Raw genomic sequence first — 113,378 nt, 5'->3', positions numbered from 1 at the left:
GAGCCCGCACAGCCCGCTGCTGCACCCCGACGACCAGACCGCCACCGTCGACGCGCTGGCCAGGGGCGTGGCCGACGGCGACCCGGTCGCCGTCCAGGTGGTCCGGGACACCGCCCGCTACATCGGCGCCGGGGTCGCCAACCTGGTCAACCTGCTCAACCCGGAACTGGTCGTGCTCAGCAGCTGGGTGGCCCGCCGGCTCGGCGAACCGCTGCTCCACGAGGTGCGCGAGGCGGTGCGCCGGCACGCTCTCGGGCGGCCGTTCGCCGCGACCGAGATCGTCCTCTCCCCCATCCCGAGCGACCCGGTGTGCCTGGGCGCGGCCACCTTCGCCCTGGAGGGCGCGCTGCGACCGGTGCGGCTGCGCGGCGGTGGGCGCACGGGCCGGGCACCGGCGGCTTCCCGCTGATCGACGTGGCGTTCTCCCGCTGATCGATCGGCGTTCCCCCGCTGATCACCGTGGCCTCCGGTGATGATCGACCAGTCCAAATCGCCCGTCGATTAATCCATTGCCGGGCCCCTCGGCGCTCTGCGAACGTCGGGACGTATCCGCGGCCGGTCGGCCTCAAACCGGCCGGCCGTACGTCGTGTACGGAACGAGGGAGGCCCCCGGCGTGGCCGGAAACATCGAGGTCCGCGGTCTGTCCCGCACCTTCCACACCACTGTCAGGCGCCCGGGCTTCACGGGTGCCCTGCGGTCCCTGGTCAACCCCGAACGCGTCGAGAAGCACGCCGTCCAGGACATCTCCTTCGACGTCGCCGCGGGCGAACTCCTCGCCCTGCTCGGCCCGAACGGCGCCGGCAAGTCGACCACCATCAAGATGCTCACCGGCATCCTCACGCCGACCTCCGGCGAGGCCCGCGTCGCCGGTGTGGTGCCGTACCGGGAGCGGGAACGCAACGCCCGTAACATCGGTGCGGTGTTCGGGCAGCGCACCCAGCTGTGGTGGGACCTGCCGGTGCGGGAGTCGTTCGCGATCCTGCGGGACATCTACGAGGTCCCCAAGGCCGAACACGAGTCCCGCCTGCGGGAGTTCGACGACCTGCTGGAACTCTCCGCGTTCTGGGACACCCGGGTGCGGCACCTGTCGCTCGGCCAGCGGGTGCGCTGCGACCTGGCCGCCGCCCTGCTCCACGACCCGCCGGTCGTCTTCCTGGACGAACCGACCATCGGCATGGACGTGGTGGTGAAGGAACAGGTCCGCGAGTTCCTGCGGTACCAGGTGGCCGAACGCGGCCGTACCGTGCTGCTCACCACCCACGACATGACCGAGGTGGAGCGGCTCGCCGAACGGGTGGTGCTGGTCAACCACGGCCGGCTGGTCCTCGACGACTCGCTGGACGAGATGCGCCGCCGGTTCGGCTCGACCTGGCAGGTGCGGGCCACGCTCGCCGACGCGCACACCCCGGTCGGCCCGCTGCCCGGCGTCGCCCTGGTGCGCCGGGAGGGCCCGCAGGCGGTGTTCGGCCCGGACGGTCCGGCCGCGCCCACGGTCCACGAGGCGCTGAAGCTGGTCATCGAGCGGTACGAGGTGACGGGCGTCGCGGTGGACGAGGCGGACCTGGAGGACGTCATGCGGGCGGCCTACGCGCAGGCGAAGGCCGAGGTCTGAGATGGCCCTCCTGTACGCCTGGCGCGCCGCCCGGGTCACCCCGCTCGGCGAGCTGTACACCCCGCCCCGGATGACCGGGGTCCTGCTCCGGCTGACCGTGCAGGTGGTGCTGGTCGCGTCGCTGTGGCGGGGCCTGTACGCCCAGTCCGGTACGACCGCGGGGCTGGACCGCGGTCAGGCCGTCACCTACGCGGTGCTGGCCGTGCTCGCCTCCCGGCTGCGGGAGCTGGACCAGTACGCGGGCCGGGACTCCGTGATGCAGCACATGCACTTCGGCACCATCGTCTACTGGTACCTGCGTCCGCTGCCGCCCCAGCGCTACCACGCGCTGCGCGCGGTCGGCGAGCAGCTGTACGGGCTGGCCTGGGCGTCGGCGGGATACGCGGTCTGTCTGGCGGCCGGGGTGGTGGATCCGCCGCGGTCGGCCGCGGTGGCGGCGGTGTTCGCGCTCAGCCTGCTGCTCGGCCAGCTGGTCCTCTACCACGTCATGCTCCTCATCGACCAGTTCTGCTTCTGGACGCTGCGCAACACCGCGGCGATGCTGATCCTGGTCTTCGCGCAGAACCTGCTGTCCGGGGTGTACGCGCCGCTGTGGTTCTTCCCGCACTGGTTCGTCGTCCTCAGCTCCTTCCTGCCCTTCCAGGCGACCCTGAGCGTGCCGCTGTCGCTGTACGTGGGCCGGATCCCGCTGTCGGACGCCGGTTTCCAGCTCGGCGTCCAGGCCGGCTGGGTCGTGGCGCTGCACCTCTTCACCCGTTTCGTGTGGCGGCGGGCCGCCCGCCGTGTCATCTCCCAGGGAGGCTGAGGCCGTTGAACGCCGTCCGGATCGCCTGGCGCATCATGCGCCTCAACTTCCGCGCGCAGCTGGAGTACCGCACCGAGTTCCTGATGATGATCGCGATCGGCGCGGTCTGGCAGGTGTCGGTGATCGTGTTCGCGACCGTGCTGCTCACCCGGTTCACCGGGATGGGCGGCTGGGACAGCTCGGACGTCCTGCTCATCCCGGCGACGCGGATGCTGGCCCACGGCCTGTTCGTGCTGTTCCTCGGCAGGGTGCACGGGGTGGGCCGGTACATCCAGGAAGGCCGGATCGACGCCTACCTGCTGCGCCCGCTGCCCGTGCACCGGCAGGTGCAGCTGGAGTACTTCCCCACCAACGCGATCGGTGACCTGACGGTGGCAGCCGGTCTGATGGTGGGCGCGCTCGGGCGCAGCCACCTCGACTGGACGGCGGGCCGGGTCTCGTACCTGGTCGCGGCGGTCCTGGGCGGGATGCTGCTGGAGGCGGCCCTGTTCACGGTGGTGGCCTGCGCCTCCCTGCGCTACCCGGCCGCCGACTACTGGAGCCGCTGGCTGGAGGAACTCCTCGGCACCTTCGGCAGCTACCCGCTGAACGTGCTGCCCCGGGCGGTCGGCGGGCTGCTCACCTACGGCCTCCCGCTCGCTTTCGTCGCCTACCTGCCGGTCGCGGTCCTCACCGGCCACGGCCACTCGACCGTCGTCCCCTACTGGCTGGCGGCGGGCTCGCCCCTCGTCGGCCTGCTGTTCTACCTGGCCTCCCGGGGGCTGTGGCGGTGGGCGCTGGACCACTACACGGGGGTCAACGGCTGACCGCTCCGCGGTGTCAGGTGCGCCCCGCGCTGCGGATCGGGGTGCACAGGCCGGCGGCGCCGACGAGGGCGCAGCACGCTCCGGCGACGGCGGCCACCGGGCCGGTGCCGTACTGTTCGGCCGCCCAGGTGAGGACGGCCGCGCCGATCGGGGCGAGCGAGTACTGCAGGGTCCAGTGGGCGGAGGTGACCCGGCCCAGGAGATGTTCGGGGGTGATCTCCTGGCGCAGGGACATGGAGCAGGTGCCCGCCATGCCCGCGCAACCCAGGTAGACGGCGCCGAGAACGGCCACGGCGGGTACCGGGCGGACCCAGCCGAGCCCGGCGAAGGCCACTCCGCACAGCGCGGTCGAGCCGATCCAGGTCGGTCCGAACCCCAGCCGCCGCCGGAGCCGGGCGACCAGCAGGGCCCCGGCGACGGTGCCGGCGGCGCCGACCGCCAGCACCGTGCCGACCGTGCCGTCGTCGTGGCCGAGGTCGTGCTTCAGGTGGTAGATGATCAGGTCGTTGATGCCGAGGCTGAGGAAGCTGAAGACGGCGAGGAGACCGGTGAGCGAGCGCAGCACGGGCCGGCGGACCAGGTACGCGATCCCGGTGCGCAGGTCGCGCCAGAGGCCCGTGTCCTTGGCCGGGTGCTCGTCCCCGGCGCGCTCCCGGACCCGTACGAGCAGCAGGCAGCCCGCCGAGACCGCGTAACTGGCCGCGTCCACGGCCACGGCGTCGGCGGGTCCCGTCCAGGCGGCCACCAGGCCCGCGCCGAGCGGCCCGAGGACGCCGGCCGCGGCCGCGGTGGCGTTCAGCCGGCCGTTGGCCTCGGTCAGCCGGCCGGTGCCGACGAGTCCGCGTACGACGGTGACGTACCCGACGGCGAAGAGCATGCCGACGGCCTCGCACAGGGGCAGGACCACGTACAGCAGCCAGAGTTGCGGCCCCGCGAGCCAGACGACGGGCACCAGGCCGTACAGGACCATGCGGACCAGGTCGCAGGCGATGAGGAGCTTACGGCGGTCGACCCGGTCCACGACCACCCCGGCGAAGACCGCCGCCAGCACCATCGCGACGCCGCCGGCCCCCGTCAGCAGGCCCATCCGGGCCACCGAGCCGGTCGCCTGGAGGACGAGCAGGGGCAGCGCGATCAGACTGAAGGAGTCACCGAGGACGGACAGCGTCTGGGCGAGCCAGAAGAACCCGAAGTCCCGCTGCCGCCACAACGGCCTGCTGTCCTCCGCGCGCCGAGGCACCGCCGGTGCCACGCGCCGCGCCCGGTACGCCACGGCTCCCCCCCTTCTGCCTCCCGGCCACCCCATGCCGCCCGTGAGGGCAGGTACATGACGCATCGTACGGTGCGCCGAAATCACTTTGGAGTCGAAACCTAGGGGGTCTAGGATCGAGTCTAGGAAGCCTAGGGAGGTGTCGTATGGCCCGTGCCGGGATCACGGCCGACCTGCTGGTCTCGGCCGCGGCCGAGCTGGCCGACGAGGTCGGGTTCGAACAGGTCACGCTGTCCGCGCTGGCCCGCCGGTTCGGCGTGAAGGACGCGAGTCTGTACGCGCACGTCCGGAGCCTCAAGGACCTGCGCCACCGGCTCGCGCTCCTCGCGGGCGGCGAGATGATCGACCGGATCGCCGTGGCCGTGGCCGGGCTCTCCGGGAAGGACGCGCTGGCCGCCTACGCCGACGCCTACCGGGCCTACGCCCTCACCCACCCCGGTCGTTACGCGGCCACCCAGATCCGGGTCGACCCCACCCTGGTCGACGCGGACGCCCCCGCCATGCGCCGCACCGTGGAGATCACCTACGGCATGCTGCGCGGCTACGGCCTGGCCGAACCCGATCTCACCGACGCCGTCCGCCTGTTGCGCGCCACCTTCCACGGCTACTGCGCCCTGGAGGCCAGTGGTGGGTTCAACGCCCCACGGGACGTCCGCGCGTCCTGGGACCGGGCGATCGACGCCCTCCACGTCGCCCTTGGGCACTGGCCCCGAGAGGACCCCGATCACCATGTCTGACCTGTACTACGACGTCACCGGCAGCGGCCCCGTCCTGCTGGTCGTGCCGGGCGGCGCGGGCCACCCCATGGGCCTGGGCCCGTTCACCGAACAGCTGGCGGCACACTTCACCGTCGTCACCCACGACCCGCTGGGCCTCGCCCACGGCCGGCTGGGCATCCCCGTCGCCGACCAGCGCGTGCCGGACTGGAGCGACGGCGCGCACCGGCTCCTGGACGAGGTCCTGCCCGAGGGCGAGTCGGCGTACGTCCTCGGCACCAGCGCCGGCGGCATCGCGGCCCTCGACCTGCTGGCCCGCCACCCCGCCCGGCTGCGGCACGTCATCGCCCACGAGCCGCCGTGCGTCACGCTGCTGCCGGACGGGGAGGGGCTGCGGGCGGAGCTGATCGGCCAACTCGATGGCGGCCGCCCCGACTCCGGTGAGGTGACCCCGTTCACCGTCTTCCTCGACCACGTCCTGCGCCCGTTCACCCTGTACCGTCCGCAGGCCGGCCTGCCCGGCCTCACCGTTGCCGCGGGGGCCGACTCCCGCGGCCAACTCCTGTACAGGACCGCGGAGTACACCGCCCGGCACACCGGTGGTGCGTTCGCCGAGTTCCCCGGCGGCCACCTGGGCGCACTGGAACACCCCGGCGCGTTCGCGGAGCGGATCACGCGGATCCTGCGCGCGTGAACCGCGTCGCCGTGGACGCGGACGGCGCACCACCCTGACGGCACCTCGCGCATCCCCCTCATGTCCGAGGCGGCTCAGACCTCCGCGACGGCCCGCACCTCCACCTCGGAGCCCTGCCACCGGACCCGCAGACCGGGCCCCCGGCGCCACAGGACCGTCAGCTCCCGAGCCCCGTTCGCGCGTACCGCGACCGTCTCTCCCAGCGACTCGGCATCCGCCGCACCCGTGAGCCGGCTCAGCGCCACGAACAAGGTGTCGCCCTCCCCCGTGACCCCCGTCAGCGCCTCGTCGAGCCCCACGGCGGGCAGCAGTTCGGAGCGCAGCCCGTCCGCCGCGGCCCACCCGGTCACCCGCACGGACGTCCCGGGCTCGGCACCCGTCACCAGGAAGGCCCGCACCTCCACGGCCCCGCGGACGAGCACGGCACTGGTGACCCTGGCGCCGGACCCGGCCGTGTGCCGGGAGGCCACCCAGTCCTCCCCCACCCCGAGCGGCTCGATCTCCGTCCGGCCCGGATCGTCACCGACGATCACGCTGTTGTCGTACGAGGGCGACGGCTCGGTCACGGTGGAGTAGCCGAGCCGGGTGTAGTAGGGGTCGTAACGGACGTCCTCGCTGCCGTGGTTGTGGAGGCGGACGATCCCGTCCGTACGCGTGGACTGGAGCAGCCAGTTGGCGGGGGTGACCGGGGTGGCGGCGTCGGCGCGTTCCGACGGGCCGGGCTCTTCCGTCGCCGTCCACACGTCGTGTTCCGGCGGCAGCAGCAGGCCGAGGAAGCCCTTGCTCGCCCAGTAGGGGGACGCCGGGCCCGAATAGCCCTGCAGGACGGCGGGGTCGGGGCCGTGCCAGCCGAGGGTCAGCAGGTCCTGGTCGTCCACCGCGCCGCGGTCGAGGAAGTACTTCAGCGCTCCGGAGGCCAGGCGCCGGGTCTCGCCGGGGGTGAGGGGGGTACGGCCCGTGAGGGCGCCCAGCCACAGCGGGGCCGTGGTCGCGAAGCGGTAGGTGAGCGAGCGGCCCTGGTGCATGGGGGCGCCGTCGCCGCCGAACAGCCGGGCGTAGTCAGCGAGGTGGCGCTCCAGCCGGCCGCCGTAGCGGTCGAGGAGTGCCGGGTCGTCGGCGAGCCAGGCGTGCAGCACCGGATAGAGGTGCATGGCCCAGCCGTTGTAGTAGTCGAACTTCCGGCCGTCGCCGTCGGTGTACCAGCCGTCGCCGACGTACCAGTCCTCGATGCGGGCCAGGCCGCGGTCGATCGCCCGGTGCGCGGCCGCGGTCCCGTGGCCGATCTCCGCGAGGAAGCCGCCGACCGTCACCGGGAACAACTCCCAGTTGCAGGGCCATGGTTCGGCGGTCAGCGCGTCGGTGAGCCAGGCCGCGGCGCGCTGCCGTACCGCATCGTCGAGCCGGTCCCAGAGCAGTGGGCGGGTCAGGCGCAGGGCGAGGGCGACGGAGGCCGCCTCGACCAGGGGCTGGCCGCGGTCCTCGATGCGCGGCCAGACCCCGGACACACCGGCGGCGAGTCCGTCGGCGTACCGCTGGAGCGCGGTCTCGTCGCGGCGGAAGGCCGCGAGGAGCAGCGTGCGGGCGTAGCCCTCCAGACCGTCGGAGAGGCGGCCCGACCAGCTCTGCCGGGTGCCGGGGAGGTGGTAGAGGGCGCGGTCCTCGGTGGCGTACGGCTCCACGGCGGCGAGCAGGGCGTCGGCCGCCGCCTCCCAGTGGGCCCGGGTGTAACCGGTGCGCGGGCTGGGGCCACGGTCCTCTGGGGGCAGCTGCATCGGTGCTCTTTCTCGCTCGCTCGGGACCTCGTACGGTGCGGACCTGGGGCGTCCCGGTTCCGGTCGAGGCGCCCCAGGGGCTCATTCCACCCGCACGGTGCCGCGCGGCACCAGGTGCTGGGCGAGGAGTTGGTCACGCACCAGGCCCGCGTAGACGGTGGCACCGTACGCGGAGGTGTGTGTGTTGTCCCTCTTCTCGTTGTACAGGTACAGCGCCTTGGAGCCCTCCACGCCGAGCGACTCGACCAGCGTCTTGGTCCCCGCGGTGAGGTCGATCAGCGGAACGTCCTCGGCGGCGGCGACCGAGCGGATCACCTCAGGATGATTGACGCCGAGCCCGTTGACCAGAAGCGCCGTGTCGTTGTTCAGCGTGCCGTCGGCGTTGAACCAGCGGCGCACGATCGGGGTGACGAGCACCGGCCGGCCGCCCTTCTCCCGGGCGCCCGCCACCAGGGTCTCCAGGTTGGCACGGTAGGTCGGCTCGTCGGTCGTCTTGTCGTTGTGCGCCAGCTGGATCAGCACCAGGTCGCCGGGGCGGATCAACGGTTTGACGGTGTCCCAGAGTTGCGGGTTCTGGAGGTAGGTCACCGTGCTTTCGCCGGAGTCGGCGTAGTTGGCGACCGCGACGCCCCTGCGCAGGAACCGCGGGAGCTGCTGGCCCCAGCCGGTGTAGGGGGCGGCGGGCTGGTCGCAGACGGTGGAGTCGCCGACCAGGAAGAGCTGCCGGGTGTGCCGGGCGGGGGTCACCCGGATGTCAGCGAGTGCGGGTGCGGAGCCGCCGATCACCAGGTCGAGCCCGGGGGTTCCGTCGGGTCCCGTCGGCTCGCCCTCGGGGGTGCGGACGTTGACGGTGAAGGTGCGGGTGACGTGCCGGCCGGCCGCCACCGCCGTCTCCGGCAGCAGTGAGCGCCGGGTCTCCCCGCTGATGTCGGTGCTGGACGCGGTCTCGCCGCCGAGCCGGACCGTGACGTCGTAGTCGCCCGTCGGGACGTCGAAGTGACAGGCGGTGGCGGTGCAGTCGTCCAGGCCGAGCGGCGGGCGCCGGTCGTGGGCCTGGGCGGCGGGTGCGGCCGTCAGGCAGGTGCCGAGGACGACCGCCGCGAGCGCGGCGACACGAACACCGTTGAAACGTCTCACTCGGGGCTCCTCCGTCACGGGACAGTCATGCCGACAGTGTCTGGCGGGGACCGTACCGCTGCTCGCAAGCGCTTTCTAGACCTTGAACCGATTTCACAAGATTGCCAACTCCATGATAGTGAAAGCCCTTTCGCGAAATCGATTCAACTGCCACCCTCGGGGACACCCGCATCCCGCACCACCGAAGGAGGCACCCCCATGTCCGAAACCACCGGGAGACCGCTTGGACGCCGCACCTTCGTCCTCGGCAGCGCGGCGGCCGCCGGCTCCGCGGCCCTCGCAGGACCGCTGGCCACGAGCGCCTCGGCCGCGGGCTTCGGCTGGTCGGACGACGGCTCCCACTACGTCGTCGACACCGGCGCGAGCCTGGTCTTCAAAGTCAGCAAGACCAACGGCGACCTCACCTCGCTGGTCTACAAGGGCACCGAGTACCAGGGCTACGGCGGCAAGAACTCGCACGTCGAGTCGGGCCTCGGCACCTCCACGGTGACCATCGCCCAGTCGGGTTCGACGATCCTCGTCTCCGTCACGTACGGCACGCTGAAGCACTACTACGCGGCCCGCAGCGGCGAGAACAACGTCTACCTGTGGACCAACAAGGCCGACTCGTCCGTGACCGCCACCCGCTACATCGTGCGCGTCAAGGCCGGCCTGTTCCTCAACGACGAGCCGGACTCCTACACCTACGCGCCCACCGTCATCGAGTCCGCCGACATCTTCCAGAAGTCCGACGGCCAGACCCGCGCCAAGCACTACTCGAAGCTGCGGGTGATGGACTACGACTACATCGGCTGGACCACCGGCGGCGTCGGCCTGTGGATCGTGCGCAGCAACCACGAGAAGGCCTCCGGCGGCCCTTTCTACCGCTCCCTGCTGCGCCACCAGAGCGCCGACGGCGGCGGGCTGTACGAGATCCTGTACTACGGCGAGAACCAGACCGAGTCGGAGCGCTTCGGCCTCCAGGGCCCGTACGTCATCGCGTTCACGGACGGCGGCGCGCCCTCCTCCGCGCTGTACCCGGGCACCCTGACCACGCCGTGGGCGGACTCGCTCGGCATCTCCGGGTACGTCTCCGCGAGCGGCCGCGGCCGGGTCGCGGGCGTCGGCATCACCGGGCGGGACACCGCCTACCCGTACACCGTGGGCCTCGCCGACACCGCCGCCCAGTACTGGGGTTCGGCACGCGCCTCGGACGGCTGGTTCTCCATCTCGGGGGTGCTGCCGGGGACGTACACGCTCACCGTCTTCAAGGGCGAACTGGCCGTCCACACCGGCTCGGTGACGGTCACGGCGGGTGCGACCACCACGCTCAACACCATCGCGATCCCCTCCTCCAACGACCCGAGCAACGCCTCCGCGATCTGGCGGATCAACAACTGGGACGGCACGCCCGGCGGGTTCAAGAACGCCGAGCTGATGACGTACGCGCACCCGTCGGACGTGCGGGCCTCGTCCTGGACCGGGAACGTGGTCGTCGGCAGCGGTACCGAGACCTCGTCCTTCCCCTGCTACCTGTGGAAGGACGTCAACAGCGGAATCATCGTCTACTTCAGGCTGACGGCCGCCCAGGCCGCCGCCGCGCACACCCTCAGGATCGGCGTGACCACGGCGTACGCCAACGGCCGCCCGCAGGTCGTCGTCAACGACAGCTGGACCTCCGCCGTTCCCTCGGCACCCACCCAGCCGAGCACCCGGTCGCTGACCGTGGGCTCCTACCGGGGCAACAACCACACGTTCACCTACAGCGTCCCGGCGTCCGCCTGGCTGACCGACACCAGCGCCTACAACACGCTGAAGATCTACGTGGCGAGCGGCTCGGGAACGACGTCCTTCCTCAGCGCGGGCACCTCGGTGGACGCGATCGACCTGCTGGCCTGAACCCCCGCCCGGAATCCGGTCGGTCGACGGGACCGCTCAGCTGCCGCGCGTCCACTGCTGGTTGGTGCCGCCGTTGCACGTGTACGTGATGATCGCGGCCGAGTTGGCGGTGGACGCACCGCTCACGTCCAGGCACTCACCCGACGTGCGGGCCTTGATGTTCACGTACGACCCCGAGGTGACGACCGACCACTGCTGGGCGGTGGCGCCGGTGCAGTCCTCCTGGGTGACGTCGGCGGCGTTCTCCTGGAGGCACAGCGAACTGCCACGGCCCATGAGTGCGTAGTAGCCGGTGCCCAGGTCCTTGAACCACCACTTCTGGTTGGCGCCACTGTTGCAGGTGTACTGACTGATCGCGACGCCTTCCCAGAGGGACTGGCTGGGGACGTCGGCGCACTTGCCGCTGTGCCGCGCGACGAGGGTGTTGTACGTGGCACCGGTGCCGCTGACGGTCCCCGCGGCCGTGTCGACGGACACCTCCGGGTACCAGGACATCGCCATCGAGGTGGACGTCGGGAAGGTCAACGGCAGCCAGACGTACCGGGAGTCGTTGACGGTGCCGCCGAAGGAGTTGCCCCAGCGGTCGCCCATGTAGAGGTACGAGGTCCCCGAGGTGCCGCTGACCGGGAGGACGTAGGCGGTCTGGGAGCCGTACGCCGTGGAGTCGCCGACGTTCGTCCAGGAGGTCCAGGGTCCGGCGAGCGAGGTGGCGGTGGCGTACTTCTGCTGGTTGGGGTTCCAGCCGGTGGCCGCCGAGGTCAGCATGAAGTAGACGCCGCCGCGCTTGAAGAGCGCCGGGGCCTCCCGGCCGGCGCCGGCCCAGGGGTTGGCGACCAGGCTGTCGATGCCGGTGTAGTCGGCGGTGAGCTTGTAGATCTGCAGGTCGGCGTTCTCGTTCGCGGCCGAGACCATGTAGGCCGTGCCGTCGGTGTCCACGTACGTGGTGAGGTCCCGGGACATGTACTGGCCGAGCGGCCGGAAGCTGCCCTGGTAGGTGTAGGTGCCGTCGACGGTGTCGGAGACGGCGACGGCGGCGCGGGCCTGGCTGTAGTCGACGCCGTTCTCCTTGTGCATCCACATGACGAACCTGCCGGTGGCGGCGTTGTAGATGACCTTCGGACGCTCGATGTAGGCGGTGCCCAGCTCCGCGGCGGAGGACTGGGTGAGGACGTGGCCCCGGAACTCCCAGGACTTCAGGTCGGTGGAACGGTAGGCGTCCACGGACTTGAAGGTGTTGTCGGAGTTGCGGTCCTCGCCGAACCAGTAGTAGTACGAGCCGACCTTGATGACCCCGCCGCCGTGGGCGTGCACGATGTTCCCCGAGGTGTCGGTGAACCGGGTGCCGTTGGTCACGGTCCCGGCGGCGGCCGCGGCGGGGCCGGCGGTGGCCAGGGCGCCGATCACGGCCAGGCAGAGGGACAGCAGGACCGCGTACGCACGTCTCATCTCACACACGCTCCTTGGGGAAAGGAATGCGGTTCGGGATTCCGAACCGCAGCTGGCATGACGAACGTTGTGATCGCCGAAAAGGTAGGGGCGTGTTACGCGTGGGTCAACGGGTCTGACGAGACATGGGGGAAAGCGATTTCCAAACCGCTCGCCGCCCGAAGCCGTTGTTCTGTTGTCGAGGGGCGTCTGCCGCCGTCTCCTCTCCCGTGCGCACCCACCTCCACAGTTGACCGTGCAGGGCTACTACACCCAGCACAAGCAGGGCGAACTGGTCCTCCAGCGGCAGCCGTTGCAGGTGACGGGCCGCCTCACCCCGGCCGGCGCCTTCGACCTGTCCGACGCGGGCACCGCACGCCCCTGAAGGCACCTTCGACGGGCTGCACGAGGGCGAGTCGGCGGCCTGATGGTCCCGGCAGGCCGCCTGCGCGCCCAGAAGAGAAAGCGGCGACCGGCCCAGGCGTTCGAGCACCTGGTCGGCGATACGGCGACGTCCGCCTCCATCCGCTCCAGTTCTCAAGGTGAGTCCCTGCTTCTCGACGAACCGTTCGTGGGTGCGCGCCATCCGGGACTTGATGGCGTCGTGTCCCTGGGCCTCCAGAGTCGTGTGGTCGAAGCCGAGTTCCGCGGCGGTCTCCCTGATCTCCGCGGGCGGCTGAAGGATGTGCGTGGGGGTCGTCGTCGGGCGCCGAGGGCCCGCGTCCGTATCGTGGGCGAGCTGTTCGACGGGCGGACGCGACCGGTCGTCCGGCGCGGGGTCGGCTAGCGTCGGGGTATGCGCAGCGACACCTTCCCCAGCCTCGCCGACGCCCTCGCCGCCGGGACGGTCGTGCTCGACGGCGGCATGTCCAACCAGCTGGCGTCCGCGGGCCACGACCTGAGCGACGAACTGTGGTCGGCGCGGCTGCTGGCCGACCGTCCGGACGCGGTGAGCGACGCGCATCTCGCGTACTTCAGGGCGGGCGCGGACGTCGCGATCACCGCCAGCTACCAGGCCACGTTCGAGGGGTTCGGCAGGCGCGGGATCCCCCGGCAGGAGGCCGCCCGGCTGCTCGCGCTCAGCGTGGAGCTGGGGCGGGACGCGGTGCGCCGGGCGCGCGCGGAGGGGATCGTACGGCCGCTGTGGGTGGCCGCGTCGGTCGGGCCGTACGGGGCGATGCTCGCCGACGGCTCCGAGTACCGGGGGCGGTACGGGCTGGACGTCGACGCGTTGGAGGCGTTCCACCGGCCGCGCCTGGAGGTGCTGGCCGAGGCGGCGCCGGACGTGTTCGCGCTGGAGACCGTGCCGGACGCCGACGAGGCGGCGGCGCTGCTGCGGGCGGTGCGGGGGCTGCGGGTGCCGGCGTGGCTCTCGTACAGCGTGGCGGGGGGAAGGACGCGGGCGGGACAGCCGCTGGAGGAGGCGTTCGCCCTGGCCGCCGAGGTGGACGAGGTGATCGCGGTGGGCGTGAACTGCTGTGCGCCCGAGGACGTGCCGGGGGCGGTGGAGGTGGCCGCCCGGGTGACCGGGAAGCCGGTGGTCGTGTATCCCAACAGCGGTGAGGTGTGGGACGCGGAGGCTCGGGCGTGGACGGGGCCGACGACGTTCGGGGCGGAGCAGGTCGCGGGGTGGCGGGCGGCGGGGGCCCGGTTGATCGGGGGGTGCTGCCGGGTGGGGCCGGCGGGGATCGCGGGGATCGCGGAGGTGGTGTGAGGTCGCCCGGACGCGGTGCGTACCGGGTCCTGCGCGTGGGCGGCTGAAGGCCGTGCCGGGCCGGTCGCGCCCACGCGGCGGAGCCGCACCGAGCCCTGTCCCGCGTCCCCCGAGGGGCGCTAGCCTCACGTCGGGGCACCGGTCGCCGGGGGTGGGATTGACCAGAAGGAGAGGCGACGCCGGGCGGAGCACCATTCGTGATGTCGCCGCCCGTGCCGGGGTGTCCGCCTCCACCGTGTCGCGGGTCCTCGCCGGTGACTATCCCGTCAGTGCCGCCACCCGTGGCCGGGTGCTGCGGGCGGTGCGGGAGCTGGACTACGTCGCCGACGCCCACGCCAAGGCGGTCGCCGGAGCCGGTACGCCCACGCTCGCGTTCGTGCTGGAGAACATCACCTGGCCGTCGTTCGCGCACATGGCGCACGGGGTGGAGCGGGAGGCGGCGCGGCTCGGGCATCTGTCGCTGGTGTGCAGCACCGACGGCGACGTCCGGCGCGAGCTGGAGTTCATCGAGATGATGCGCGCCCAGCGGGCCGCCGCCGTGATCCTGGTGGGCGGGGCCGCGGACACCCCCGAGTACCGGGAGCGGACCCGCCGGACCGCCGGCTCGCTGGCGTCGGCCGGATCCCGGCTGGTGCTGTGCGGACGGCCGCCGCCGGGCCCCGGCGCGCCGGTCACGGTCATCGAGTACGACAACGAGGGCGGCGCCCACGCCCTGGTCGCGCATGTGCTGGCGCAGGGCCATCGGCGGCTGCTGTTCCTGGGCGGGAAGTCGGACCACACGACGGCGCTCGGCCGGGAGCGCGGCTATCTGGCCGCGCATCGCTCCCGGGGTGTGGAGCCCGACCCCGCGCTGCTGCTGCGCGGCGACTTCACCCGGGACTCCGGGCACCGGCTGATCCGGCAGGCCCTCGCCGCGGGACTGGAGTTCAGCGCGGTGGTCGCCGCCACCGACGTGGTGGCGGCGGGGGCACTGACCGCCCTGCACGAGGCGGACCTCGACGTGCCCGGGGACGTGTCGCTCGCCGGGTACGACGACGTTCCGTTCGCCCGCGACCTGCACCCGGCGCTGACCACCGTGCACGTTCCCTACGAGGAACTGGGGCGGCTCGCGGTGCGTACCGCGCTCGGGCACGGCGAGGCACCGGCCGCCGGGCATCTGCTGGTGGGCACGCGGGTGGTGGTGCGGGACTCAGTGGCGGCGCACGGCGGCCATTGAACGGCGCAGCCGCCGGACCGCGAGGGTCAGTTCGGCCGTCCGTTCGAGGCGCGGTGTCGTGGCCGGTGACCACAGGGCCAGCTCCTCGTCCCGGGGGCCGGACACCGTGTGGGGTTCGCCGTCGCCGAGGACGCGGACCGGGTGGGTGTCGTCCCAGGGCTCCCAGCCGGGGTCGCCGGTGGTGGCGAAGCGGACCCAGGCGCCGTGCATCGCGTCGGCCAGCCGTTGCGGGGCGCCGTCGCCGGCCAGCAGGGTGGCCTCGGGGACCGTGCCGGTGTCGAAGACGAAGCCCAGCTCCAGGGCGTGGCAGGCGCCGAGGCCGGGCCGGCGGGAGGGCCAGGCGAACTCGTAGAGGTACGACGACCCGGGCCGGGCCTCGGCGAGCCGGTGCAGCGGACGGCGCAGCAGGTGATCGGTGACCATCTGGCCGACGATCTCGGCGGGGCCGGCGTCCGGATGCAGCGCGCGGTAGCCGCGCGGCACCTCGTGGGAGGCGTGGCAGCGGGCCATGGCGCCGGCGAAGGCGACCGGGCCGAGCCGGTCGACGTGGTCGACCAGGCCGCCGGGGACCAGCCAGAGCCGGTACTCGTCGCGGGTCCAGCCCATCAGGAGGTCGACTCCCCGGGCCGCCCCGCCGTCCACCAGGGCCTGGAGCGGGTCGCGCGGGACGAGGTCGCCGTCGACGACGATCCCGAAGGCCGGGCCGCCGAGGACGGGACTGCTGAGCCGGCCCACCTCGGCCTGGGTCCGCAGCAGCAGGGTCCGGTCGACCGCGGCGAAGGCCCGGGCGGTGGCGGGGATCCCGAGCCGGGCGGCCATCCGGCGGACCATGCGCCGGACCTTGTCCCGCTCGGCGGCCTCGGGCGGCCCGCTCTGCAGCACGGCCCGCCGGATCAGGCCCTGGGTGTGGGGTGCGGCGAGCAGGACGCCGGCGCCGATGGCACCGGCCGACTGGCCGCAGAGGGTGACGCGGCCGGGGTCGCCGCCGAAGTGCGCGATCGTCTCGTGGACCCAGCGCAGGGCGGCGAGCTGGTCGTGCAGACCGGGGTTGGGCGGAGCGTCCGGGAACAGGCCGTAGCCCTCCACCCCCAGCCGGTGGTTCACGGAGACGAACACCACCCCGTCCCGGGCGAAGGCGTGCCCGTCGTACACCGGAACTGCGGCGGATCCCCTGGTCAGGGCACCGCCGTGCAGGAAGACGAGGACCGGGAGCCGGGCGCCGGGGCCTGGCTGCGGGGTCCACACGTTCAGGTTGAGGCAGTCGTCGCCGGGGATCACCGGGTCGGACAGGTACCGTGCGAACGCCTCGGAGTACGGCGGCTTGGGGGCCGTCGGCCCGAAGGCGCCCGCGTCCCGCACGCCGTCCCAGGGCTCGGGCGGCGCGGGCGGCCGGAACCGGTGCGCGCCGAAGGGCGGGGCGGCGTACGGGATGCCGCGGAACACCGCGATGCCGCGCTCCCACCTGCCGCGCACCGCCCCGTACGGGGTGCTGGTCACCGGGTCCTTCGGGTCCGTGCCGTGCGCCGTCATCCGCCCACCAGCTCCTCCCGCCGCGTGTGCCCGTACGCCGGTATGACAAGAGCACCACAGTGACTCCCGGTATTCCGGCACGCACGGCGGCCGGGCGGACACCCGCGGCTGCCCGGGCCGCCGTTCCCGGCCCGCACGACCCGGTGAGCCGCGGCTTCGCCCCCGCTCGGCGTCAGGGTGCGCGGCGCGGAAGCCCAGTTCCGGTGGGTCCGACCGCACCCGCCTCCCGTCGGCTCGTGGCCGAATGGTCCGGCCACCCCGGTGTTCGAAGTTTCGAAAGCTATGGCCGCGACGATTCGGCGATTTCCCAGGTCTTCCCGCCGTGTTGACGCGCACCTATCGTAGGAAGCGCTTACTACACGGCGTGCACACAGACCGCGGAAGCAGCGTTGGTCGCAACTTTCGTTACTTTCGTTGGCCCAACGGCGGGCCGGAGAGGCGGGTTCCCCATGGTCCGTGCCGGGAGTACGAGCATGGCGGCGGCCGGTCCGACCCTGGCGGTGGTGGCCCGCGAGGCGGGCGTCTCCGTACCCACGGCCTCCAAGGTGGTCAACGGCCGGGACGACGTGGCCCCCGAGACCCGCCGCCGGGTCACCGAGGCACTCGAACGGCTCGGCTACGTCCGCAGGCCGCGGTTCGACGCGGCCAAGGCCCCCGCCCTGATCGACCTGGTCGTGCACTCACTGGACAGTTCCTGGTCGGGTGCGGTGCTGCACGGGGTGGAGGAGGCGGCGTACGAGGCCGGTCTGGAGATCGTCGTCTCGGCGGGACCGAGCCGGACGCGGGCCGGCCGCCCGGAGCGTGACTGGCTGGACAAGCTCACCGCGCGCGGCTCCTCGGGCGTCCTGTTCAACCTGGCCGAGCTGACCCGGGCCCAGTACGCCTGGCTGGACCACCACCGCATCCCGTACGTCCTGATCGACCCCGTCCACGAACCCCCGCCGGGGACGGTCTCGGTGGGGGCGGCGAACTGGCAGGGCGGGGTGACCGCGACCGAGCACCTGCTCGCCCTCGGCCACGAACGGATCGCGGTGATCGCCGGCAGCCGGCGCAAGATGTGCGGCACCGCCCGGGTGGCCGGCTACCGCTCGGCGCTCGCCTCGGCGGGACTGCGCCACCGCGGCGAGTACGTTCGGCACGCCGGCTTCGACGAGGGCACGGCCCGGCACCGCATGCACGAACTGCTCGACCTGCCGGAGCCGCCGACCGCCGTGTTCGTCTGCTCGGACCTGATGGCGCTCGGGGCGTACTCGGCGCTGACCGAGCGCGGGCTGCGGGTGCCGGACGACATCAGCGTGGTCGGTTTCGACGACCTGCCCGAGGCGCGCTGGGCGGCTCCGGCCCTGACCACGGTCCGCCAGCCGCTGGCGGAGATGGCGGCGACGGCGCTGCGGCTGCTGGTGCGGATGATGCACGGGGACCGCCCGGAAGGCACCCGGACGGAGCTGTCGACGCGGCTGGTCGAGCGGGCGAGCACGGCGGCCCCACCGGACCGTTCGGCCGTACGACGGTGACCGCACCCTCGCCAAGATCGTTTCCGGGGCATGAAACTCACCCCGCGCACCGCCGCGGCCGGCGCCCTGACCGCGGCCGCCCTGACCACGGCGCTGGGCACCGCCCACGCCACGACCCGGACGGTCGCCCCGGCCCCCCTGCACACCACCACGGTGGCCGCCCCGCACGACGAACATGACCCCGAGGAGGACGTGGAACTGGACGAGAACGGCCGCCCCGACCTCGGCGAGGACTGAGCGTCCCCGGCCGTACAACGTACAAGCGCTGAGCGCCCCGACCCGGCTCGGGAGGGCGGCCGGACCGGTCCGGCCGCCCTCCCGGGGTGCGCTGTCGCGCCCTGCGGCGCTCAGTCGTCGTGCGTGACGGGCTCGCCGAGCATCGCCTGGATGGCGTCCACGGCGCTGCCGTCGTGATCGCTGCCCGCCGTGCCCCGGCCCGCCTGCACGTTCGCCGTGCGGTCCACCTCCAGGATGGAGTCCGCGTGCGAGTTGTCGATCACCGTGATCAGGCTGTCGCCGGCGTGGGCCGGGGCGGCGGCCCCGGCCAGCAGTGCGACGGCGGCCACCGCGGCCGCCCGCAGCACCGGCATCGCGGCCGTCACACGCCCACGCCCTCGGGCTCCTCGAGCCGCTCGCGGGCGATGTTCCGCTCCAGCAGCGTCGTGGACACCTTGACGCCGACCCCGCCGTCCGCGTCCACCTGGGGCAGCCGGCCGTCCGCCGCCTTGAGGTCGCCGAGCGCCGTGTCCATCGCCTCGTGCGCGGCGAACAGACACGGTGTGGAGTAGATCGCCACGTCCACGCCCAGCTCGTCCAGCTCGGTCAGCGAGAGCCGGGGCGACTTGCCGCCCGCGATCTGGTTGAAGAGCAGCGGTTTGTCGCCGACCACCTTGCGGATGCGGCGGATCCACTCCTCGCTGCGCACCCCGTCGACGAGGATCACGTCGGCGTCGGTGGCGGCGAGCCGCTCCGCGCGGTGCAGGATGTCGTGCTCGTCGGTGGCGTCCGTACGGGCCACGACGACCAGGTCCTGACGGGTCTGGAGGACCCGCTCCAGTTTCTCCAGGTACTCCTCCAGCGGCAGCACCTGCTTGCCGTCGGCGTGCCCGCAGCGGCGGGGCCGCTTCTGGTCCTCCAGGATCACCCCGGAGGCGCCGATCCGCTCCAGGCCCTCCACGACGTGGCAGGCGACCTCGGGGTCGACGTAGCCGTCGTCGATGTCGACGAGGAGATGGTGGTGCGGGAACGCGCCCCGCAGCCGCTGGACGAAGGCCACCATGTCGGGCCAGGCGATGAATCCGATGTCCGGCAGGCCGTAGTACGAGGCGGCGAAGCCGAAGCCGGAGACGAACATCCCGTCGTAGTGCTTGGCCGCGATCGACGCCGAGTACATGTCGTACACGCCGATCAGCGGGGTCGTCCCCGGCCCGGCGATCTGCTCGCGCAGCTTCTTCCCGTAAGTCAAGGTCCGGCTCCTCCTGTGGGTGGCGCGGCGGCTCGGACGGCCTCCGCGTCTCAACGCCCTTTGCCAAGACAAGAGCATCTCTAGATACACACGTGACCATCTCCGTGCGCGACCTTTACTCACTCCAATGGCGGATCGGGTTCACCGGAGAAACGTCACTGGCGGGCCATGTGGCGCAGCGGGACGTCCGTACGGCTGAACCGGACCGGGAACCGGCCGGCTCAGAGCCCCGGCGTCGGCACGCTGTTGTCGGGAGGTCCGCCGTCGCCGTTGGTCGGCAGGTCGCCGCGCCGTACCGGCTCGCCGTCGGTGAAGGCCGGGTCGGGGGTGGGCAGCAGGGCGCCGAGTTCACCGGCGGAGGGCCGGTGGACCGTGTGCAGGGCTTTGCCGAGGACGGCCGCGGAGACGTCACCCTCGCCTTCGAGCCACACGACGCAGTCCTTCTTCGTGACCTCGTACCGGTGGTGTCCGGCGTGGCGGGGCCGGTCGGTGTAGAGGTGGATGACGGCGCCGGTGCTGTCCGTGTACGCGGCGGAGAAGCCGTCGTCGCCCTGCACGCCGACGGACTGCTGGGCGAGGGTGAACCCGGGGGCCCGGGTGACGTAGACCAGCTCGGGGGCGATGCCCAGGGCCCTGGCCCGGGCGCCGATCTCGGCCGGGTCGGCGGGCGGTCCCGCGGCGCCGGAGCCGGCCTTCTCGGTGCCGCAGCCGGTGAGCAGGGCGGCGGCGAGCAGCAGCGGCGGCAGGGCGCGCACGGCACGGATCATGGGCCCATCGTGCCGCACAGCTGTTCCACAGGCACGGGGTTTTCCGGGCGCCCCCGGACGCGGGGCACAGGTCCGATCCGTTCAAGACCGGCGCCGGGCCGGCCGCCTACGGTGACCGCATGACTCCACGATTCGCCGTGCTCGGCCTGGTCGTCTCCGACCTGTCCGCGTCCCTCGCCTTCTACCGCCGTCTCGGCCTGGGCTTCCCGCCCGGAGCCGAGGAACAGCCCCATGTCGAGGCCGGGTTGCCGGGCGGCCTCACCGTCGCCCTGGACACGGAGGAGACCATCCGCTCCTTCCACCCGGCCTGGCGGCCGCCGGCCGCGGGCGGCCGGGTGGGACTCGCCTTCCACTGCGGCTCACCCGCCGAGGTGGACGCGGTGTACGAGGACCTGGTCGGCGCCGGGTACCACGGCGAGCTCAAGCCCTGGGACGCGTTCTGGGGTCAGCGGTACGCCACGGTGCACGACCCCGACGGCAACGGCGTCGACCTGTTCGCCCCGCTACCGCAGTAGGCCGGTCACCGGCACGCCCGCCAACGCCCTCACCTCGCGGGAGAGATGGGGCTGGTCCGCGTACCCGGCCCGGACGGCGGTCTCGGCGAGCGGCACCCCGGCCCGGGCGAGCGCGAGGGCGCGCCGCATCCGCAGCACCCGCGCCAGCGTCTTGGGCCCGTAGCCGAAGGCGGCCCGGCTGCGGCGGTGCAACTGACGTGCGCCGATGCCCAGTTCGTCGGCGACGGCGGCCACCGGCCACCCCGCGTCCAGCGCTTCGACGAGCCGCCCGAGCAACGGGTCGGCGGGCGCCGCGCCTTCGAGGGCGATCTCCTCCAGCGCGCGGCCGGGTCCGGCGGCGCGAGCGACCCGGTCCCGCAGTCTCCGCACGTCCGAAGCCGGCCAGAGCTCGCTCAGGTCGACGCGCCGGTCGAGCAGTTCGTACGCCGGCAGCCCGAGAAAGGCGGGCGCGGCCCCGGGAGCGAAGCGCAGCCCGGCCCACGCCCCGACGGCCCCCTCAGGGACGTACGCGGTGGTGTCGGGCCCGGCGACGAGCAGCCGTCCCTCGTTCCACAGCAGATCCATGCACCCGTCGGGCAGCACCCGTCCCGCACCGCCCCCGTCCGGGGTGTTCACCCAGACAACCGCACCGGCGAGCCGAGACGCCCGTTCCCTGTACACGGACGTCAGCCTAGACGCGCCCTGAAGGGGGGCGCTGGGGGTACCCCCGGCCGAAGGCTGGGGGAGGCACTGCGCGACCAGCCCCCGCCGGGCCCGCGGCCCGCCCACAGCACGGGCCCCCGCGGCGACACCGCCCCCCGGCCCTCAGCCCTCCCGCTTGTGCGGCGGGTGGCTGCTCTTCACGTGCGCGCGCAGCCGCGCCGTGACGTCCTCCGGCGGCAGGAACCGCGACCACCGCTCCGGGAACTCCGACGGCATGTCGGGGTCGTCGGGGTCGTCGGCCCCGCCCTCCCGCGCCGCCGCGGTCGCGCGGGCGACGTACTCGGCGACCTGGGCCTCCCGCAGCCGTTCGTTGGCGGCGCGGGCGGCGGCCGTCGCGGCGGCCGGCCAGACGCGGTCGATGGCGGCGTTCACGGCGGCGCCGACCAGCACCGCGAAGGCCGACACACCGATCCACAGCAGGACGGCGACGGACGCGGCGAGCGAGCCGTAGATCGTGGCGCCCTCGATGGTGTGGGTGAGGTAGATCCGCAGCAGGAAGCTGCCGAGGACCCACATGGCGAGGGCGACCAGGGCACCGGGCACGTCCTCGATCCACGGGGAGCGGACCGGCACGGAGACGTGGTACAGCGTGGTCAGGAAGACGATGGAGAGGACGATCACCACCGGCCAGTACAGGACCTGCACGACCGTCTCCGACCACGGCACGATCCGGACCACCGCGTCCGGTCCGGCCACCATCAGCGGCAGCGCCACCGACCCGATCAGCAGGGCGGCGATGAAGAGCAGGAAGGAGACGATCCGGGTCTTCACGATGCCGCGGACGCCGTCGAGGCCGTACATCACGGTGATCGTGTCTATGAAGACGTTCACCGCGCGGGAGCCCGACCACAGGGCGAACAGGAACCCGATGGAGATCACGTCGGGGCGGCCGCCCTGGACCACGTCGTGCAGGATCGGCTCCGCGATCTCCTTGACGCCCTTGTCGGACAGGACCGTGCGGGACGCGGCGAGGAGGTTGTTCTCGAGACTGGCGATGGTGTGCGCGCCGGTCCAGTCGTCCACGTAGCCGAGCAGTCCGATGAGGCTGAGCAGCAGCGGCGGCACGGACAGCAGGGTGAAGAAGGCGGCCTCGGCGGCGAGCCCGAGGATGCGGTACTCCATGCAGGAGTTGACGGTGTCCTTGAGCAGCAGCCAGGCCGTCCTGCGCTTGGAGACGTTCCGGTAGAGGGCTCTGGCCCGGTGGAGCCGGCCGGAGGGCCGCTCGGGGATGTCGCTTGCTGGCTGCACGCCCTAACGGTATCCGCCGTCCGGGTCGCCACTCATCTTCCGGGTGCCCTGACCGGGTCCTTCCCGACCGGACCGGAAACCGGCCGGCCCGGTGCGGGATCATCCGGCGTGACCGGGGAAGTCGCTGTGTCACGCTGGAGACCACCGCCGTCGGCCCGGGTAGGTTCGCAGACATGGCAGGCACCACCACCCACACCGTCACCAATCAGCCGCCCCCGTTGGTGGGGTACGACCTGTTCACCGCCGACCACGCCCTCGTCGAGGCCGTGGCCCGGCACACCGCGCCCGAGCTGCTGGACGAGGTGCGCTCCGAGCTGTCGGGCATCGGCTCCGCGGCCGGTTCGGCGCAGGTGCAGGAGTGGGGGGCCCAGGCGAACGAGCACCCGCCGCGGCTGCGCACCCATGACCGCTACGGACACCGTGTCGACGAGGTCGAGTTCCATCCGGCCTGGCACCGGATGCTCGGCAAGGGGGTGGGCGCGGGCCTGACCACCGGCTTCGTGCGGCCCGCCGGGCACGTCCGGCGGGCCGCCGCGTTCCTGGTCTGGACCCAGGTGGAGGCCGGGAACTGCTGTCCGCTGTCGATGACGAACGCGGCGGTGCCGGTGCTGCGCACCGACCCGGAGCTGGCCGCCGCCTGGGAGCCGCTGCTGACGTCCATGATCTACGACCGCGAGCTGCGGCCCGCCGGGTCGAAGGCCGGCGCCCTGTTCGGCATGGGCATGACGGAGAAGCAGGGCGGCAGCGACGTACGCGCGAACACGACCGCCGCCGTCCCGCTCGCGGAGTCCGGGACGTACACCCTCTCCGGGCACAAGTGGTTCTGCTCGGCGCCGATGTCCGACGGCTTCCTGGTGCTGGCCCAGGCACCCGGCGGCCTCACCTGTTTCCTGGTGCCCCGCGTCCTGGCGGACGGCTCCCGCAACGTCTTCCTCCTCCAGAGGCTCAAGGACAAGCTCGGCAACCGGTCCAACGCGTCGGCCGAGGTCGAGTTCGACGGGACCTGGGCGCGGCGGGTGGGCGAGGAGGGGCGCGGGGTGCCGACCATCATGGAGATGGTCGCCGCGACCCGGCTGGACTGCGTGCTGGGTTCGGCGGGGCTGATGCGGCAGGCGGTGGCGCAGGCCGTGCACCACTGCACGCACCGCGAGGCGTTCGGCGCGAAACTGGCCGACCAGCCGCTGATGCGCAACGTGCTGGCCGACCTCGCCGTCGAGTCGGAGGCCGCGACCGCGCTGGCGCTGCGGCTGGCCGCCGCCTACGACGACGGGGGCGAGGCGGAACGGGCCCTGCTGCGCCTGGCGCTGCCGGCCGCCAAGTACTGGGTGACCAAGCGCTGCCCGCCCCTCGTGGTGGAGGCCGCCGAGTGCCTGGGCGGCAACGGCTACGTGGAGGAGTCGGGACTGCCCCGGCTGGTGCGCGAGTCGCCGCTCAACGCCGTCTGGGAGGGCGCCGGGAACATCCAGGCGCTGGACGTCCTGCGCGCGCTGCAACGCGAGCCGGGCGCTCTGGACGCCTGTCTGCAGGAGATCGGCCGCGCCCACGGCGCCGACCACCGCCTGGACCGGGCGGTCAAGGACCTGTTCGCCGAACTGGCCGACCTGGAGGGCGCGGAGACCCGGGCCCGACGGCTCGTGGAACGCCTGGCGACGGTGCTCCAGGGCTCGTTGCTGGTCCGCTTCGCGCCCTCCGCGGTGGCGGACGCCTTCTGCGCCTCGCGGCTGGGCAACGACTGGGGTTCGACCTTCGGCACCCTGCCGGCGAGCCTGGACCTGGCGGCCCTGGTGGACCGGGCCCGGGTGCACATCCCCGGGTGAGGGGCCTTCCCGCCCGCCGGGACGGGACGGGGGTGGTGCTGCGCCGACACGGCACCACCCCCACCACGTCGGCCCATGTCAGGCCGCCGACGCCGTGGCGTCGGCCCAATTTTCGGCCACCCCGGGCTCGTTCACCAGGGTTGCAAGGGGTTGCAACATGGGGGTGACTGTGTGCGGAGCGTGTGCCTCCGGCACCGGAGAACGGCAGTATGAGACGCGCAGCCGGACCGGAAACCGCCGCCCGGACGGCTTGACAAGACTCTTCCATGCCTTTTCCGAGGACTGTCCGGGAGGACCTCAGTGGGGAACCCGCCGATGGACGTGGCCCGACTCGCCGTGCAGGACGCGGCCCAGGCGGCTCGGGTACTGCGCGAGGTCCGCGAGGCCAGACTCGCCGGACGACGTGGGCGGATCGCGCCCCGGCCGGTGATCGAGCAGTCCTGGGGGCGGATGCTGCGCAACGGCGTCGACCCCGACCACGACTTCCGCTCGGGGCTGCTGTCGGCCGACGAGATCCGGCGCAGACGTGAGGAGTCCCCGCTCAGGGAGGTGCTGCCGGTCCTGCGCGAGGGGCTGCTTTCGGTCGCGGACGTCGCCCAGCACATCATGGTGGTGGCCGACGCCGACGGCCGGGTGCTGTGGCGTGAGGGTTCCTCGCGGGTGCTGCGCAAGGCGGACGGGCTGGGCTTCGAACTGGGCGCCGACTGGCGCGAAGACGTCGTCGGAACCAACGGGGTGGGAACCCCGGCGGTGGTGCGCAGGCCCGTGCAGGTGTTCGCCGCCGAGCACTTCGTGCGCTCGCTCGCCTCCTGGACCTGTTCGGGCGCCCCCATCACCGACCCCCGGGACGGCACGCTGCTCGGGGTGGTGGATGTCAGCGGACCGTTGGAGACCATGCACCCGGCGACCCTGGCCTGGGTGAACTCGGTGGCGAAACTCGCCGAGGCCCGGCTGCGGGAGCTGCATCTGGACGCCCTGGAGCGGCTGCGGGCGGTCGCCGCCCCGGTGCTGGCCCGGCTGGCCGGGCGGGCGCTGGTGGTGGACGCCGACGGCTGGACCGCAGCGGTCACCGGGATGGTGCCTCCGCGGCGGCTCGCGCTGCCCAAGTCCCTGTCCCCGGGCCGCCGTCGGATGCCCGGCCTTGGGCTGTGCTCGGTGGAGCCGCTGGCCGGGGGCTGGCTGCTGCGGACGGCGGACGAGCCGGTGCCGGCGGACGGCGGCCGGCTCGTGCTCGACCTGAGCCGGCCGCGCCGGCCCGCACTGACGGTGGGCGGCGGCGCGGACTCCTGGACCCGGGAACTGAGCCCGCGGCACGCGGAGTTGCTGTACCTGCTCGCCGTACGGCGCGCCGGGCGCAGTGCGGCCGGTCTCGCCGAGGACCTGTTCGGGGACGCCTCGCGGACCGTCACCGTACGCGCCGAGATGTCCCGGGTGCGGCGGTATCTGGGAGCGTTTCTCGAACACCGGCCGTACCGCTTCCGTGAGGACGCGCGGATCGAGGTGCTGTTCCCCGACGACCCGCGGGACCTGCTGCCGTACTCGACCGCCCCGGCGGTGACGGAGGGCAGAAACCCGGGCCACCGGTCGAGGTGAACGCCGCTGCGCCAGGGGCGCATTCGGCGCATCCGGGGCGTCACGGGAGGTGTCTTCCGCAGATTTGCGAGGTCTTCGAGATACCGGGGGCCCGGCTGCCGTAGCATCCTGGTACGGGCCTCCCCACCTGCTCCTCGGTCAACGTACGGACCATCCGGCGCAGTTGGCCCGCCTCGGGAGGAGACATGCAGCATCGCGGCAGACACCGGCGACGCAGGCGGGGCGCGGCACTGCGCGCCGCCCTGGCCGGGACCGCGCTCGCGCTCACCGCGACCGCCACGATCGTCAGCGCCTCGCAGGCCACGGTCGCCGAGGACCCCGGCGCGCTGAAGCCCCTGACCTCCACCGCCGCCATGGCCCAGCTGGGGCTCAGGGAGCACCTGGTGCCGCGGCGCTCGCTCGACCGGCTCGCCGCGGCGGCGGGCGGCACCGTCGGGGTCGCGGACGTCCTGCAGAACGCCGACCACACGCTGCGGGAGGCGGCCGACTGCGACTCCGGCGACCGGGACACGCTGCCGGTCACGCCGGCGGCCGACGAGGCGTACTGCTGGGACCCCACCGACACCCTCACCGACGACTGGCGCCCGGCGTCGGTGACCACCTCGTCCGACGCGGACGACGACGGCCTGTGGGGTGCCAACCGCGTCGTCCTCGCCGGCTGGACGCACTCCACCACCTCCGGCCCGGCCGCCTCCCGGGGCCTGGCCCGGATCGCCGTGGTGGACGCGAACGACCCGGCCCACCCCACCTACGCCTGGGTCCTGCTGACCGTGCCCAGCGCCGACGGCAGCACCTACCGGGGCCTGACCTCGCAGATCTCCGGTATGGCCTGGTACGAGAACAAGCTGCTGGTCACCACCGCCCAGGGCAGCGCCGACGCGCTCTACGTCTACGACCTGAACCGCATCCAGCGGACCTCGGTCCTGACGGACGCGGTCGGCCGGGTCCGGGGCGGCTGGTCGGCCGACGGGTTCCGGTACGCGATGCCCGCGGTGGGCTGGTACAGCTTCGCCGCGGGAGCCTGTTCCGGGGACGGCGCGCCCTGTCCGAGCGCGCTCTCGGTGGACCGGGGGACGTCCCCGGACAGTCTGGTGCTCGGCGAGTGGACCACCGCGGGCGGCGACCGGCGGGCCCGGCTGTGGCGGTACGCGTTCGACGAGAGGCCCGCGCGCGACGGGCTGCTCGCCACCAACGCCGCCGGCCGGGTGGAGGCGGTCGAGGCGTACCGGACGGGGGCCTCCGAGATCCGGGGCGTCCTGTCGTACCGGCCGCCGGGCGCGACCGGCTCCGAGTGGTACGTCGGCCATCTGCCCGGCGCCATGGACGGGCACGGCAGCCTGTGGCGCCAGGACACCGACGGCGCGCACGGCAGCCGCTGCGGCTCGGACGCCTCGCACCGCTGCTGGGCCGCGGGTACCGGTTCACTGTCGTACGCGTCCGACACGGGCGAGGTGTGGTCGGTCAGCGAGCGCATGCTGTTCTCGACGCCGCTGCGCTCGATCGACGCGTCGCTGCGCTAGGCCCTGCCGTCACATTCCCGTCGTCGCCCGGAGGGCGGCCCTGCGGCGTCAGGTGCGTGCTCCGGGGGTCCCCCCGGCCGAAGGCTGGGGGGAGCGTGCAGGGCGTCGCGGGGCAGGCGGGAATGTGACGACAGGGCCCAGCTAGTGCCGTGACCGGGAGCGTCGCGTCGGACGCGGCGCCGGGGCGGGCATCGACACGTCGGGGGCCGGGATGATTGCCTGGCCCCATGAGCAGCAGCGTCGTCGTGACCACCTGGTCCCTGGAGCAGACCTCCCCCGCCGACCTCGTCCCGGCCGCCGCCCCGGAGGGCGACGCGGTGCGGATCGTCCGCGCCGAGGTCCCCTCCCCCGAGTTCAGCCGCTTCCTGTACGCCTCGGTCGGCGGTGACATCCGCTGGACCGACCGGCTGGGCTGGAGCCACGCCCGCTGGCGGGAGCACCTGGAACGGCCGGGCGTGGAGACCTGGGTGGCCCACGACCGCGGCACCCCAGCGGGCTACGTCGAGCTGGAGCCGCAGGACGACGGAGTCGTGGAGATCGTCTACTTCGGGCTGCTCCCGGCCTTCCGGGGCCGCCGGATCGGCGGTCACCTGCTCTCCTACGGCGCCGCCCGCGCCTGGGACCTGGCGGACCGGTGGGCGGCGCGGCCCCCGACGAAGCGGGTGTGGCTGCACACCTGCAGCCTGGACGGCGAGCATGCGATGGCGAACTACCAGCGCCGCGGCTTCACGCTCTTCGACACCAAGATCGAGGAGGAACCGGACGTCCCGGCGCCGGGACCGTGGCCGGGAGCGTATCCCGACACCCGCGGGTAAACGCGGCCGGAGCGTGACACGCACCACTTCGTCTCACTATTCAGAATACTTTCGTCCGAATCGTGGACGATGGTGGACTGGCCTGAGATCCGCGTGACACGCTTCCGTCATGTCTGGAACTGGAATCGCCTTGGTGAGTCGGCGGCACGTCGACCTCGGCCGCATGTCCAGCGCCATCTGTCCGGCGGGCTGAGAGCACAGCACCGCCGCCCCCCTCCTGCCCAGACACCGGGGCCTGCGCAGCGCCGCGCAGGCCTCCCCGTGCGCCCGTATGCGCAGGTCAGAGCCGCTTCCCGCCGGTCCCGAAGGACGTTCAACCATGGCCGCCACCCCGCAGAACCCTGCCGCCTCCGGGCCCCGCCGCAAGGTGAGCCGTCACCGCGGCGAGGGACAGTGGGCTATGGGGCACCACACCCCGCTCAACGGCAACGAACAGTTCAAAAAGGACGACGACGGTCTCAATGTGCGGACACGCATTGAGACGATCTACTCCAAGCGCGGCTTCGACTCGATCGACCCCAACGACCTGCGCGGCCGGATGCGCTGGTGGGGCCTGTACACCCAGCGCAAGCCCGGGATCGACGGCGGCAAGACCGCCGTCCTGGAGCCGGAGGAGCTGGACGACAAGTACTTCATGCTGCGGGTGCGGATCGACGGCGGCAGGCTCACCACCCAGCAGCTGCGGGTGATCGGCGAGATCTCGCAGGAGTTCGCGCGGGGCAGCGCGGACATCACCGACCGGCAGAACATCCAGCTGCACTGGATCCGCATCGAGGACGTCCCGGAGATCTGGAACCGGCTGGAGGCGGTCGGCCTGTCCACCACCGAGGCGTGCGGCGACTGCCCGCGTGTGGTGATCGGGTCGCCGGTCGCCGGCATCGCCGAGGACGAGATCATCGACGGCAGCTGGGCCATCGACGAGATCCACGACCGGTACATCGGCAGCAAGGAGTTCTCCAACCTGCCGCGCAAGTTCAAGACGGCGATCTCCGGCTCCCCGCTCCTGGACGTCGTGCACGAGATCAACGACGTGGCGTTCGTCGGTGTCGAGCACCCCGAGCACGGCCCCGGCTTCGACCTGTGGGTGGGCGGCGGCCTGTCCACCAACCCGAAGATCGGCGTCCGGCTCGGCGCCTGGGTGCCGCTGGCGGAGGTCCCCGAGGTCTGGGCCGGCGTGGTCGGCATCTTCCGGGACTACGGCTACCGGCGGCTGCGCACCCGCGCCCGCCTGAAGTTCCTGGTCGCCGACTGGGGCCCGGAGAAGTTCCGCCAGGTGCTCCAGGACGAGTACCTCAAGCGCGCCCTCGTCGACGGCCCCGCGCCCGCCGAGCCCGTCTCCCGCTGGCGGGACCACGTCGGTGTGCACCGGCAGCGGGACGGCAACTTCTACGTCGGGTTCGCGCCGCGCGTCGGCCGCGTGGACGGCGCCACCCTGGCGAAGATCGCGGACCTGGCCGAGGCGCACGGTTCGGGCCGGGTGCGCACCACCGTCGAGCAGAAGATGATCGTCCTCGACGTCGCCGAGGACCAGGTGGAGTCACTGGTCGAGGCGCTGGAGGCGCTGGACCTGACCGCCAGGCCGTCCCCGTTCCGGCGCGGCACCATGGCCTGCACCGGCATCGAGTACTGCAAGCTCGCCATCGTCGAGACCAAGCAGCGCGGCAGCGCCCTGATCGACGAGTTGGAGCGCCGGCTGCCGGACTTCGACGAGCCGCTCACCATCAACCTCAACGGCTGCCCGAACGCCTGCGCCCGTATCCAGGTGGCGGACATCGGTCTCAAGGGCCAGTTGGTCCTCGACGACCAGGGCAACCAGGTGGAGGGCTACCAGGTGCACCTCGGCGGTGCGCTGGGCCTGGAGGCCGGTTTCGGCCGCAAGGTCCGCGGTCTCAAGGTGACCTCCGAGGAACTGCCCGACTACGTCGAGCGGGTGCTCAGGCGCTTCCAGGCGGAGCGCGAGGACGGCGAGCGGTTCGCCGCCTGGGCGTCCCGCGCCGGCGAGGAGGCCCTCTCATGAGCGAGCGGGCCGCCCCCTTCTACTGCCCCTACTGCGGCGACGAGGACCTGCGTCCCAGTGACGAGGGCCACGGCGCCTGGGAATGCGCGGCCTGCAACCGCGCATTCCAGCTGAAGTTCCTCGGGCTGCTCGCCCGGGGGCTGAAGCACTCCGAAGCTGGAGGGGAACACATATGACCACGACTCAGGAAGACCGCACGACGGACGAGTTGAAGGCGCTGGCCGAGCAGGCCGGGCGCGATCTCGAGGACGCCTCCGCCCTGGAGATCCTCCAGTGGGCGGTGGACACCTTCGGCAAGGGCTTCTGCGTGACCTCCTCCATGGAGGACGCGGTGGTGGCCCACCTGGCGTCGCGCGTCCAGAAGGGCGTGGACGTCGTCTTCCTCGACACCGGCTACCACTTCCCGGAGACGATCGGCACCCGGGACGCGGTCGAGGCCGTGATGGACGTCAACGTCATCACCCTCACCCCACGTCAGACGGTCGCCGAGCAGGACGCGGAGTACGGCCCGAGGCTGCACGACCGCGACCCCGACCTGTGCTGCAGGCTCCGCAAGGTCCAGCCGCTGGAGCAGGGCCTGACGAAGTACGCGGCCTGGGCGACCGGGCTGCGCCGCGACGAGTCCCCGACCCGGGCGAACACCCCGGTCGTCGGCTGGGACGAGAAGCGGCAGAAGGTCAAGATCTCGCCGATCGCCCGCTGGACCCAGGACGACGTGGACGCGTACGTCGCCGAACACGGCGTGCTGACCAACCCGCTGCTGATGGACGGCTACGCCTCCGTCGGCTGCGCCCCCTGCACCCGCCGCGTGCTGGAGGGCGAGGACGCGCGCGCCGGCCGCTGGGCGGGGCGCGCGAAGACCGAGTGCGGACTGCACGGATGACCGCGCATGCCACTGAGGCGAACACGGAGGAGTTGCACGTGACGACCGGAGCCACCGTCTGGCTCACGGGTCTGCCGAGTGCCGGCAAGACCACCATCGCGTACGAGCTGGCGAACCGGCTGCGCGCGGAGGGCCACCTCGTCGAGGTGCTCGACGGCGACGAGATCCGCGAGTTCATCTCGGCGGGCCTCGGCTTCACCCGGGAGGACCGGCACACCAACGTGCAGCGCATCGGCTTCGTCGCCGAACTCCTCGCCCGCAACGGCGTCAAGGCCCTGGTCCCGGTGATCGCGCCCTACGCGGACAGCCGGGACGCGGTGCGGGGGCGCCACGCGGAGAACGGCACCGCCTATGTCGAGGTGCACGTGGCGACCCCGGTCGAGGTGTGCTCCGTACGTGACGTGAAGGGGCTGTACGCCAAGCAGGCCGCCGGTGAACTCACCGGTCTCACCGGCGTCGACGACCCGTACGAGGAGCCCGAGACGCCCGATCTGCGGATCGAGTCGCAGCACCAGACCGTGCAGGAGTCCGCGGCGAGCGTGTACGCCCTGCTCAGCGAGAGGGGACTGGCATGACGGCGACCGTGGCGACCCACGGGGAGGGCACGGACACCCCGTACGCCCTGTCCCACCTGGACGCGCTGGAGTCCGAGGCGGTCCACATCTTCCGCGAGGTGGCGGGTGAGTTCGAGCGGCCGGTGATCCTGTTCTCCGGCGGCAAGGACTCCATCCTGATGCTGCACCTGGCCCTGAAGGCGTTCGCACCCGCGCCGGTCCCCTTCTCGCTGCTGCACGTGGACACCGGGCACAACTTCCCCGAGGTCCTGGAGTACCGCGACCGCACGGTGGCACGGCACGGGCTGCGGCTGCACGTGGCCTCCGTGCAGGACTACATCGACCGCGGTGTGCTGCGCGAACGCCCCGACGGCACCCGCAACCCGCTGCAGACGCTGCCGCTCACCGAGAAGATCCAGAGCGAGCGCTTCGACGCCGTCTTCGGCGGCGGCCGCCGCGACGAGGAGAAGGCCCGCGCCAAGGAACGCGTGTTCTCGCTGCGCGACGAGTTCTCCCAGTGGGACCCGCGCCGCCAGCGCCCCGAGCTGTGGAACCTCTACAACGGCCGGCACGCACCCGGCGAACACGTCCGCGTCTTCCCGCTGTCCAACTGGACCGAACTGGACGTCTGGCAGTACATCGCCCGCGAGGGCATCGAACTGCCGGAGATCTACTTCGCGCACGAGCGTGAGGTGTTCCAGCGGGCCGGGATGTGGCTGACGGCCGGCGAGTGGGGCGGCCCGAAGGACGGTGAGCGCGTCGAGAAGCGCCAGGTCCGCTACCGCACCGTCGGCGACATGTCCTGCACCGGCGCCGTGGACTCCGACGCGACCACGCTGGACGCCGTGATCGCCGAGATCGCCGCGTCCCGGCTGACCGAGCGCGGCGCCACCCGCGCCGACGACAAGCTCTCCGAGGCCGCGATGGAAGACCGCAAGCGCGAGGGGTACTTCTAGACATGAGCACGACCACCACGGAACTCGGTCTGGACGAGACCACGCTGCTGCGGTTCGCGACCGCCGGCTCGGTCGACGACGGCAAGTCCACCCTCGTCGGACGGCTGCTGCACGACTCCAAGTCGGTCCTCACCGACCAGCTGGAGGCCGTCGAGCGGGCCTCCGCCAGCCGCGGCCAGGACGCCCCGGACCTCGCGCTGCTCACCGACGGGCTGCGTGCCGAGCGCGAGCAGGGCATCACCATCGACGTGGCCTACCGGTACTTCGCCACCCCGAAGCGCCGGTTCATCCTCGCCGACACACCGGGCCACGTGCAGTACACCCGCAACATGGTCACCGGCGCCTCCACCGCCGAGCTGACCGTGATCCTGGTCGACGCCCGCAACGGCGTGGTCGAGCAGACCCGCCGGCACGCCGCGATCGCCGCCCTGCTGCGCGTCCCGCACGTCGTGCTCGCCGTCAACAAGATGGACCTGGTCGGCTACCAGGAGCCGATCTTCGCGGGGATCGCCGAGGAGTTCACGGCGTACGCGACCGAGCTGGGCGTCCCCGAGGTCACCGCGATCCCGATCTCGGCGCTCGTCGGCGACAACGTCGTGGAACCCTCCGCGAACATGGACTGGTACGGCGGCCCGACCGTCCTGGAGCACCTGGAGACCGTCCCGGTCAGCCACGACCTGGCGCACTGCCACGCCCGGCTGCCCGTGCAGTACGTGATCCGCCCCCAGAGCGCGGACCACCCCGACTACCGGGGCTACGCCGGACAGATCGCGGCCGGCACGTTCCGGGTCGGCGAGGAGGTCACGGTGCTGCCGTCGGGCCGCACGACGACGATCTCCGGCATCGACCTGCTCGGCCGGCCGGTCGACACGGCGTGGACGACCCAGTCGGTGACCCTGCTGCTCACGGACGACATCGACGTCTCGCGCGGCGACCTGATCGTGCCGACCAAGGACGCCCCGCCGACCACCCAGGACGTCGAGGCGACCGTCTGCCACGTCGCCGACGCGCCGCTGACCGTCGGCCACCGGGTGCTGCTCAAGCACGGCACCCGCACGGTCAAGGCGATCGTCAAGGACATCCCGTCCCGGCTCACCCTCGACGACCTGTCCCTGCACCCGCACCCGGGCCGGCTCGTCGCCAACGACATCGGCCGGGTGAAGATCCGTACCGCCGAGCCGCTGCCGGTCGACTCCTACGCCGACTCGCGCCGCACCGGCTCGTTCATCCTGATCGACCCCGCCGACGGCACCACGCTCACCGCGGGCATGGTCGGCGAGTCGTTCGCGACCCCCGAGCCCGTCAAGGACGAGCCCGAAGACGACGGCTGGGACTTCTGACATGCAGACGACCGACGTCTACTCGACGTTCGCGAAGGAGGGCGGCCGCGTCGGCAGCGGTGCCCTCGGCAGCGGGCAGGGCGGGGTGGCGCGATGTGCGTGCTGACGTACGCGCACTGCCTGCGCGCCCTGGCCCCCCACCCGACGTCCCGGATGCGACGAAGACCTGCCGACCTCCCGGCCACGACCTGAAAGACCGTGACCGCCGGGCCAACGAGAGGAAAGCCTCCCGTGCCTGCCAATCTCTCAACGCTCCTTCGCCGCGGCGTCGCCGTGGCCGCCGCGCTCCCCTTGCTCACGCTCGCCGCCTGCGGCTACGGGTCGAAGTCCACGACGGACAACGCCAAGGAGAAGGTCTCCGCCGGCTCCTCCAAGATCGACGGCCTCGACTCGGTCAAGATCGGCTACTTCGGCAACCTCACCCACGGGACCGCGCTCGTCGCCCGTCAGCAGGGCTACTTCCAGAAGCAGCTGGGCGCCACCAAGGCGGCGTACCAGATCTTCAACGCCGGCCCCTCGGAGATCGAGGCCCTGAACTCCGGCTCCATCGACATCGGCTGGATCGGCCCGTCCCCGTCGATCAACGGCTACACCAAGTCGAACGGCAAGAGCCTGAAGATCATCGGTGGTTCGGCCTCCGGCGGTGTCAAGCTCGTCGTGAACCCGAAGAAGATCAAGTCCCTGAAGGACGTCAAGGGCAAGAAGATCGCGACGCCGCAGCTGGGCAACACGCAGGACGTGGCGTTCCTCAACTGGATCGCCGACCAGGGCTGGAAGGTCGACGCCAACACCGGCAAGGGCGACGTGTCGGTGGTCCGCACCGACAACAAGATCACCCCCGACGCCTACAAGTCCGGTGCCATCGACGGTGCCTGGGTTCCCGAGCCGACCGCCTCCAAGCTGGTCGCCGAGGGCGCAAAGGTGCTGCTCGACGAGTCGACGCTGTGGCCGGACAAGAAGTTCGTGATCACGAACATCATCGTGCGGCAGCAGTTCCTCAAGGACCACCCGAAGGCCGTCGAGGCGGTGCTGAAGGCCTCGGTCGAGGCCAACAAGTGGATCAACGCCAACCCCGACCAGGCCAAGGCGGTGGCGAACAAGCAGCTGGAGGCCGACTCCGGCAAGGCGCTGAAGGCGAACGTCCTGGACCCGGCGTGGAAGTCGATCCAGTTCACCGACGACCCGCTGGCCGCCACCCTCAACACCGAGGCGGAGCACGCCGTGAAGGCCGGCCTGCTGCAGAAGCCGGACCTGAAGGGGATCTACGACCTGACGATCCTCAACAAGGTCCTCAAGGCCGACGGTGAGGCCACCGTCTCCGACGCCGGCCTCGGCAGCAGCTGACGGACCCCGACGAGATCCCAGGAGGTGACGACCATGGCCACGACCCTCGCCCAGGCCGACGAGACCGTCGAGTACGCGGCGCGGCTCGAACACGTCTCCAAGTCCTTCGCCGGACCGGGTGGGCAGCAGCTCGTCCTGGACGACATCAGCCTCGATGTCGCGCCGGGCGAGTTCGTCACCCTCCTGGGGGCCTCGGGCTGCGGCAAGTCCACGCTGCTGAACCTGGTGGCGGGCCTGGACGCGCCGAGCACCGGTGCGATCGCGACGGACGGCCGCCCGGCCCTGATGTTCCAGGAGCACGCCCTCTTCCCGTGGCTGACCGCGGGCAAGAACATAGAACTCGCCCTCAGGCTGCGCGGCGTGCCGAAGAACGAGCGGCGCGGCAAGGCCGAGGAACTGCTCGAACTCGTCCGGCTGAAGGGCGCGTACGGCAAGCGCGTGCACGAGCTGTCGGGCGGTATGCGGCAGCGGGTGGCGCTGGCGCGCGCGCTCGGCCAGGAGAGCAACCTGCTGCTGATGGACGAGCCGTTCGCGGCTCTCGACGCCATCACGCGGGACGTGCTGCACGACGAACTGACCCGGATCTGGGCGGAGACCGGGGTGTCCGTCCTGTTCGTCACGCACAACGTGCGCGAGGCGGTGCGGCTGGCACAGCGGGTCGTCCTGCTGTCGTCCCGGCCGGGCCGGATCGCCCGCGAGTGGACGGTCGGCATCCCGCAGCCGCGTCGTATCGAGGACGCGCCCGTGGCCGAACTGTCCCTTGAGATCACCGACGTACTGCGGGGGGAGATCCGCCGTCATGGCCAGCACTGAGACCACGCCGACCCAGGATGCCGGGAGTGTCGAGGCGGGCCTCGACGCGCTGGAGACCTCGGTCGTCGGACGGCCGCCCTTCAGCCAGACCCTCCGGAACAAGATCCTGCCGCCGGTCATCGCCGTCGCGGTGGTGCTGGTCGCCTGGACCCTGCTCTACCCGGTCGTCGACGACCCGTCGAAGCTGCCCTCCCCCGCCGACGTCTGGAGCGCGGTCGAGGACCAGTGGGTCAAGGGGACCCTGCTCAGCTACATCTGGGGCAGCGTCTCCCGCGGTCTGCTGGGCTTCCTGCTCGCGCTGGTGATCGGCACGCCGCTGGGCCTGGTGGTGGCGCGGGTGAAGTTCGTCCGCGCGGCCTTCGGCCCGATCCTGTCCGGCCTCCAGTCGCTGCCCTCGGTCGCCTGGGTGGCGCCGGCGGTCATCTGGCTGGGGCTGAACAACTCGGTGATGTTCACGGTGATCCTGCTGGGTGCCGTGCCCTCCATCGCCAACGGTCTGGTGTCGGGCGTCGACCAGGTGCCCCCGCTGTTCCTGCGGGCGGGCCGCACCCTGGGCGCCACGGGCCTGCGCGGCACCTGGCACATCGTGATGCCGGCCGCGCTGCCCGGTTACGTGGCCGGTCTGAAGCAGGGCTGGGCGTTCTCCTGGCGTTCGCTGATGGCCGCCGAGATCATCGCCCAGTCGCCGGACATGGGCATGGGCCTCGGGCAGCTGCTCGAAGTGGGCCGTACCAACAGCGACATGGCGACGGTCTTCCTGGCCATCCTGCTCATCCTGTTCGTCGGCATCGCCATCGACCTGCTGATCTTCAGCCCGCTGGAGCGCTGGGTGCTGCGCAGCCGCGGTCTGCTGGTGAAGAGCTGAGGTCCGTCCATGCGGAGGAAGCCGGTGCGCCCCGTCCTCGTGGTGATCGCCCACGGCAGCCGTGATCCGCGGCACGCGGCGACCGTGCACGCCCTGGTGGAGCGGGTGCGGTCGCTGCGGCCCGGGCTGCGCGTGGAGACCGGCTTCCTGGATTTCAACATCCCGTCCGTGCACGGTGTGCTGGAGTCACTGGCGGCGGAGGGCGTCCGGGACGTCGTCGCCCTCCCTCTCCTGCTCACCCGCGCGTTCCACGCGAAGGCCGACATCCCGGCCGTCCTGCGGGACGCGCCGCGGCAGCTGCGGATCCGGCAGGCGGACGTGCTGGGCCCGTCCCCGCTGCTGCTCTCGGCCCTGGAACGGCGGCTGTACGAGGCGGGGCTGAGCCCCGCCGACAAGGCCTCGACCGGGGTCGTCCTGGCCTCGGCGGGGTCCAGCGACCCGGAGGCGATCGCGGTGATCGCGGACCTCGCGCGGGAGTGGCGGGGCACCGGCTGGTGCGCCGTGCGGCCCGCGTTCGCCTCCGCCGCCCTCCCCCGCACCGAGGACGCGGTACGCGAACTCCGGGAGCTGGGCTGCGCCCGGGTGGCGGTGGCCCCGTACGTCCTCGCGCCCGGCTTCCTGCCCGACCGGATCGCCCGGGGCGCGGTCGAGGCGGACGTGCTGGCCGAGGTGCTGGGTCCGGCACCGGAGGTGGCGCGCGTGCTCCTCCAGCGGTACGACGCGGCCCGCCTGCCCGCGCTGGCGGCCGTGGGGGCCTGACGGGTCGGTGTTCGCGGTCCGGCGCTCCCCTGTCCGTCGGACCGCGAACAGCCGGTCCACGGCGGGCCGCCCCTGCGGGCACCCGCTGCCGTGGCCGACTCTTCCTACTGCGTCGTGCGGGGCGAACGTGTCACACCTGGGACATGACCGGTTCAGTTCCCAACGACTTGTCCTTGTTGGGCCGTTGACCCGGTCGTCGCGGTCACCGTGGCCGCGGGGCCGACACCGGCCGCGGTGACGGCGGCGACGGTCACGGTGTAGCGGGTGCCGGGGCGCAGTCCGCCGATCACCCGGAACATGCCCTTGGCGGACGGCTGGGTGACCAGGACGTCCCGGCCGGTCACGTCGACCGGGGCACGGCCGTCGGAGACGGTGACCCGGTAGCCGGTCACCCTGGCGTCGCCGGTGTCGGTGGGCGGGGTCCAGGCGAGGGTGGCCGCGGTGGCCGCCGTGCGCAGTTTCGGGCCGGTCGGCGCGGCCGGGAGGGTGTGCGCGGCGGTCGGGGCCAGCGGCGCCGAGGCGAGTGAGGGGGCGCTCTCGCCGTGGGCGTTGCGGGCGGTGACCGTCACGGTGACGGGGGTCGCGGGGACGCCGAGGCGGATCAGGGCGGTCCGCTTGAACTCGGCCGCGGAGGCGCTCGCTTCGCCGACCTGGCGGCCTGCCGTGTCGTAGGCCCGGGCGGTGTAGCCCGTCACCGGTGCACCCCCGTCCGCGAACGTGGGGTTGAAGGTGACCCAGAGCGCGTCGGCACCGGCGGTGCCGGTCCCGACCCGGGAGGGCGCCTCGGGAACGGAGACGGCGCCGATCCGGCGGTCGAGCAGGTGCCGGTAGGCGGGTTCGAGTCCGGCGGCGTCCAGGACGGCCGCCGGCACGTCGGAGAGCCCCGCCATGATCTGGTTGCCGGTGGTGACCAGGCCCTTGTTGTCGCCGTCGGCCGTGCCCTCCTCCCACCAGTTGTCCTTGACCAGGGTGGGGTCGTTGTTGCCGAGGCCGTCGCGGTAGTCGGTGTGCCGGGAGGCGACGTTGGCGTAGGAGGCGCCGTAGAGGACGTTGCCCTCGACGGTCTCGTAGGTGCAGCCGTTGTCGGTGTAGACGCTCTTGCCGAGGCCCCACTGGTCGTGGATGACGTTGCCGGTGACCTTCTCGCCGTCGGCCAGGGAGGTGCCGGTCAGGCCCTGGGTGTAGACGCCGCCGCCGTCGTCGAGCATCTGCATGTAGTCGTGGATCAGGTTGTTCCGTACGGCGTTGTCGTGGCTGGGGTTCGCGGTGGCCGGGTCGCCGATCTTGTCGGGCCAGCCGCCCCAGCCCAGGGAGACGGCCGAGTAGCCGACGTGGTCGATCTGGTTGTGGGCGATGGTGTCGTGCTGCGTGTAGCCGTTGAGGATCGCCACCCCGCCGTGGTACTCGCGGGGCAGCCCGTAGAGGTGGTTGTCGGTCACCTGGACGCCGGAGGCGGGCGTCTGCCCGTCGACCCCGCCGATCTCGACGCCGTTGCCGGAGATGTCGGTGAAGATGCTTCCGCTGACCGTGGAGTCCGCCGAGCCCGCCCCCAGTTCGAGGCCGGACGCGCCGAGGTGGGCGAAGACGTCGTCGGCGAAGCCGATGCGCTGCCCGTACGCGAACGACACGTTGCCCGGCATCTTCGTCCAGGACGCGAAGGGGCAGGTGCCGCCCTCGACGTACTGGCACAGCCCCTGGGTGGCCCAGCCCCGGTCCCCGGTGATGGTGTAGCCGGCCTGGATCTCGGAGAAGCCCTCCGGGCCGCTCGGCGTCAGCCAGGTCGCGTAGCCGAACTCGATGTCGCGGAAGACGATGTCGTGCACGGGCGCGGCCGCCGTGCCCCGTCCCTCGACCAGTTTCTCGGCGGCCGCCGCCTCGACGTCGGCGTGGGACAGGCGCTCGCCCTCGCGGGGCAGGTAGTAGACCCGGTGCGCGCTCTTGTCGAGGTACCACTCACCGGGCTGGTCGAGCAGTTCGTAGGCGTTCTCGACGTACGACGGCTTGCCGCCGTCGGTGAGTCTCCCGGGGCCGACCATGCTGACGGTGCGGCCGGGGATGTCGGGGAACTCCACGCGCTTGTTGGAGTTGTCCCAGCAGGGCTGGGTCATGGTGATCGTGGTTCCCTCGGCGGCGGCGACCCGGCAGCGCGGCTCGGTCCACTGCCCGAGTCCGTTGCGTTCCACGTTCCACAACGCCTCACCGCTGGTGTACACGAACTCCGCGTCGGCGGGGTGCTCCCAGTGGGCGAGGGTGTCGGAGGACGCGGTGTAACCGGTGGCGGTCTGGGTGAGGGTGACCGGGACGGCCCCGCGGGCGCGTTGGGCGCGCACCCCGTCGACGTACAACTGCCGGGTGTCGGTGAGCCCTCGGGGGGTCGGCGCGGACCACAGCCCGGGCCGGCCCGGCACCCGCCGCCAGCCGGTGACCCGGCGGCCGCCGCTGATCAGGGTGGCGTCGCCGGTGCCCTGCCAGATCACCCGGTGGCCGTTGCCGCCGGAGTCACGGGCGTCCAGGACCAGGGGCCCGGTGCGGCGGTAGGTGCCCGGGGCGAGGTGCACGGTGAGGTCGGCGCGCAGTCCGGCGACCCTGCCCCGGACCAGGTCGCGGGCGCGGTCGAGGGTGCGGACGGGGCTTCGTGCGGTGCCGGCGGCGTGGTCGTCGCCGACGGGTGAGACGTAGACGTCGGAGGAGGCGCGGGCCTCGGCCGTGGCCGGGGCGGCGAGGCCCGGGGTGCCGAGGGCGAGCGCGGCGGCGACGAGGGTGACGAGGGCGGCTCTTCGGTGCGTGGGCATGTACCCCTCCCGTGGGATCAGCCTGGAACCAACGGAACCAACCCCGGGAAAGGTAGGAGCATTTGGATGCCTCGGTCAATGAATGTGACGCGATTGCTCACGACGACTCACACAAGCCCCTTGATTCATCGGACCAGTGGCGTCATGGCGACGCACGTCAGCCGGTCAGCTCGACCAGTTTGAGGACGGTGTTCCAGTTCCGGGTGGTGGCGATCAGCCCCTTGTTGACCCGGGACCGGGACAACGCCTCCGCCAGCTTGGAGCGGCCGAGTCCGTCCGGGGCGTACAGGTACAGCGCCCGGTCCCCGAGGCGGAACTCCTCCGGGAGGTGGACGGCCGGGTCGATGCCCGCGTAGCGCTCCGCGGCGACCGGCCCGGAGAAGTAGGTGACGTGCAGTTGCTTGGCCTCCAGCTCTGCGGCCGGGAAGGGGCAGGCCTCGGCGACCGCCTTCAGGTAGGCGTGGTCACGGACCAGCACGTCGACGGGGAAGCCGAACCGCTCCTCGATCGCCCCGGTCAGCTCCGCCTCCAGAACGTCCGCGTCCCCGCGGGCGGAGGTGAAGACGGCCTGCCCGCTCTGCAGATAGGTCTGGACGCGGTCGTGGCCCAGCCCGGTCATCAGCCCGCGCAGCTCGGCCATCGGGAGCTTCTTCTTGCCGCCCACGTTGATCCCGCGCAACAGCGCCGCATAGGTCGTCATTCGAACACCTTAGAACGGCCGTCGTGACCCTGATCGGCATCCCCGAGACAGGCCGACAGATGTAAGGGCCCCACATCCTCCTCGGCGACGAGAGAGGGCCGCGGTACTTCACCGGGCAGCACGAGGAGCCGGCCTTCCCCGGCCCATACCTTCGAAGCGGACGAAGGACATGCAGCAAAGGTGACGGCGGGGGCCGTCACCGCACACGAGGGGGGAGATTCCGTCATGGATCCCGTCATGGATCCCGTCAAGGGGCAGGGAGAGACGCGGGTGCGGGGCCTGGCCGCCCGGGCCGGCGGCTGGAGCGCGCGGCACCGCTGGGCCGCCGTCGGCATATGGGTGCTGTTCGTCGTCCTGGCGATGGGGCTGGGCTCGGCGGCCGGCCGGGTCGACGTCGACGAGGGCGACCAGCTCAAGGGCGAGACGCACACCGCCGCGCGGATCATCGACGACGCGGGGATCAAGGAGCCGGCCGGCGAGACGGTGCTGATCCAGGCGAAGGACACCTCGATCAGGGCCACGGACGGCGCTTTCAGGGCCGCCGTCGCGGACGTGGTGAAGGCCGTCGAGGACACCGGCGCGGTCACGGACGTCACCTCCCCCTACGACACCCGGACCATCTCGAAGGACGGCCGCAGCGCGCTGGTCCAGTTCGACATGCGCGGCGACGCCAAGACCGCGGGCGACCGGGTCGAGCCGGTGCTGAACGCCGTCAAGGAGGTGCAGAAGGCGCACGGCTCGCTGCGGATCGAGGAGATCGGCGGCGCCAGCATGAACAAGCAGTACTCCGACGCCTTCGGCAAGGACTTCCAGCGGGCCGAGTACTCCGCCGTCCCGGTGGCCTTCGGCATCCTGCTCATCGCGTTCGGCGCCCTGGTGGCCGCCCTGCTGCCGGTCGGCCTGGCGATCACCGCGATCATGGCGACGATGGGCCTGATGGGGCTGGTCAGCCATCTGCAGCCGATGAGCGACACCGCCAACTCCGTGATGCTGCTGGTCGGCATGGCGGTCGGCGTCGACTACTGCCTGTTCTACCTGCGCCGGGAGCGCGAGGAGCGGGACGCCGGCCGGGACGCGGGAGCCGCGCTGCGGATCGCCGCCGCCACCAGCGGCCGGGCGATCATCGTCTCCGGTGTGACGGTGTGCGTGGCGATGGCGGGCATGCTGTTCACCGGGCTCGCCCAGTTCGAGGCGATGGGCCTGGCCTCCCTGATGGTCGTCGCGGTCGCCATGGTCGGCTCCGTGACCGTGCTGCCCGCGCTGCTCTCCCTGCTGGGCGAGCGGGTCGAAAAGGGCCGGATCCCCTTCCTGCGCCGCCGCGGACGCCGCAGCGGCCCCGCCGAGAGCCGCTTCTGGACGGCCGTGCTGCGCGGTGTGCTCGCCCGGCCGCTGGTCTGCGTGGTCGTCGCGGTCGGCGCGCTGCTCGCCGTCGCCGCACCCGCCCTCGGCATGAAGACCTCGCAGCTCACCCTGGACCAGGAGTTCGGCCACTCGCTGCCGATCGTGGGCACCTACGACCGGCTGAACCAGGCCTTCCCGGGCGGTTCCGAGCCCGCCGAGGTGGTCGTCAGGGCCAAGGACATCAACGCCCCCGAGGTGAAGCAGGCGCTGACCGACTTCCGGGAGCGGGCGATCAGCTCGGGCGCCTCGCGCGGCCCGGTCGACATCAAGCTGCACGACGCCTCGAACGTGGCCCTGATATCCGTGCCGCTGGTGGGCGGCTCCGACCTGGACAAGGCCGGCCGGAGCCTGGAGAAGCTGCGCGACGAGGTACGGCCCGCCACCCTCGGCAAGGTCGACGGCGTGCAGGCGCCGATCACCGGGAACGTCGCGGGCAACGAGGACTTCAACGACCAGCTGATGGGCTCGGTGGTCCCGGTCTTCGCCTTCGTGGTCGTCTTCGCCTTCCTGCTGATGCTGCTGTCGTTCCGCTCGCTGACGGTCGCGGTCACCTCGATCGTCCTCAACCTGCTCTCGGTGGGCGCCGCCTACGGCATCCTCGTCGCCGTCTTCCAGCACGGCTGGGGCGCCTCCCTGGTCGGAGCGGAGGGCGTCGGCGCGATCGTCACCTGGCTGCCGCTGTTCCTCTTCGTGATCCTGTTCGGCCTGTCCATGGACTACCACGTCTTCGTGGTCTCCCGGATCCGCGAGGCCCGGCTGCGCGGCCGCTCCACCAAGGACGCCATCCAGCACGGGGTGGTCACCACCGCCGGAGTCGTCACCAGCGCCGCCGTCATCATGGTCGCCGTGTTCGCGATCTTCGGCACGCTGTCCATGCAGTCCATGAAGCAGATGGGCGTGGGCCTGGCGGCGGCCGTCCTCATCGACGCGACGGTCATCCGGGGCGTGCTGCTCCCGGCGGTGATGGCACTGCTCGGCGAGCGCAACTGGTACCTGCCGAACTGGCTGCGGTGGCTGCCGGACCTCTCCCACGACGAGTCGCCGGAGCCGGTGCGGTCACCGGTGGCGCGGGGCGATCAGGACCGGCTGCCGGTCTGAGCACCGCCCCCGGCCAAGGGCCCGTCGGCTTCCGGAAAGCCGACGGGCCCGACCTGTCGACCACGTCCGGGGGACCGTCCGAACCGGCCACGGTCAACGGCTTGCCTCCTGGTGAGGCACCGCGCACGCGGTCCGGCCTTCGCGGATGCGAGACTGGCCGCCGGACGACGGGCGCGCGCGGGCGCGGGCGCGGGCGCGTGGGCAGCGGGAACGGGAGGCGGACGGTGGACGAGGCAAGGGCGCGGGACGTGCTGGCCGCGGCGGACGTTCTGTCCGGTGCGGCGGCCGGCGCCTCGCTCCTGGCTCTGGGCGAGAACGCGGTGTTCGGCGCCGGGGACCTGGTGGTGAAGGTCGGCCGGGACGCCGAGCTGCTGGACCGGGCCCGGCGCGAGCTGGAGATCGCCGGCTGGCTGGCGGAGGCCGGGGTGCCGGCCGTACGGGCCGCCGAGCCGAAGGCACGGCTCGTCGAGGGCCACCCGGTGACGGTGTGGCACCGGCTGCCGGATCCGGTACGACCGGCCGAACCGAGTGATCTGGCCGCACTGCTGCGGACCGTGCACGCACTGCCCTCGCCTCCTTTCGGACTGCCGCCCCGCGAGCTGCTGGGCGGAGTGGAGCGCTGGCTGCGGCTCGCCGGCGACGCGATCGACCCCGCCGACGCGGCGTACCTCCGGGAGCGCCGGGACGGTTTCGCCGCGGCCGCGGCCGCGCTGACGCCGCGTCTGACGCCGGGCCCGATCCACGGGGACGCGCTCCCCCGCAATGTGCACGTCGGCCCGGACGGCCCGGTCCTGGTCGACCTGGAGACCTTCTCCTCGGACCTGCGCGAGCACGACCTCGTGGTGATGACGCTGTCGCGGGACCGGTACGGCCTGGCGGCCGACGCCTACGACTCCTTCACCGAGACCTACGGCTGGGACGTGCGGGAGTGGGAGGGCTGCGGCGTGCTGCGCGGGGCCCGGGAAACGGCGAGCTGCGCGTGGGTGGCCCAGCACGCCCCGAGCAACCCCAAGGCGCGGGCGGAGTTCGAACGCCGGGTGGCGTCGCTGCGGGAGGGCGACGAATCGGTGCGCTGGTACCCCTTCTGAGCCGCGGCCCTTCGCGGAGCGCCCCGAAGGGGCGCGAGGAACGGCGCGACCAGCCCCCACCGGCCCGCGCCGGAAGCGGACCGGCTGTCCGGTGGGGCGCTCAGACCACCTCGGCCGGCTCCCGCAACGGCCACGCCCCGTCCACCACCGCGTCCGCGTCCCCCTTGCGGCGCAGGAACTGCTGGAAATCCGCCGCCCACTGCGCGTACCACTCCACCTGACGCCGGTGCAGCTCCGCCGGACCCAGCGCCGCGATCTTCGGATGGCGCTCGGCTATCGCCCCGGCCAGCCGGGCCGCGGCGAGCGCGTCGGCGGAGGCGTTGTGCGCGGCGGTGAGGGTGATGCCGTACTCGGCGCAGACCGCTTCCAGGTTGCGCTTGCCGCGGCGGTAGCGGTCCACCCAGCGGTCGATGGTGTACGGGTCGACGACCGGTGCCGGGTCGAGGCCGCCGAGGCGGTCGCTGAGGGACGGCAGTCCGTGCCGGCGCAGTTCCGCCGAGAGCAGGGTGAGGTCGAAGGTCGCGTTGTAGGCGACGACCGGGACGCCCGTCCTCCAGTAGCCGGTCAGGACGTTCGCGAGGGCGTCGGCGACCTGGTCGGCCGGTCCCCCCTCGGCCGTGGCCCGTTCGTTGCTGATGCCGTGCACCGCCACCGCGTCCGCCGGGATCTCCACGCCCGGGTCCGCCAGCCATTCCCGGCGGCCCAGCTCCTGCCCGGCCCTGACCTCGATCACGGCCCCCGTGACGATCCGCGCCTCGCGTGGATCGGTACCCGTCGTCTCCAGGTCGAAGCCGATCAGGAGCTCCTGGTGCCAGCCCATGGGCGGCCCCCCTTCTTGGTGGTGCTTTCCCCCAGTGGTCTCCACCCTCGCATGCGCCACTGACAATCAGAGGACCGCGTTCCGGTTACCGGCGCGCGTCCCTCCTCGCATCCCCGTCAGGACACCGGACGCGAATCCGCCCAAGCCATCTCGAACTCCTCGCGATAGGTGGGGAAGAGACCCGTTTCCACCATCTCGTCCGACTTGACCACCTTGTTGCCGTTGCGCAGCACCAGCACCGGCGACTCCATCCCGCGGGCGCCGCGCAGGTAGGACTGGATGATCGCGATGCCGTCGGCGCCGTCGCCGTCCACCAGGTAGGCGGAGAAGCGGGGCGTGTCGTCGTACACCTGGATCTCGAAGGCGCCGGGGTCGCGCAGCCGGGAGCGGACCCGGCGCATGTGGAGGATGTTCATCTCCACCGAGCGGGCCAGTTCGCCCCGCTTCATCCCCAGTTCGCGCTCGCGGCGCTTGACCGCGCTGGAGGCCGGGTTGAGGAAGAGCAGGCGGATCCGGCAGCCGGTCTCCGCGAGGCGGACCAGGCGGCGGCCGGAGAAGTTCTGCACGAGCAGGTTGAGGCCGATGCCGGTGGCGTCCAGCCGGCGGGCGGCGCCGAAGAGGTCCTCGGCCGGGAACTGGCGCATCAGGCGCACCCGGTCGGGATGGACCGCGACGACGTCGGCGTACCGGTCGCCGACCAGGTCCTCGACCGCGTCCACCGGCAGCCGGCGCGCGGAGGGCACGTCACCGCCGGCGCCGAGCATCTCCAGCAGCCGGGCGGAGGCGCGTTCGGCCTGGTCGAGGACGGCACCGGACAGGGCACGGTTGCGGGAGACGACGTTCCGGGTCACCTCCAGCTCGTCGAGGGCGAGTTCGACGTCCCGGCGCTCGTCGAAGTACGGCTCGAAGCAGGGCCAGTGCTGCACCATCAGCTCGCGCAGCTGCGGCAGGGTGAGGAAGCTGAGCACGTTGTCGTCGGCGGGGTCGAGCAGGTAGCCCTTGCGGCGGCTGACCTCGCGGACCGCGACCGCCCGCTGGACCCACTCCTGGCCGGCCGGACCGGCCGCGGCGACCACCCACTCGTCGCCGTGGACGGGTTCGTAGACGGGCCGCAGCACGGCGGCCACGACGGCGCGCATCCGCTGTTCGACGAGGTTCAGCCAGATGTAGGCACGGCCCGCCCGCTGGGCGCGCGTACGCACCTCGAGCCAGGCGTCGGCGTCCCACTCCAGCTCCGGCCCGATGGAACCCGTGGCGTCCATCGGCCGGGCCAGGGACACCGCGCCGGGCGGGACGTCTGTGGAGTTCCCCTCGTGACCCTCGTCACCAGGGGGCAGCTCCAGGCCTCCCGAGCCCACCCGTGCACCGCCTTCCGCTCCCCCGAGCTCTCCCCATGCCAACGATCAAGGAAGGGTACTCCGGGAGTGGTCGGCGGTGCAGCCGGATGGACAGGTCGTTTCTCAACTACCGTTTCCGGGCTGACCGTTCTGATCGGCGAGGGCGGCCGGCGTGAGCGGATTCATAGCGGTCACGTCACGCGGGGCGATGGAGAAGCCCTGCCAGTGGACCGGCATCGGCTGCTGGTCCTCGTCGCGCGCGATGTGATGGAAACCGACGTTCACCCAGACCACGGGGTTGGTGAGGGTCTGCCCGTCGACCCACTGGTCGACGTTCTTGGGGTGGCCGTTCGCGCAGCCCGGGTTGTTGCTGGCGAACTGCTCGCACGCGTTGTACTGGGTGAAGTAGACGTCGTGCTTGGTGAAACCGTGACCCGGGTACTTGTTGGTGGCGCCCTGGACGATCTCGTACGAACGGGCGTGGCCGTCCTTGTTCTTGCCGGCCGTGCTGACCACGCGCCACCAGCGCATGTTCTTGGAGTCGCCGGCGAGTTCCTTGGTGACGCTGGTGCGGGTGGTCCTGTTGGTCGGCGCCTCCTGTCCGCGTGCCGGTGCGCTGACCACCGAGTCGTACTGCTCGACACGGCTCCTGGAGGAGCCGTCGAGGTCGAAGTCCAGCTTCCAGAACACGTTGTGGCTGTGGCTGGTGGCATAGGCGTGGGCGCCCTTGCCGATCGGCCAGCCGCGGCCGTCACCGGCGTCGTAGTCGCCCGGCGAGAGGCTGCCGGTGGCGCCGACGTTCATGTTGATCGTGCCGTCGTCCTGGAAGCGCCACTCGGTCATGTACTCGTACCAGCCGACCTTGTTGACGCTGTAGACCAGCAGGTCCTTGCCCTGCTGCTGGTACACCCGGTTGCCGGTGTCGGCCTGCATCCGGTACGCGTGGCCACGGGAACGGGTCGTGGTGCACAGGCCGTTGACGTTCGGGTGCGCCGGGTCCCACGCGTCGGGCACCTTGACGCTCTTGATGGTGCCGCCGGGGCACTCGGCCGGGGCCAGCGGCATCAGGCCCTGGGCGAAACCGAAGCCGGTCAGGTCGTCGTACTCGACGCTGCCGTCGTCGTACGGGACGTCGATCTGGGCGAGGCGGGCGCCGGAGAGGACCTTGATGGGGGCGGCCTCGCCCTTGGGCTGGTAGGAGATGTGCTCCAGGACCAGGCCGGCCTTGCTGTCGTAGCGCCAGCACATCCGCCAGGTGGTGCCGGTGGAGAGCTTCTGCTCGATGCGGTAGGCGGCGGAGCAGTCGGCGGCGGCCGCCGCGGCCGGCTTGGGCTGGGCGGCGGCCGGTCCGGCCGCCGTGGTGGCGCCGGCCGCCAGTGCGGCGGCGGACAGGCCCACGGCGGCCGTCCTGCGGGCACGGCGGATTCTGTTCGGGTGCATGACGAGGTGACTCCTGGTACGGGAGATGCCGAGTGGGAGGGTGAACGGGGAGCCGGGCTCAGCGGCCGAGCTTCACGACCTTGCGCGCGCTCAGGTCGACGATGAACGACCTGGCGTCGATCCACGGCCCGTTCTTCACCTTCGGGAAGAGCCGCACGCAGCGGTGTTCGCCGCACTTGTCGAGCGCGGCCGGCTGGGCGCCGGGGACGGCGCGGTAGACCGCGCTGTTCAGCAGCAGCTGCCGCTCGGGGTCGGTCAGCTGCCGACCGGTGGCGTCCTTGAAATCCGCCTTCAGGCCGGCGCCGAGCGGGTCGGCGATCAGCAGTTCGAGGGCCGCGACGTTCTCGTCGTGGCTGAGCGGCGGCTGGACGCCCCGCCGGGTGGTGGTCCGCTCGACCTTGCCGGAGGCGAGGTCGACGGTCCGGGTGACGAGGCTGTCGTCGCGGTAGTCGTAGAACGTGACGTCCGCGCGGCGCGGTGCGTTCGCGCTGTCCAGTTCGTCCGCGTCCGGCTCGGCGAGGTCGACGCTGAGCCGCTGCGGGCCGCGGCGGCCCTCGACGTCCTCGCCGGCGTCGACCATCTGCCGGCTCAGGGCGAGCTGTTCGACGCGCCGGGTCTCGTCGTCGGTCAGCGGGTCACTGCCCGTGCCCTTCGCGCCCTCGGCGGGAGCCTGTTCCACCACGCCGCCCTTGACGGCGTCCTGCCCCTGGCCCGCCTGCTGCGCGGCGACCGCCCCGGTCCCGTCGCGCCCCTGCGGTTCGTCCGCCCCCGCCGTCCCCGGCAGGGTGATCCCGACCATCACGGCGGTCCCCGCCACCGCCAGTCCCGCACCGGCCACCACCTTGCCCAGATGGCGGTGCACTATTTCGCGCACATCTTCCCCCTGCTCCCCCTTGGTCATCGGGAGTACGTGTCTGCCCCACTGGTTCGGCACACTTCGCCCCACGGGGCGCTGTGTGCACTGGTCGCCGGGTAAGAGGGGCGTAAGACAGGAGGGGTTCCATTACTTTCGGGCAGACTCATGACCAAGGCGCCCTCGGGCGTAACGCACACCTGGAAGAGTCGACTTCATGCAGGTCTGGCCTGGAGAGGCATATCCGCTCGGCGCGACGTACGACGGCGCCGGGACCAACTTCGCGGTGTTCACCGAGACCGCGGACCGAGTGGAGCTGTGTCTGCTGCACGACGACGGCTCCGAGACGGCCGTGGAGCTGCGCGAGAGCGACGCCTTCGTACGGCACGCGTACCTGCCGGGCGTGATGCCCGGCCAGCGCTACGGCTTCAGGGTGCACGGCCCGTACGACCCCGGGCGCGGGCTGCGCTGCAACTCGGCGAAGCTGCTGCTCGACCCGTACGCGAAGGCGGTCAGCGGGTCGGTGCGCTGGGGCGAGGAGGTGTACGGCTACCACTTCGACGATCCCGACAAGCGCAACGACCTGGACTCCGCGCCGCACACCATGACGTCGGTGGTGATCAACCCGTACTTCGACTGGGGCGACGACCGCCGGCCACGCACCGAGTACCACCACACGGTGATCTACGAGGCCCACGTGAAGGGCCTGACCATGCGCCACCCGGGCCTGCCCGAGGAACTGCGCGGCACCTACGCGGGCCTCGCGCACCCGGCGCTGATCGAGCACCTGGTGGAGCTGGGGGTGACCGCGCTGGAGCTGATGCCGGTCCACCAGTTCGTGAACGACCACCGGCTGGTCGACATGGGCCTGAACAACTACTGGGGCTACAACACCATCGGCTTCTTCGCCCCGCACAACGCGTACGCCTCCTGGGGCGACCGCGGCCAGCAGGTGCTGGAGTTCAAGTCGGCGGTCCGGGCGCTGCACGAGGCCGGGATCGAGGTGATCCTGGACGTGGTCTACAACCACACCGCCGAGGGCAACCACCTGGGTCCGACGCTGTCCTTCAAGGGTCTGGACAACCCGTCGTACTACCGGCTGACCGACGATCCGCGCTACTACATGGACACCACCGGCACCGGGAACTCACTGCTGATGCGGTCCCCGCACGTACTCCAGATGATCATGGACTCGCTGCGGTACTGGGTGACCGAGATGCACGTCGACGGCTTCCGCTTCGACCTCGCGGCGACCCTCGCACGGCAGTTCCACGAGGTGGACCGGCTGTCGTCGTTCTTCGACCTCGTACAGCAGGACCCGGTGGTCTCCCAGGTGAAGCTGATCGCCGAGCCCTGGGACGTGGGCGAGGGCGGCTACCAGGTGGGCAACTTCCCGCCCCTGTGGACCGAGTGGAACGGCAAGTACCGCGACACCGTGCGCGACCTGTGGCGCGGCGAGCCGCGCGCGCTCGCGGAGTTCGCGTCCCGGCTGACCGGCTCCTCCGACCTCTACCAGGACGACGGCCGCCGGCCGCTGGCCTCCATCAACTTCGTGACCTGCCACGACGGCTTCACCCTGCACGACCTGGTGGCCTACAACGAGAAGCACAACGAGGCCAACGGCGAGGACAACCGGGACGGCGAGAGCCACAACCGCTCGTGGAACTGCGGGGTCGAGGGGCACACCGACGACCCTGGCGTCCTGGAACTGCGCGCGCGGCAGATGCGCAACTTCATCGCCACCCTGATGCTGTCCCAGGGCGTGCCGATGATCGGTCACGGCGACGAGTTCGCGCGCACCCAGCAGGGCAACAACAACGCGTACTGCCAGGACAACGAGCTGTCCTGGGTGGACTGGCCGGCTCCCGAGGACGACACCGGGCTGCTGGCCTTCACGCGCGCGATGGCGCGGCTGCGCAAGGAGCACCCGGTCTTCCGGCGCCGCCGCTTCTTCCACGGCCGGCCGGTGGAGGGCACCCACGACGAGCTCTCCGACATCGCCTGGTTCACCCCCGAGGGCCATGAGATGACCCAGCAGGACTGGGACTCGGCGCAGGCCTCCGCCCTGACGGTGTTCCTCAACGGCAACGCGATCTCGGAACCGGGGACGCGCGGGGAGCGGATCGCCGACGACTCGTTCCTGCTGATGTTCAACGCGTCCCCGGAGCCGCTGGAGTTCGTGGTGCCGGTGAACCACGGACGGCAGTGGGAGGTGGTGGTCGACACGGCGTCGGCCGAGGGGGTGCCGCCGGGGCGGAAGGTGGACGCGGGGGCGAAGCTGACGCTGGTGGAGCGGAGCCTGACCGTCCTGAAGAGGCCGGCGTAGGCATGTGCGCCACGCAGGCGCGATCGGACCCCACCGAACCGCACCGTGACACGAATCCCGACGAGACGGGTACATACGTCCGCATGACAGCCGAGCGAACCGCCCCCGCCGTGCCGACCTCCACCTACCGGCTCCAGCTCCAGCCCGACTTCCCCTTCTCGGCCGCCGAGGCCGCGGTGCCCTACCTCGCCTCGCTCGGTGTCTCCCACCTCCACCTCTCCCCCGTCCTGGAGGCCGTCCCCGGCTCCACGCACGGCTACGACGTCGTCGACCACGCGCGCGTGCGCGAGGAACTCGGCGGCGAGGACGGGCTCCGTGCGCTGTCGGGGACCGCGCGGGCGCACGGCCTCGGTCTGGTCGTGGACATCGTGCCGAACCACATGGCCATGTCGCCCCGGCACAACCACGCCCTGTGGGAGGTGCTGCGGGAGGGCCCGAAGTCGCCGTACGCGCGCTGGTTCGACGTCGACTGGGAGGCGCAGGACGGACAGCTGCTGGTACCGGTGCTCGGCGCGCCGGTCGGCGAGGTGCTCGGGCAGCTCACGGTCGACGGTGAGGTGCTGCGCTACCACGAGCACGCCTTCCCGCTCCGCGAGGGCACCGCGGACCTTCCGCTGCCGGAACTGCTGGACGCCCAGTGGTACCGCCCGGTGTGGTGGCGGCTGGCCCGGACGGAGCTGAACTACCGCCGGTTCTTCAGCATCTCGGAGCTGATCGGGGTGCGGGTGGAGGACCCCGAGGTGTTCGACGCCACGCACGCCAAGATCCTCCAGTTGCTGCACGAGGGCGTGCTGGACGGGCTGCGGATCGACCACCCCGACGGGCTCGCCGACCCCACCGGCTATCTCGCCCGGCTGCACGAGGCGACCGGCGGCCGCTGGACGGTGGTGGAGAAGATCCTGTCCGACGGCGAGCACCTGCCGGCCGCCTGGCCGGTCGCCGGGACCACCGGGTACGACGCGCTGCGGCATGTGGACGGCCTGTTCACGGACCCCTCGGGGGCGAGTGAACTGCTCGGCCACTACCGGCGGTTCGCGGCTCCGGCGACCGATCGCGGCGGCGACTGGGAGGCGACGGTCCGGCAGGCGGCGTACCAGGTGGTCGCCCATGAGCTGGCCACCGAGACGGACCGGCTGACAAGAGTGGCCACGCGGGTGTGCGCGGCCTCGCCGGACCCCGCGTTGCGCGACCGGGCGCCCTGGGCGCTGCGCACGGCCCTCCAGGAGCTGCTGGTACGGCTGCGGGTGTACCGGCCGTACGGCGTCGCCGACGCGGCCGCGGTGGTCACGGAGCAGGCCGCCGAGGAGGCCCGGCGGGAGTTCCCGGTGGCCGAGGAGGGCGGCGCGGTGGACGTGGTGCGCGGGCTGCTGGTGGCCGGGGACGCGCCGGGCTCGGACGAACTGCGTACGCGGTTCGCGCAGACCGCCTCGGCGTTGCGCGCCAAGTCCGTGGAGGACACGGCGTTCTACCGCTATGTGCCGCTCCTGGCGGCGACCGAGGTGGGCGGCGACCCGGGCCGTCCGGGCGTCTCCCCCGAGGCCTTCCACGCGTACTGCGCACGCGTGCAGCGCGACTGGCCGCTCACCGGGACGGTGGTGACGACGCACGACACCAAGCGCAGCGCCGACGTGCGCGCGGCCCTGGCCGTGCTGACGGAGTCTCCGGAGCGCTGGGCGGACGTGCTCGACGAGGTGACCCGGGAGGGCGGGGCCGCGCCGGACACACAGCTGGCCTGGGCCGCCTGGCAGACGGTGTTCGGACTCGGTCCGGCCGCCCCGGAGCGGGTACGGGGGGCGTTGCTGAAGCATGTGCGCGAGGCCGGCCTGCACACGAGCTGGACGGAGCAGGAGCCGTCGTACGAGGAGGCGGTGGACTCGTTCGTCGCGGCGGGGCCGTGCGGGGCGCCGGGCGAGCGGGTGGCCGCCTTCCGCGCGTCGCTGGCCGCGCCGGTCCGGGCGAACGTGCTCGGCACGGCGCTGGTCCATCTGACGATGCCGGGGGTGCCGGACGTCTACCAGGGCACGGAGGGCGAGTTCCGGGCGCTGGTGGACCCGGACAACCGTCGTCCGGTCTCCTTCCCGCCCGCCGGTGCGGGCGAGAAGGACGCGGTGACGGCGGCGGCGCTGCGGCTGCGGGCGCGACGGCCGGACGTCTTCGGCGACGCGGCGACGTACACCCCGTTGGCGGCCGAGGGCCCGGCGGCGGCGCACTGTCTGGCGTTCGCGCGCTCCGGTGCGGTGGTCACGGCGGTGACCCGGCTGTCGCTCCGGCTGGCCGCGGCGGGCGGCTGGCGGGACACGGTCCTGCCGCTGCCGCCGGGCCGGTGGGCCGACGTGCTGGCGCCGGGCCGGGAGTTCACGGGGCACGCGCGCGTGGCCGACTTGTTCGAAGGACTGCCGGTGGCGCTGCTGGAGCGCGTGGACGACTGAGGCACACGCCCATGAATTCACCCGCAAGAATCCACCCGTAATAGTGAATTTGAAGCATGCTTGAGGTGTTGCTCGCGCCCGGTGGTGCGCGGCTCGCGTCGGGGCTGGGCGCGCGGAGCCCGTCCGCGCCCCGTCCGCGCTCCGCGAGCCTGCCCGCGACGACGGCCCGGAGAGACCACCGGACATGCCTTCGGGCGCCCCCCGGAGCCTCCCCGGGGAGGTTCTTGACAGTTCACCTATCACGTGGGGGACTGGGAAAAGCGAAGCAGGGCGGACAAGACGGGGGTGAGTCTCCTGCCGGAGCTGCGTTACCCCAGCGTTCCCGAACTGGTCGCGACCGCCCGGGCACTGGCCGCTCTGCGGCCCGGCCTGTGCAGGTTGCGGCAGATCGGCGTCTCCCGCGCGGGCAGACCGCTGCACCTGCTCTCCGTGGGACACGCCCGGCGGGCCGTGCTGGTGGTCGCGGGCGCCCACGCCAACGAGCCGGCCGGGGGCGGCACGCTCCAGGCACTGGCCGAGCGGGTGCTGAACGAACGCGGGCTGCGGACCGAGACCTCCTGGCACTTCCTGCTGTGCGCGGACCCGGACGGCGCGAGTCTCCACGTCACTCCGGCGCCGCGCAGCCTGTTCGACTACCACCTCGGGTTCTACCGCCCGTCGGGTCCCGAGCAGCCGGAGTGGTCGCCTTCGGTGTTGCCGCCCGACCGCCTGCCGCCCGAGACCGTGGCCCTGCTCGGGGTGATCGACGAGCTGCGCCCCTACCTCCAGGTGTCCCTGCACGGCACCGATCTGGGTGGCAGCTGGGTGCAGCTGACGAGGGACGTACCGGGGCTCGCCGAGCCGTTCGCCAAGTCCGCCGCGGAGCTGCACATCCCGGTGGAGACGGGTGCCTCGGACGCCGCGGGCTGGCCGGCCTCCGGGCCCGGCGTGCGGGTGATGCCGGAGCCCGGGGCGGGGCTGGCGTACCCGAGCATGCCGGACGACGCACGGCACAGCACCTGGTACCACGCGCACCGCTACGGCGGTCTCACGGCGGTGGTGGAGGTGCCGATGTGGGCGAGCGACCTGGTCGACGACCCGGCGCCGCACCCGGCGCCGGCGGCGGCGATGCGGCGGCTGGCACGGCGGTTGCTGCGGGACTCGCAGGAGGTGGAGCGGGTGCTGGCCGAGGCGCTGCCGCGGCTGGACGGCCCGGACGGGCCGCTGCTGCGGGCGGCCCGGTGGGCGCTGGCGCTGATCCCCGGGCTGGCGCAGGACTGGATCCTGCGGCCGCCGATCGACACCACCAGGGCGTACATCGGCAGCGTGGACGCCTTCGGGCGGCGGCTGCCGCTACGGGCGGCGTCGATGCTGCTGCGGGTGCTGCGGGAGGCGGACGACCGCGCGGCGCCGCACCTGGAGGAGCTGGTGGCCTCCTGGTGCGACGCGTACGCGGCACGATTCCAGGCCCGCTGGGTGCCGCTGGAGCGCCAGGTGGAGCACCAGTCGCGAACGGTACTGGCGGCCGCACAGCACGCCCGCGACCTGGCGGCGTGAGACCAGGGACCCGGGGGCGGACGGGTCGGGGCGGGCGGACCGGGCGGGCTCAGTCCAGGGCGAAGACCGGTCCCGTGCGGGACTCCAGCACGCAGGCGTTGGAGAACCTCTCCCGGTACTCGATCGGCCGGCCGTTCCACTCCCCGCGCGCCTGGGCGGTCACCGGCGCGTAGACCATCGGGCACATCGCGCCCTTGACCGGGGCGAGCCGCGCGATGTCGCCGCCCACCGCGTCCAGTTCGGCACAGGCGTCGGCCGCGCGTGCGTATCCCTGGGGCGGGTCGCACAGCAGCAGCGCGCCGCGCGTGCCGGAGGCTCCGTCGCCCCGGGTGACGGTCAGGTACAGGTAGTCGCCGCTCCCGGTGTGGCGCGGTGCCACGGCCTGGGCGGGGGCGGGGACGGCGGCGAGCAGGGCGGCGGACGCCAGCAGGGCACCGCAGGTCGCTGTCGCTTTGCTGAGACGGGTCATTCCCCGTGCATCGGCAGGACGGGCGCGCTCCCCCAGCCCGGCTCACCCGAACGAGCGGCCGCGCGCGCGTGGCGGTGCGCCAGTTCGAACGCGCTCAGGACCACTCGGGTCTGGTACTCGGCCTGGCGTCCGACCGGGATCCACCGGGCGCCCAGGTTGTCCTGGTAGTCCGCGCACCAGGTGTCGATCAGCCGGTCCAGGTCGGGCAGGGCGCCGGCCGGGTCCCGCCCCGTGCTGCGCAGCAGCCGGTGCAGCAGCCCGGCGGTGCGCAGGGCCAGCCGGCGCCCGGCGATGCGCAGGGCGGCCAGGTGGGCGGTGCTGAGCGGGGGCAGCGGCCGGGCGCTGCCGGCGTCGGTGCCGGGGTCCCAGGCGTGGGCGAGGCCGGGGCCGACGAGCAGGTAGTCGTCGATCGGCGCGAGCAGCCGGGCCGCGTCCGGTGCCGCGGCCAGCTGGGGCCTGATCCGGGCCAGGACGGCGTCCAGGAGGACCGTGTCGTGGCGCAGGGTCCGGCTGACGGCGCGCAGCGCCGTGTCCCGGTCGGCGGGCGGCGCGCCGTCCTGGACGGCGGCCACGCCCCACATGGGTGCCTCGACGATGGCGGTGACGGTGCCGTGCCGGTGCGGGTGGAACCAGGTGGACTCGACGGCCGCCTCGGTGATGGCGGCGGCCAGGTCGCCGCGCCGGGGCGGTGGCACGCGGTAGACGGCAGGACCGAGGGTGGGCCAGTACAGGGTGTCGTAGGCGCCGAGTTCCCGGGGGATGCCGAGCCGGGTCGCCGTGTGCGCGACACGCTGCGCGAGCCCCGGCAGGTCGCGGGTCAGCTCGACGAAGCCGCCGCCGACGTCGACGCCGTGCAGCGAGCACTGGAGGAAGGGCCGCAGTTCGTCCTGGAGGCCGAGCAGCGCCCGGGTCTCGGGCAGGGCCACGGCGTCCGGTCCCTCGGGCAGCCACTCGGGCTGTTCCAGGAAGCCGGGCCGGAAGAAGTTCCGGAAGTAGTGGCCGAGGGTGTACGGGCCCGCCAGCCAGCCCTCGTTGCGGCGGGAGCCGTCCGGGTCGAGGCAGAGCAGCAGGTTCCAGGTGACGTCGGCGTCCTCGGTGAGCCGGGCGTCGGCGAGGACCCGGTCGGCGAGGCGCAGCACGGTCGCGCCGCCGACGGGTTCGTTGGCGTGCGGGCCGGCGACGACGAGCGCGTGCCGGGTGCCGTGACCGATGGAAAGCAGCCACATCGGGGTGCCCGCGCGGGAGGTCCCGACCCTCCGCAGCCGGGCGTCCCGGGGGCGGTCGGCGACCAGCGCGGCCGCCCGGGAGGCCAGTTCGTCGACGGACGGGTAGCGGAGGAGGGGCGGCAGGACACACACCTCCACAAAGCGGTGCCGTCGGTTCACATGATGTGTAAGGCGTACGCACAGTCAGTCACGACTCGCCGGGGTACGTCAACACCGCTGCCGACAAACACTTTTCGGCCAACCCGTACGACGGGGTGGTCAGGAGTTCGCGAGCCGGAAGCACATCCGGCCGAAGCCGACCTGGTCGCCCTCGCGCACGACGGCGGCGCCGGTCACCCGGCGGCCGTTCACGGTCGTGCCGTTGGTGGAGCCGAGGTCCCTGAGGATCCACAGGCCGCCCTGGTGGCGGAGTTCGGCGTGCACCCGGGAGACGGTCTCGTGGTTGAGCCGCAGGCCGTTGGCGGGGTCGCGGCCGATGCGCAGCGGGTGGCCGTGGCCCGGGTGCGGCAGCAGCAGCTTGGGCAGCCGCTCGGCCTGCCAGGCCCGGCGCAGCCGCACGGTGAAGCCGGAGACGGCCTCGACGGTGCCGAAGAGCAGGCGCGCGAAGCGGCTCTCCTGGGGCAGATCGGCGGTGAGCGCGGCGAGTTCGTCCGCGCGACGGGCCGCGAGCGCCAGCTCCATGCGGCGCACGAAGGTGTCGTGCGACAGCCGTCCCATGGCGACGCCGTCCCGCAACACGCTCAGCGCCTTGTCGCGCTCCGCGTCGGACAGCCGCGCCGGGTAGGTGTTGAACTCGAAGGACGACGTCACGCTGCCGATTCTGGGTCAGTGAACCCCGGGTGTCCAGAAAACGGGAAAACGGCCGTCACGCGCGCGTACGTACGGCGACACCCGCCGGGAAAGGACCGATTCAAAAGCGGACTGATCTCTTTCGGGGCACGATGGGAGGACTACCTCACGATGAGCCAGACGAAGGGGACCGTCCGTGCAGTTCGAGGTGTGGGCACCGCAGGCAGACCGGGTGACGCTCCATTGTGACGGCGCCACGCGCGCGATGGAGCGTGATCCACGGCGGTCCGGCTGGTGGGCCGGGGAGGCGGCCGCCGAGGACGGCACCCGGTACGGGTTCGCGGTGGACGACGGTCCCGTGCTGCCCGACCCGCGTTCGCGCCGCCAGCCGGACGGGCCGGACGGGCTCAGCGCGGTCGTCGACCACGGCCGGTACGAGTGGCGGGCCGCCGGGCCTGGCCGCGGGCTGCCGGGCGCGGTGCTCTACGAGTTGCACGTGGGCACCTACACCCCCGGGGGCACCCTGGACGCGGCCGCGGACCGGCTGGAGCACCTGGTGGAACTGGGCGTCACCCACGTGGAGTTGATGCCGGTGTGCCCGTTCCCCGGCCGGCACGGCTGGGGGTACGAAGGAGTCTCCCTCTGGGCCGTGCACGAGCCGTACGGCGGCCCCGAGGCACTGAAACGGTTCGTCGACCGGGCGCACGCGCTGGGGCTCGGAGTCGTCCTGGACGTCGTGCACAACCACCTCGGGCCGTCCGGCAACTACCTGCCCGCGTTCGGGCCCTACTTCACCGAGACGCACCACACGCCGTGGGGCGCGGCGGTCAACCTGGACGCGCCCGGCTCCGACGAGGTACGCGCGTACCTGGTGGGCAGCGCGCTGGCCTGGCTGCGTGACTACCGCGTCGACGGGCTGCGCCTGGACGCGGTGCACGCCCTGTGCGACACGCGCGCGTGCCACTTCCTCGAGGAGCTGTCGGCCGCGGTGGCGGGCCTCGCCGCCGAGTCGGGCCGTCCGCTGTTCCTCGTCGGCGAGTCCGACCTGAACGACCCCAGGGTCATCACCGCGCGCGCGGAGCACGGGTTCGGCCTCGACGCACAGTGGAACGACGACTTCCATCACGCCCTGCACACCGCGCTGACCGGCGAATCGCAGGGCTACTACGCCGACTTCGCGCGCGACCCGTTCGCCGCCCTGGCCAAGACGCTCACCGGCGGCTACTTCCACGACGGCACCTACTCCAGCTTCCGGGGCCGTCACCACGGCCGTCCGCTGGACCGTGCGCGGGTGGCCGGGCACCGGCTGCTCGGCTACACCCAGACCCACGACCAGGTCGGCAACCGCGCTCAGGGCGACCGGCTCTCGGCGTCCCTCTCCCCCGGCCTGCTGGCCTGCGCGGCCACGCTGACGCTCACGGCGCCGTTCACGCCGATGCTGTTCATGGGCGAGGAGTGGGCGGCCGGCACCCCGTGGCAGTTCTTCACCGACCACACGGACCCGGAGCTGGCGGAGGCGGTACGACGGGGCAGGCGCCGGGAGTTCGCGGCGCACGGCTGGGCGGAGGAGGACGTGCCCGATCCGCAGGACCCGGCGACCCGGGACCGGTCCTGCCTGGACTGGTCGGAACCGGAAAGCGAGCCGCACGCGCGCGTACTGGCCTGGTACCGCAGGCTGATCGCCCTGCGCCACGAACAGCCCGACCTCACCGACCCCGACCTCGCGGACACCAAGGTGGCGTACGACGGGGCGGCCCGCTGGCTGGCGTTCCGCCGCGGGGACGTACGGGTGGCGGTGAACCTGGGCGCGTCGCAGGCGGCCATCCCGCTCGGCACCGGCCGGGTGGAGGTCCTGGCCGCGTGGGACCCGGTGACGGCACCGGACACCGACGGGGTGCTGCGGGTGCCGGGCGAGTCCTGCGTGGTCCTGACACAGGCGTGAACACGGCCGCGGTGCCGGTGGGCACGGGCCCTGGGGCAGGGCGCGGGCACGGGTCCTGGGGCGCCCCGTGGGCGCGGGCACAGGGTCCTGGGGGCCCGTGGGCGCGGACGCGGGGTCCCGGCGGTGGACACGGACGTGGGGCCCGGCCGCGTGCTTGCGCGGACGCAGGGCCGGTGGGGCGGTTTGGGTGGGAGGTCGGCCGTGTGGTCTACGGTTCCTCGTCGGGCTCGGTGTCCTCGCGCAGCTCCGTCACCCGTTCCAGCAGGATCGTCTCCCAGGCGTGCCGGAGCCGGCCGCGCAGCAGTGGCAGGGGGCTGTCGTCGCGGCCTTCGAGGCGGTCGGTGAGGCGGATGACGGTGTCGCAGCGGGCCAGCCACAGACCGCGCAGGCAGGGGCGGGCGCCGTACCCGGCGAGCGTGGCCGCGCGGACGGCCGCGCCGGAGCCGACCGCGAGGGCGAGGCCGGCGATGTCCTCCGCGGGGTCACCGATCGCCGTGTCGGTCCAGTCGAGGACGCCGCGCACCCTGCCGTCGGCGCTGACCACCAGGTGCTCGCCCTTGAGGTCGTGGTGGGCCAGGACGGCCGTACCGGGCTGCGCGGCGAGCTGGGCCGCGCCGGGCGGGGTGAGCTGGTGCAGCCGGGCCGGGTCGAACTCGTCGGCGGCGGTGAGGCGTTCGGCGGCGGCCACGGCCATCCGGCGCAGCGCCTCCAGGGAGCGCGGCGCGGCGCGGGGCACACCGAGCGTCTCGGCCTGCCGCACGGGCACCTCGCGCAGCCCGGTGAGCAGCCCGGCCAGATCGGCCTCGCCGACCGCGGAGACGTCGTGCTCCTCGGCCGTGCCGCCGGGGATCACGGTGTCCAGCGTGTAGGTCAGCCCCGGCGACCACTCGCCGTGCGCGACGCTGGCCGGGACGGCGACGGGCAGGTGCGGGCGTACCAGGTCGCGCAGGCGCAGCTCGCGGCGTTGGCGCACGGCGGCGTCGCGGTCCGGGGCGAGGCGCAGCACATGGCGGACGCCGACCCACCAGGTGGAGTGCTCGCCACCCTCCGCGACGGGCCGGACCTCGGGTCCGGAGGCGGCGTCCGCGCTCTCCTTGAGCAGCGAACGGACCAGTCGGCGGACGGTGTCCGCGGTGGGAGTCGGTGCCTGGGTCATGGGTCGCGCCGTTGCCGTTCGGGGTGGGTGGGGGCGAGGTGGTGCTCCGGGGGCCTGGGCCGGTGCCGGGGCGGTCAGCCCACGACGACCATCTCGCGGGTGGTGTTGTTGAGACGACGGCCGCCTTCGTCGGTCACCGTGACGATGTCCTCGATCCGCACGCCGAAGCGGCCGGGCAGATAGATGCCGGGTTCCACGGAGAAGCACATCCCGGGCACGAGCGGTTGCTCCTCGCCCTCGATCATGTACGGCGGCTCGTGCGTGGTGACGCCGATGCCGTGGCCCGTGCGGTGGATGAAGAACGCGCCGTACCCGGCGTCGGTGATGACCGCGCGGGCGGCCCGGTCGACCTCCTGGCAGGCGACGCCGGGGCGTACGGCCCGGCAGCCGGCCTCCTGGGCGGCCCGCACGACGTCGTGCACCTCGCGTTCCTCCGGGGTCGGGGGACCCACGTGCACGGTGCGGGTGGTGTCGGAGCCGTAGCCGTCCTTGAGGCCGCCGAAGTCGAGGACGACCATGTCGCCGTCCTGGATGACGCGGTCGCCGACCTCGTGGTGCGGGTTGGCGCCGTTGGGACCGGAGCCGACGATGGTGAAGTCGACCTGTTCGTGGCCGAAGCGGCGCAGCAGGTCGGCGAGGTCGTGACCGACGTCGGACTCGCGGCGGCCGGCGAAGGGAACCTCGCGGATCTCCTCGAACGTCTTGTCGGCGGCGGCTCCGGCGGCGGCGATGAGTTCCAGCTCGGCGGCGTCCTTCACGGCGCGGAGCATGGGCAGCGCGTCGGTGAGGGAGGCGTACGAGGTGTCCGGGAGGGTCTTCTGGAGACCCAGCAGGTGCATGGCCCAGGCGTTGTCGCTGATGCCGAACCGGCCGGTGGTGCCGAGCAGGTCCGCGGTGACCGCGTAGGGGTCCTTGCCGTCGGTCCAGTCCCGCAGGGTGAGGGCGGGCGCGCCCTCGACCTTCTCGGCGTCCGGGGCCTCCAGGGTGGGGACGACCAGGACCGGGTCCCGGCCGGGGGTGAGGACCAGGAGGGTGAGCCGTTCGGTGACGGCGGTGGGGGTGTAGCCGGTGAGCCACACCATGTCGGGGCCCGGGGCGATCAGGAGGCCGGCGAGCCCGGCGTCCGCCGCGGTGTGCGCCGCGCGCGTCATGCGGGCCCGGTAGTCGTCGGCGATGAAGGGCGCGGGCTTGCTGCCGGTCATCCAGGGCCTCCTTGCGCGGGTGAGGGGGCGGTACTCCTCGGGGAGCATCCTGCCGGGTGTCGCGGGGCGGCGCGAGCCGGTTTGCACGGAAAGGCCGTCGTGTGCCACGGCGCCGGAACGGCCCGCGCCCCCTGGTGGGTCAGGTCACGACCCCGGGAACCACCGTCAGCTGCTGGTACCGCCCGCTCTCGTGCCGCACGGTGAGCGTCACCTCCTGCCCCGGGCGGGCCCCGGTCACCGCCCGTGCCAGGTCGGCGGCGCCGTCGATCCGCGTACCGCCGAGCCGGAGCAGTACGTCGCCCCGCACCAGGCCCGCCGTGTAGCCCGGGCCGGGCACGTGGACGCCCACCACCACGGCTCCCGCCTTCTCGGCGTCCACCACCTCCACTCCCAGCGTCGCGGCGACCGACCACGACGGGCTCGGGGTGCCGGACGGGACGGCGGGCCCCGACGTCGGCGGCGGGGCCTGGCGGTGCGGCCCGGCAGGCTCGCGCATGCCGATCACCGTGGCGCCGGCCGCGCCCAGTCCGACGCCGGACAGCACCAGGACCGTGCCGGCCAGCAGGCCCAGCAGCAGGTTCCGGATCCGGCTGCCGCGGCGACGCGCGGCGTGCGGGCGCCGGACCGGCTCGGGTGGGGGGTCGCCCCCGCGTTCCTGACCGGGGATCGGCTTGGGACGCAAAACGGTCTGTTCCATGGTTCGCCTCCAGCCCCAGCCCTACCCGGCGGGCGCGGGCGCGACGAGACACGAACGAGTGAGACTGCCCCCGGGCGGACGGTGGAAGAGATCAGACCCCGCCGCCCCGTCCACGCCGCGGGCGCTGCCGCGAGGGTGACGCCGACCGTGCCGGACCCCGGTCGCCGTGCGCGCGTACGGGAGGGGCAGACCCGCGTCGGGCATGACCCGGCCGGCCGCCGACCGGGGCCTGGGCGAGCACGACCGGGTGGCGCTGATCCGGTGGCCGGACGACATCGTGACGGACCGGCGCCGACTGCTGTGCCCCGGCGGCACCCGGGACCCGGACCTGTCGCCGCCCGGCGCCCGTACACCACGCTCCTCGGGTAGGGGCGGGGATCCCGTGCCGGCCCGTCAGTGGACGCCGAGCCTCGGGGCGAGCGGTGGGCGGTCCGGGAGGAAGCCGTGGGCCCGGCGGGCCAGGTGGTCCGGCTTGTAGCGGTCGACGTGCCGGTGCCAGTTGAGGATGCCTGCCATCCAGTTCTGCAGGTCCCGGACATATGCTCCCATGGCCTCGCGGCCCTTGGCCGACAGCGCGAAGTCGTCGTACACCACGGGGAGTTCGTTCGCGACGACGTGCTCGAACTGCTGCATGCGCTGGGTCATCAGGTCGTGCACGACCCGGAGCGCGGTCGGGTGGTCGACGCCGAAGAAGTTCTGGACGACGAGGATCGCGTTGTGGAGCTCGCCCTCGTACTGGATCTCCTTCTGGTAGGAGAAGACGTCGTTGACGAGCATGCCGTAGTCGGTGGCGGCGTTCTCCAGGGAGCGGACCGGGCCGCTGCGGTAGACCTCCGGGGGGACCGCGGGGGTGTGGCCGCGGCGGGCCAGGCTCAGGGTGAGTTCCGAGCCGAACGTGGCCCGGCGCATCTCCAGGTAGTCGATGGGGTCGGGGATGCGGTGCTGGAGGTGGTTGGACATCTCCCAGAGCCAGCTCTCGGTCATCTCGTCGACGGACCGCCTGAGGGCGATCCGGTCCTCGGGCCCCATCCCGGCGGTGGTGCGGGCCCACAGGTCGGCCAGGCCGCGTTCCATCCCGGTGACGGGGACGGGTACGGGCTCGTCGGAGACGGGCATGCAGGCGGAGAGACGGGCCGTGGCGAGCCTGGCGCCGGCCAGGTCACCGCGGGTGCCGAAGACGAGCGGGTAGTAGTCGTCGGCGTAGGTGCCCCAGGCCAGCCACCGGGAGGCGAGGTCGAGTTCGGCGGGGGTGGCGTCCGGGTCGAGGCCCGCGGCGCAGAGCACGAGGTCCGCGGCGGCGAGCTTGTCCTCGTCCCAGACGCCCTCGGCGAGCATGCCGGTGGAGTGCATCCAGGCGGTCAGCCGGGGCCGGGTGGCGTCGAGGTGCGGGCTGAGCTCCACCTCGTAGGGCATGTGGAAGTCGGGCAGCGGGGAGGGGCCGACCTGTTGGAAGGGCACGTGGGAGTAGGCGCGCAGACGCTCCGCGGCGGCCGTGGCGAGCAGGGCGGCGACGTCCGCGGCGGACGTGCCGGGGCCGGTCGGGCTCTGCCAGGGGGCGGCCGGTGAGGTGGCGCCCTGGTTCATGTAGCGGCTGGAGCGCAGGTGCCATTCGTGGCCGCCGGACTGCCAGTCCTGCAGGCCCTTGGTGTAGGCGGCGATCGCGGCGGTCTGGTGGGGGGCGAGGCCCTTCTCGGCGGCGAGGGCGGGCACTTCGGTGAGGGCGGTGTGCTCGAACTGGTGGAGGCGGGAGGTGAGGATGTCGTTGACCGTGTCGGCGGCCTCCTGGGTGGAGCAGTCGAAGAAGGTCTCCAGGACCAGCACCCCGTTGCTGTTCTCGCCCTCGTCCTCCACCTCCCGCTGGTAGGAGAACAGGTCGTTGCGCAGGTGGACGGCGTCGGCGAAGGTCTCCATCAGGACCCGCAGCGGCCGCGAGCCGGCGACGGCGGCGGGCACCTCCGCCGTGGCGTACTCGACGAGCCCCGCCGACCAGGGGGCGCCGCCGACCTTGCGGCGCATCTCGATGTACTCGACGGGGTTGGCGATCCGCCCCTCGTTGATGTTGGCCAGCTCCCACATCGACTCGTTCAGCAGGTGCTCGGTGGCGACCGAGAACCGGCGGCGCCAGTCGCCCGACATCGCGGGCACGGTGCGCCGCCACAGGTCGGCGAGGCCCGCCTCGACGGGGTTGCGCGGTTCCGGCACGGGTGTCGACAGGTCGAGCGGCATGAACAGCGGGAGCCGGTCCAGATGGGCCTTGCCCGCGGCGCGGTCCTGGGTGCGCTTGTACATGTCGAGGAAGTGGTCGTCGAAGAAGAACACCCACACGTACCAGTCGGTGATCAGCGACAGGGCGGGTCCGTCGCAGTCGGGGTGGGTGTAACTGCACAGCAGGCCGTAGTCGTGTGCCTCCAGGTCGGCCCGGGTCCAGATCCCGGAACCCTCCAGCATGCCCATCTCTCGGGCCCACTCGGCGGAATGGGCTCGGGCCTCCTCCAGGTGCGGGTTGAGCCGCGCGGGGTACGGCATGTAGAAGTGCGGGAGTTCGAACGGCTGCGTCATGGCCGGGCCCTACCCGCACGCCCCGACGGCCATCCCGGCCGGGGCACATGATCACACCATCGCGTGAACCGGAGCGGTTCCGGTGACTTCACCGGCCCCCGTGGTCATACGGCCACCCGGTTCGGTTGCGCGCGCTCTACGCCCGGACCGTCGGCCCGGAGTTCGCGTTGACCTGGATCAGGGCGTGGGTGCCGGCCGTCCGCCAACGCTGTCCCTCGGCCGCGTCCAGGGCCGCCACGGTGTCCGCGGCGAGGCCGGTGACCACGTCCGACTTGAGGGTGCGCAGCGCGGCCACCGGTCCCGGGAACCAGTCCGTGACGTCGGCGAAGGGGGTGGTCGGCGGCCAGAGGCGATCGCCCACCAGACGGCGGTAGTTGAGGTCCCCCTTGAAGATCGTCAGCGCGGCGGAGGCGAACTCGGCACGCAGGTCGTCCGGCATCTCGGCGTACGGCAACGGGGCGCAGGAGAACGGATGGGCGCGCACCACGAGCCGGCCGTCGGCCATGGCGGACCAGAGCGTACGGCCGTACCGCGCCGCGGCGCCCGGGGCCGCGGTGAGCCTGCGCAGGGCGTCGAGCACGTCGGCGGTGGTGGCGTCGGAGACGTAGTAGGGGTACGGCTTGACGTGCAGGACCGCGCGGTCCACGCCCGCGGTGTCCAGGAGGTGGGCGATCAGCAGCAGGTCGGGGACGAGTTCACGGCCCGCGTTGTCGGCGACCAGGCACAGCGTGCCGCCCCGCAGCAGCGGCCGGAGTGCTGCGCTGTCGTCGGCGACCAGGGCGAAGTCCGCCTCGCCCGACTCGGCGGCGAGACGGAAGCCGAGGTCCGCGCGGTTGCCCCAGAGCGAGCCGTGCAGCAGGGCGGGGCCGGGGTCGTCGTCGAAGGCGTCGAGGGCGGCCAGTTCGTCGTCGGTCTCCCCGGCGTCGAGTTCGGCGAGCTTGACCGGGCGGAACGGGTCGATGCCCTGCCAGGGCCCGGGACCGAAGTAGCCGACGGCGCCGAGGAGACGGCGGTAGAACCAGCTCTCGGACCACAGCCACGGCACGTCGAACCAGGAGCGTCCGGTGTAGGTGTCCAGTCCTTGGTCGCGCCACACCTCGGCGTCGCCCGGCAGGGGTTCGATGACGCCCTCGGTGCAGTTGAGCAGCAGTTCGTCGAGGGCGCGCCGCTGTTCGGGGCCGTACGGGAAGGCGTCCCGCACCTGGCGGATGATCGCGGGGTGCCGCTCGGCCAGCACGCTGCGCGGGAACGGGCCGGTGGTGCCGAGGATCACGGGTGCGGCGGCGGAGTCGGGCATGGGCGCCACGCTATCGCGCGCTCAGCCCGGCTCCGCCGAACGCGCTCAGCCCGGCTCCGCCGAACTCGCTCAGCCCGGCTCCGCCGAACCGGGAGTGCCGGTCACGCCGTTCTGATCTCGCGCTCCAGCTGGGTGGCGAGGGTCAGGTAGCGGGCCCGCCGGTGGACCGGGACCAGGCTGCGGATCATCAGGTGCCACATCTCCGCGACCCGGCGCGGCAGCCGGGTCACCGGCTCCAGGTTGCGGCCGGCCACCCGGGTCCCGACGAAGAAGCAGACCAGCGAGTGCGCGACCGCGCCCACGTCTATGTCCGGGTGCACGTCGGACTCCTTGACCGCGCCCGTGAGTTTGCGGGTGGCGAACTCCAGCCACTCCGTGAACGGGTGTCTGAGCGGCGGCTTCACGGAGACGTCGGCGGTGGCGAGCCGCAGGCCGGCGCGCGGGATCGGGCCGTCGACGGAGAGCCGGGCGATGGCGAACGTGGTGCGCATCAGGGCCTCCAGCGAGGAGTAGCCGCGGCTGTCCATCTCGCGCACCAACTGGCTGGAGGTGCGGGACTGGAGCTCCATGATGGCGTGCGCCAGGTCCTCCTTGGCGGCGAAGTGGAAGTAGAGCGCCCCCTTGGTGACCCTCGCGTGTTCGACGATCTCGCTCAGGCTGGTGGATTCGTAGCCGTGCCGGTCGAACAGGTCGGCGGCGGCCGTGATGATCGTGGCGCGGGTCTGCTCCGCGCGTAACTGCCTCGCCATCGACTCAACGCTCCTTCACGGCTTACGGCTCTGCGTTCCAAACCGACGGGGCATGCGGTTTGTTTTTCACCCCGTGCACACGATAGCTCACCGTGCGGCAGCGGGAGGCAACTGTGCGGACCTGGTGACGGACACGTGCGCGTGGCGCGCCCGACCGCCCGATCGGCGTCCACCGTGCACAAACGGACGAGGGCGGAACGCGCCTCTCCCTCGGGTTCGTGCCGGTTTCCGGAAACGGTGCGGGCGGTGTGGCACACAACGGTGATCGCCACGATACGAGCCGGACGGTTGGTTCTCAATGCCGCCCGGTACGTCCTGGAGGGAGTCCATAAGGGGACGAGCCGGTCGGCGGCGGATACTTCGCCCGGCCCTGTGATCAACCGCACTGAACGGTGCGCTCCCGATTCCCGTACTCACTCGGCACACCCCGTACCCGCGCCTGCCGAGGAGACGTCCCGGATGACCCGGACGACCGCCCAGTTGAGAGTCGTGGGAGCCGCCGCGGCGGCTCCGCTGCTGCTGCTGTCGTGGGCGGCGGGGTCCGCCCGCGCGCACGGCGCACCCACCGATCCCGTCAGCCGTGCCTATGCCTGCTCGCCCAGTGGCGGCAGCGCCACGACGGCGGCCTGCAAGGCGGCGATCGCGGCGAGCGGGCAGAACTTCGTCACCTGGGACGACCTGCGGGTGGCGGGCGTGAACGGCCGGGACCGGCGGGTGATTCCGGACGGGAGACTGTGCAGTGGCGGCCTGCCGGCGTACCGGGGGCTCGACCTGGCGCGTGCGGACTGGCCCGCGACCCGGCTGACGCCGGGCGTCCGGATGACGATGACGTACACCTCGACGATCGCGCACACCGGTACGTTCAAGCTGTATCTGACGAAGCCGGGCTACGACCCGTCGAAGCCGCTCACGTGGTCGGATCTCCCGGCGCGGCCCTTCGCCGAGGTCAAGGACCCGCCGCTGACGAACGGCGCGTACCGCTTCAGCGCGAAGCTGCCGGCCGACCGGACGGGACGCCAACTGCTGTACACGATCTGGCAGAACAGCAGCACGCCGGACACCTACTACTCGTGTTCCGACGTGGTGTTCACGACGAGGAAGGCCGCCGGTGGGGCGACGGGCGGCACGAAGGCTCAGGTCGGTGGCGCACCGACTCCCACCGCCGCGCCGAGCGCCGAGCCCTCGGCGCGGAAGACGGCGGCGGCGGCCCCGGTCGCCCCAACGACCGGAACCACCACCGCCGCCGACAGTGCTCCGGTGGCCTCCGACACCGCCTCCGGATCGGGCCCGTCGGCGCCACTGGTGGCGGGCGGCGCCGCCGCGGTGCTGGTGCTCACCGGGGGCGCCGCCCTGGCGTTGCGTCTGCGTCGACGCTGACGCCTTGGGTCAGAGCGTCAGTTCACGAAGACGGACGCGCCGCTGTCGGTGACCGGGGCGTACTTCGCGGTGAAGTAGCCGGCGGACGGGCAGAGCGACGAGCCGGAGGTCTTCGCGAACGCCTGGTTGCTGAAGTTGACGCTGTTGTCGCTGTTGTCGGTCGTGCCGTTCAGGCCGGCGGCCTGGTAGACACAGGTGATGCTGCCCAGCAGCGTGGTGAGCTTGACCGTGGTCTGGATGGCCGAGCCGCTCGCCGGGGTGACCGCGAGCGCACCGCCCGAGGCGACCGCGTTGGCGTAGGGCAGGTTGTCGACCGTGATGCTGGAGACACCGGTCACACCGAGCACGTTGCTGGTGCAGTTGCCGAAGGTCTGCCCGGTGACCGACTCGGTGGCGGTGCCGGAGGCCGCCGGGTTGTCCGTGACCGTCGCGGTGAAGGTCGAGGTCGAGCACTTGATGCCGCTGGTGCTGGTGGCGCTGGAGTAGAGGGTGGCGGAAGTTCCGCTGGCCAGCGACGCGCTGAGGGTGTCACCGACGGCGACGGCGGTGCCGCCGGCACTGCCCGTGGTCAGCACCGCGCCGTCCGCGGAGGCCGGGACGGTGGCCGCGACGGAGAGGGCGACGACGGTACCTGCGAGGGCAAGAAGGGATCGCGTACGCATGCGGGTTTGCCTCTTTCTTAGGGGGACTTGCGTGAGGTGGGGTGGGGGGTTCGAAGGGGCGCGGTCGCGCGGCGCCAGCCGTTGCCGGGCCGTGACGCCTTCTCCGTACGTCACGGGCCGGCAACGGCAGCCGAGCCGGACCGGCCGGAAACCTGGGGGGGTTGGGCCTCCGGCCGGACCGGTTGAGGGCGTTCGGGCACAGCCCCTGGGGGGAAGCGACCGTGCCGACGCCGCTGAGCGGAGCGGTGATCGAGGAGGCCGGGAAGCGGTCGATGCCGCTCGGCGGATCCGGCGCCACGGATCCGGTAGAAACCAGGGAGAGTTGTAGACCTGATCAAGCGTCAACGTCAAGGCTGATCACGGAAGTTGAGCAACCGATCAAGGAAATGCATGGTCGGAACACAACTGACGCGAATTCAACACCCTTTTTTCACAACTGTCTTGACCCTGAAAAGTAACCGCCGGTAACTTTCGCCATGGCTACTGCTGCGTAACGAGAAAGCCCTTGCGCCCGCCGGGAGTTGCGAGGAGGCGTGCGCGGCAGCCGCTGTCCGCGCCAGGACAACGTGCCGCTGAAGCCCAACCCGCGTGACTAATGCATGGGAGCAGACATGGCCTCGTCCCCGGACGTTCCGTCCGCCGACAACACGCCAGAGAACCCGGGAAGCGGTTCTCTTTCCGACACACCAGAGACCACCGGGGCCACCGGAGGGGTACCGAGACGGGGCCGGGTCCGGGGACGCCGGGCCGCCATGATGGCCGTGCCGGCCACCGTGGCCGTCGCCGGTCTCGCGGTCCTGACCGCGCAGGGGGCGCTGGGGGTGCAGCTCTACATCTCCGGCATGCCCTTCACGGTCACCGCCAAGTCGCTCGACGGCACCGGCTTCGAGCAGTTCGGCGGGCTCGACACCATGGCCGACGGCAGCCCGAACGCCGGTGACACAGGCGGGCAGGTGCTGGTCGTCACCTCCGCGATCAAGAAGGCGACCCTGGACAGCCTGTGCCAGAGCGTCGACCTCGGCGGCACCAACCTGCTCATCAAGGCAGGCAGCGGCAAGTCGAAGGTGGAGGCGACCGATCTGACCACCGACTCGACCCTGCTGACGGGCGACGCGTCCTTCAACAACATCGAGATCGGCAACGACGCGAGCACGCTGACCAAGGCGGGCGTGAAGGGCCCGATCGGCGTCTTCAGCCAGCAGGCCGACAACGTGCACATCGACAACCTGCGGCAGACCAACTACAAGACGACCGCCGGGACGTTCACGCTTCCCGGTCTGAAACTCAGCTTCAGCGACTCGGGTTGCTGATGTCCGGCACAGACACTCCCCTTGAGGGGTGGCGGCCCGCCTTCCGCGGTTGGCGGGCCCGTCGGCCGTTCTGGGGCGGGCTGCTGCTGACCCTGGGCGGCGGCTGGATCCTGCTCACAGTGAAGGCCTCGTTGAAGGTCGTCATCCATGTCGGCGTCCAGGGCGTGGCGGGGTATCTGCTGCCGGTGGTCATGGTGCTGTGCGGCCTGTTGACCCTCTTCAGCCCCTCGCAGCGGCTCTTCTACTCCGTCCTCGGCATGCTGTGCTCCCTGGGCAGCTGGGTCACCTCCAACCTGGGCGGCTTCTTCGTCGGCCTCATCCTCGGGGCGGTCGGCAGCTGCATGATCTTCGGCTGGCTGCCGGACCAGGAGCCGCGGGTGAGCCGGCGGCAGCGGCGCAAGGCCGCGCGGGCGACCGCGCAGGGGTTCGGAGACGGTGCGGGAGAGCCGGCCTGACCCTTCGCAGGAGGCGGACCGATGTACTCGGTCCGCCTCTTTCGTGCGTCCGGGGTGCTTTTCGGAGCACCTCGTTCCCCCGAACAGGTGACTTGGGAACTTCTTTGCCGTTCTTGCCAGTTCATTGGACAGCCGGAGGGCGTGGTGCCGTCCGGGTGTGAGGGACGAGTGCGGTGAAGGAGCGGCGGGGTCATGGTGTTCAAGCGGCTGCTGGGGGCGATCGGAGTCGGCGGGCCCTCGGTGGACACGGTGCTGGACGGCGGTGCCGTGGTGCCCGGCGGAATGCTGGCGGGGCGGGTCTGGCTGAAGGGCGGTTCGGCGGCGGTGGAGGTCGAGCACATCGGGCTCGACCTGCTCGCCCGTGTGGAGGCTGAGCACGAGGAGGGGGAGAGCGAGGGCGCGGTCGTCTTCGAGCGGTTCGCCCTGGGCGGCGGCTTCCGGCTCGGGGCGGAGGAGGAGCGGGAGGTGCCGTTCGCCGTGCCGCTGCCGTGGGAGACGCCGGTGACCGAGCTGTACGGCCAGCCGCTGGGCATCGTGCTCGGGGTGCGCACGGAGGTCGGGGTGGCCGGCGCCCGGGACAAGGGCGATCTGGATCCGCTCACCGTCGGGCCGCTGCCGGTCCAGGAGGCGGTCCTGGAGGCCCTGGGACAACTGGGCTTCGGTTTCCGCTCGGCGGACCTGGAGTACGGCCGGATCGGCGGCACCGGCCAGCAGCTGCCGTTCTACCAGGAGGTGGAGCTGACCCCGGCGCCGCAGTACGCGCACGCGGTCCAGGAGGTCGAGCTGACCTTCCTCGCCTCCCCCACGGGGCTGGAGGTGGTGCTGGAGGCGGACAAGCGCGGTGGGCCGTTCTCCTCCGGGCAGGACGCGCTGGCCCGGTTCACGGTGCGCCACGAGGACACCCATGCCCTCGACTGGAACAGTGAGGTCGACGGCTGGATCCGCCAGTTGATCGCCCACCGCGAGTCCTACGGCACCCATGCGGCCTACGGGCACGGCGAGCACTACGGCGAGCATCACCACGGCAGTCGGCACCACGGCGGGGACATCGACGGCCACCACCGCTCCGGACCGGGCCTGGGCACGGCGGTCGCCGCGGGTGCGGCGGGCCTCGCGGTGGGCGTGGTCGGCGGAATGGTGGCGGCCGAGGTGGTCGACGAGATCGGCGACTTCTTCGAGGGAGACGAAGAGGACGGCGGGGACGGCGGGGAAGAGGACTAGGACCGGGGGCGGCCGGCGGGGTCCGCCACCTCGTCCGACCTCCTCGCCCTCGCCTCGCGTTTCACGGCCGGCACCCGTCGTGGCGGGCGCGTGCCGCTCGCAGTGCCAGGGCGTACAGGGCGAGGACGGCGGCGAGCAGCAGGTGGAAGTCGGGTGGCAGCCCGGTCATGCCCAGGGCCGCGCCCAGCGGGCTCGGCGGCAGCAGCAGACCGACGGCGGCGAGGACGGCGGCGGCCCGGCCGATGGGTCCGCGGCGGCTGCCGCCGCGCAGCAGGAACATCACCAGGGCCTGGGTGAGGAGGTTCTCGGTGAACCAGGCCGAGTGGAAGACCGCCTGGTCGTCGAGTGCGTCGGGGCCGCGCAGGGCGAGCGCGAGGACGCCGAGGGTGGCGAGGTCGGCGACCGCGTTCAGCACCCCGAACCCGGTGATGAACCGCAGGAACGCAGGTGGCCGCAGCATGGTCGGCCGACGCAGCGCCGCGGGTCGCGGGCGGTCGTGGGCGAAGGCCAGCTGGGCGGCGTCGAAGCAGAGGTTCTGGGCGAGCACCTGGGCCGGGAGCATCGGCAGGAAGGGCAGCAGCAGGCCGGCGGAGAGCATCGCGATGACGTTGCCGAGATTGGAGGAGAGCGTGACCCGTAGATAGGAGGCGATGTTGGCGCTGCTGTGCCGGCCGGCGGTGACGGCGTGCCCGATCGCCCCGAGGTCCTTCTCCGCGAGCACCACGTCGGCGGTCTCGCGGGCGAGGTCCACGGCGGTACGGGGGGCGATGCCGACATCGGCGGCGCGCAGGGCGGCGAGGTCGTTGACCCCGTCCCCGAGGAACCCGACGGTGTGCCCGGCGGCGCGCAGCCCGGCGACGACCCGGGCCTTGTCCTCGGCGGTGCAGCGGGCGACGACCGTGGCGTCGAGGTCGAGGGGGTCGCCGGCCACGGCCACCCGGCCGGGGTCCAGGCCGAGTTCCCGGCAGACACGGGCCGCCGTCGCCGGGTGGTCGCCGGTGAGCACGCGGACGGTGATACCGAGACCGGTGAGGGTGCGCAGGGCCTCGGCGGCGCCGGGGGCGAGGGCGTCGCGGAAGGTGACCAGTCCCCGGAAGGTGAGGCCGTGCGCGTCGGCGGCGGGGTGCGGGCGGCCGCGGGCGCCAGGGGTCCCCCCGCGCGAGCGCGGCCCGGTGCCGGGGAGTTCGGTGGTGGCGACGGCCAGGACGCGCAGTCCGGTGGCGGCCTCGCGGTCGGCGAGGGCGAGGAGGCGCTCACGTTCGGCGGGGTCCAGGGCGCAGCGGTCCAGTACGGCCTCGGCGGCGCCCTTGGTGATGAGCAGGTAGCTGCCCGGCAGGCCGGTGACGACGGCGGTGGCGGTGCGCCGCTCGGGGTCGAAGGGCACGGCGCCGATGCCGTCGTACTCCTCCCCCACCGGTCCGGCCGCCGTGAGCAGGGCCTCGTCGAGGGCGTCGGGGACGGGGAGTTCGGCGAGCTGGAGGGTCCACCAGGCGCCGACGGCCGCCCAGCGCAGTACCTCGGGGTCCTCCTCGCCGTCCGGTCCGAGCGCGCGTTCGACGACGGGCCGGTCCTGGGTGAGCGTGCCGGTCTTGTCCAGGCAGAGCACGTCGGCGGCGCCCAGGTCGTGCAGCGCGGGCAGCCGCCGTACGACGACCCGGTGGGCGCGGGCGAGCAGCGCGGCGCCCCGGGCCAGACAGGTGGTGACGACCACCGGGAGCATCTCGGGGGTGAGGCCGACGGCGACCGCGACCGCGAAGGGCAGCGTCTCCAGACCACGTCCGCGCAGGCCCGCGTTGGCCATGAGGACGAGGGGCGGGGTCAGCAGCATGAACCGGATCAGCACCCAGGAGATCCCGTGCACGGACCGGTCGAAGGCGCTCGCCTCCCGCCGTCCCTCGACGGCGCCCCGGGCGGCGGCGAACCGGGTCCGCTCCCCCGTCGCCACGACCACCGCCGTGGCACTGCCGGAGGCGACGCCGCTGCCCTGGAAACAGAGGTGGGGCTCGTCGAAGGGGCCGGGGCCGGCGGGGCGGGGCACGTCGACGGCGGCCTTGGCGACGGGCGCCGACTCACCGGTGAGCACGGCCTGGTGCACCGTCAGCCCCCGGGCGCGCAGCAGGCGTACGTCGGCGGGCACCAGGTCGCCCGGGCCGAGCCGTACGACGTCGCCGGGGACCAGGTCGGCGACCGTGACCTCACGGGTCCGTGGTTCCGCGTCCGGGCCGGCGCGGCGCAGCACGGTGGCCGTGCCCGCGACGAGTTGGCGCAGGGCCGCCAGCGAGCGGTCGGCGCGGTGCTCGCCGGCTGCCCGCAGGGCGGCGCTGACCGCGACCAGGGCGAGGATCACGACGGCCGTGCCCCAGGAGGCGACGAGGGCGGAGGCCAGGCCGAGGGTGAGCAGCACCGCGGTGAACGGGTCGCGCAGGGCACGCACGCAGCGCGGTGGCCAGGGGGCGGTGCCCGGGCGGGGCGGGGTGTTCTCGCCGACGTCGGCGAGCCGGGCCGCGGCCTCGGCCTCGGTGAGCCCGCGCGGTCCCGTGTCCAGTCGGCGCAGCACCTGCAGGGAGGTGGCGGCCTCGTCCTCAGAGACCATGGAGCCGGCGGGGTGCCGGGACGTCGGCGCCGGTGGTGCGGGCGGTGAGGCGGCCGACGAGCAGCTGTGCCACGTCGACGACGTCCGCGTCGTCCACGAGGTACACCTGGCGGCGGCCCTCTCGGCGGGAGCGCACCAGACCGGCGAGCTTCAGCTTGGTGAGGTGCTGGCTGACGGCGGGCAGCGCGCCCCCGACCCGCTCGGCGAGGCCGGTGACATCACTCTCGCCCTGGGCCAGCGCCCAGACGATGTGCAGCCGGGCGGGCGAGGCGAGCAGCCCGAAGGCGGCGGCCGCTTCCGTGAGCACGTCCGCACCCGGGTCGTCGTCGCCTCTGCCGGGCTCTGTCCCCACCGTTGCCGTCCTCCTGTCCGCCGCGTCGCGGAACCAGTTTAGGACGCGGGAACTTATCGTCGGCCGGGTCAGTTTCTACGGTGTTGTAGAAGTTGTTCTGCCGACAAGCAAGCCTCTTGTCTACCGAGGAGTGAATGCGCATGGCCCTGTGGGACCGCATCAAGGATTCCGCGACGCAGATGCAGACCCAGCTCGTGGCGAGGAAGAACGACCTGAAGAGCGGTGCGTTCCGCGACGCGAGCATGGCGATGTGCGCGCTCGTGGCGGCTGCCGACGGCACCATCGATCCGGCGGAGCGGCAGCGGGTGGCCCAGCTCATCGCCACCAACGAGGTGTTGCAGAACTTCCCGGCGGACGACCTGCGCCGTCGTTTCGAGGAGAACCTGAACAAGCTGACCACCGACTTCGCCTTCGGCAAGGTGAGCGTGCTCCAGGAGGTCGCCAAGGCGAAGAAGAAGCCGGCCGAGGCGCGTGCCGTCATCCAGATCGGCATCGTGATCGGCGGCGCGGACGGCGACTTCGACAAGACGGAGCAGGCCGTGGTACGCGAGGCGTGCTACACGCTGGACCTGCCGCCGCACGAGTTCGACCTCTGACGAGCCGACCCGGGTCGGTGACGGCCTCGGCGTACCGGACGGGTCCGGGTGGCCGAGGCCGTCACCGCCGGGGCGACCCGGAGGGTCAGCTGAGGCCGGCCTTCTTCAGCCAGGCCTTGGCGACGTCCAGCGGGTCCTTGTTGTCCGACTGCACCTGGGTGTCCAGGTCCAGCAGGGTCGCCGTGTCCAGCTTGGCGGAGACGGCGTTGAGGGCGTCGACGGCCGTCTGGTTCAGGGCGCTCTTGTAGACCAGGGGCTGGACGTTCTCGAAACCGAAGAGGTTCTTCGGGTCCTGCAGGACGACGAACTTCTCCTTGGTGATGGTCGGGTCCGTGCTGAAGATGTCCGCGGCCTGTACCGCGTTCTTCGTGAGGGCGGCCTCCGTCAGCGCGCCGCCCGCGTCGAGCGCCTTGAAGGACTTGAACTCCAGGCCGTACACGGACTTCAGGCCGACCAGGCCCTGCTGCCGGGTCTGGAACTCCGGCGAGGCGCCGATGACCAGGTCCTTGGCGATGTCCTTGAGGTCGGCTATGGAGGACTTCGCGGTGAGGTTGTACTTGGCGGCGGTCACCGCGTTGAGGGTCACCGTGTCCTTGTCCTGCGCGTCCGCCGGGTTCAGCAGCGTCAGCTTGGAGTCCAGCTTGGCCTCGATGGCCTTGGTGGTCTCGTCGATCGTCTTCGGAGCGGCCTTGGGGTCGAGGTAGGCGAGCAGGGCGCCGTTGTACTCGGGCAGGACCGAGATCGATCCGTTCTTGAGCAGACCGTAGGTGGTCTCGCGGCTGCCGATGTTCGGCTTGTACGTGACCTTGACACCCTTGGCCTTGAGCGCTTCGCCGTAGATGTCCGCGATCAGGGTGCTCTCGGCGAAGTTGTTGGAGCCGACGACGACGGTGTCGCCGCTCGCCTTGCTGTCCGACAGCGGGTCGGACTTGCTGTCGCTGGAGGAGGAACAGCCCGCCAGCAGGGCCGTCGTCGCGGCGAGCGCGACGGCCGCCGCACCTCGGTATGTCCGGATTGACCTGCTGGGAAGGGTGTTGGAAGTCACGGTTGCCGTTCCGGGAGCTGTGGGAAGGGTGGGGGTGTTGCGAACCACTCAGCACGATCCAATCCAGCCCGTTCTCGGTCAGTCAAGTGTCTCCGGGTCACCGATTGGCTTCGATCCGTGGCCAGTTGTGGATAGAGAGCGGTCTCTTTGTAACGGATTCTTGATAAAGAGCAAGCGGAACGTCGCTTCAAGAACGCTGTAGTCTCACCGCAGTTGATATCGGTCACAGCGGTGCACGGGGCCCGCTACTCGGTGTCGTTCCGCAACAGCTCGGGGTGAAGACGCCCCCCATCGACCAGACACCCTGATGAAGGAGGCCCGGTGTCCACGAACCAGGTGGACGCGCCCGTCCGTCCCACTCCGCAGCGGGGCGGGATCCGGGGATTCGCCGACCGTTGGCCCTTCCGCCGCAAGCTCAACCTGCTGGTCGGAGTACCGCTCGCCGTCATCGCCGTACTGCTGGCGTACGTCTTCACCGACCTGGTTCAGCAGTCCACCAGCGCGGACTCCGCGGCGCAGCTGGTCCGGGACAGCACCCAGGTGGCGCGGCTCGTGGACACGGTGGAGGCGGAGCACCAGCAGGCGATCCTGCTCTCCGCGCGGTACGAGTCCGGAAACGCCAGGCCCTCGCCCCGTGCCTACCAGGCCGCCCAGGACGCCGTGGACTCCCAGGTCGAGAAGGTCCGTCAGACTTTCGGCGACCGGCTGCCGGGCACCGAGGCGGACGCCCTCCGGCAGGTCGAGGGCCTGTCCAGCCTGCGCGACTCCGTCGAGCAGGCGTACCTGCCGGCCGACAACATCGACCCGGCCTACTCCAACGCGTCCAACGACCTGATCGACGGCCTCGGGCTGGACCGCAACACCAACCTCGCCTCGACCTTCACCGGCAACCTGCTGGACTCCCTGCTGCGCGCGGACGCCGCCCACGGCGCCTTCGAGACCAACGTGCTGGCGGCGACCACCGGGGACACCAACGCGCTGATCGAGTTCACCAACGCGGTCGGCGCCTACGACCTCTACCAGCACCAGGCCGACCGGTTCGGCCGGTTCGCCTCCGACGGGCAGGCCGAGCAGCTCGCCGGTCTCGAACACACCAAGGCACAGGGCAGGATCGCCGAGTCCTTCGCCGAGCTGCAGATCGACCCGACCAAGCTGGTGTCGGGCAGTCCGGAACAGATCCAGCGGGCGGTCAAGGACGCGCTGGCCGACTACCCCGCCTATCTCGACCAGGCCGCCGCCCGGCTGGCCATCACCACCTCGCTCATCGGCCAGATCGCCGACCGCGCCGACGCCGCCGCCGACTCCGCCCGCTGGCGCGCGATCTGGCTGCTGACGGGCGCGCTGCTCGGCTTCGTCCTGTGGCTCGCCCTGTCGGTGCTGGTGCGCCGCTCGGTGATCCGCCCCGTGCAGGCCCTGACCGGGGTCGCGCACGAGGTCGCCGAGGTGGCGGGCCGCGAACTCGCCCGGGTCGCCGACGACGACGCCGAGGACGCCGGCCCGCCCCGGCTGCGGGACATGCCGGTCACCGCCCGGGACGAGATCGGCGACCTGGCCGAGGCGTTCAACCAGGTGCAGACCACGGCCGCGGCGCTGCTGGAACGCCAGGTGCTCAGCCGCCGCAACACCGCGGAGATGTTCGGCAACGTCGGCCGCCGCGTCAGCAACCTGACCACCCGCCAGCTGGCCTTCATCGACGCGGTGGAGCGGGCCGAGACCGACCCGGCGCTCCTGGAACGCCTCTACTCCATCGACCACATCGCCGTCCGTCTGCGCCGCAACGCCGACAGCCTGATGCTGCTCGCCGGCATCCGCGAGACCGTGCTGGCCGCCGGGCCCACCCCGGTGTCCAACGTCGTACGGGCCGCGCTCGGCCAGATCGAGGGGTACCAGCGGGTACGGCTGTACGCCGCCACGGACGCCGTGATCGAGCCGGACATCATCGGCGACCTCACCCTGATGGTGGCCGAACTCCTGGAGAACGCGGTGTCGTTCTCACCGGCGGGCAGCCCGGTCGAGGTGACCGTGCGCGCCGGCGACGCCGGTGCGCACATCGTGGTCACCGACCACGGTCTCGGCATGAGCGCCGAGCGGCTGGCCGAGGAGAACCAGCGGCTGATCCGCCGTGAGCGCCTCGACCTGGTGCCGACCAAGGTGCTCGGCCTGTTCGTGGTGGGTGCGCTGGCCCGGCGCTGGGAGATCGGCGTCGAGCTGACCCGGACCCCGGGCGGCGGTGTCACCGCCGAAGTGACCCTGCCCGCACGCCTGCTGCTGACGATGAGCGCGGTGGCCGACACCGCCGGCAGCCCGCTCACCGTGGAGCCGACGGCACCGACCGAGCCGACCGGACCGACCCCGGCGGCCTCGGTGCCGGCCGGACCGGCCCCGGCGCGCAACGGCGCGACCACGCCGAGCTGGGCCACCGGCCCGGCGCACACCGCCGCGGAGCCCGAGGGCCCGCTCCCCCGCCGGGTGCCACGCCGCGAGCCGGCCGCCGACGCCGGGACGGCCCCGCAGATCCCGGCCGCGCGCTCCGGCGAACCCCCTGCCGACACCTCCGACACCGCCGACACCGCCGACGGCAGCCGCCCCCTGCGCCGCCGGGTACGCGGCGCCACCCTGCGGACCACCGTCGGCGCCGCCCAGGCCCTCTCCGGGGCGCCGCGCACCCGTGACGCCGAGGCCGAGCGGGCCGCCCTCGACGAGTTCGAGGCGGCGGTGGAGCGCGCCCGGCGCGACAGCGACACCGGCAGCCACGAGCGGCCCGCGCCGCACCCCCGAACGAATCCGCCGCACGACCAGATCCACCTTCCGGAAGGAGCCGAGCAGTGAGCACGTCGACAGGTGACACCCCGACGGGCGGCGTCACGCCGACCGACCTGCAGGCGGCCGCAGCCGACTTCACCTGGCTGCTGAACCGCTTCGCGACCGAGACCGCAGGCGTCGTCGACGCGATCGCCGTGTCCTCCGACGGCCTGTTGATCGCCGTCTCGGAACTGCGCGAGCGCGCCCATTCCGAGCGGCTGGCCGCGATCGTCTCCGGCATCACCAGCCTGGCCGCCGGCGCCTCCGGCAACTACGGGCTGGGCGGCCTCAACAAGGTCATCATCGACCTGGAGGGCGGCCATGTCATCGTCTCCGCGATCGGCAACGGCGCCGTGCTCGGCGTGGTCGCCGACAACGAGGCCAAGCTGGGCAACATCGCCTACGAGATGACGTTGTTCGCCAACCGCGCCGGTGCGGCCCTCAGTCCCCAGCTCGTCCTGGAGCTGAAGAACAGCGTCGGCGTCCCACAGACGCGCTGACCGGGATCACCGGTCGAGAGAGGAAGACACAGCCATGGCGGACGGCTCACCGCCCCCGGGCAGCGACCCGGTCGGCCCCGCCCCCGCCGTACGGCCGTTCCTGGTCACCGCCGGCCGGGTGGCGGACAGCGCCTCCGGACCGGCGATGCCCGTCGAGACCCAGGTGGTGGCCACCGCCGCCGGGCTCGCCGTGCTGGACCGGCTCTCCTTCGAGCAGCACGACATCATCGCGGCGTGCCGGCTTCCGCAGTCGCTCGCGGAACTGGCGGCCCGGCTGCGGCTGCACCTGAACGTGGTCCGGGTGCTGGCCGAAGATCTGCGCGAGGCCGGGCAACTGACGGTCCACGTGCCCGACTTCGAGGCCACCCACGACTCGTCCGTCCTGCGCAGGGTTATCGATGGCCTGCGGGCCATCCCCGACTCCCGAGGGGTACTCCGTGACACCGACTGACTCGCTGACCCGGGGCGCCGGGCGTACGGCCGTACGGCCGCCGCTGCCGGTGAAAATGGTCATCGCGGGCGGTTTCGGCGTGGGCAAGACCACCGCCGTCGGCTCGATCTCGGAGATCGAGCCGCTGACCACCGAAGCGTCGATCACCGAGGTCGCGGCGGGCGTGGACGACCTGTCGCTCACCCCGCGCAAGACGACCACGACCGTGGCGATGGACTTCGGCTGCATCACCATCGACCCGACGCTGAAGCTGTACCTGTTCGGCACGCCCGGGCAGGAACGGTTCGGCTTCATGTGGGACGACATCGTGGAGGGCGCGCTCGGCGGGCTCGTCATCGTTGACACGCGTCGCCTGGACGACTGCTACGCCGCGGTCGACTACTTCGAGCACAAGGGGATACCGTTCGCCGTCGCGATCAACGCGTTCGACGGGCGGGTGGAGCACACGCTGGACGAGGTGCGCTGGGCGCTGGATGTGGCCGAGGGGACTCCGCTGGTCGTCTTCGACGCGCGTGAACGGGGTTCGGTGCGCGACGCGCTGCTTGTCGTCCTGGAACTCGCGCTGGCACGGAATGGCGGGTAGTGCGGTGGGTGGGGAACTGTCCGCCGCGTGGGGCTGGTCGCGCCCACGCGGCGGAGCCGCCTAGTGACACAGTCCCGCGCCCCTGACCTAGTTGCTCCGCCGTACTCCCGGAGACACCGTCAGTCTCTGTACCGCCCAGAAGATGCCCAGCGTCGCCAGGGCCATCGCGGCCACCAGGGTGGCGCCGCCCACCACCTTCTCGTAGTTCTTCTGGTAGAGGCCGTCGATGATGTAGCGGCCCAGGCCGCCGAGGCTGATGTAGGCAGCGATCGTCGCCGTCGAGACTATCTGGATGGCCGCCGAGCGCAGGCCGCTGAGGATCAGGGGCAGCGCCACCGGGAGTTCGACCTGGAAGAGGATGCGGGGCTCGGTCATGCCCATGCCCCGGGCGGCGTCCACCGGGGACGGGTCGACCGAGCGGAGCGCCTCGTACGTCGTGACCAGGATCGGCGGTACCGCGAGGATCACCAGCGGGATCATCACCGGCAGCATGCCGAAGCCCAGCCAGATGAACATCAGGACCAGCAGGCCGAAGCTGGGCAGCGCGCGGCCGGCCGTGGCGATCAGGGCGAGGGTGTTGCCGCCGCGGCCGTAGTGGCCGGTGACCAGGCCGACGGGCAGGCCGATCAGGGCCGCGTAGGCGAGCGCCTCCAGGGAGTACTGGATGTGCTCCCACACGCGCGTGGGTATGCCGTCGTAGCCGTGCCAGTGCGAACTGTCGCTGAAGAAGGCGTGGATGAAGTTGAGGACGTTCACCGGGTGCTCTCCTTCGGCATCCAGGGCGTCAGCACACGGCGGACGAGGACGAGGAGCGCGTCGGCCAGGATCGCCAGCACGGCCGTCGTCACCACGGAGTTCACCGCCAGCTCGGGACGGTGGTAGGTGTTCGCGTCGTTGAGCAGGTTGCCGAGGGCACCCTGGTTGCCGATCAGCATGCCGACGCTGACCAGGGAGATGCTGGAGACCGTGGCGACGCGCAGGCCCGCGATGATGGCGGGGACCGCGATCGGCAACTGGACCTGGAAGTAACGGCGGACGGGCCCGAGGCCCATCGCGGTGGCGGCGGCGAGGGTCTCCTGCGGGACCGAGCGGACGCCGTCCACGATGGCCGGGACCAGGACCACCAGGCTGTACACCGCGAGCGGGATCATCACCGTGGTCTCGGTCTGGCCGGTGTAGTCGATGAGGATCACGAAGAAGGCCAGCGAGGGGATGGCGTACAGGATCGTGGTCACGCCCAGCACCGGCGGGTACAGCCAGCGGAAGCGCACGCAGAGCTGGGCGATGGGCAGGGACACCAGCAGACCGGCCAGGACCGGGATCAGGGCCTCGCGCAGGTGCAGGCCGATCAGCCCGAAGTAGGTGTTCTGGAGGTCGCTGGGGATGTCGAAGAAGCCGCTCATCCCCCGACCCTCGCGTCGTCGCGGCCCTCGGCGTGGGCGGTGCGGATCGCGGCTCCGATGACCTGCTGGGAGACGACGCCGACCGCGCGTCCCTCACCGTCCACCGCCACGGCCCAGCCGGTCGGCGAGAGCACCGAGCCGTCGAGCGCGGCGCGCAGCGAGTCCCGGCCCGGCAGGAAGGGCCGCCCGTACGACAGCAGTTGTGCCGGGTCGATCGAACCGGCGGTGAGGTCGCCCGGTTCGCCCCAGCCGAGCGGCCTGCCGTCCAGGTCCGTCACGAGGAGGTAGGGGACGTCGGCCGAGGCGCGGGCGCCGAGCCGGGCGGCGTCGGCGTCGATCGCGACGATCGGGGCCCGCTGCAACTCCAGCCCGGCGGACGGGAAGAAGGACAGCCGGCGGATGCCCCGGTCGGCGCCGAGGAAGTCCTCCACGAAGGCGTCGGCGGGGTCGGTGAGCAGTTCGGCGGGAGGCGCGTACTGGGCGAGATGACCGCCGGTGCGCATCACGGCGACCATGGTGCCGAGCTTGATCGCCTCGTCGATGTCATGGGTGACGAAGACGATGGTCTTGCCCAACTCGTCCTGGATGCGCAGCAGTTCGTCCTGAAGTCCCTTGCGGACCACGGGGTCGACGGCGGAGAACGGTTCGTCCATCAGGAGCACCGGCGGGTCGGCGGCCAGTGCCCGGGCCACGCCGACGCGCTGCTGCTGGCCGCCGGAGAGCTGGTACGGGTACCGCTTGGCGAGCGCCGAGTCCAGGCCCACCCGCTCCATCAGCTCGGCCGCCCGGGCGCGCGCCCTCTGCTTGGTCCAGCCGAGCAGCCGGGGCACGGTGGCGATGTTGTCGATGATGGTGCGGTGCTGGAAGAGACCGGCGTTCTGGATGACGTAACCCATGGACCGGCGCAGGGTGTTGACGGGCTGCGCGTGGATGTCGGCGCCGTCGAGGAGGATGCGGCCCTCGCTGGGCTCCACCATCCGGTTGATCATGCGCAGGGTCGTCGTCTTGCCGCAGCCCGAGGGTCCGACGAAGACGGTGATCGAGCGGTCCGGTATGTCCAGGGAGAGTCGGTCCACGGCGACCGTACCGTCCGGGTACCGCTTGGTGACTGAATCTATCCGTATCAAAGCGCCGAATACCCTTCGGGTTTGGCTGAGAATGCCCGATCTTCGACCACGGTCGCCGTGGCACAGGCCGTTGCCGACAGAGTTTAGACCGACAGTGTTTCAGGACTTTGGCGACTGACTCGTTGTCTTCAGTCTGTGATCTGCCGCCCGCCGTCAGCCACGCCGGATCGTGGCCGGGGCGCACCACCCCGTGCAGTGGCAGGGCGGCCGGACGGCGTGCGGGTCCGACAGCACGGACGGCCGCGCTGCCAGGCGCACGAACGGCCGCTCGACCCGGCGCAGGGCGGCGGCCTCGGCCAGGAAACGCTGGCTCCGGGCCAGGTCGCCGTCGTAGTCGGTCCGCTGGGCGCGGCGAGGCCCGGGGGCCGGCCGAAAGTCGCGGGCTCCGCGCCTCAGGTCGCGGTCGGCAGGCCCGGGGTTCGCAGCACGGCCCGCTCCGCGTCCACCACGAACACCTCGCAGCCCGGACGCCCGGCCGCCCACGCGGCGCCCTCCGCGCCCATCGCGAAGGCGGCCGTCGCCACGGAGTCGGCCTCCGTCAGGGTCGGCGCGACCACCGTGACACTGAGCAGCCCGGTCGCCGGGCGACCGGTACGGCCGTCCACGATGTGGTCGCCGCGCTCGTAGCGGGCGGAGGTGGCGACCGCGCGGTCGGTCAACTCCAGGACCGTGCACAGCCGGTCGGCGTGGTCGGGGTGCCGTACCCCCACCCGCCAGGGCCCGCCGGAGGCGACCACGTCTCCCCCGGCGTTCAGCACGAACCGCCGCGCCCCGGCCGCCGACAGCAGCTCCGCCGCCCGCTGCACGGACCAGCCCTTGACCACCGCGCACGGGTCGAGGCGCCGCCCCGGCAGCCGTACGTCGAACGCGCCGCCGGTCGCCAGCCGGTACTCCTCGCACAGCGCGAGCACCTCCGCGAGGTCCGGGGACACCGCCTCCTCGGCGATCTCTCCCCGGTCGAGCCGGCACACCTCGCTGTCCGGCCGGTACGGGCTGAACCGCTCGTCGACCTCGCGCAGCCAGCCGAAGACGGCGTCCGCGGCCGCCGCGAACTCCCCCTCGTCGTCGACGCGCAGGGACACCGGGAAGCCCATGACGTGTTCGACCCGGCGCATGATCAGCCCTTCGCGTCGATCGCGGCCTGGAGGGACTCCTTGTAGCCGTCACTCGTGATCGTCGCACCGGAGACGGTGTCGATGTCCGCGCTCTGCGCCTTCAGCGTCTCCGAGACCAGTACCGGCACCGCGGCCGTCGTCTGCGGGTGGTTCGGCTGCTGGAGCATCCTGACCGCGGTGATCCTGTCGCCGGAGAAGGTCACCTGGACCTGCACGGGACCCTTGTCGGTGGTGACGGTCGACCCCTTGACGACCGTGCCCGAGGCCGGGGTCGGGGCGGCGGACGAGGCCGTGGCGGCGGACGGGGTCGTGGCCGGTTCGGCGGTGGAGGCCGTCGTACCGCCGATCGACGGCTCGTAGCGCCAGACCGGGATCAGGCCGGCGATGCTCAGGGCGACGACAGGTATGGCTCGCTTCACGGTGTCCCTCTCATCCCGCCAGGCTGAAACGCTCGAAGTGGATCTGCGGCTTGGGCACGCCCAGGTCTCCCAGGCTGCGCAGCACCGCGTTCATCATCGGGGGCGGCCCGCACAGGAAGACGTCCCGGTCGGCGATGTCGGGCACCAGCCGGGCCAGTTCGCGCGCGGCCAGCTTGTCGGGCACCGGCGGGCCGGTGACCAGGTGGAGTTCGGCTCCCTTGGCGACGGCGAGGTCGCGGAGTTCGTCGTAGAGGACGGCGTCCCGGTCGGTGCCGACGCGGTAGATGACGACCGCGTGGCCCTCCAGGTCCTCCAGGAGCGCCCGGATCGGTGTGACGCCGACACCGCCCGCGATGAGCAGGGACTCGGTCTTCTGCCGGTGCAGGGTGGTGAACGCGCCGTACGGGCCCTCGGCGAAGACGCGCGTGCCGACCTTCAGGTGCCGCAGGGCGGCGCTGCCGTCACCGGCGGCCTTGGCGGTCAGGCGCAGGGTGCGGCCGTCGGGTGCGGCGGAGAGGGAGAAGGGGTTGGCCTGCCACCAGCGGTCCTTGGTCAGGAAACGCCAGAGGAAGAACTGGCCGGCCTGCGCGCCCAGCTTGTCGAGGTCACGGCCGGTGACGTGGACCGAGACGACGTTGTCCGACTCGGGAACGACCGCGCAGACCCGGAACTGGTGGCGTCGGTTGCGCCAGAGCGGGAGGACGAGACGGCCGAGGGCCACCGCGCCGAGCGCCACGCCCCACACGGCGTACCAGTACGCCGTCGCGGCGGACGACGCCGTGAAGGTCGTGCCGACCGCGACCTGGTGGCTGAAGGCGAGCACCACGGCCACGTACGTGTACAGGTGGATGAAGTGCCAGGTCTCGTAGGCGAGCCGGCGGCGGGCACCGCGGGCCGAGACGGCGCCCACGACGAGGATGACGCCGAGCGCGACGACGGCCCGCAGCACGCCCTCCGTGGTCCGGGCGAGGTCGAAGAGTTCGGTGACGGGGCCGACGCCCGCGCCGTCGGCGTAGCCGAAGCTGATGAAGACGGCGTGCGCGAGCAGCGTCCAGAGCAGGGCGAAGCCGGTCCAGCGGTGCCAGGACGTCAGCCGGTCCATGCCGATCCGGCGGTCCAGCCAGGGCAGCCGGGCCACCAGCACCAGCTGGAAGGCCATGACGAGGGCGCCGTACAGACCGAAGAGACGGCCGAGGACGATCAGGGCGTTGGAGGCGAAGCCGGCCTGGGCGAAGAAGTAGGCGACCACGGCCGCGTTCACGGCGAGCACGGCGTACAGGCCCGTACGGGCCACCACCCTGGGGCGTATCGCCGTGGGGGGCGCAGGGGGCGATTGGACGGTCGTCACGGGTCGGCAGCTCCTTGATCGGGTCCGGGGAGTCGAGCTTCCCCCGCGCGCGCTGTCGTTTTCCTGTCGGGCCGCTTTCAACTGGTTATCGATGTGTTCTCGGGGTGCGCACGGGTCTGGCGTCCGCCGCCGCGTACCGCAGTATGAGCGGGTGGAAAAAGTACGACTCCTCGTCGTGGACGACGACCCGCCGATCGCCGACCTCGTCGCGACGGTCGCGCGGTACGAGGGCTGGGACGCGGTCACCGCGTACAGCGGTGAGGACGCGCTGACCCGGGCCGCCGAGTTCCGGCCGGACATCGTCGTGCTCGACCTGATGCTGCCGGACCTCGACGGCTTCGGCGTGCTGGACCGGCTGCGGACCTCCGGGACGATGGTGCCGGTGGTGTTCCTCACGGCCCGCGACGGGGTCGCCGACCGGGTCGCCGGGCTCACCCGGGGCGGCGACGACTACCTGGTCAAGCCGTTCGCGGTGGAGGAGCTGATGGCCCGGCTGCGGACCGTGCTGCGGCGCAGCGCCGGCCCCGGCTTCCAGCGCTCGGTGCTCCGGGTCTCGGATCTGACGATGGACGAGGACACCCGCGAGGTCCGCCGCGGCGACCGCCTGCTCTCCCTGACCCCCACCGAGTTCGAGGTGCTGCGCTATCTGATGCGCAAGTCGCCGACGGTCCTCACCAAGGCGCAGATCCTCGACCACGTGTGGGAGTACGGCTTCGGCGGCCGGTCGAACGTGGTGGAGCTGGTCGTCAGCAGGCTGCGCCGCAAGATGGACGAGTCGGGCGGGGAGTCCCTGATCCACACCGCGCGCGGCTTCGGGTACGTCATACGGCAACAGGCGGCGGAGTGATCGGCCGACTGCTGCGCTCGTACCGGAGCACCCGGCTCGGCACCCGGCTGGCGCTCGGGCTCGGCGCGCTGGCCCTGGTGGTGTTCGCAGTCGTCGGCACGGCCCTGACCACCTACATGCGGGACTACCTGTCGGCCCAGCTCGACGACCAGCTGGGGCTCGCCCAGACCGCCCAGTCGAAGAGCATCGAGCAGAACGGCTCCCTCCAGGGCAAGAAGTACTACCGCTGGTACTACGCCGTGTACGACGTCTCGAACGGCGTCCCGGTGCTGCGCAAGCCCGAGGAGGCGGGTGACCTGCCCGCGGACATCGACGACCTCACCTCCGTCGCGAAGGCGCAGATCGCCGCGGGCACCGAGGTGCTGCGCACCGAGAACCTGACCGGGGAGGGCGAGTACCGGCTGCGCGGCTGCGCGGTGGAGCCGGGGGTGGTGCTGGTCAGCGGCGCCCCCATGGACAGCATCGACGACACCGTTCGGCAGCTGGTCACCGTCCAGGTCGTCGCCTTCGGGCTGGCCCTGCTGGCGCTGGTGGTGTTCGGCCGCCGGCTGCTGCGCAACGGTCTGGAGCCGCTGAGCGACATGGCACAGACCGCGCACGGCATCGCCTCGCACAACCTGACGGAGTCCGCGGCCCGGCTGCCGCTGCGCGCGGCCAAGCGGGGCGGCGGGCCGGAGGTCGAGGAACTGCGCACCGCGTTCAACACGATGCTCGAACACATCGACCACTCGCTCACCGTGCGCGCCGAGGCCGAGCAGCGGCTGCGCCGCTTCGTCGCGGACGCCTCGCACGAGCTGCGCACCCCGCTGATGTCGGTACGCGGCTACGCGGACCTGTTCCAGTACGCCGCCGCCAACCAGCCCGAGGAACGCGACAGGCACCTGGCCCGGCTGCGCGCCGAGGCGGCCCGGATGGGGGTCCTCCTCGACGACCTGCTGCTCCTCGCGCGCCTGGACGCCGCCGAGGTGGAGACTCCGCTGCGGGTGGAGGACACCGATCTGGTGGAGCTGGTCCGGGAGGCCGCGGACGCCTTCCGCGCGGCCCGCGCCGGTCATCCGCTGACGGTGACCGTGGGCCCCGAGCCGGTCCCGCTCCGCATCGACCCGGTCCGGATCCGCCAGGTGCTGGACAACCTGCTCACCAACGCGGCCGTCCACACGCCCGCCGGGACCCCGGTGTCCGTGACGGTCGAGGTCGCCGACGGCTGTGCTTCGGTACGCGTCACCGACCAGGGCCCCGGTATCCCGGCCGCCGACCGCGCCCGGGTCTTCGACCGCTTCTACCGCGTCGACAAGGCACGCAGCCGCGACCGCGGCGGCAGCGGGCTGGGGCTGTCGGTGGCGCGTGCGCTGGTGGAGGCCCACGGGGGGACGATCACCCTGGACGAGGGGCGGGAGCGGACGACGGTGTTCACCCTGACGCTCCCCCTCGCCGCACCACCGCCCGGGGAGACGCCGCCGACCACGTCCTCCCGGGGGACGGCACCGAGCACCGCACGGAAAGGCACACAGCCGAGAACCACCGACCCGCCAAGGCCGACCCCACACAGCCCCCCAGCCTCCGGAGCCCCGGCATAGCCCCCCGGTGACCCACCGCGACCGCCCGTCCCGACACCTGAACGGGCAGCACCACCGAAGCCGCCCGCCGAAGGCCCGGCGTGGCCCCCGCCGACCGGACGGGCTGACCGTGCAGGCCGGCGACTTCTGAAGCTCCGGTAGGGCCCCCGCCGACCGGCAGCGGCCGGCCGTCACGGTTCGCCTCCACTCTGGCGTTCCGGAATGCGGATCCGCAGCCCTGTGCCGATGGTCGGGTGTGCACCGGACGGCGGTTCGTCGGTGGCGGCGGGTGCGGACCGCTGCCCGGCGTCGGGCGGGCGGCCGCCGCCGTGTCAGTTCTCCGTGGTTCGTTCCTCCGCCGCGATGCCGACCAGGGCCGTCTCCTCGGCCTTGCCCCGCAGGGCGACCACGCTGAGGAGGCAGCAGACCAGGGCCGCGACGCCGCAGACGACGTACCCGACGGCGTAGCCGTTGCCGAGGGCCTCCAGGGCGACGGGGGCCGCGCCGCCGGGCGGGGAGGACGGGGGTACCGAGTTGACGGCGAGCGGTCCGCCCTCGGCCGCGACCTGCCCCGCCGCGGCCTTGACCTGCTCGCCGAGGCCGGATCCGGCGAGCTTGCGGGTGAACTCGTCGGCGGCGCGGCTCAGGGCGATCGCGCCGATGACGGCCGGGCCGAGGGTGAACCCGAAGTCCCGCAGCAGACTGGTCGACGCGCTGGCCATGCCCGCGTAGTGGACCTCGACCGTGTTGACGGCGGTCGCGGTGATGGAGGACACCGTCAGCGCGAAGCCGATGCCGACCAGCCCGATGGGCAGGATCAGCGAGGTCAGCGCGCGGTCGTGGACCGAGAGGGTGGCGGCGACGAAGTCCCCGGCCGCCATCAGCGCGAGCCCCGCCCCCAGCACCCAGCGCGCGCTGACCTTCTCCAGGAGCCGGGAGATCAGCGGCAGCAACAGCAGCGTCCACGCGTTGAGCAGGATGAACGCGAACGAGCCGCGCAGCGGGCTCTGGTGCTGGATCGGCCCGAGCCGGATGCTGGTCGCGTAGGCCGTCCCGAGGTAGCTGAACATGCCGACGACGGCGACGAACGAGGCGACCGCGAAGGCCCGGTTGCGGAACAGGTCGAGGCGCAGGAGCGGCGCGGCGGCCCGGCTCTCGGCGACGAGGAAGAGGGCGATGAAGACCGCCGCGACCCCGTACGCGATCACCACCGGGGTCGCGGTCCAGCCGTCGGAGGGGCCCTGGATCACCGCGTACAGCAGGGCGAACATGCCGATGCCGATGGTGATCTGGCCCCCGAGGTCGAGGGAGCGGCCCTCCGGAGCACTGGAGTTCTGCGCCAGCAGCCCGCTGAGCAGGGTGCTGACCAGGGCGAGCCCGGTGACGACGACGAAGGCCCAGCGCCAGGAGCCGTAGTTGCCGGTGATGCCGCCGAGGACGGGTGCGATGAACCCGCCGCTGGACAGGGCGGCGGCCCAGACCGTGATCGTACGGGCGCGGTCCCGGGCGGTGTGGGTGCCGGCGGCGATCACGGCGAGCGACGTCGGGAAGAGCGCGGCCGCGCCGAGACCGGCGATGGCCTGGCCCACCCAGAGCATGTGGATGCCGGTGCTCGCGGCGGCCAGCGCCTCGCCTACGACGAGCAGCGCGCCGCCGCCGACCAGCAGCCGCTTGCGGCCGAAGAGGTCGCCGAGGACGCCGAAGGTCAGCTCCAGCACGGTCACGGGCAACAGGAAGGCGTCCGAGATCCAGGTCAGCTGGGAGCCGACGGGGTGCAGGTCCTCCTGGAACAGTCCGTTCAGGGTGGCCGGCATGGCGAGGGCGATCTGTGCCAGGCAGACCGCGAAGCAGCCGGCGACAAGGGTGCCGACGGGCAGCGGGCCGGACGGTCCGCGCAGGGTCGCGGGGTCGGACGGCGAACGCGTTTCAGTGGACACGGGTACTCCCCTTCGAGCGGTGCGGGGGATGCGGCGGGCGCGGGGACGCGACAGGGACGCGGGGCGGTGCCGCCGGGAACGCGTTGAATGTAGGGCAGTTTTTTCACGTCGGTCAATACATTGCACAATGTCGATCGACGTCGAACCGCCGCTCACCGGACGCACGAGAACACCCCGCCGCCCTGAGGGGCGGCGGGGTGTGGACGAGCGGAAGGGGCGGCGGCGTCAGCTCTCGTCGGCGGTCAGCCGCAGCGAGATCGAGTTGATGCAGTACCGCTGGTCGGTCGGGGTGGCGTAGCCCTCGCCCTCGAAGACGTGGCCGAGGTGGGAGCCGCAGCGGGCGCAGCGCACCTCGGTGCGGACCATCCCGTGCGAACGGTCCTCGATCAGCTCGACCGCGTCGGAGTCCTTCGGGTCGTAGAAGGACGGCCAGCCGCAGTGCGACTCGAACTTCGTGCCGGAGGTGAAGAGTTCGGCACCGCAGGCGCGACAGGAGTACACGCCCTTGGTCTTGGTGTTGGTGTACTCACCGGTGAAGGCCGGCTCGGTCGCCGCCTGGCGCAGCACGGCGTACTCGGCCGGTCCCAGCTCCGCGCGCCACTGCTCGTCCGACTTCTCGACGTCGTACGACATGAGTCTCAGCCCCTTACTTCGCCAGGCGTTCCAGGATCCTCGGGCCCAGGTCGGTCACGTCGCCCGCGCCCATGGTGAGAACCAGATCACCGGGCTTGGTCATTCCCGCGACCACGGCGGGGACCTCGTCCTTGTCGTGCACCGCGGTGACGTCGGCGCCCGCGGCCCGCGCCGCCTCGATGATCAGCTCGCTGGTCACCCCGGGGATCGGATCCTCGCGGGCCGGGTAGATGTCCAGGACCACCGAGGCGTCCGCGAGGGCCAGCGCCTCACCCATCTCCTTGCCCAGCTCCTGGGTGCGGGAGAACAGGTGCGGCTGGAACACGACCAGGATCCGGGAGTCCCCGGCGGCGCCGCGCATCGCCTCCAGGTCGGCGGTCATCTCGGTCGGGTGGTGGGCGTAGGAGTCGATCACCTGGACTCCGGCCGCCTCGCCCTTGAGCTGGAGGCGCCGCTTGACCCCGGTGTACGCGGCGAGGGCGGGCGCGAGTTCGGCGGCCGGGACGCCCAGGGCCACGCCCGCGGCGAGCGCGGCGACCGCGTTGTGCGCGTAGTGCCGGCCCGGCACGGAGACCGCGAAGGTCAGCTCGGCCCCGTCGAGCAGGACGGTGACCTCGCTCCTCAGACCCTGCGGTACGACCGAGAGCACCCGTACGTCGGCGTCCGCGGCCTCGCCGTACGTCACCGTCCGCACCGTGCCGGCCAACCGCCGGGTCAGCTCCCGGGCGCCCTCGTGGTCGGCGTTGATCACCAGCGTGCCGCCGGGCACGATCCGGCCCGCGAAGGTCTCGAAGGACTCGTAGATCTCGTCCATCGAGGCGTAGTTGGCGTGGTGGTCCAGCTCCACGTTGAGGACGATCGCGACCTCGGGCGCGTACTTGTGGAAACTGCGGTCCGATTCGTCCGCCTCGGCGACGAAGATCTCACCCGCTCCGTGCAGGGCGTTGGAACCGGGGGCGTCCAGGTCGCCGCCGATGGCGTACGACGGCTCGCGCCCCAGCTCGCTCAGCGACACCGCCAGCATCGAGGTGGTCGTGGTCTTGCCGTGGGTACCGGCGACCGCGATCGGGCGCAGCCCCTCCATCAGGGCGGCCAGCGCGTCCGAGCGGTGCACCACCGGGATGCCGAGCTCGGCCGCGCGGGCCAGCTCCGGGTTGTCCTCGCGGATCGCCGACGACACGACGACGCAACTGGCGTCGTCGGCGAGGTGTCCGGCCGCGTGCCCGATGTGCACGGTGGCACCGAGCGCCCGCAGCGCCTCTGCGGTGGCCGACTCCTTGGCGTCGCTGCCGGCCACCCGGGCCCCGCGCTGGGCGAGGATCTTGGCGATCCCCGACATCCCGGCGCCGCCGATGCCGATGAAGTGCGGTCGGTCCATGGCGGACGGAAGCCCGGGTGCCATGTGTTTCTCCCCAGAGACGATGACGTGCGAAAGCCTGCCTAGCCTATGTGCTGAGGCGTGGGCGCCCCGACAGGAGCGCGGCGAACCCCTACGCCTTGCTGTGCGAGAACAGCTTCAGCACCGGCACCCCCACCTTGTGCCGGGCCCGCGACGCCCAGTCTCTGTGGAAGAACTCCTCCACGTAGTGCGGATCGGTCAGCACGATCACCTCGTCGGCACCCACCTCTTCCACCAGCTTGCGCAGCGCGTCCAGCGGATGGTCCTCGACCATCCGCCCCTCCGCCGTGCTCCCGGCCGCCCGCAGGGCCGTCAGCGACACGGCCAGCGCCTGCTCGGCAGGCCCCTTCGCCGCGTCCCCCTCCGGGGTCTCCCGCTCACGGGCGGCCTCGTCGAGTTCGCCGAGCGCGATGTCGTCGATGGCCCGCAGCAGGCGGTCCGCCTGGTCGCCGCGCGGCTGGAGCAGCACGTGGAAGGCGACCTGCTCGTCCCCGTGCAAGGTGGTGACGAACTCCACGTCGGCTGACGTCAGGGCCTTCTCGATCATCAGAACGCTTGTGAACACCTGGCGCCTCTTCTCCTTGGAGGGCTGTTCCGACCCTCTGTCCTGCGTGGGGCCGAGCAACCCCCTGCGGAAACCATCCTGCCCCGTGATCGCAGGGGTACTGCCGGATTCAGTGTGCCTGCCGAAAGCTAAGCGGAACGGAATATTCCGGTGGTGTCAGGACCGGCGGTACCGGCCGAACAGGAATCCGGCCTCCTCCAGCAGGGACACCAGTTCGAAGCGATGCGGGACGGCGACGCCGGGTCCTCCCGCGATCCGCTGCGCCCCGCCCGCCGTGAGCATGGGCGAGACCGTCAGGCACAGCTCGTCGAGGACCCCCGCGGCGATGAACTGGCCCAGCAGCCGGGGGCCGCCCTCGGTGAGCAGCCTGGTGTGGCCGAGGTCGGCGAGGGCGCGCACCGCGCGGGCCGGGTCGACGCCCATGCCGTCGCCCGCGGTCACCACCCTGGCACCGGCCTTCTCCGCGGTGACCACCCGGTCGGGGGCGGCCGCCGCGCCGGTCAGGATCAGCGTGGGCACGAGGGGCGAGGTGAACAGCGGGAGCGAGAAGTCGAGGTCGAGGCTCGCGGTGACCACCGCGACCGCGGCCGCCTCCGACTGCCCGGCCGCGGCGCGGGCCCCCGCGAACTCCGCACGCGCGCGTACCGGCCGGTACTCCTCCTGCCGTACCGTTTCCGCACCCACCACCACGACATCCGCGAGCCCTCGCAGGGTGCCGAAGATCCGCATGTCGGCCGCGCCGGAGATGGGCTGCGACCGTCCGTCGTGCTGGCCCGCCCCGTCGAGGGTGGACACCATGTTGGCCCGCAGCCACGCCTGGCGTCCGGCGGACTCGGGGTAGGCATAGGCGAGGGCCAGCTCGGCGAGACTCCACTCCCCCTCGCGCTGCCCTCCGGCCGTGCCGCCGGAGGCCTGGGCTGCTGTCTCTTCGGTCACAGGGAACAGGCGTCGCATGCCGTGCAGTGTGGCACGGCAACTAGCATGGGTGACCGTGTCGTCTTCTCCCGCCGCTTCCGAGGCCAGCCCCATAGCCGATGCGGGGCCGCTGTCGCTGTGCGCCCGCGCGCCGCACGTCCCCGCGGACCGGCTGGTCGCCGAGATGGTGCCGCCGCCCCGCTTCGACTCGGTCCGCTTCGCCACCTACCTCCCGGACCCGAACCAGCCGAGCCAGACCGAGGCCGTGCGCGTCCTCGAAGGCTTCGCGGCCGGTCTCGGCGGGGCGCACGCGGCCGGCGGCGGCAGGCGCGGCTTCCTCGGCCTCGGGAAGGCCAGGGCGGCGAAGGCGCCCGCCGGGCCCCGCGGGGTCTACCTCGACGGCGGCTACGGCGTCGGCAAGACCCACCTGCTCGCCTCCCTGTGGCACGCCACCCCGGCGGAGCCCGCGCTGAAGGCGTTCGGCACCTTCGTGGAGCTGACCAACCTGGTGGGCGCCCTCGGCTTCCAGCAGACCGTGGCGACCCTGTCCGGCCACCGCCTGCTGTGCATCGACGAGTTCGAGCTGGACGACCCCGGCGACACGGTCCTGGTGTCGAGCCTGCTCGCACGGCTCGTCGAGGCCGGGGTCGCGCTCGCGGCCACCTCCAACACCCTGCCGGGCAAGCTCGGCGAGGGCAGGTTCGCGGCCGTGGACTTCCTGCGCGAGATCCAGGGCCTGTCCGCCCACTTCCGCACGCTGCGCATCGACGGCGAGGACTACCGCCACCGGGGCCTGCCCGAGGCGCCGGCGCCGTACTCCGACGAGCAGGTGACCAAGGCCGCGTACGCCACGCCGGGCGCGTCCCTCGACGACTTCCCGCACCTGCTCGACCACCTGGCCAAGGTGCACCCCAGCCGGTACGGCGCGCTGACCGACGGCCTCACGGCGGTCTGCCTGACCGACGTGCGGCCGGTGCCGGACCAGTCGACCGCGCTGCGGCTCGTGGTCCTCGCGGACCGGCTCTACGACCGCGAGGTCCCGGTCCTGGCCTCCGGGCTGCCCTTCGACAGGCTGTTCAGCGAGGAGATGCTGAACGGCGGTTACCGCAAGAAGTACTTCCGCGCGATATCCCGGCTCACCGCGCTCGCCCGGGACGCCAAGGGACTGGTGTCAAGAGCCTGATCAGGCCACGCCACCGGCGCTTTTCACGCTGTCTTCGGCACGCAACACGGAGTTAACCCAGCAAACGGCTCCGCTGGGTTAACGTGTTTCTTGACCAACCGTTGACCTGTGCTTGGTGCACACAAGAGGTGTGAACTGCCGCGAAGGGGGCCCATGTTCCGAGGTACGACGGCCCGGACCGTGATCTCGCTCCTGGCCGCCGCCCTGCTCGCCGTCCAGTTCTTCGCCCCCACGGCAACCTTCGCAACCGCGCACACACTCAGTCACGTCGAGGCCAAGGCCCAGCCCGGATCCCATCCCCCGGCGAAGGCGGTGCGCGAAGGGTCGGGCACCCTCCGTGACCCCGGACTGTGCGGCGAGCCGCCCGGTCCCCCGCAGAGTGCCGACCGCCACCGCACCACCACCGCCGGCTGGGCCGACGACCGTCAGGCCGCCCCCCGGCACACCGAGGCCATACGCGCCTCGACGGCCCCCTCGGCCGAGCACCGACGCGCGTCCAGAGCCTCCAGAGCCCACTCACCGGCCACGCTCCAGGTCTTCCGCTGCTGAGAGGCGGGTTCCGTCTCGGCTCACCCCCCCCACAACCGTCGTGCAAGCCCGACGCGCCGTTCCGGCGCGCCAGGAGGAGTCCACACACCATGCAGCCCCTCATCGACAACGCCCGTACGTTCGGACAGCGCCCTGAGGAGTTCGCCCAGCTCGCGGCTGGCCAGTCCCCACAGGTGCTGTTCATCACCTGCTCCGACTCCCGGGTCGTCCCGGCCCTGATCACCGGCGCCCGCCCGGGCGAGCTCTTCGAGCTGCGCACCGCGGGCAACATCGTCCCGCCGTACGCCTCGGAGCACCCCACCAGCGAGGCGGCCACCATCGAGTACGCCGTGGAGGTGCTCGGCGTCCGCGACATCGTCGTCTGCGGGCACTCGCACTGCGGCGCCGTCGGCGCGCTGGTGCGCGGCGACGACCTGACCGCCGTACCCGCCGTCCGGGACTGGCTGGCCAGCGCCGAGCCGCGGCCGAGCGGGGCGGCCGAGGACCCGGCCGTCGCCGAGGGCGTGCAGAACCACGTGCTCGCCCAGCTGCTGCGGCTGCGGTCGTACCCGTTCATCGACCGGAAGCTGACGGAGGGCGCACTGACCCTGCGCGGCTGGTACTACGAGGTCCACACCGGTGCCGTGCTCGAACACCGCGCCGGGACCGACACGTTCGAGGCCCTGTGAGCGCCGCGATGACCAAGTTCCCTTACATACGCCAGGACTTCGCCGCCTCCCTCGTCGTCTTCCTGGTCGCGCTCCCGCTGTGCGTGGGCGTGGCCGTGGCCTCCGGCGTCCCGGCCGAACTGGGCCTGGTCACCGGCATCGTGGGCGGTGTCGTCACCGGGATGCTGCGGGGCAGCAGCCTTCAGGTGTCGGGGCCGGCCGCCGGTATGACCGTGCTCGTCTTCGAGGCGGTGCAGGAGTTCGGGCTGCCGGTGCTCGGTGTGATCGTGCTGGTCACCGGGGTCCTCCAGATCGCCATGGGGGTCCTCGGGCTGGGGCGCTACTTCCGGGCCATCTCCCTCTCGGTCGTCGAGGGCATGCTGGCCGGTATCGGCCTGGTGCTGATCGCCGGACAGCTGTACCCGGCGCTCGCCGCCAAGGCACCCGACTCGGGCCTCGGCAAGATTGCCGGGCTGCCCGAGGCGTTCCTGGACGCCCTCGGGGACGGCGGGGCGCTGGCCTCGCTCGCCCTCTACGCGGGCACCGTGGCGGTCCTCGTCCTGTGGAAGCACGCGCCGGCGGCGGTGCGTACGGTCCCCGGACCGCTGGCCGCCGTCGGCCTCGCCACCCTGGCGGCGCTCCTCCTCGGCCTGCCGGTCGCCACCGTCGAGGTGCAGGGGCTGCTGGATTCCGTCCAGCCGCCGCCGCTGAGCGCCTTCGGCGAACTGGCGGGCCCCGGGGTGATCGGCACGATCGTCGCGTTCACCCTGATCGCGTCGGCCGAGTCGCTGTTCAGCGCGGCGGCCGTGGACCGGCTGCACGACGGTCCCCGGACCCAGTACGACCGGGAACTGGTCGCCCAGGGCGCGGGCAACGCGCTGTGCGGGGTGCTCGGCGCGCTGCCGATGACCGCGGTGATCGTGCGCAGCGCGGCCAACGTCCAGGCGGGCGCCCGCACCAAGGCGTCCCGGGTGCTGCACGGCGTCTGGCTGCTGCTGTTCGCGGCGCTGCTGCCCGGCGCCCTGGCCTACATCCCGATCCCGGCACTGGCCGGGATCCTGGTCTACTCGGGCGCCAAGCTGATCCCCGTGCGCTCACTGGCCGCGCTCTGGCGCGAGCACCGGGGCGAGGCGCTGATCCTGGTGGTCACGGCGGTGTCGATCGTCGCGGTCAGCATGTTCGAGGGCGTGCTGATCGGTCTGGCGCTGTCGATCGTGAAGACCGCCTGGGAGGCGTCGCACCTCAAGCTGGAGGTGGTCGACAAGGGCGCCGGACCCATCGACGCCCACCTGTCGGGCAACGCGACCTTCCTGCGGCTGCCGAAGATCCTCGACAGCCTGGAGGCGCTGCCGCAGGACCGCCCGATCCGGGTGGACCTGTCGGGGCTGCACCACCTCGACCACGCCTGCCGGACCGCGCTGGAGAGCTGGGCCGAGCGGCACAGCGACGCCGGCACGGAACCGGTGCGCGTGACCGCCGAACCCGTCAAGGTCACGGCCGCCTGAACCGGTGGCCACCCCCGGGCCGGGGGTGCCGACGCCCCTCGGCACCCCCGGCCCGGACCCGTTCCCGGCGGCCGTGGCCCCGAGCCACCCGCCGGGCATATCGTTACAGCATCAGACATATCGGACCTCTCTCCCTGGGGGCCGTGATGGTTCAGGAGCTGCTGGTCGCGGTGGTGACGGCGCTGTGCGTCGGCGCGCTCTACCTGGTCGCCGGCGCGCGGGTCGTCAAGCAGTACGAGCGGGGTGTGCTGTTCCGGCTGGGCCGGGTCTCCGGTGAGGTACGGGAGCCCGGCTTCAACCTGGTGATCCCGGTCGTGGACCGGCTGTACAAGGTCAACATGCAGATCGTGACGCTGCCGGTCCCCGCCCAGGAGGGCATCACCCGCGACAACGTCACCGTGCGCGTGGACGCGGTCGTCTACTTCCGGGTGGTCGACGCGGTGAGCGCGCTGGTCAAGGTCGAGGACTACAAGTTCGCCGTCTCGCAGATGGCCCAGACCTCGCTGCGGTCCATCATCGGCAAGAGCGACCTGGACGATCTGCTCTCCAACCGGGAGAAGCTCAACCAGGGCCTGGAGCTGATGATCGACAGCCCGGCCGTGGGCTGGGGGGTGCAGGTGGACCGGGTCGAGATCAAGGACGTGTCACTGCCGGACGCCATGAAGCGCTCGATGGCCCGGCAGGCCGAGGCCGACCGGGAGCGCCGCGCCCGGATCATCAACGCGGACGCGGAACTCCAGGCGTCGAGGAAGCTGGCCGAGGCGGCCGAGCAGATGGCCGGCACCCCGTCGGCCCTGCAGCTGCGCCTGTTGCAGACGATCGTGGCGGTGGCCGCCGAGAAGAACTCCACCCTGGTGCTGCCCTTCCCGGTGGAGCTGCTGCGGTTCCTGGAGAGGGCCCAGCAGCCGGCGCCGAACGGCGCCGCCCCGTCCGGGTTCGCCGCGTCGGGGTACCCGGGCCGCCCCGACCCGCCGATCGAAAGGCGCTCCCGTGGCGAGGAACCACCCGGACGACCCGAAGCGTCCGAAACACTCGACGGACTCGACGCACCGGAACGACGACAGGAACGGCACCCTGCGTGACCTGCTCCGGCTCCCGGTGGGCGAGCGTCCGGAGTTGCTCGCCCACCCGGCCGACGCGACGCCCGGCGGCCCCGGCGGCCCCGGCGGCCCCGGCGGCAGGAGCGCGGGGCACGCGGCGGCCGACGCGCTGGGCAAGCGGCTGGCCGGCCTCCAGGAGCGGCCGCACGCGGCGGCCACGGCAGGCGACCGGCGGCGGGTCCTGCTGGCGCTCCAGGGCATGGACACCAGCGGCAAGGGCGGCACGGTCAAACACGTCGTCCGCCACTTCAACCCGGCGGGCTGCCGCGTCCGCGGCTTCAAGGCCCCCACCGGGGAGGAACGCGGCCACGACTTCCTCCGGCGGATCCGCAAGGCGCTGCCCGAACCCGGCGAGATCGGCGTCTTCGACCGCTCGCACTACGAGGACGTCCTGGTCGCCCGGGTCCGGGAGCTGGCCCCGAGCTCCGAGATCGAGGGCTCCGGCGACATCGAGGACCGCGCGCTGTGGCCGGCGTACCAGAAGGCGTACGAGATCGCGCTGGAGCGCTGCTCGACGGCGGCCACGCCGTGGTATCCGGTCCCGGCCGACCACAAGTGGTACCGCAACTGGGCGATCGGCCGGCTCCTCCTGGAGCATCTGGAGGTGCTCGACCCGCCGCGGTACCCGAAGCCGGACTTCGACGTGGCGGCGTGCCGGGAGCGGCTGCTGAACGCACCCTGACCCCTGCTGTGCCGGACGGCCGCCGCCCGGGTGATCCGGCGCCGCGCCGACCGAGAAAATCGGACATTCCGCCCTAGGTTCGTAGGGTGATCAGACTAGTACGCCGTATTGCCGGTACGACCGCCGTCTGCGCCCTGGGAGCCGCCCTCGCCGCCTGTGGCTCTGCCCAGGCACCACCGGCCGGACACCCGGCCCCCGCGAAGCCCGCTCCCGCCGCCAAGCCGCCCACCCTCCCCGCGGGCGCGGGCGGCGCGGCCCCCGTGTTCACGAACGGCCCCCGCACCCTGGGGAAGACCGTCGCCCTCACCTTCGACGCCGACATGACCGCCGACGAGGGGCCGCGGGCCGCGGCGGGCGAGCACTTCGACAATCCGGCGCTGATCGCGACCCTGCGCCGGCTGAGGGTGCCGGCCACCGTCTTCATGACCGGCCGCTGGGCCGAGCAGTACCCGGACCAGGCCCGCTCCCTCGGCCGCGACCCCCGGTTCGAGGTGGCCAACCACTCCTACAGCCACTACGCGTTCACCGGTGACTGCTACGGCCTGCCGACCGTCCCCGCCGACGGGATGACGTCGGACGTGCAGCGCGCCTACGCGGCGCTGGTCAAGGCGGGCGTGCCGCACCCGATGCCGTACTTCCGTTTCCCCGGCGGCTGTTACGACCGGCAGGCGCTGCGCGCGGTCGGCCGGCTCGGGGTCACCGCCGTGCAGTGGGACGTGGTGAGCGGGGACGCGTTCGCGACGGACGCGGACGCGGTCACGAAGCAGGTGCTGGACGGTGTGAAGCCGGGTTCCGTGGTCGTCATGCACTGCACCCGCAGCGCCGCCCCCACCACCGAGCAGGTGGTGCGCGACGTCGTGCCCGAGCTGCGCAAGCGGGGCTTCCGGTTCGTGAAGGTGTCCGAGCTGATCGGGCAGACGCCCGGTCACCGGTGACCGTCCTTGAAAAGAAGGGGGTCACGGGCGAGGAAGCCCCATCGCCTTGGCACCGTGGGGGCGGGCGGCCTGCTGGAGCGCTTCCGTATCGCTCGCCCTGCGAACAGAGATCACAGGGTGCGTCGCCGTGATCTGCCGGGGCGGAACACAGCAGGGGTTGGGACACGGCAGGAAGACCACCACACCGACGAGGTCGAGTTCGCACAGGTGTGGGCGGGGGCTGAGGTGCATGGAAGGCGTCCCTTTCGTATGGCGTCGTGGCGGGGAGTCCACCCGGCCGGTGCCTGTCGGCCTGGTTCAGCGGTCGGCGGCGAACTCCTGCAGCCGGTCGACCAGTTGGCGGTCGGGCCGGGCGACGATGACGGAGCGGCCGGGAGTACGTGCGGCGAGCCGGTCGACTTCGTGCTCGAGGCGGCAGGTGGGGGCCAGGGCGGTGGAGCCGTTGGTGCGGACATAGCGGGCGAACAGTTCGAGCCCTTCGAGGAACGCGGCGTCGGGCGGTGCGGTGTCGGCCATGGAGTGGGTGAGCTGGTGGAACCAGTGCTGGGCCCGCTTGGATTCACCGAGGGCCAGGTGGTGCAGGTGCAGGCAGTAGGCGGCGGCGCGACTGCCGGCGCCGGCCGCGAGCTGCCACCAGAACTGGGCCGACTCGGGGTGGCGGGTGAGGTAGAGCAGGCAGGCGAAGGCGAGGGCGCCGTCGACGTCCAGGTGTTCCTCCGTCAGCGGTCCGCGGTCGGGGCCTTCGGCGATCTTGGCGACGTGGTCGGCGACGGCTGGTTCGTTGAGCACCCACCGGCACACCACGCCCAGGCGCTGGCCGGCTTGCGCGGCGCGGGCGATGTCTGTGGTCGGGGTGCGCCGGCGGGCGTCGGTGGCGAGCCGGCGAAGGCCTGCGGCGACGTCGAACCGCCGTGGGGCTGTGGCGGGCAGCCGGACCTCGTTCAGCAGGGCCTCGAGTGTGGTGGTCACGGTCGTTCCCCCTTCGGGTGGGGCCTTTTCCGTTCGTCGGGCAGGCCGAGTTTGACGCGCAGGCGTTCCTTGCCCCGGCGCAGGTGGTGGCCGACGGTGCGTTCGTCGATGCCGACGTACCAGGCGACCTTGGCGGTGGGGTAGCCGAGGATGTAGCGCAGCACGATCACCTCGAACTGGCGGTTGGGCAGTTCCGCGATCGCCTCGTACAGGCCGCTGGTCGACTCCATTTTCTGTAGCTTCTCCCGGGCCGTGGCGAGCGCCGGGGCCAGCGCCTGGGCTATGGGCCCGTTGATGACGAACGCCGGCGCGCGGCCCTCGCGGTCGAGGCGGTCGTGCACGGCCCGCCGCATGATCGCCCAGGCGCCCTGCTCCAGCGAGCCCGAGCTCAGCAGTTCCGTCCAGCCCGCGTGGATCTGGAGGAACACCTCGTGTATGACCTCTTCGGCCACCTCGCGGGTCCCGAAGTGGACTTCCGCGTAGGCGTGGAACGGCTCCTGGTGCCCGAGGTAGAAGGCCTCGAAGTCCAGCGGCAGGTCCAGCGGCAGGAACATGGACTGAGACAGTCCGGAACGCGGCTCGGCGTCCGGAGCGCCCTCTGGGGCGTCGTCGTGACTCACGCAGGCCTCCCGGCGGCACGGCACATGGGCAGGCTTTTCCTCTCCATTGAGGGTCGGCTGGGACCGGCGCAACTCGTGCGCGCCGACGGCCCGTTGGGCCTGAGACCTACCTAAGTGGTTCATGCGGCTGATCACTCATGCACACCTCGGGAAAATCACCGGAGGGGGCGGTCGGGGGTGTGCTGCAATTTTCAACAAGCACTGCTAGTCACCGTCGGTGTCCTTCTGACCAGGCCCGACCCGACCGAAGAGGGAGGCGAACAGCCGTACGTTTCCCGAAAGTGTTCTGCATCACACCAGGTCCATCACCCGGCGCACGCCCCGCGCACAGGGGGCGCATATTCCTTGCGCACCCCCACGCTTCACTAGGAGTGACGGCCTACCGCAGGGGCTTCGCCGATGACGCGGCCCGCCCACGCCGGAGCGGCCACACGTCCAGGCCGTTGCTGGCGCAAAGAGCGGGTGATGGCGCGGCGCTGTCTACGCTGGAGGCATGAGCGACGACGGCGACTACTGCACCATCACCGGGACCGCGCGGCCGCCGAAGGCCGACGGGCCGCCGTACGCCGAGTGTGTGCTGTGCCAGGAGCCGACCGAGCACCCGGAGTCGTACAAGGGGGTCACGCTGTGCCCCCGGTGCGAGTGGCAGGAGGCGCAGCGGACCGCCTGTTCGGGGTGAACGGCGGGACCGGGGGCGGTGGGCGCCCCGTAGGGTTGGTGCGGTGAGCGCTCCTTTCCAGGTCCCGGCCGACAGCCGGGACGAGGCACCCCAGTTCGTCCTGCCCCTTGTCGTACGGCTGGAGAAGTCGGCTCCTCCCGGCCGTACCGACGCCCTGGAGACGGCCGCCAGGGCCGTGCTGACCCTGCTGAGCGACGAGCGTGCCCTCGGGGACGGGGAGTGGGCGCAGGCCGTCCGGGACTGGGAGGACGCCCGGATCCGCAAGGTCGTGCGGCGGGCCCGGGGAGCCGAGTGGCGGCGTGCCGAGGGGCTGCCCGGGATCACCCTGACCGGGAAGTCCGCCGAGGTACGGGTGTTCCCGCCGGTCCCCCTGGACGGATGGCCCAAGGACCTGGCGAAGTTGCAGGTGTCCGGCACCGAACTGGAGGACCCCGAGCCGCCCGCCGGCGCCGACCGGTCCGCGCCCGTGCTGTGGCTGAACCCGGAGCTGGAGATGTCGGCCGGGAAGGCGATGGCGCAGGCCGGGCACGGTGCCCAACTGGCCTGGTGGGCACTGCCCGAGGAGGAGCGGCGGGCCTGGCGGGACGCCGGTCTCCCGCTCGCCGTGCGGACCGCCGAGCCGGCCGAGTGGCGCGAACTGACCGCGAGCGGGCTGCCGTTGGTGCGGGACGCCGGGTTCACCGAGATCGCGCCGGGCAGTTGCACGGTGGTCGCGGACCATCCGGCACTACGCTGAGCTGGGAATTTTTAACTCCCCTGACAAACTTTGCCGTTTGTTTGAACACCGTCGCGGACCCGACCGTACGTCCTGGCACTGAACCAGCGACACGGGGAGGAATCCTTGCGGCGTTCGAACGGAACGGCCCTCATTCTGGCGGCACTCGCCGGAACCGTCGGCGCGCTCGTGTACCCCGTGTGGTCGTACGGCGACCGGACCGGCACCGGGCAGGCCAACGTGGCGGCGGGGACCGTCAACACGGAGTGGGGTCCGCTCACGGCCGCCGACCGCGACCTGATCGTGCGGGTCCGGCTGGCCGGGCTGTGGGAGCTGCCGGCCGGCCAGCAGGCCGTCGAGCGGGCGCCCAGCCCGGCGATCCGGGAGGCCGGTGACCACCTGATCGTCGGCCACACCGACCTGGACAGACGGGTGCGGATCGTCGCCGCCAAGCTCGGCGTCGAGCTGCCGAACGTGCCCAACGAACAGCAGCAGGGCTGGCTCCAGGAGATGTCGGCGGCGACCGGTGAGGAGTACGAGTACAAGTTCGTGAACCTGCTGCGGGCCGCGCACGGCAAGATCTTCCCGGCGATCGGGACCGTGCGGAACACCACCCGCAACAGTCTGGTGCGGCAGCTGGCCTCCGACACCAACCAGACCGTCCTCGACCACATCACGATCCTGGAGAAGACCGGCAAGGTCGACTTCGAGGCCAACGCGAACGACGTCGCCAACGCGACCACGGCCAGCCCCACCGGCCCCGCCGTACCCGCACCGGGGGTGCCGGTGCCCTCCGCGCCGGCCGCGCGGGCCAGCGGGAACGTAGGGACCACGTCCAAGCCCTCGCCCGGCGCGCCGGGCACGGTGAACACCGGGCGCCCCGACCCGGAGGACCCGGTGGGCGGGGTCGGCCAGTAGCCCCTCGACTCCCCGGAGCGCGACCGGCGAACCTCAAATGTTGCTCTGAAGCGGCAGGCAACGAGGTTCGCGGGCGCGCTCCGGGGCCATATCCCCGTCACTCGGAGCAGGAGGGGGACGACCATGACCGTGGCACGGCTGGGCACGGGCATCGGCTGGCGGCCGGAGATCGCGGACGCCGTGGCGCGGATGCCGGGCGTCGACTGGGTCGAGGTCGTGGCCGAGAACACCTGCCCGGGGCACCTCCCCGAGCCGCTGCTGCGGCTGCGCGAGCGAGGGGTGACCGTCGTCCCGCACGGCGTCTCGCTGGGCCTCGGCGGCGTCGACCGGCCCGACGAGGGGCGGCTCAGGGCGCTCGCCGAGCGGGCCGAGGCGCTGGCCTCCCCGCTGGTCACCGAACACATCGCGTTCGTCCGCGCGGGCGGCCCGCGCACCGCGTCCCCGTCCCTCGAGGCGGGCCACCTCCTCCCGGTCCCGCGCACCCGGGACGCACTCGACGTGCTCTGCGAGAACGTCCGCATCGCGCAGGACGCGCTGCCCGTGCCGCTCGCCGTCGAGAACATCGCCGCGCTCATCGCGTGGCCGGGCGAGGAGATGACCGAGGGGCAGTTCCTGTACGAGCTCGCCGACCGGACCGGGGTACGGCTGCTGATCGACGTGGCCAACCTGCACACCAACCGCGTCAACCGCGGGGAGGACCCGGCCAAGGCCCTCTCCGAACTCCCCGTCGAGGCGATCGCCTACGTCCACGTCGCGGGCGGCTTCGAACGGGACGGCGTCTGGCACGACAGCCACGCCCACCCGGTGCCCCCGGCGGTCCTGGACATCCTGACCGACCTCGCGTCCCGGGTCGCGCCGCCGGGGGTCCTGCTGGAGCGCGACGAGAACTTCCCGGAACCGGCCGAACTGGAGGGCGAGCTGTCGGCGATCCGGGCGGCCGTGGCGGCGGGCGGGGCGGTGGCCGCCGCCGACGTCCGCACCGGCGAGGTGAGGCCCGTGGCCGCCGTCCCCGACGCCACCCGGCAGCGGGTCGGCCTCGCCCAGGCCGCGGTCCTGTCCTCGCTGGTCGCGGGGACGCCGGTGCCGGAGGGGTTCGACCGGGTGCGGATGGGGGTGCAGGCGCGGGCGCTGGCCGGGAAGCGGGCGGACGTGGTGGCGAAGGTGGCGCCGGAGCTGCCGGAGATCCTCGGCGAGGGGTACCGGGCGGCGTTCCTGGCCTACGCACAGGAGCGGCCGATGACAGGGGGGTACCGGCGGGACGCCCTGGACTTCGCGGGGCAGCTGCTGCGGGAGGGCGGGCCGGGGGACAGGGCGTCCCGCAGGCGGTTGCGGGCGTGGTGGCAGCACCGTGCGGGCCCGGCACCCCGCCGGACGGGGCTGCTGCGCAGGGCGTGAGCCGTGCGGGTGGGCCGGGGCCGGGCGCGGGAACCGCGCTCACCGGCGCCCGCCGGGTGGCGTCGAGGACACGGCTGTGCGGCGCGCCCTGAAGGGGCGCTGGGGGAGGAACTGCGCGACCAGCCCCCACGGCCCGCGCCCGAACACCGCCGACGCGCCCCCGGACGCCCCCTCGGTAATATGCCTAGCCCGCACAGTGGAGCCACCCCCGTGCGGTGCAGGAGGCACCATGCGAGCGCGTCCCCGGCCCCCCGTCCAGGGGCGAGGCATATTCAGCGGTACCGGGCTGATCGTCACCGGTCTCGCGGCGACCATCGCCGCGCTGGTCTTCCCGGTCTGGTCGTACGCCGACCGTGCGGACCCGACCGGCGCGGTGACCGTGCTCAGCGCGAAGACCGTGCCGACCCGGTACGGTCCGCTGTCCGAGCTGGACCGGGACTTCATCGTGAAGGTGCGGCTGGCCGGACTCTGGGAGCTGCCCGCCGGCGAGATGGCGGAGCAGAAGGGCACGACGGCGGCCGTCCGCACGGCCGGGCAGCACCTCGTGGCGGGGCACGCCGCCCTCGACGCCCGTGTCCGCGGTGTCGCCGCCCAGCTCGGCGTACCGCTTCCGAACCAGCCGAACGACCAGCAGCAGCAGTGGCTCGCCACCCTCACCGGCGCCCACGGCCAGGACTTCGACCGGCAGTTCGCGAACCTGGTGCGGCTGGCCCACGGCCGGGTGTTCTCCGTCGTCGCCCAGGTCCGCGCCGGTACCCAGAACACCCTGGTCCGCGCGCTCGCCGACGACGCCAACACCACCGTGCTGGACCACATCAAGGTCCTGGAGGCGACCGGGTACGTCGACTTCGCCGCGCTGGCGCGGCAGTTGGCGGTCACCCCCTCCCCCGCCGCCTCCCCGCAGGTCTTCGCGCCGAGCGACGCGATCCCGGTCGTACCGTCCCCGGCGCTGTCCCCGGCACCGTCGCCGTCCTCGCCGTACACCCTGCCCCCGGCCACCACCAGCCCGCCGCCGGCCTCCGACAGCCCCTGACCTGCGCGGCAAACGGAACGTCACATACCCACAACACTCGGTCCGGAATGTGAACAGGGCATGGCGATTCCGAGGACCCTGGCATAGAAACATGTCATGTTCTGGGTCCTCCTCCTGCTCCTGGCCTGGGCCGTCACCGGCACCGCCTGCACCCGGCTGTGCCTGGCCGCCGTACGGACGGCGGCCGCCGACGCGGACGCGGGCCGGGAACACGACCTGACGCTCTACGAGGCCGCGTTCCTGTCCGGAGGACCCGCGCGGGTCGCCGACCTGGCGTTGGTGTCGATGGCCCGGGAACGGCGGCTGCTGCTCGCGCACACCGGCTGGGCGACCGTCGTGGACCCGCGGGGGCGCGACGAGATGGAGCGGTCGGTGATAGGCGCCATCGGACCCGAGGGGCAGTCCCGGATAGCGCCGGTGCGCTCGGCCGCGGCCGACGCGGACGCCGTGCGCAGCCTCGGCGAGGAACTGGTACGGGCGGGGCTCGCGGTGCCCGAGGCGGCGGCGCGGACGACGGTCGCGTCCGGGGTCCGGCAGGTCCGGGCCGCCGCGCTGGCCGTGCTCGGCCTCGGCATGGCCGCCCTCGCCCTGCCCACCCCCACCGGGATGCCGCGCGACCTGGTCGCCGTCTGGTTCGCGCTGCCCCTCACCCTGACCCTGAGCTGCCTGGCCATCGCCCGGGTCGAGGTGCATCCGTACTCGCGCTGGGCCTCCCCGGCCGGGCAGCGGCTGCTCGGCGGGCTGCGCCTGCGGGCGGGCCGCACCGCCGACGACCGGTCGCTGCTGGCCTCCGTCGCCGTCCGGGGCGTCCGCGCGATCGGCGAACCGGAGCTGCGTGCGGCCTTCGCACACCGGGACCAGCCGCCTCGGGAGTGAGCGGGGGCGCATAGGGGGCATTGGCGCCGACACCGCCCGATGGTGCTTGCCTTCCCCGCCGACCGGTCGAAATATCCCTTTTATTGCTGTCGAGCAGACGCCGCGGTGCCCATGCCGCCACGCCACCGGCAGCCGTGCACCGAAGGGATACGCCATGAGAGCCCCCGTCCTGTACTCGGCAGCCGGGTCACTGCTCCTGACCACCCTGGCCGCCGCCCCGGCCGGGAGCGCCGATCGCGTCCCGGGCACGGCGGCGGCCGAACTGCGGGGTACCGCGGTGGCCGCCGCACGCGCGCGCACGGAAGGCATCGGCTTCGGCCGGTGCGCGGCCGACCTGGAGTTCCCCGACACCTTCCAGTGCGGCACGCTGAGCGTCCCGCTGGACTACGCGCACCCGGACGGCAAACGGATCAAGCTGACCGTCAGCCGGGTCCGGGCCACCCACAAGGACCCGCACAACAGCAAGCGCAGGGTGCCGAGGCAGGGCGCCCTGGTCTACGACCCGGGCGGCCCCGGCGCCTCCGGCATGGGCTTCCCGATGGTCGGCGTGCTGCCCGAGTGGAAGCGCATCGCCGCCGCCTACGACCTGGTCGGCTACGCCCCGCGGGGTGTGGACCGTTCGGCACCGCTGTCCTGTGTGGACCCCAGGCACTTCTTCAAGGCTCCCTCGCAGTCGCCGACGCACCCCTCCGAGGCGTACAAGAAGGCGCGGATCAAGGAGGCGCAGGCGTACGCCAAGGGCTGCCTGAAGCGGTCCGGGAACAAACTGCGCCACTACACCTCCCTCAACAACGCCCGTGACCTGGACGTGCTGCGCGCCGCGCTCGGCGAGCACCGGCTGACGTTCATGGGCGCCTCGTACGGCACCTACTTCGGCGCGCTGTACGCGACCCTGTTCCCCTCGCACGTACGGCGGATGGTGCTGGACTCGGCGGTGGACCCGGACCCGGCGCAGATCTGGTACCGGAACAACCTGCAGCAGTCGGCCGCGTTCGAGAGCCGCTGGGCGGACTACCGGGAGTGGATCGCCCGGCACGACGACGTGTACGGGCTCGGCGACACACCCGCAAAGGTGCAGGCGAGCTACGACCGGGCGAGCAGGCGGCTGGCGGCGAGGGCCGCCGGCGGGAAGGTGGGCCCGGCGCAGTTGCAGGGCGCGTTCCTGTCGGCCGGGTACTACGACGACTACTGGCCGAGCCGCGCCCTGGCACTGTCGAAGTACCTGAAGGGGGACGCGAAGCCGTTGATCCGGCTGGCCGCGCCGCCACCGGGCTCGGCCGCCGCGGCGGAGAACGGCAACGCGGTCTACACGGCCGTCGAGTGCAACGACGCGCCCTGGCCGGCGAAGTGGAAGACCTGGAACCGGGACAACACCAGGCTCGCGCGGGTGGCGCCGTTCGAGACCTGGGACAACGCCTTCATGAACCTGCCGTGCGCCTACTGGCCGGTGCCCCGGCAGCGGGCCCTCGACGTCCGCACGGGCCCCGGCGAGCTGCCCCCGACGCTGATCCTGCAGGCCGAGCGGGACGCGGCCACGCCGTACGCGGGTGCGCTGGAGATGAACCGGCGGCTCGCCGACTCGGTGCTCGTGACCGAGCGGGACGCGGGCACGCACGGCATCGGCGGCGGACCCAACAAGTGCGTCAACGGCTACCTGGAGGCCTACCTGCTGGAAGGCCGGCTCCCGCAGCGGCGCGCGTCCTGCGCCGGGCACCCGGAGCCGAGGCCGGCGGTGCCGGCCGGCCAGGCCGGGGGGAAGACCCTGCGGGACTCCCTGAAGGGCAAGGCCGGCCGGCACTGAGCCGCGAGCGGCCTCAGGCCAGGCCCGCGACCAGGTCCGCGATGTCCTTGCGGCGGCCCGTGTAGAACGGGACCTCCTCGCGGACGTGCCGGCGGGCCTCGGAGCCGCGCAGGTGACGCATGAGGTCGACGATGCGGTACAGCTCGTCGGCCTCGAAGGCCAGCAGCCACTCGTAGTCGCCGAGGGAGAACGAGGCGACCGTGTTGGCGCGCACGTCCGGGTAGCCGCGGGCCATCTTGCCGTGGTCGGCGAGCATCCGGCGGCGGTCCTCGTCAGGCAGCAGGTACCAGTCGTAGGAGCGCACGAACGGGTACACGCTGACGTAGTTGCGGGGCGTCTCGTCGGCGAGGAAGGCCGGGATGTGCGAGCGGTTGAACTCGGCGGGGCGGTGCAGCGCCATGTTCGACCAGACCGGCTCCAGGGCGCGGCCGAGCCGGGTGCGGCGGAAGAGGTTGTACGCCTCCTGGAGCTGGTCGCTGGTCTCGGCGTGCCACCAGATCATCAGGTCGGCGTCGGCGCGCAGGCCGGACACGTCGTAGGTGCCGCGGACGGTCACGTCCTTGGCGGCGAGCTGGTCGAACAGCTCCTGGACCTCCTCGGCGAAGCCGGCCCGGTCCTCCGGCAGCACGTCCTTCAGCTTGAAGACGGACCACAGGGTGTAGCGGATGACCTCGTTCAGGTCCTTGGCCAGCTTGCCCTTGTTCGGGATCCTGCCGGACTCGGTGGTGGGGGCGTCGTCACTCATGGTCCCTATTCTCCCGCTCCGCCGTGCAGACTCTGCACCGGGGCGGCCGTCAGCGCCTCCACCCCGCGCAGGTCGCCCGCCAGCTGGTCGACGGCCGCGTAGGCACTCGCGATGCAGGCGGGGATGCCGACCCCGTCGTACTGCGCGCCGCACACCGCGAGCGCCGGCAGCCGGGCGACGTGCTCGCGGATCCGGGCCACGCGCGCGTGGTGGCCGACGGGGTACTGGGGCAGGCCGCCGGTCCACCGGGTGACGCGGGTCTTCAGCGGAGTGGCGTCCAGGCCGGTGGCCTCGCGCAGGTCGTGCCGGGAGACGGCGACCAGGTCGGCGTCGTCGCGGTCGAGGACGGCCGTCTCGCCGTACCGGCCGACCGAGGTGCGCAGGACGACGACGTCCGGGTCCTCGTCGGCGAGCCAGCCCCACTTGTGGGAGGCGAAGGTGGACGCCTTGATGGTGCGACCGTCGACGGGCGGGACGAGGAACCCGCTGCCTGCGGGCAGCTCGGCGTCGGCGCGGCGGTAGGCCAGGGTGATCAGGGCCATGGAGGCGTACTCGACGGCGGCCAGCTCGGCCGCGGCGGCGGGCGCCTCGGCGCGCAGCAGGGCGGCGGCGGCCGGGGCGGGAACGGCCACGACGACCGCGTCGGCGTACAGCACCCGGTCCCCGGCGACGACCCGCCAGACGCCGTGCGCGTCCGCCGGGCCCGTCGGCTGCGGGCCGCCGACGGCCGGGCCCTCCGTCTCACCTGTCCCCCGGGGTGCCACCCGCCGCAGCTCCGTCACGGGTGTCCCGGTGAGGATCTCCCCGCCCCGCGCCCGGACCGAGTCGGCGACCGTGAGCGGGAGGGTGCCCACGCCGCCCTCGATACCCATGAACACCGGGCCCGTCTGCTGGTTCGCGGCCGCCTTCGCCTGGATCTCGCGGACGGCCAGGGTCAGCGAGTCGTGGGTCCTCGCGGCCTGGTAGAGCTGCGGGACCGCCGAACGCAGCGAGATGCGGTAGGCGTCGCCCGCGTAGACCCCGCCGAGCAGCGGCTCGACCAGCCGGTCGACCACCTCACGGCCCAGCCGCGCCGCCACGTACTCCCCCACCGCCACGTCGTCGCCGACCTCGGTGCGGGGCAGGTCGGCGTCGCGCTCGATACGGGCGAGGCCCTCCTCGGAGAGCACCCCGGACAGCGCGGCGGCGGTGCCGGGGACGCCCATGACGTGGCCCTTGGGCATGGGGCGCAGGGCGCCCCTGGTCCAGATCGAGGCGGTGGCGGTGGCCGGCGGCTGGAGCCGCTCGGCGAGGCCCACCTCGCGCGCGAGGGCGACCGCCTCGGGCCGGCGGGCCAGCATCGACTCGGCGCCCAGGTCGACGCGCACCCCCGCGATCTCGCCGGGCAGCAGCTTGCCGCCGACTCTCCCGGACGCCTCCAGCACGGTCACCCGCGCGCCGCGCGCCAGCAGCCGGTGGGCGGCGGCCAGCCCGGCGATCCCGGCTCCGATGACGACGACATGCCCCGTGCCCGTACCCGTTGCGCTCATGGCCCCACTCTCTCAGACCCCGCCGACAGCCCCGCCCCGGCCCGGTGACCCGCCCGCGTCCCGACCGTGACCACAACGGGACCGTGCCCGCCCAACGTTCCGCCCCGCCCCGGCGTCGAAGGGGCGTCAGTCGTCACGACCCCCAGGGGGAACCATGCGCCGTCCCGTACGACCCGCCCTCGCCGGCGTCCTGTTCGCCGCCGCCCTCGTCCTCACCGGCTGCGGCGCGGGCGGCACCGACGCCTCCGCCGGCGGCGCCAAGGCCGACACGGGCAGCGTGGCCCGGCAGGCGGCGGGGTCCGCCGGCGCCGAGGACG

At 72.5% G+C, this 113,378-nt stretch carries 104 protein-coding genes (2 of these 104 cut by a window edge); 60 read left to right on the top strand and 44 right to left on the bottom strand.

Going from position 1 to position 113,378, the window contains the following annotated elements; translation table 11 throughout:
- The 4 genes from ACZ3KP_RS12265 to ACZ3KP_RS12250 all read left to right on the top strand — a co-directional run.
- A protein-coding gene (locus tag ACZ3KP_RS12265; protein WP_467498714.1) for an ROK family transcriptional regulator crosses the window boundary here: on the top strand, positions 1–409 show its final stretch. The gene continues 827 nt to the left of window position 1, outside the view; the window shows 409 of its 1,236 coding nt (coding positions 828–1,236); its start codon lies off the left edge, out of view; its stop codon occupies positions 407–409.
- Positions 410–614: 205 nt separating this feature from the next.
- Positions 615–1,613, top strand: a complete 999-nt coding sequence (locus tag ACZ3KP_RS12260) for an ABC transporter ATP-binding protein (RefSeq protein ID WP_467498712.1) — start codon at positions 615–617, stop codon at positions 1,611–1,613.
- A gap of 1 nt (position 1,614) precedes the next feature.
- Positions 1,615–2,418 (top strand): ABC transporter permease, encoded by an 804-nt coding sequence (locus ACZ3KP_RS12255; RefSeq protein WP_467498710.1) that lies wholly within the window; start codon positions 1,615–1,617, stop codon positions 2,416–2,418.
- A 5-nt stretch (positions 2,419–2,423) separates the two neighbouring features.
- Positions 2,424–3,224, top strand: coding sequence for an ABC transporter permease (locus tag ACZ3KP_RS12250; protein ID WP_467498708.1), 801 nt, complete (start codon positions 2,424–2,426; stop codon positions 3,222–3,224).
- 13 nt (positions 3,225–3,237) lie between these two features.
- Here ACZ3KP_RS12250 and ACZ3KP_RS12245 read toward each other — a convergent pair whose 3' ends face one another.
- Positions 3,238–4,497: an MFS transporter gene (locus ACZ3KP_RS12245; protein ID WP_467498706.1), complete on the bottom strand. Its 1,260-nt coding sequence runs from the start codon at positions 4,495–4,497 to the stop codon at positions 3,238–3,240.
- Between the two features lie 143 nt (positions 4,498–4,640).
- Between ACZ3KP_RS12245 and ACZ3KP_RS12240 the strand changes: the two genes are divergently transcribed.
- Positions 4,641–5,231 (top strand): TetR/AcrR family transcriptional regulator, encoded by a 591-nt coding sequence (locus ACZ3KP_RS12240; protein ID WP_467498704.1) that lies wholly within the window; start codon positions 4,641–4,643, stop codon positions 5,229–5,231.
- Positions 5,224–5,904 (top strand): alpha/beta fold hydrolase, encoded by a 681-nt coding sequence (locus tag ACZ3KP_RS12235; RefSeq protein ID WP_467498702.1) that lies wholly within the window; start codon positions 5,224–5,226, stop codon positions 5,902–5,904. Before ACZ3KP_RS12240 ends, ACZ3KP_RS12235 begins: the two co-directional genes overlap by 8 nt.
- A gap of 74 nt (positions 5,905–5,978) precedes the next feature.
- Here the strand turns inward: ACZ3KP_RS12235 and ACZ3KP_RS12230 are convergent, their stop codons facing one another.
- Positions 5,979–7,676 (bottom strand): DUF2264 domain-containing protein, encoded by a 1,698-nt coding sequence (locus tag ACZ3KP_RS12230; RefSeq protein WP_467498700.1) that lies wholly within the window; start codon positions 7,674–7,676, stop codon positions 5,979–5,981.
- Between the two features lie 81 nt (positions 7,677–7,757).
- Positions 7,758–8,813 (bottom strand): rhamnogalacturonan acetylesterase, encoded by a 1,056-nt coding sequence (locus tag ACZ3KP_RS12225; protein WP_467498698.1) that lies wholly within the window; start codon positions 8,811–8,813, stop codon positions 7,758–7,760.
- A 198-nt stretch (positions 8,814–9,011) separates the two neighbouring features.
- Here ACZ3KP_RS12225 and ACZ3KP_RS12220 point away from each other — a divergent pair, with 198 nt between their 5' ends.
- Positions 9,012–10,691: a rhamnogalacturonan lyase B N-terminal domain-containing protein gene (locus ACZ3KP_RS12220; RefSeq protein ID WP_467498696.1), complete on the top strand. Its 1,680-nt coding sequence runs from the start codon at positions 9,012–9,014 to the stop codon at positions 10,689–10,691.
- Positions 10,692–10,727: 36 nt separating this feature from the next.
- Here ACZ3KP_RS12220 and ACZ3KP_RS12215 read toward each other — a convergent pair whose 3' ends face one another.
- Positions 10,728–12,137 (bottom strand): RICIN domain-containing protein, encoded by a 1,410-nt coding sequence (locus tag ACZ3KP_RS12215; protein ID WP_467498694.1) that lies wholly within the window; start codon positions 12,135–12,137, stop codon positions 10,728–10,730.
- Between the two features lie 229 nt (positions 12,138–12,366).
- On the opposite strand from ACZ3KP_RS12215, the gene ACZ3KP_RS12210 reads away from it, so the two are divergent.
- The 3 genes from ACZ3KP_RS12210 to ACZ3KP_RS12200 all read left to right on the top strand — a co-directional run bounded on the left by ACZ3KP_RS12210 (position 12,367) and on the right by ACZ3KP_RS12200 (position 15,046).
- Entirely contained in the window at positions 12,367–12,501 is a 135-nt protein-coding gene (locus ACZ3KP_RS12210; RefSeq protein WP_467498692.1) for a hypothetical protein, read from the top strand.
- A 411-nt stretch (positions 12,502–12,912) separates the two neighbouring features.
- Complete coding sequence (gene mmuM, locus ACZ3KP_RS12205) at positions 12,913–13,830, top strand: homocysteine S-methyltransferase (protein ID WP_467498690.1); 918 nt, start codon at positions 12,913–12,915, stop codon at positions 13,828–13,830.
- A gap of 157 nt (positions 13,831–13,987) precedes the next feature.
- Positions 13,988–15,046, top strand: a complete 1,059-nt coding sequence (locus tag ACZ3KP_RS12200) for a LacI family DNA-binding transcriptional regulator (protein WP_467498688.1) — start codon at positions 13,988–13,990, stop codon at positions 15,044–15,046.
- Here ACZ3KP_RS12200 and ACZ3KP_RS12195 read toward each other — a convergent pair.
- Complete coding sequence (locus ACZ3KP_RS12195; protein ID WP_467498686.1) at positions 15,020–16,576, bottom strand: carboxylesterase/lipase family protein; 1,557 nt, start codon at positions 16,574–16,576, stop codon at positions 15,020–15,022. The two genes, ACZ3KP_RS12200 and ACZ3KP_RS12195, sit on opposite strands and share 27 nt — an antisense overlap.
- 449 nt (positions 16,577–17,025) lie before the next feature.
- Here ACZ3KP_RS12195 and ACZ3KP_RS12190 point away from each other — a divergent pair, with 449 nt between their 5' ends.
- Both ACZ3KP_RS12190 and ACZ3KP_RS12185 read left to right on the top strand, forming a co-directional pair.
- A complete protein-coding gene (locus ACZ3KP_RS12190) occupies positions 17,026–18,090 on the top strand; it encodes a LacI family DNA-binding transcriptional regulator (RefSeq protein ID WP_467498684.1) in 1,065 nt (354 codons plus the stop codon).
- A gap of 30 nt (positions 18,091–18,120) precedes the next feature.
- Positions 18,121–18,327, top strand: a complete 207-nt coding sequence (locus ACZ3KP_RS12185) for a hypothetical protein (RefSeq protein ID WP_467498682.1) — start codon at positions 18,121–18,123, stop codon at positions 18,325–18,327.
- Between the two features lie 110 nt (positions 18,328–18,437).
- Here the strand turns inward: ACZ3KP_RS12185 and ACZ3KP_RS12180 are convergent, their stop codons facing one another.
- The 3 genes from ACZ3KP_RS12180 to ACZ3KP_RS12170 form a co-directional block, all read right to left on the bottom strand.
- Positions 18,438–18,692: a hypothetical protein gene (locus ACZ3KP_RS12180; RefSeq protein WP_467498680.1), complete on the bottom strand. Its 255-nt coding sequence runs from the start codon at positions 18,690–18,692 to the stop codon at positions 18,438–18,440.
- On the bottom strand, positions 18,689–19,555 hold the full coding sequence (locus ACZ3KP_RS12175; RefSeq protein WP_467498678.1) for an isocitrate lyase/PEP mutase family protein: 867 nt from the start codon (positions 19,553–19,555) through the stop codon (positions 18,689–18,691). Before ACZ3KP_RS12175 ends, ACZ3KP_RS12180 begins: the two co-directional genes overlap by 4 nt.
- Positions 19,556–19,776: 221 nt before the next feature.
- Positions 19,777–20,322 (bottom strand): membrane lipoprotein, encoded by a 546-nt coding sequence (locus ACZ3KP_RS12170; protein WP_467498676.1) that lies wholly within the window; start codon positions 20,320–20,322, stop codon positions 19,777–19,779.
- Positions 20,323–20,441: 119 nt separating this feature from the next.
- On the opposite strand from ACZ3KP_RS12170, the gene ACZ3KP_RS12165 reads away from it, so the two are divergent.
- Positions 20,442–20,837 (top strand): VOC family protein, encoded by a 396-nt coding sequence (locus ACZ3KP_RS12165; protein WP_467498674.1) that lies wholly within the window; start codon positions 20,442–20,444, stop codon positions 20,835–20,837.
- Here the strand turns inward: ACZ3KP_RS12165 and ACZ3KP_RS12160 are convergent.
- Positions 20,826–21,497: a helix-turn-helix domain-containing protein gene (locus tag ACZ3KP_RS12160; protein ID WP_467498672.1), complete on the bottom strand. Its 672-nt coding sequence runs from the start codon at positions 21,495–21,497 to the stop codon at positions 20,826–20,828. The two genes, ACZ3KP_RS12165 and ACZ3KP_RS12160, sit on opposite strands and share 12 nt — an antisense overlap.
- A 144-nt stretch (positions 21,498–21,641) precedes the next feature.
- The gene (locus ACZ3KP_RS12155; protein ID WP_467498670.1) at positions 21,642–22,787 is read right to left on the bottom strand and encodes a YihY/virulence factor BrkB family protein; all 1,146 of its coding nucleotides are present in this window, start codon (positions 22,785–22,787) and stop codon (positions 21,642–21,644) included.
- A gap of 173 nt (positions 22,788–22,960) precedes the next feature.
- Between ACZ3KP_RS12155 and ACZ3KP_RS12150 the strand changes: the two genes are divergently transcribed.
- The 15 genes from ACZ3KP_RS12150 to ACZ3KP_RS12080 all read left to right on the top strand — a co-directional run bounded on the left by ACZ3KP_RS12150 (position 22,961) and on the right by ACZ3KP_RS12080 (position 38,063).
- Complete coding sequence (locus ACZ3KP_RS12150; RefSeq protein WP_467498668.1) at positions 22,961–24,604, top strand: acyl-CoA dehydrogenase family protein; 1,644 nt, start codon at positions 22,961–22,963, stop codon at positions 24,602–24,604.
- A 315-nt stretch (positions 24,605–24,919) separates the two neighbouring features.
- Positions 24,920–26,197, top strand: coding sequence for a GAF domain-containing protein (locus ACZ3KP_RS12145; protein ID WP_467498666.1), 1,278 nt, complete (start codon positions 24,920–24,922; stop codon positions 26,195–26,197).
- 185 nt (positions 26,198–26,382) lie between these two features.
- On the top strand, positions 26,383–27,717 hold the full coding sequence (locus ACZ3KP_RS12140) for a hypothetical protein (protein ID WP_467498664.1): 1,335 nt from the start codon (positions 26,383–26,385) through the stop codon (positions 27,715–27,717).
- Between the two features lie 227 nt (positions 27,718–27,944).
- The gene (locus ACZ3KP_RS12135) at positions 27,945–28,532 is read left to right on the top strand and encodes a GNAT family N-acetyltransferase (protein ID WP_467498662.1); all 588 of its coding nucleotides are present in this window, start codon (positions 27,945–27,947) and stop codon (positions 28,530–28,532) included.
- A 109-nt stretch (positions 28,533–28,641) separates the two neighbouring features.
- Positions 28,642–28,725 (top strand): putative leader peptide, encoded by an 84-nt coding sequence (locus ACZ3KP_RS12130; RefSeq protein WP_309500612.1) that lies wholly within the window; start codon positions 28,642–28,644, stop codon positions 28,723–28,725.
- Positions 28,726–28,851: 126 nt separating this feature from the next.
- The gene (locus tag ACZ3KP_RS12125) at positions 28,852–30,549 is read left to right on the top strand and encodes a nitrite/sulfite reductase (protein WP_467498660.1); all 1,698 of its coding nucleotides are present in this window, start codon (positions 28,852–28,854) and stop codon (positions 30,547–30,549) included.
- On the top strand, positions 30,546–30,725 hold the full coding sequence (locus tag ACZ3KP_RS12120; protein ID WP_132890059.1) for a hypothetical protein: 180 nt from the start codon (positions 30,546–30,548) through the stop codon (positions 30,723–30,725). Before ACZ3KP_RS12125 ends, ACZ3KP_RS12120 begins: the two co-directional genes overlap by 4 nt.
- Positions 30,722–31,432 (top strand): phosphoadenylyl-sulfate reductase, encoded by a 711-nt coding sequence (locus tag ACZ3KP_RS12115; protein WP_467498658.1) that lies wholly within the window; start codon positions 30,722–30,724, stop codon positions 31,430–31,432. The genes ACZ3KP_RS12120 and ACZ3KP_RS12115 overlap by 4 nt, the downstream gene beginning before the upstream one ends.
- 38 nt (positions 31,433–31,470) lie before the next feature.
- Entirely contained in the window at positions 31,471–32,007 is a 537-nt protein-coding gene (cysC, locus tag ACZ3KP_RS12110; protein ID WP_467498656.1) for an adenylyl-sulfate kinase, read from the top strand.
- Positions 32,004–32,942, top strand: a complete 939-nt coding sequence (cysD, locus tag ACZ3KP_RS12105) for a sulfate adenylyltransferase subunit CysD (protein WP_361332903.1) — start codon at positions 32,004–32,006, stop codon at positions 32,940–32,942. The genes cysC and cysD overlap by 4 nt, the downstream gene beginning before the upstream one ends.
- Before the next feature lie 2 nt (positions 32,943–32,944).
- The gene (locus tag ACZ3KP_RS12100) at positions 32,945–34,282 is read left to right on the top strand and encodes a sulfate adenylyltransferase subunit 1 (RefSeq protein ID WP_467498653.1); all 1,338 of its coding nucleotides are present in this window, start codon (positions 32,945–32,947) and stop codon (positions 34,280–34,282) included.
- Positions 34,283–34,513: 231 nt separating this feature from the next.
- Positions 34,514–35,626, top strand: a complete 1,113-nt coding sequence (locus tag ACZ3KP_RS12095) for an aliphatic sulfonate ABC transporter substrate-binding protein (protein ID WP_467498651.1) — start codon at positions 34,514–34,516, stop codon at positions 35,624–35,626.
- Positions 35,627–35,659: 33 nt separating this feature from the next.
- On the top strand, positions 35,660–36,439 hold the full coding sequence (locus ACZ3KP_RS12090; RefSeq protein WP_358976236.1) for an ABC transporter ATP-binding protein: 780 nt from the start codon (positions 35,660–35,662) through the stop codon (positions 36,437–36,439).
- Positions 36,426–37,304, top strand: coding sequence for an ABC transporter permease (locus tag ACZ3KP_RS12085; RefSeq protein WP_358976233.1), 879 nt, complete (start codon positions 36,426–36,428; stop codon positions 37,302–37,304). Before ACZ3KP_RS12090 ends, ACZ3KP_RS12085 begins: the two co-directional genes overlap by 14 nt.
- Before the next feature lie 9 nt (positions 37,305–37,313).
- Positions 37,314–38,063, top strand: a complete 750-nt coding sequence (locus ACZ3KP_RS12080; protein ID WP_360560572.1) for a sirohydrochlorin chelatase — start codon at positions 37,314–37,316, stop codon at positions 38,061–38,063.
- 152 nt (positions 38,064–38,215) lie between these two features.
- Here the strand turns inward: ACZ3KP_RS12080 and ACZ3KP_RS12075 are convergent, their stop codons facing one another.
- Complete coding sequence (locus tag ACZ3KP_RS12075; RefSeq protein WP_467498647.1) at positions 38,216–40,855, bottom strand: fibronectin type III domain-containing protein; 2,640 nt, start codon at positions 40,853–40,855, stop codon at positions 38,216–38,218.
- A gap of 157 nt (positions 40,856–41,012) precedes the next feature.
- On the bottom strand, positions 41,013–41,555 hold the full coding sequence (locus ACZ3KP_RS12070) for a DUF1697 domain-containing protein (protein ID WP_467498645.1): 543 nt from the start codon (positions 41,553–41,555) through the stop codon (positions 41,013–41,015).
- A gap of 225 nt (positions 41,556–41,780) precedes the next feature.
- Here ACZ3KP_RS12070 and ACZ3KP_RS12065 point away from each other — a divergent pair, with 225 nt between their 5' ends.
- Positions 41,781–44,054: an MMPL family transporter gene (locus ACZ3KP_RS12065; protein ID WP_467498643.1), complete on the top strand. Its 2,274-nt coding sequence runs from the start codon at positions 41,781–41,783 to the stop codon at positions 44,052–44,054.
- Between the two features lie 224 nt (positions 44,055–44,278).
- On the top strand, positions 44,279–45,142 hold the full coding sequence (locus ACZ3KP_RS12060; protein ID WP_467498641.1) for a phosphotransferase: 864 nt from the start codon (positions 44,279–44,281) through the stop codon (positions 45,140–45,142).
- Positions 45,143–45,242: 100 nt separating this feature from the next.
- On the opposite strand, the gene ACZ3KP_RS12055 is transcribed toward ACZ3KP_RS12060, so the two are convergent.
- The 4 genes from ACZ3KP_RS12055 to ACZ3KP_RS12040 all read right to left on the bottom strand — a co-directional run bounded on the left by ACZ3KP_RS12055 (position 45,243) and on the right by ACZ3KP_RS12040 (position 49,613).
- On the bottom strand, positions 45,243–45,962 hold the full coding sequence (locus tag ACZ3KP_RS12055) for an exonuclease domain-containing protein (RefSeq protein WP_467498639.1): 720 nt from the start codon (positions 45,960–45,962) through the stop codon (positions 45,243–45,245).
- A gap of 116 nt (positions 45,963–46,078) precedes the next feature.
- A complete protein-coding gene (locus ACZ3KP_RS12050; protein ID WP_467498637.1) occupies positions 46,079–47,320 on the bottom strand; it encodes an SAV2148 family HEPN domain-containing protein in 1,242 nt (413 codons plus the stop codon).
- A gap of 102 nt (positions 47,321–47,422) precedes the next feature.
- Positions 47,423–48,739, bottom strand: coding sequence for a copper amine oxidase (locus ACZ3KP_RS12045; protein WP_467498635.1), 1,317 nt, complete (start codon positions 48,737–48,739; stop codon positions 47,423–47,425).
- A gap of 58 nt (positions 48,740–48,797) precedes the next feature.
- Positions 48,798–49,613: a Tat pathway signal sequence domain protein gene (locus tag ACZ3KP_RS12040; protein ID WP_467498633.1), complete on the bottom strand. Its 816-nt coding sequence runs from the start codon at positions 49,611–49,613 to the stop codon at positions 48,798–48,800.
- A 196-nt stretch (positions 49,614–49,809) separates the two neighbouring features.
- On the opposite strand from ACZ3KP_RS12040, the gene glgX reads away from it, so the two are divergent.
- The 3 genes from glgX (at position 49,810) to ACZ3KP_RS12025 (ending at position 55,883) form a co-directional block, all read left to right on the top strand.
- Complete coding sequence (glgX, locus tag ACZ3KP_RS12035) at positions 49,810–51,918, top strand: glycogen debranching protein GlgX (RefSeq protein WP_467498631.1); 2,109 nt, start codon at positions 49,810–49,812, stop codon at positions 51,916–51,918.
- An 83-nt stretch (positions 51,919–52,001) separates the two neighbouring features.
- Positions 52,002–54,347: a malto-oligosyltrehalose synthase gene (treY, locus tag ACZ3KP_RS12030; protein ID WP_467498629.1), complete on the top strand. Its 2,346-nt coding sequence runs from the start codon at positions 52,002–52,004 to the stop codon at positions 54,345–54,347.
- A 285-nt stretch (positions 54,348–54,632) separates the two neighbouring features.
- Positions 54,633–55,883: a M14 family zinc carboxypeptidase gene (locus tag ACZ3KP_RS12025; RefSeq protein ID WP_467498627.1), complete on the top strand. Its 1,251-nt coding sequence runs from the start codon at positions 54,633–54,635 to the stop codon at positions 55,881–55,883.
- Positions 55,884–55,932: 49 nt separating this feature from the next.
- Here the strand turns inward: ACZ3KP_RS12025 and ACZ3KP_RS12020 are convergent, their stop codons facing one another.
- The 3 genes from ACZ3KP_RS12020 to ACZ3KP_RS12010 form a co-directional block, all read right to left on the bottom strand.
- Complete coding sequence (locus ACZ3KP_RS12020; protein WP_467498625.1) at positions 55,933–56,352, bottom strand: SSI family serine proteinase inhibitor; 420 nt, start codon at positions 56,350–56,352, stop codon at positions 55,933–55,935.
- Positions 56,349–57,716 (bottom strand): M14 family zinc carboxypeptidase, encoded by a 1,368-nt coding sequence (locus ACZ3KP_RS12015; protein ID WP_467499242.1) that lies wholly within the window; start codon positions 57,714–57,716, stop codon positions 56,349–56,351. Before ACZ3KP_RS12015 ends, ACZ3KP_RS12020 begins: the two co-directional genes overlap by 4 nt.
- Before the next feature lie 120 nt (positions 57,717–57,836).
- Positions 57,837–58,388: a DUF1707 and FHA domain-containing protein gene (locus tag ACZ3KP_RS12010; protein WP_358976186.1), complete on the bottom strand. Its 552-nt coding sequence runs from the start codon at positions 58,386–58,388 to the stop codon at positions 57,837–57,839.
- A gap of 175 nt (positions 58,389–58,563) precedes the next feature.
- Between ACZ3KP_RS12010 and treZ the strand changes: the two genes are divergently transcribed.
- A complete protein-coding gene (gene treZ, locus ACZ3KP_RS12005; RefSeq protein WP_467498623.1) occupies positions 58,564–60,309 on the top strand; it encodes a malto-oligosyltrehalose trehalohydrolase in 1,746 nt (581 codons plus the stop codon).
- Positions 60,310–60,517: 208 nt separating this feature from the next.
- Here the strand turns inward: treZ and ACZ3KP_RS12000 are convergent, their stop codons facing one another.
- The 6 genes from ACZ3KP_RS12000 to ACZ3KP_RS11975 form a co-directional block, all read right to left on the bottom strand.
- Positions 60,518–61,465 (bottom strand): phosphotransferase family protein, encoded by a 948-nt coding sequence (locus tag ACZ3KP_RS12000; RefSeq protein WP_467498621.1) that lies wholly within the window; start codon positions 61,463–61,465, stop codon positions 60,518–60,520.
- A gap of 74 nt (positions 61,466–61,539) precedes the next feature.
- Positions 61,540–62,667 (bottom strand): aminopeptidase P family protein, encoded by a 1,128-nt coding sequence (locus ACZ3KP_RS11995; RefSeq protein ID WP_467498619.1) that lies wholly within the window; start codon positions 62,665–62,667, stop codon positions 61,540–61,542.
- Between the two features lie 139 nt (positions 62,668–62,806).
- Positions 62,807–63,364: a PDZ domain-containing protein gene (locus ACZ3KP_RS11990; protein WP_467498617.1), complete on the bottom strand. Its 558-nt coding sequence runs from the start codon at positions 63,362–63,364 to the stop codon at positions 62,807–62,809.
- A gap of 393 nt (positions 63,365–63,757) precedes the next feature.
- Positions 63,758–65,923 carry a germacradienol/geosmin synthase Cyc2 gene (gene cyc2, locus ACZ3KP_RS11985; RefSeq protein WP_467498615.1) on the bottom strand — a complete coding sequence of 722 codons (2,166 nt, stop codon included), beginning with the start codon at positions 65,921–65,923 and terminating at the stop codon, positions 63,758–63,760.
- Positions 65,924–66,059: 136 nt separating this feature from the next.
- Positions 66,060–67,220, bottom strand: coding sequence for a damage-control phosphatase ARMT1 family protein (locus ACZ3KP_RS11980; RefSeq protein ID WP_467498613.1), 1,161 nt, complete (start codon positions 67,218–67,220; stop codon positions 66,060–66,062).
- 101 nt (positions 67,221–67,321) lie between these two features.
- Positions 67,322–67,969 carry a ScbR family autoregulator-binding transcription factor gene (locus ACZ3KP_RS11975; protein WP_467498611.1) on the bottom strand — a complete coding sequence of 216 codons (648 nt, stop codon included), beginning with the start codon at positions 67,967–67,969 and terminating at the stop codon, positions 67,322–67,324.
- 459 nt (positions 67,970–68,428) lie between these two features.
- Between ACZ3KP_RS11975 and ACZ3KP_RS11970 the strand changes: the two genes are divergently transcribed.
- Positions 68,429–69,346 (top strand): lytic polysaccharide monooxygenase, encoded by a 918-nt coding sequence (locus ACZ3KP_RS11970; protein WP_467498609.1) that lies wholly within the window; start codon positions 68,429–68,431, stop codon positions 69,344–69,346.
- Between the two features lie 17 nt (positions 69,347–69,363).
- On the opposite strand, the gene ACZ3KP_RS11965 is transcribed toward ACZ3KP_RS11970, so the two are convergent.
- Positions 69,364–70,008, bottom strand: a complete 645-nt coding sequence (locus ACZ3KP_RS11965) for a Tat pathway signal sequence domain protein (RefSeq protein ID WP_467498607.1) — start codon at positions 70,006–70,008, stop codon at positions 69,364–69,366.
- A gap of 611 nt (positions 70,009–70,619) precedes the next feature.
- On the opposite strand from ACZ3KP_RS11965, the gene ACZ3KP_RS11960 reads away from it, so the two are divergent.
- The 3 genes from ACZ3KP_RS11960 (at position 70,620) to ACZ3KP_RS11950 (ending at position 72,994) form a co-directional block, all read left to right on the top strand.
- On the top strand, positions 70,620–71,318 hold the full coding sequence (locus ACZ3KP_RS11960) for a DUF6230 family protein (RefSeq protein ID WP_467498605.1): 699 nt from the start codon (positions 70,620–70,622) through the stop codon (positions 71,316–71,318).
- Complete coding sequence (locus ACZ3KP_RS11955; RefSeq protein WP_467498603.1) at positions 71,318–71,773, top strand: DUF6114 domain-containing protein; 456 nt, start codon at positions 71,318–71,320, stop codon at positions 71,771–71,773. The genes ACZ3KP_RS11960 and ACZ3KP_RS11955 overlap by 1 nt, the downstream gene beginning before the upstream one ends.
- Positions 71,774–71,965: 192 nt before the next feature.
- A complete protein-coding gene (locus ACZ3KP_RS11950) occupies positions 71,966–72,994 on the top strand; it encodes a sporulation protein (RefSeq protein WP_467498601.1) in 1,029 nt (342 codons plus the stop codon).
- A gap of 61 nt (positions 72,995–73,055) precedes the next feature.
- Here ACZ3KP_RS11950 and ACZ3KP_RS11945 read toward each other — a convergent pair whose 3' ends face one another.
- Entirely contained in the window at positions 73,056–75,587 is a 2,532-nt protein-coding gene (locus tag ACZ3KP_RS11945; protein ID WP_467498599.1) for an HAD-IC family P-type ATPase, read from the bottom strand.
- Positions 75,577–75,939 (bottom strand): ArsR/SmtB family transcription factor, encoded by a 363-nt coding sequence (locus tag ACZ3KP_RS11940; RefSeq protein WP_467498597.1) that lies wholly within the window; start codon positions 75,937–75,939, stop codon positions 75,577–75,579. The genes ACZ3KP_RS11945 and ACZ3KP_RS11940 overlap by 11 nt, the downstream gene beginning before the upstream one ends.
- A 140-nt stretch (positions 75,940–76,079) precedes the next feature.
- Here ACZ3KP_RS11940 and ACZ3KP_RS11935 point away from each other — a divergent pair, with 140 nt between their 5' ends.
- A complete protein-coding gene (locus tag ACZ3KP_RS11935) occupies positions 76,080–76,535 on the top strand; it encodes a tellurite resistance TerB family protein (protein ID WP_358976142.1) in 456 nt (151 codons plus the stop codon).
- An 85-nt stretch (positions 76,536–76,620) separates the two neighbouring features.
- On the opposite strand, the gene ACZ3KP_RS11930 is transcribed toward ACZ3KP_RS11935, so the two are convergent.
- The gene (locus ACZ3KP_RS11930; protein ID WP_358976139.1) at positions 76,621–77,580 is read right to left on the bottom strand and encodes an ABC transporter substrate-binding protein; all 960 of its coding nucleotides are present in this window, start codon (positions 77,578–77,580) and stop codon (positions 76,621–76,623) included.
- 321 nt (positions 77,581–77,901) lie between these two features.
- Between ACZ3KP_RS11930 and ACZ3KP_RS11925 the strand changes: the two genes are divergently transcribed.
- From ACZ3KP_RS11925 to ACZ3KP_RS11910, 4 genes are read left to right on the top strand one after another with little or no spacing between them, the layout of a single operon-like run.
- On the top strand, positions 77,902–80,409 hold the full coding sequence (locus ACZ3KP_RS11925) for a sensor histidine kinase (protein ID WP_467498594.1): 2,508 nt from the start codon (positions 77,902–77,904) through the stop codon (positions 80,407–80,409).
- Positions 80,406–80,882 carry a roadblock/LC7 domain-containing protein gene (locus tag ACZ3KP_RS11920; RefSeq protein ID WP_132890098.1) on the top strand — a complete coding sequence of 159 codons (477 nt, stop codon included), beginning with the start codon at positions 80,406–80,408 and terminating at the stop codon, positions 80,880–80,882. The genes ACZ3KP_RS11925 and ACZ3KP_RS11920 overlap by 4 nt, the downstream gene beginning before the upstream one ends.
- Before the next feature lie 34 nt (positions 80,883–80,916).
- Positions 80,917–81,333 carry a DUF742 domain-containing protein gene (locus ACZ3KP_RS11915; protein ID WP_358976133.1) on the top strand — a complete coding sequence of 139 codons (417 nt, stop codon included), beginning with the start codon at positions 80,917–80,919 and terminating at the stop codon, positions 81,331–81,333.
- Positions 81,320–81,916: a GTP-binding protein gene (locus tag ACZ3KP_RS11910; RefSeq protein WP_351712294.1), complete on the top strand. Its 597-nt coding sequence runs from the start codon at positions 81,320–81,322 to the stop codon at positions 81,914–81,916. Before ACZ3KP_RS11915 ends, ACZ3KP_RS11910 begins: the two co-directional genes overlap by 14 nt.
- Positions 81,917–82,003: 87 nt before the next feature.
- On the opposite strand, the gene ACZ3KP_RS11905 is transcribed toward ACZ3KP_RS11910, so the two are convergent.
- From ACZ3KP_RS11905 to ACZ3KP_RS11880, 6 genes are all read right to left on the bottom strand, one after another.
- Complete coding sequence (locus tag ACZ3KP_RS11905) at positions 82,004–82,672, bottom strand: ABC transporter permease (RefSeq protein WP_358976127.1); 669 nt, start codon at positions 82,670–82,672, stop codon at positions 82,004–82,006.
- Positions 82,669–83,319, bottom strand: a complete 651-nt coding sequence (locus ACZ3KP_RS11900; protein ID WP_358976124.1) for an ABC transporter permease — start codon at positions 83,317–83,319, stop codon at positions 82,669–82,671. The genes ACZ3KP_RS11905 and ACZ3KP_RS11900 overlap by 4 nt, the downstream gene beginning before the upstream one ends.
- Positions 83,316–84,446 (bottom strand): ABC transporter ATP-binding protein, encoded by a 1,131-nt coding sequence (locus tag ACZ3KP_RS11895; protein WP_467498590.1) that lies wholly within the window; start codon positions 84,444–84,446, stop codon positions 83,316–83,318. Before ACZ3KP_RS11895 ends, ACZ3KP_RS11900 begins: the two co-directional genes overlap by 4 nt.
- A gap of 392 nt (positions 84,447–84,838) precedes the next feature.
- On the bottom strand, positions 84,839–85,561 hold the full coding sequence (locus tag ACZ3KP_RS11890) for an FAD:protein FMN transferase (RefSeq protein ID WP_467498588.1): 723 nt from the start codon (positions 85,559–85,561) through the stop codon (positions 84,839–84,841).
- A gap of 2 nt (positions 85,562–85,563) precedes the next feature.
- Positions 85,564–85,980 carry an FMN-binding protein gene (locus ACZ3KP_RS11885; protein WP_467498586.1) on the bottom strand — a complete coding sequence of 139 codons (417 nt, stop codon included), beginning with the start codon at positions 85,978–85,980 and terminating at the stop codon, positions 85,564–85,566.
- A gap of 10 nt (positions 85,981–85,990) precedes the next feature.
- Positions 85,991–87,328, bottom strand: a complete 1,338-nt coding sequence (locus tag ACZ3KP_RS11880) for a ferredoxin reductase family protein (protein ID WP_467498584.1) — start codon at positions 87,326–87,328, stop codon at positions 85,991–85,993.
- 151 nt (positions 87,329–87,479) lie between these two features.
- Between ACZ3KP_RS11880 and ACZ3KP_RS11875 the strand changes: the two genes are divergently transcribed.
- Both ACZ3KP_RS11875 and ACZ3KP_RS11870 read left to right on the top strand, forming a co-directional pair.
- A complete protein-coding gene (locus ACZ3KP_RS11875) occupies positions 87,480–88,175 on the top strand; it encodes a response regulator transcription factor (protein ID WP_467498582.1) in 696 nt (231 codons plus the stop codon).
- A complete protein-coding gene (locus ACZ3KP_RS11870; protein ID WP_467498580.1) occupies positions 88,172–89,752 on the top strand; it encodes a sensor histidine kinase in 1,581 nt (526 codons plus the stop codon). Before ACZ3KP_RS11875 ends, ACZ3KP_RS11870 begins: the two co-directional genes overlap by 4 nt.
- A gap of 311 nt (positions 89,753–90,063) precedes the next feature.
- Here the strand turns inward: ACZ3KP_RS11870 and ACZ3KP_RS11865 are convergent, their stop codons facing one another.
- From ACZ3KP_RS11865 to ACZ3KP_RS11845, 5 genes are all read right to left on the bottom strand, one after another.
- On the bottom strand, positions 90,064–91,668 hold the full coding sequence (locus ACZ3KP_RS11865) for an MFS transporter (protein WP_467498578.1): 1,605 nt from the start codon (positions 91,666–91,668) through the stop codon (positions 90,064–90,066).
- A 225-nt stretch (positions 91,669–91,893) separates the two neighbouring features.
- Entirely contained in the window at positions 91,894–92,301 is a 408-nt protein-coding gene (msrB, locus tag ACZ3KP_RS11860; RefSeq protein ID WP_467498576.1) for a peptide-methionine (R)-S-oxide reductase MsrB, read from the bottom strand.
- Positions 92,302–92,314: 13 nt separating this feature from the next.
- Complete coding sequence (gene murC, locus ACZ3KP_RS11855; protein WP_467498574.1) at positions 92,315–93,703, bottom strand: UDP-N-acetylmuramate--L-alanine ligase; 1,389 nt, start codon at positions 93,701–93,703, stop codon at positions 92,315–92,317.
- A gap of 88 nt (positions 93,704–93,791) precedes the next feature.
- Positions 93,792–94,247, bottom strand: a complete 456-nt coding sequence (locus ACZ3KP_RS11850) for an indole-3-glycerol phosphate synthase (RefSeq protein ID WP_366889189.1) — start codon at positions 94,245–94,247, stop codon at positions 93,792–93,794.
- Positions 94,248–94,421: 174 nt separating this feature from the next.
- Positions 94,422–95,219, bottom strand: coding sequence for a pyrimidine reductase family protein (locus tag ACZ3KP_RS11845; RefSeq protein ID WP_467498572.1), 798 nt, complete (start codon positions 95,217–95,219; stop codon positions 94,422–94,424).
- 37 nt (positions 95,220–95,256) lie between these two features.
- Here ACZ3KP_RS11845 and zapE point away from each other — a divergent pair, with 37 nt between their 5' ends.
- The 7 genes from zapE (at position 95,257) to ACZ3KP_RS11810 (ending at position 101,781) form a co-directional block, all read left to right on the top strand.
- Positions 95,257–96,363 carry a cell division protein ZapE gene (gene zapE, locus ACZ3KP_RS11840; protein WP_467498570.1) on the top strand — a complete coding sequence of 369 codons (1,107 nt, stop codon included), beginning with the start codon at positions 95,257–95,259 and terminating at the stop codon, positions 96,361–96,363.
- A gap of 153 nt (positions 96,364–96,516) precedes the next feature.
- Positions 96,517–96,912, top strand: a complete 396-nt coding sequence (locus tag ACZ3KP_RS11835) for a hypothetical protein (RefSeq protein ID WP_467498568.1) — start codon at positions 96,517–96,519, stop codon at positions 96,910–96,912.
- Positions 96,913–97,001: 89 nt separating this feature from the next.
- Entirely contained in the window at positions 97,002–97,580 is a 579-nt protein-coding gene (locus tag ACZ3KP_RS11830) for a carbonic anhydrase (RefSeq protein ID WP_467498566.1), read from the top strand.
- An 8-nt stretch (positions 97,581–97,588) separates the two neighbouring features.
- Positions 97,589–99,064, top strand: a complete 1,476-nt coding sequence (locus tag ACZ3KP_RS11825) for a SulP family inorganic anion transporter (protein WP_467498564.1) — start codon at positions 97,589–97,591, stop codon at positions 99,062–99,064.
- A gap of 146 nt (positions 99,065–99,210) precedes the next feature.
- The gene (locus ACZ3KP_RS11820) at positions 99,211–100,146 is read left to right on the top strand and encodes a slipin family protein (protein ID WP_467499239.1); all 936 of its coding nucleotides are present in this window, start codon (positions 99,211–99,213) and stop codon (positions 100,144–100,146) included.
- Positions 100,139–100,846 (top strand): polyphosphate kinase 2 family protein, encoded by a 708-nt coding sequence (locus ACZ3KP_RS11815; protein ID WP_467499237.1) that lies wholly within the window; start codon positions 100,139–100,141, stop codon positions 100,844–100,846. The genes ACZ3KP_RS11820 and ACZ3KP_RS11815 overlap by 8 nt, the downstream gene beginning before the upstream one ends.
- 86 nt (positions 100,847–100,932) lie before the next feature.
- Entirely contained in the window at positions 100,933–101,781 is an 849-nt protein-coding gene (locus ACZ3KP_RS11810) for a polysaccharide deacetylase family protein (protein ID WP_467498562.1), read from the top strand.
- Between the two features lie 297 nt (positions 101,782–102,078).
- On the opposite strand, the gene ACZ3KP_RS11805 is transcribed toward ACZ3KP_RS11810, so the two are convergent.
- Both ACZ3KP_RS11805 and ACZ3KP_RS11800 read right to left on the bottom strand, forming a co-directional pair.
- Positions 102,079–102,750, bottom strand: a complete 672-nt coding sequence (locus ACZ3KP_RS11805; RefSeq protein WP_467498560.1) for a hypothetical protein — start codon at positions 102,748–102,750, stop codon at positions 102,079–102,081.
- Complete coding sequence (locus tag ACZ3KP_RS11800) at positions 102,747–103,370, bottom strand: RNA polymerase sigma factor (RefSeq protein WP_366889169.1); 624 nt, start codon at positions 103,368–103,370, stop codon at positions 102,747–102,749. The genes ACZ3KP_RS11805 and ACZ3KP_RS11800 overlap by 4 nt, the downstream gene beginning before the upstream one ends.
- 493 nt (positions 103,371–103,863) lie before the next feature.
- Here ACZ3KP_RS11800 and ACZ3KP_RS11795 point away from each other — a divergent pair, with 493 nt between their 5' ends.
- The 7 genes from ACZ3KP_RS11795 to ACZ3KP_RS11765 all read left to right on the top strand — a co-directional run bounded on the left by ACZ3KP_RS11795 (position 103,864) and on the right by ACZ3KP_RS11765 (position 110,787).
- Entirely contained in the window at positions 103,864–104,049 is a 186-nt protein-coding gene (locus ACZ3KP_RS11795; protein WP_467498558.1) for a hypothetical protein, read from the top strand.
- A 43-nt stretch (positions 104,050–104,092) separates the two neighbouring features.
- The gene (locus tag ACZ3KP_RS11790) at positions 104,093–104,785 is read left to right on the top strand and encodes a peptidyl-tRNA hydrolase (RefSeq protein ID WP_358976057.1); all 693 of its coding nucleotides are present in this window, start codon (positions 104,093–104,095) and stop codon (positions 104,783–104,785) included.
- Between the two features lie 105 nt (positions 104,786–104,890).
- Complete coding sequence (locus ACZ3KP_RS11785) at positions 104,891–105,682, top strand: DUF4142 domain-containing protein (protein ID WP_467498556.1); 792 nt, start codon at positions 104,891–104,893, stop codon at positions 105,680–105,682.
- Positions 105,683–105,805: 123 nt separating this feature from the next.
- Positions 105,806–107,077 (top strand): MbnB/TglH/ChrH family RiPP precursor modification enzyme, encoded by a 1,272-nt coding sequence (locus tag ACZ3KP_RS11780; protein WP_467498554.1) that lies wholly within the window; start codon positions 105,806–105,808, stop codon positions 107,075–107,077.
- A 229-nt stretch (positions 107,078–107,306) separates the two neighbouring features.
- Positions 107,307–108,110 carry a DUF4142 domain-containing protein gene (locus ACZ3KP_RS11775; protein WP_467498552.1) on the top strand — a complete coding sequence of 268 codons (804 nt, stop codon included), beginning with the start codon at positions 107,307–107,309 and terminating at the stop codon, positions 108,108–108,110.
- A 96-nt stretch (positions 108,111–108,206) separates the two neighbouring features.
- Positions 108,207–108,986, top strand: coding sequence for a TIGR04222 domain-containing membrane protein (locus ACZ3KP_RS11770; protein WP_467498550.1), 780 nt, complete (start codon positions 108,207–108,209; stop codon positions 108,984–108,986).
- A gap of 154 nt (positions 108,987–109,140) precedes the next feature.
- Positions 109,141–110,787, top strand: coding sequence for an alpha/beta hydrolase (locus ACZ3KP_RS11765; RefSeq protein WP_467498548.1), 1,647 nt, complete (start codon positions 109,141–109,143; stop codon positions 110,785–110,787).
- 13 nt (positions 110,788–110,800) lie between these two features.
- Here ACZ3KP_RS11765 and hemQ read toward each other — a convergent pair whose 3' ends face one another.
- Positions 110,801–111,532, bottom strand: coding sequence for a hydrogen peroxide-dependent heme synthase (hemQ, locus tag ACZ3KP_RS11760; RefSeq protein WP_132890127.1), 732 nt, complete (start codon positions 111,530–111,532; stop codon positions 110,801–110,803).
- Positions 111,533–111,537: 5 nt separating this feature from the next.
- Entirely contained in the window at positions 111,538–113,061 is a 1,524-nt protein-coding gene (gene hemG / locus ACZ3KP_RS11755) for a protoporphyrinogen oxidase (protein ID WP_467498546.1), read from the bottom strand.
- A gap of 154 nt (positions 113,062–113,215) precedes the next feature.
- Between hemG and ACZ3KP_RS11750 the strand changes: the two genes are divergently transcribed.
- Positions 113,216–113,378: the 5' portion of a DUF4349 domain-containing protein gene (locus ACZ3KP_RS11750; protein ID WP_467498544.1), read on the top strand. 725 nt of this gene lie beyond the right edge of the window; the window shows 163 of its 888 coding nt (coding positions 1–163); it begins with the start codon at positions 113,216–113,218; its stop codon lies beyond the right edge, outside the window.

The sequence above is a fragment of the Streptomyces sp. NPDC020958 genome (assembly GCF_055562175.1).
This window is presented reverse-complemented; position numbering and strand designations above follow the sequence as displayed.

Bases quoted from the DNA above. Each gene is read 5' to 3' on its own strand.
- msrB (WP_467498576.1), bottom strand. From the start codon at position 92,301: ATGTCGTACGACGTCGAGAAGTCGGACGAGCAGTGGCGCGCGGAGCTG.
- ACZ3KP_RS11835 (WP_467498568.1), top strand. From the start codon at position 96,517: ATGTTCCGAGGTACGACGGCCCGGACCGTGATCTCGCTCCTGGCCGCC.
- ACZ3KP_RS11890 (WP_467498588.1), bottom strand. From the start codon at position 85,561: ATGCGCCGGGTCGAACACGTCATGGGCTTCCCGGTGTCCCTGCGCGTC.
- ACZ3KP_RS12170 (WP_467498676.1), bottom strand. From the start codon at position 20,322: ATGATCCGTGCCGTGCGCGCCCTGCCGCCGCTGCTGCTCGCCGCCGCC.
- cysD (WP_361332903.1), top strand. From the start codon at position 32,004: ATGACGGCGACCGTGGCGACCCACGGGGAGGGCACGGACACCCCGTAC.
- ACZ3KP_RS11995 (WP_467498619.1), bottom strand. From the start codon at position 62,667: ATGACCGGCAGCAAGCCCGCGCCCTTCATCGCCGACGACTACCGGGCC.
- ACZ3KP_RS11820 (WP_467499239.1), top strand. From the start codon at position 99,211: ATGGTTCAGGAGCTGCTGGTCGCGGTGGTGACGGCGCTGTGCGTCGGC.
- ACZ3KP_RS11845 (WP_467498572.1), bottom strand. From the start codon at position 95,219: ATGCGACGCCTGTTCCCTGTGACCGAAGAGACAGCAGCCCAGGCCTCC.
- ACZ3KP_RS12070 (WP_467498645.1), bottom strand. From the start codon at position 41,555: ATGACGACCTATGCGGCGCTGTTGCGCGGGATCAACGTGGGCGGCAAG.
- ACZ3KP_RS12145 (WP_467498666.1), top strand. From the start codon at position 24,920: ATGGACGTGGCCCGACTCGCCGTGCAGGACGCGGCCCAGGCGGCTCGG.
- ACZ3KP_RS11915 (WP_358976133.1), top strand. From the start codon at position 80,917: ATGGCGGACGGCTCACCGCCCCCGGGCAGCGACCCGGTCGGCCCCGCC.
- ACZ3KP_RS12085 (WP_358976233.1), top strand. From the start codon at position 36,426: ATGGCCAGCACTGAGACCACGCCGACCCAGGATGCCGGGAGTGTCGAG.
- ACZ3KP_RS11945 (WP_467498599.1), bottom strand. From the start codon at position 75,587: ATGGTCTCTGAGGACGAGGCCGCCACCTCCCTGCAGGTGCTGCGCCGA.
- ACZ3KP_RS11825 (WP_467498564.1), top strand. From the start codon at position 97,589: ATGACCAAGTTCCCTTACATACGCCAGGACTTCGCCGCCTCCCTCGTC.
- ACZ3KP_RS11775 (WP_467498552.1), top strand. From the start codon at position 107,307: ATGCGAGCGCGTCCCCGGCCCCCCGTCCAGGGGCGAGGCATATTCAGC.
- ACZ3KP_RS11960 (WP_467498605.1), top strand. From the start codon at position 70,620: ATGGCCTCGTCCCCGGACGTTCCGTCCGCCGACAACACGCCAGAGAAC.
- ACZ3KP_RS11765 (WP_467498548.1), top strand. From the start codon at position 109,141: ATGAGAGCCCCCGTCCTGTACTCGGCAGCCGGGTCACTGCTCCTGACC.
- ACZ3KP_RS12185 (WP_467498682.1), top strand. From the start codon at position 18,121: ATGAAACTCACCCCGCGCACCGCCGCGGCCGGCGCCCTGACCGCGGCC.
- ACZ3KP_RS12055 (WP_467498639.1), bottom strand. From the start codon at position 45,962: ATGGGCTGGCACCAGGAGCTCCTGATCGGCTTCGACCTGGAGACGACG.
- ACZ3KP_RS12230 (WP_467498700.1), bottom strand. From the start codon at position 7,676: ATGCAGCTGCCCCCAGAGGACCGTGGCCCCAGCCCGCGCACCGGTTAC.
- hemG (WP_467498546.1), bottom strand. From the start codon at position 113,061: ATGAGCGCAACGGGTACGGGCACGGGGCATGTCGTCGTCATCGGAGCC.
- ACZ3KP_RS12150 (WP_467498668.1), top strand. From the start codon at position 22,961: ATGGCAGGCACCACCACCCACACCGTCACCAATCAGCCGCCCCCGTTG.
- ACZ3KP_RS12140 (WP_467498664.1), top strand. From the start codon at position 26,383: ATGCAGCATCGCGGCAGACACCGGCGACGCAGGCGGGGCGCGGCACTG.
- ACZ3KP_RS11830 (WP_467498566.1), top strand. From the start codon at position 97,002: ATGCAGCCCCTCATCGACAACGCCCGTACGTTCGGACAGCGCCCTGAG.
- ACZ3KP_RS12220 (WP_467498696.1), top strand. From the start codon at position 9,012: ATGTCCGAAACCACCGGGAGACCGCTTGGACGCCGCACCTTCGTCCTC.
- treY (WP_467498629.1), top strand. From the start codon at position 52,002: ATGACAGCCGAGCGAACCGCCCCCGCCGTGCCGACCTCCACCTACCGG.
- ACZ3KP_RS11850 (WP_366889189.1), bottom strand. From the start codon at position 94,247: ATGATCGAGAAGGCCCTGACGTCAGCCGACGTGGAGTTCGTCACCACC.
- ACZ3KP_RS12090 (WP_358976236.1), top strand. From the start codon at position 35,660: ATGGCCACGACCCTCGCCCAGGCCGACGAGACCGTCGAGTACGCGGCG.
- ACZ3KP_RS12125 (WP_467498660.1), top strand. From the start codon at position 28,852: ATGGCCGCCACCCCGCAGAACCCTGCCGCCTCCGGGCCCCGCCGCAAG.
- ACZ3KP_RS12020 (WP_467498625.1), bottom strand. From the start codon at position 56,352: ATGACCCGTCTCAGCAAAGCGACAGCGACCTGCGGTGCCCTGCTGGCG.
- ACZ3KP_RS11965 (WP_467498607.1), bottom strand. From the start codon at position 70,008: ATGCGTACGCGATCCCTTCTTGCCCTCGCAGGTACCGTCGTCGCCCTC.
- ACZ3KP_RS12100 (WP_467498653.1), top strand. From the start codon at position 32,945: ATGAGCACGACCACCACGGAACTCGGTCTGGACGAGACCACGCTGCTG.
- ACZ3KP_RS12130 (WP_309500612.1), top strand. From the start codon at position 28,642: ATGTCTGGAACTGGAATCGCCTTGGTGAGTCGGCGGCACGTCGACCTC.
- ACZ3KP_RS11900 (WP_358976124.1), bottom strand. From the start codon at position 83,319: ATGAGCGGCTTCTTCGACATCCCCAGCGACCTCCAGAACACCTACTTC.
- ACZ3KP_RS11795 (WP_467498558.1), top strand. From the start codon at position 103,864: ATGAGCGACGACGGCGACTACTGCACCATCACCGGGACCGCGCGGCCG.
- ACZ3KP_RS11975 (WP_467498611.1), bottom strand. From the start codon at position 67,969: ATGGCGAGGCAGTTACGCGCGGAGCAGACCCGCGCCACGATCATCACG.
- ACZ3KP_RS12120 (WP_132890059.1), top strand. From the start codon at position 30,546: ATGAGCGAGCGGGCCGCCCCCTTCTACTGCCCCTACTGCGGCGACGAG.
- cyc2 (WP_467498615.1), bottom strand. From the start codon at position 65,923: ATGACGCAGCCGTTCGAACTCCCGCACTTCTACATGCCGTACCCCGCG.
- ACZ3KP_RS12255 (WP_467498710.1), top strand. From the start codon at position 1,615: ATGGCCCTCCTGTACGCCTGGCGCGCCGCCCGGGTCACCCCGCTCGGC.
- ACZ3KP_RS12165 (WP_467498674.1), top strand. From the start codon at position 20,442: ATGACTCCACGATTCGCCGTGCTCGGCCTGGTCGTCTCCGACCTGTCC.
- ACZ3KP_RS12190 (WP_467498684.1), top strand. From the start codon at position 17,026: ATGGTCCGTGCCGGGAGTACGAGCATGGCGGCGGCCGGTCCGACCCTG.
- murC (WP_467498574.1), bottom strand. From the start codon at position 93,703: ATGGCACCCGGGCTTCCGTCCGCCATGGACCGACCGCACTTCATCGGC.
- ACZ3KP_RS11970 (WP_467498609.1), top strand. From the start codon at position 68,429: ATGACCCGGACGACCGCCCAGTTGAGAGTCGTGGGAGCCGCCGCGGCG.
- mmuM (WP_467498690.1), top strand. From the start codon at position 12,913: ATGCGCAGCGACACCTTCCCCAGCCTCGCCGACGCCCTCGCCGCCGGG.
- ACZ3KP_RS11980 (WP_467498613.1), bottom strand. From the start codon at position 67,220: ATGCCCGACTCCGCCGCCGCACCCGTGATCCTCGGCACCACCGGCCCG.
- ACZ3KP_RS12065 (WP_467498643.1), top strand. From the start codon at position 41,781: ATGGATCCCGTCATGGATCCCGTCAAGGGGCAGGGAGAGACGCGGGTG.
- ACZ3KP_RS12075 (WP_467498647.1), bottom strand. From the start codon at position 40,855: ATGCCCACGCACCGAAGAGCCGCCCTCGTCACCCTCGTCGCCGCCGCG.
- ACZ3KP_RS11950 (WP_467498601.1), top strand. From the start codon at position 71,966: ATGGTGTTCAAGCGGCTGCTGGGGGCGATCGGAGTCGGCGGGCCCTCG.
- ACZ3KP_RS12235 (WP_467498702.1), top strand. From the start codon at position 5,224: ATGTCTGACCTGTACTACGACGTCACCGGCAGCGGCCCCGTCCTGCTG.
- ACZ3KP_RS11990 (WP_467498617.1), bottom strand. From the start codon at position 63,364: ATGGAACAGACCGTTTTGCGTCCCAAGCCGATCCCCGGTCAGGAACGC.
- ACZ3KP_RS12115 (WP_467498658.1), top strand. From the start codon at position 30,722: ATGACCACGACTCAGGAAGACCGCACGACGGACGAGTTGAAGGCGCTG.
- ACZ3KP_RS12215 (WP_467498694.1), bottom strand. From the start codon at position 12,137: ATGAGACGTGCGTACGCGGTCCTGCTGTCCCTCTGCCTGGCCGTGATC.
- ACZ3KP_RS12045 (WP_467498635.1), bottom strand. From the start codon at position 48,739: ATGCACCCGAACAGAATCCGCCGTGCCCGCAGGACGGCCGCCGTGGGC.
- ACZ3KP_RS11780 (WP_467498554.1), top strand. From the start codon at position 105,806: ATGACCGTGGCACGGCTGGGCACGGGCATCGGCTGGCGGCCGGAGATC.
- ACZ3KP_RS11955 (WP_467498603.1), top strand. From the start codon at position 71,318: ATGTCCGGCACAGACACTCCCCTTGAGGGGTGGCGGCCCGCCTTCCGC.
- ACZ3KP_RS12080 (WP_360560572.1), top strand. From the start codon at position 37,314: ATGCGGAGGAAGCCGGTGCGCCCCGTCCTCGTGGTGATCGCCCACGGC.
- ACZ3KP_RS12135 (WP_467498662.1), top strand. From the start codon at position 27,945: ATGAGCAGCAGCGTCGTCGTGACCACCTGGTCCCTGGAGCAGACCTCC.
- hemQ (WP_132890127.1), bottom strand. From the start codon at position 111,532: ATGAGTGACGACGCCCCCACCACCGAGTCCGGCAGGATCCCGAACAAG.
- ACZ3KP_RS12195 (WP_467498686.1), bottom strand. From the start codon at position 16,576: ATGACGGCGCACGGCACGGACCCGAAGGACCCGGTGACCAGCACCCCG.
- ACZ3KP_RS12000 (WP_467498621.1), bottom strand. From the start codon at position 61,465: ATGACCCAGGCACCGACTCCCACCGCGGACACCGTCCGCCGACTGGTC.
- ACZ3KP_RS11935 (WP_358976142.1), top strand. From the start codon at position 76,080: ATGGCCCTGTGGGACCGCATCAAGGATTCCGCGACGCAGATGCAGACC.
- glgX (WP_467498631.1), top strand. From the start codon at position 49,810: ATGCAGGTCTGGCCTGGAGAGGCATATCCGCTCGGCGCGACGTACGAC.
- ACZ3KP_RS12240 (WP_467498704.1), top strand. From the start codon at position 4,641: ATGGCCCGTGCCGGGATCACGGCCGACCTGCTGGTCTCGGCCGCGGCC.
- ACZ3KP_RS11770 (WP_467498550.1), top strand. From the start codon at position 108,207: ATGTTCTGGGTCCTCCTCCTGCTCCTGGCCTGGGCCGTCACCGGCACC.